Source organism: Pseudomonas costantinii (genome assembly GCF_001870435.1).
Taxonomy (GTDB): Bacteria; Pseudomonadota; Gammaproteobacteria; order Pseudomonadales; family Pseudomonadaceae; genus Aquipseudomonas; species Aquipseudomonas costantinii.
This window is the reverse complement of sequence record NZ_MDDR01000039.1, coordinates 57,185-168,189: the sequence shown is the minus strand read 5'-3', so window position 1 is coordinate 168,189 and position 111,005 is coordinate 57,185. Positions and strand designations below refer to the sequence as shown.

110 protein-coding genes, 9 tRNA genes, 1 pseudogene and 1 riboswitch (1 of these 121 cut by a window edge) are annotated in these 111,005 nt (G+C 58.6%); of the genes and pseudogenes, 78 read left to right on the top strand and 42 right to left on the bottom strand.

The window, feature by feature from the left end; translation table 11 throughout:
• Positions 1-398 precede the first annotated feature (398 nt).
• Positions 399-923, bottom strand: a pseudogene (locus BFL40_RS24585) (AAA family ATPase); the annotation flags it as partial.
• A gap of 266 nt (positions 924-1,189) precedes the next feature.
• Between BFL40_RS24585 and BFL40_RS24580 the strand changes: the two are divergent.
• Both BFL40_RS24580 and BFL40_RS24575 read left to right on the top strand, forming a co-directional pair.
• Positions 1,190-3,247: a methyl-accepting chemotaxis protein gene (locus BFL40_RS24580; protein ID WP_071486356.1), complete on the top strand. Its 2,058-nt coding sequence runs from the start codon at positions 1,190-1,192 to the stop codon at positions 3,245-3,247.
• A 205-nt stretch (positions 3,248-3,452) separates the two neighbouring features.
• A complete protein-coding gene (locus tag BFL40_RS24575; protein WP_071486355.1) occupies positions 3,453-4,079 on the top strand; it encodes a glutathione S-transferase family protein in 627 nt (208 codons plus the stop codon).
• Positions 4,080-4,118: 39 nt separating this feature from the next.
• Here BFL40_RS24575 and solA read toward each other — a convergent pair whose 3' ends face one another.
• Positions 4,119-5,288 (bottom strand): N-methyl-L-tryptophan oxidase, encoded by a 1,170-nt coding sequence (gene solA / locus BFL40_RS24570; protein WP_074851564.1) that lies wholly within the window; start codon positions 5,286-5,288, stop codon positions 4,119-4,121.
• Between the two features lie 153 nt (positions 5,289-5,441).
• On the opposite strand from solA, the gene BFL40_RS24565 reads away from it, so the two are divergent.
• Both BFL40_RS24565 and BFL40_RS24560 read left to right on the top strand, forming a co-directional pair.
• Positions 5,442-6,587 (top strand): PDDEXK-like family protein, encoded by a 1,146-nt coding sequence (locus tag BFL40_RS24565; RefSeq protein WP_071486354.1) that lies wholly within the window; start codon positions 5,442-5,444, stop codon positions 6,585-6,587.
• Complete coding sequence (locus BFL40_RS24560) at positions 6,587-7,459, top strand: tetratricopeptide repeat protein (RefSeq protein WP_071486353.1); 873 nt, start codon at positions 6,587-6,589, stop codon at positions 7,457-7,459. Before BFL40_RS24565 ends, BFL40_RS24560 begins: the two co-directional genes overlap by 1 nt.
• Before the next feature lie 19 nt (positions 7,460-7,478).
• On the opposite strand, the gene BFL40_RS24555 is transcribed toward BFL40_RS24560, so the two are convergent.
• The 4 genes from BFL40_RS24555 to BFL40_RS24545 form a co-directional block, all read right to left on the bottom strand.
• Positions 7,479-8,729 carry a hypothetical protein gene (locus BFL40_RS24555; protein WP_071486472.1) on the bottom strand — a complete coding sequence of 417 codons (1,251 nt, stop codon included), beginning with the start codon at positions 8,727-8,729 and terminating at the stop codon, positions 7,479-7,481.
• Positions 8,730-8,802: 73 nt separating this feature from the next.
• Positions 8,803-9,159 carry a hypothetical protein gene (locus BFL40_RS24550; RefSeq protein WP_071486352.1) on the bottom strand — a complete coding sequence of 119 codons (357 nt, stop codon included), beginning with the start codon at positions 9,157-9,159 and terminating at the stop codon, positions 8,803-8,805.
• Between the two features lie 32 nt (positions 9,160-9,191).
• Positions 9,192-9,356: a hypothetical protein gene (locus BFL40_RS33275; protein ID WP_235864686.1), complete on the bottom strand. Its 165-nt coding sequence runs from the start codon at positions 9,354-9,356 to the stop codon at positions 9,192-9,194.
• A 71-nt stretch (positions 9,357-9,427) separates the two neighbouring features.
• Entirely contained in the window at positions 9,428-9,883 is a 456-nt protein-coding gene (locus BFL40_RS24545; protein ID WP_071486351.1) for a VOC family protein, read from the bottom strand.
• A gap of 139 nt (positions 9,884-10,022) precedes the next feature.
• On the opposite strand from BFL40_RS24545, the gene BFL40_RS24540 reads away from it, so the two are divergent.
• Positions 10,023-10,763 carry a BPL-N domain-containing protein gene (locus BFL40_RS24540; protein ID WP_071486350.1) on the top strand — a complete coding sequence of 247 codons (741 nt, stop codon included), beginning with the start codon at positions 10,023-10,025 and terminating at the stop codon, positions 10,761-10,763.
• Between the two features lie 136 nt (positions 10,764-10,899).
• Here the strand turns inward: BFL40_RS24540 and BFL40_RS33860 are convergent, their stop codons facing one another.
• Both BFL40_RS33860 and BFL40_RS24530 read right to left on the bottom strand, forming a co-directional pair.
• Positions 10,900-12,495, bottom strand: coding sequence for a pentapeptide repeat-containing protein (locus tag BFL40_RS33860; RefSeq protein WP_139213490.1), 1,596 nt, complete (start codon positions 12,493-12,495; stop codon positions 10,900-10,902).
• A gap of 220 nt (positions 12,496-12,715) precedes the next feature.
• Entirely contained in the window at positions 12,716-13,237 is a 522-nt protein-coding gene (locus tag BFL40_RS24530; RefSeq protein ID WP_071486348.1) for a hypothetical protein, read from the bottom strand.
• A 429-nt stretch (positions 13,238-13,666) separates the two neighbouring features.
• Here BFL40_RS24530 and BFL40_RS24525 point away from each other — a divergent pair, with 429 nt between their 5' ends.
• Together BFL40_RS24525 and BFL40_RS24520 are read left to right on the top strand one after the other, a co-directional pair.
• Positions 13,667-13,900, top strand: a complete 234-nt coding sequence (locus tag BFL40_RS24525) for a hypothetical protein (RefSeq protein ID WP_071486347.1) — start codon at positions 13,667-13,669, stop codon at positions 13,898-13,900.
• Positions 13,901-14,009: 109 nt separating this feature from the next.
• Positions 14,010-14,309 carry a 7(1) septoil knot domain-containing protein gene (locus BFL40_RS24520; RefSeq protein WP_071486346.1) on the top strand — a complete coding sequence of 100 codons (300 nt, stop codon included), beginning with the start codon at positions 14,010-14,012 and terminating at the stop codon, positions 14,307-14,309.
• A gap of 64 nt (positions 14,310-14,373) precedes the next feature.
• On the opposite strand, the gene BFL40_RS24515 is transcribed toward BFL40_RS24520, so the two are convergent.
• Positions 14,374-14,613, bottom strand: a complete 240-nt coding sequence (locus BFL40_RS24515) for a DUF6124 family protein (RefSeq protein ID WP_071486345.1) — start codon at positions 14,611-14,613, stop codon at positions 14,374-14,376.
• 441 nt (positions 14,614-15,054) lie between these two features.
• Here BFL40_RS24515 and BFL40_RS24510 point away from each other — a divergent pair, with 441 nt between their 5' ends.
• Complete coding sequence (locus BFL40_RS24510; RefSeq protein ID WP_071486344.1) at positions 15,055-15,630, top strand: nucleotidyltransferase family protein; 576 nt, start codon at positions 15,055-15,057, stop codon at positions 15,628-15,630.
• Here BFL40_RS24510 and chrA read toward each other — a convergent pair.
• From chrA to BFL40_RS24480, 6 genes are all read right to left on the bottom strand, one after another.
• Positions 15,617-16,828 (bottom strand): chromate efflux transporter, encoded by a 1,212-nt coding sequence (gene chrA / locus BFL40_RS24505; protein ID WP_071486343.1) that lies wholly within the window; start codon positions 16,826-16,828, stop codon positions 15,617-15,619. The genes BFL40_RS24510 and chrA overlap by 14 nt on opposite strands.
• 83 nt (positions 16,829-16,911) lie before the next feature.
• The gene (locus BFL40_RS24500; RefSeq protein ID WP_071486342.1) at positions 16,912-17,310 is read right to left on the bottom strand and encodes a hypothetical protein; all 399 of its coding nucleotides are present in this window, start codon (positions 17,308-17,310) and stop codon (positions 16,912-16,914) included.
• Between the two features lie 420 nt (positions 17,311-17,730).
• The gene (locus tag BFL40_RS24495) at positions 17,731-18,495 is read right to left on the bottom strand and encodes an ABC transporter ATP-binding protein (RefSeq protein WP_071486341.1); all 765 of its coding nucleotides are present in this window, start codon (positions 18,493-18,495) and stop codon (positions 17,731-17,733) included.
• Complete coding sequence (locus tag BFL40_RS24490) at positions 18,492-19,496, bottom strand: FecCD family ABC transporter permease (RefSeq protein WP_071486340.1); 1,005 nt, start codon at positions 19,494-19,496, stop codon at positions 18,492-18,494. The genes BFL40_RS24495 and BFL40_RS24490 overlap by 4 nt, the downstream gene beginning before the upstream one ends.
• A complete protein-coding gene (locus BFL40_RS24485; protein WP_071486339.1) occupies positions 19,493-20,503 on the bottom strand; it encodes an ABC transporter substrate-binding protein in 1,011 nt (336 codons plus the stop codon). Before BFL40_RS24485 ends, BFL40_RS24490 begins: the two co-directional genes overlap by 4 nt.
• Positions 20,504-20,619: 116 nt before the next feature.
• Positions 20,620-20,813, bottom strand: a riboswitch (cobalamin riboswitch).
• A 1-nt stretch (position 20,814) separates the two neighbouring features.
• Entirely contained in the window at positions 20,815-21,375 is a 561-nt protein-coding gene (locus BFL40_RS24480; RefSeq protein WP_071486338.1) for a hypothetical protein, read from the bottom strand.
• An 86-nt stretch (positions 21,376-21,461) separates the two neighbouring features.
• On the opposite strand from BFL40_RS24480, the gene BFL40_RS24475 reads away from it, so the two are divergent.
• Positions 21,462-22,502 (top strand): hypothetical protein, encoded by a 1,041-nt coding sequence (locus BFL40_RS24475; protein ID WP_071486337.1) that lies wholly within the window; start codon positions 21,462-21,464, stop codon positions 22,500-22,502.
• A gap of 29 nt (positions 22,503-22,531) precedes the next feature.
• Positions 22,532-23,161: a hypothetical protein gene (locus tag BFL40_RS24470; protein WP_071486336.1), complete on the top strand. Its 630-nt coding sequence runs from the start codon at positions 22,532-22,534 to the stop codon at positions 23,159-23,161.
• A gap of 42 nt (positions 23,162-23,203) precedes the next feature.
• Here BFL40_RS24470 and BFL40_RS24465 read toward each other — a convergent pair whose 3' ends face one another.
• Positions 23,204-24,595, bottom strand: a complete 1,392-nt coding sequence (locus tag BFL40_RS24465; RefSeq protein ID WP_071486335.1) for an aldehyde dehydrogenase family protein — start codon at positions 24,593-24,595, stop codon at positions 23,204-23,206.
• A gap of 104 nt (positions 24,596-24,699) precedes the next feature.
• Between BFL40_RS24465 and ptrR the strand changes: the two genes are divergently transcribed.
• On the top strand, positions 24,700-25,572 hold the full coding sequence (gene ptrR, locus BFL40_RS24460; RefSeq protein WP_071486334.1) for a putrescine utilization regulator PtrR: 873 nt from the start codon (positions 24,700-24,702) through the stop codon (positions 25,570-25,572).
• 99 nt (positions 25,573-25,671) lie between these two features.
• Here ptrR and BFL40_RS24455 read toward each other — a convergent pair whose 3' ends face one another.
• Both BFL40_RS24455 and BFL40_RS24450 read right to left on the bottom strand, forming a co-directional pair.
• Positions 25,672-25,881 (bottom strand): hypothetical protein, encoded by a 210-nt coding sequence (locus BFL40_RS24455; RefSeq protein ID WP_071486333.1) that lies wholly within the window; start codon positions 25,879-25,881, stop codon positions 25,672-25,674.
• Positions 25,882-25,980: 99 nt separating this feature from the next.
• Positions 25,981-27,177, bottom strand: coding sequence for an amino acid aminotransferase (locus BFL40_RS24450; RefSeq protein WP_071486332.1), 1,197 nt, complete (start codon positions 27,175-27,177; stop codon positions 25,981-25,983).
• Positions 27,178-27,520: 343 nt separating this feature from the next.
• Between BFL40_RS24450 and uvrB the strand changes: the two genes are divergently transcribed.
• Positions 27,521-29,536, top strand: a complete 2,016-nt coding sequence (uvrB, locus tag BFL40_RS24445) for an excinuclease ABC subunit UvrB (RefSeq protein ID WP_071486331.1) — start codon at positions 27,521-27,523, stop codon at positions 29,534-29,536.
• Between the two features lie 42 nt (positions 29,537-29,578).
• Here the strand turns inward: uvrB and BFL40_RS24440 are convergent, their stop codons facing one another.
• Positions 29,579-31,129, bottom strand: a complete 1,551-nt coding sequence (locus tag BFL40_RS24440; protein WP_071486330.1) for an MDR family MFS transporter — start codon at positions 31,127-31,129, stop codon at positions 29,579-29,581.
• Complete coding sequence (locus tag BFL40_RS24435; protein WP_071486329.1) at positions 31,119-32,165, bottom strand: HlyD family secretion protein; 1,047 nt, start codon at positions 32,163-32,165, stop codon at positions 31,119-31,121. Before BFL40_RS24435 ends, BFL40_RS24440 begins: the two co-directional genes overlap by 11 nt.
• Positions 32,166-32,349: 184 nt before the next feature.
• Between BFL40_RS24435 and gltX the strand changes: the two genes are divergently transcribed.
• From gltX to BFL40_RS24375, 12 genes are all read left to right on the top strand, one after another.
• Positions 32,350-33,831: a glutamate--tRNA ligase gene (gene gltX, locus BFL40_RS24430; protein WP_071486328.1), complete on the top strand. Its 1,482-nt coding sequence runs from the start codon at positions 32,350-32,352 to the stop codon at positions 33,829-33,831.
• Positions 33,832-33,978: 147 nt separating this feature from the next.
• Positions 33,979-34,054 (top strand) — tRNA-Ala (locus tag BFL40_RS24425).
• 78 nt (positions 34,055-34,132) lie between these two features.
• A tRNA-Glu gene (locus tag BFL40_RS24420) sits at positions 34,133-34,208 on the top strand.
• A 50-nt stretch (positions 34,209-34,258) separates the two neighbouring features.
• Positions 34,259-34,334, top strand: a tRNA-Ala gene (locus BFL40_RS24415).
• 78 nt (positions 34,335-34,412) lie between these two features.
• A tRNA-Glu gene (locus BFL40_RS24410) sits at positions 34,413-34,488 on the top strand.
• A gap of 183 nt (positions 34,489-34,671) precedes the next feature.
• Positions 34,672-35,211 carry a TetR/AcrR family transcriptional regulator gene (locus tag BFL40_RS24405; RefSeq protein WP_071486327.1) on the top strand — a complete coding sequence of 180 codons (540 nt, stop codon included), beginning with the start codon at positions 34,672-34,674 and terminating at the stop codon, positions 35,209-35,211.
• A gap of 14 nt (positions 35,212-35,225) precedes the next feature.
• Positions 35,226-36,059: an alpha/beta hydrolase gene (locus tag BFL40_RS24400; protein WP_071486326.1), complete on the top strand. Its 834-nt coding sequence runs from the start codon at positions 35,226-35,228 to the stop codon at positions 36,057-36,059.
• 38 nt (positions 36,060-36,097) lie between these two features.
• The gene (locus BFL40_RS24395; protein ID WP_071486325.1) at positions 36,098-36,532 is read left to right on the top strand and encodes an acyl-CoA thioesterase; all 435 of its coding nucleotides are present in this window, start codon (positions 36,098-36,100) and stop codon (positions 36,530-36,532) included.
• A gap of 55 nt (positions 36,533-36,587) precedes the next feature.
• A complete protein-coding gene (locus BFL40_RS24390; protein WP_071486324.1) occupies positions 36,588-37,553 on the top strand; it encodes a tRNA dihydrouridine synthase in 966 nt (321 codons plus the stop codon).
• A gap of 390 nt (positions 37,554-37,943) precedes the next feature.
• On the top strand, positions 37,944-39,272 hold the full coding sequence (locus tag BFL40_RS24385) for a hypothetical protein (RefSeq protein WP_071486323.1): 1,329 nt from the start codon (positions 37,944-37,946) through the stop codon (positions 39,270-39,272).
• 89 nt (positions 39,273-39,361) lie between these two features.
• The gene (locus BFL40_RS24380; RefSeq protein WP_071486322.1) at positions 39,362-40,336 is read left to right on the top strand and encodes a hypothetical protein; all 975 of its coding nucleotides are present in this window, start codon (positions 39,362-39,364) and stop codon (positions 40,334-40,336) included.
• 82 nt (positions 40,337-40,418) lie between these two features.
• Complete coding sequence (locus BFL40_RS24375; RefSeq protein ID WP_071486321.1) at positions 40,419-41,720, top strand: hypothetical protein; 1,302 nt, start codon at positions 40,419-40,421, stop codon at positions 41,718-41,720.
• A gap of 12 nt (positions 41,721-41,732) precedes the next feature.
• On the opposite strand, the gene BFL40_RS24370 is transcribed toward BFL40_RS24375, so the two are convergent.
• Together BFL40_RS24370 and BFL40_RS24365 are read right to left on the bottom strand one after the other, a co-directional pair.
• A complete protein-coding gene (locus tag BFL40_RS24370) occupies positions 41,733-45,011 on the bottom strand; it encodes an EAL domain-containing protein (protein ID WP_071486320.1) in 3,279 nt (1,092 codons plus the stop codon).
• A gap of 66 nt (positions 45,012-45,077) precedes the next feature.
• The gene (locus tag BFL40_RS24365; protein WP_071486319.1) at positions 45,078-45,968 is read right to left on the bottom strand and encodes a LysR family transcriptional regulator; all 891 of its coding nucleotides are present in this window, start codon (positions 45,966-45,968) and stop codon (positions 45,078-45,080) included.
• Between the two features lie 147 nt (positions 45,969-46,115).
• Between BFL40_RS24365 and leuC the strand changes: the two genes are divergently transcribed.
• The 19 genes from leuC (at position 46,116) to BFL40_RS24270 (ending at position 65,149) form a co-directional block, all read left to right on the top strand.
• The gene (gene leuC / locus BFL40_RS24360) at positions 46,116-47,534 is read left to right on the top strand and encodes a 3-isopropylmalate dehydratase large subunit (protein WP_071486318.1); all 1,419 of its coding nucleotides are present in this window, start codon (positions 46,116-46,118) and stop codon (positions 47,532-47,534) included.
• Positions 47,535-47,544: 10 nt separating this feature from the next.
• Positions 47,545-48,189, top strand: a complete 645-nt coding sequence (gene leuD / locus BFL40_RS24355) for a 3-isopropylmalate dehydratase small subunit (RefSeq protein ID WP_003234333.1) — start codon at positions 47,545-47,547, stop codon at positions 48,187-48,189.
• A 146-nt stretch (positions 48,190-48,335) separates the two neighbouring features.
• Complete coding sequence (locus BFL40_RS24350) at positions 48,336-49,100, top strand: class I SAM-dependent methyltransferase (RefSeq protein ID WP_071486317.1); 765 nt, start codon at positions 48,336-48,338, stop codon at positions 49,098-49,100.
• 59 nt (positions 49,101-49,159) lie between these two features.
• The gene (leuB, locus tag BFL40_RS24345; RefSeq protein ID WP_071486316.1) at positions 49,160-50,242 is read left to right on the top strand and encodes a 3-isopropylmalate dehydrogenase; all 1,083 of its coding nucleotides are present in this window, start codon (positions 49,160-49,162) and stop codon (positions 50,240-50,242) included.
• A gap of 64 nt (positions 50,243-50,306) precedes the next feature.
• Positions 50,307-51,419 carry an aspartate-semialdehyde dehydrogenase gene (asd, locus tag BFL40_RS24340; RefSeq protein ID WP_071486315.1) on the top strand — a complete coding sequence of 371 codons (1,113 nt, stop codon included), beginning with the start codon at positions 50,307-50,309 and terminating at the stop codon, positions 51,417-51,419.
• Between the two features lie 248 nt (positions 51,420-51,667).
• Positions 51,668-52,678 carry an aspartate-semialdehyde dehydrogenase gene (locus BFL40_RS24335; RefSeq protein ID WP_071486314.1) on the top strand — a complete coding sequence of 337 codons (1,011 nt, stop codon included), beginning with the start codon at positions 51,668-51,670 and terminating at the stop codon, positions 52,676-52,678.
• A 162-nt stretch (positions 52,679-52,840) separates the two neighbouring features.
• Complete coding sequence (locus BFL40_RS24330; protein WP_071486313.1) at positions 52,841-55,396, top strand: FimV/HubP family polar landmark protein; 2,556 nt, start codon at positions 52,841-52,843, stop codon at positions 55,394-55,396.
• 216 nt (positions 55,397-55,612) lie between these two features.
• Complete coding sequence (gene truA, locus BFL40_RS24325) at positions 55,613-56,437, top strand: tRNA pseudouridine(38-40) synthase TruA (protein ID WP_071486312.1); 825 nt, start codon at positions 55,613-55,615, stop codon at positions 56,435-56,437.
• Between the two features lie 64 nt (positions 56,438-56,501).
• Complete coding sequence (locus tag BFL40_RS24320; RefSeq protein ID WP_071486311.1) at positions 56,502-57,134, top strand: phosphoribosylanthranilate isomerase; 633 nt, start codon at positions 56,502-56,504, stop codon at positions 57,132-57,134.
• Positions 57,135-57,379: 245 nt separating this feature from the next.
• Positions 57,380-58,300, top strand: a complete 921-nt coding sequence (gene accD, locus BFL40_RS24315; RefSeq protein WP_071486310.1) for an acetyl-CoA carboxylase, carboxyltransferase subunit beta — start codon at positions 57,380-57,382, stop codon at positions 58,298-58,300.
• Positions 58,297-59,604 carry a bifunctional tetrahydrofolate synthase/dihydrofolate synthase gene (gene folC / locus BFL40_RS24310; protein ID WP_071486309.1) on the top strand — a complete coding sequence of 436 codons (1,308 nt, stop codon included), beginning with the start codon at positions 58,297-58,299 and terminating at the stop codon, positions 59,602-59,604. Before accD ends, folC begins: the two co-directional genes overlap by 4 nt.
• Positions 59,588-60,238, top strand: coding sequence for an SPOR domain-containing protein (locus BFL40_RS24305; RefSeq protein WP_071486308.1), 651 nt, complete (start codon positions 59,588-59,590; stop codon positions 60,236-60,238). The genes folC and BFL40_RS24305 overlap by 17 nt, the downstream gene beginning before the upstream one ends.
• A 256-nt stretch (positions 60,239-60,494) precedes the next feature.
• Positions 60,495-61,052, top strand: a complete 558-nt coding sequence (locus BFL40_RS24300) for a CvpA family protein (protein ID WP_003192538.1) — start codon at positions 60,495-60,497, stop codon at positions 61,050-61,052.
• Positions 61,053-61,093: 41 nt separating this feature from the next.
• Entirely contained in the window at positions 61,094-62,599 is a 1,506-nt protein-coding gene (gene purF, locus BFL40_RS24295; protein WP_071486307.1) for an amidophosphoribosyltransferase, read from the top strand.
• Positions 62,600-62,664: 65 nt separating this feature from the next.
• Complete coding sequence (locus BFL40_RS24290; protein WP_071486306.1) at positions 62,665-63,876, top strand: O-succinylhomoserine sulfhydrylase; 1,212 nt, start codon at positions 62,665-62,667, stop codon at positions 63,874-63,876.
• Positions 63,877-63,887: 11 nt separating this feature from the next.
• Complete coding sequence (locus tag BFL40_RS24285; protein WP_071486305.1) at positions 63,888-64,652, top strand: SDR family oxidoreductase; 765 nt, start codon at positions 63,888-63,890, stop codon at positions 64,650-64,652.
• A 107-nt stretch (positions 64,653-64,759) separates the two neighbouring features.
• Positions 64,760-64,835 (top strand) — tRNA-Val (locus tag BFL40_RS24280).
• 55 nt (positions 64,836-64,890) lie between these two features.
• Positions 64,891-64,967, top strand: a tRNA-Asp gene (locus BFL40_RS24275).
• A gap of 105 nt (positions 64,968-65,072) precedes the next feature.
• Positions 65,073-65,149, top strand: a tRNA-Asp gene (locus BFL40_RS24270).
• Between the two features lie 157 nt (positions 65,150-65,306).
• Here BFL40_RS24270 and BFL40_RS24265 read toward each other — a convergent pair.
• Positions 65,307-66,590 carry an NAD(P)/FAD-dependent oxidoreductase gene (locus BFL40_RS24265; RefSeq protein ID WP_071486304.1) on the bottom strand — a complete coding sequence of 428 codons (1,284 nt, stop codon included), beginning with the start codon at positions 66,588-66,590 and terminating at the stop codon, positions 65,307-65,309.
• Positions 66,591-66,774: 184 nt separating this feature from the next.
• Between BFL40_RS24265 and BFL40_RS24260 the strand changes: the two genes are divergently transcribed.
• A tRNA-Val gene (locus BFL40_RS24260) sits at positions 66,775-66,851 on the top strand.
• 98 nt (positions 66,852-66,949) lie between these two features.
• Here BFL40_RS24260 and BFL40_RS24255 read toward each other — a convergent pair.
• On the bottom strand, positions 66,950-67,129 hold the full coding sequence (locus tag BFL40_RS24255; protein WP_071486303.1) for a hypothetical protein: 180 nt from the start codon (positions 67,127-67,129) through the stop codon (positions 66,950-66,952).
• Positions 67,130-67,291: 162 nt separating this feature from the next.
• Between BFL40_RS24255 and BFL40_RS24250 the strand changes: the two genes are divergently transcribed.
• The gene (locus BFL40_RS24250) at positions 67,292-68,212 is read left to right on the top strand and encodes a DMT family transporter (protein WP_071486302.1); all 921 of its coding nucleotides are present in this window, start codon (positions 67,292-67,294) and stop codon (positions 68,210-68,212) included.
• A gap of 445 nt (positions 68,213-68,657) precedes the next feature.
• Here the strand turns inward: BFL40_RS24250 and BFL40_RS24245 are convergent, their stop codons facing one another.
• Positions 68,658-70,010 (bottom strand): MFS transporter, encoded by a 1,353-nt coding sequence (locus BFL40_RS24245; protein ID WP_139213560.1) that lies wholly within the window; start codon positions 70,008-70,010, stop codon positions 68,658-68,660.
• Between BFL40_RS24245 and BFL40_RS34125 the strand changes: the two genes are divergently transcribed.
• Together BFL40_RS34125 and BFL40_RS24240 are read left to right on the top strand one after the other, a co-directional pair.
• Positions 69,925-70,107 carry a hypothetical protein gene (locus BFL40_RS34125; protein WP_162493873.1) on the top strand — a complete coding sequence of 61 codons (183 nt, stop codon included), beginning with the start codon at positions 69,925-69,927 and terminating at the stop codon, positions 70,105-70,107. The genes BFL40_RS24245 and BFL40_RS34125 overlap by 86 nt on opposite strands.
• Before the next feature lie 212 nt (positions 70,108-70,319).
• Positions 70,320-70,745, top strand: a complete 426-nt coding sequence (locus BFL40_RS24240) for a GNAT family N-acetyltransferase (protein ID WP_071486301.1) — start codon at positions 70,320-70,322, stop codon at positions 70,743-70,745.
• A gap of 23 nt (positions 70,746-70,768) precedes the next feature.
• Here the strand turns inward: BFL40_RS24240 and BFL40_RS24235 are convergent, their stop codons facing one another.
• Positions 70,769-71,314, bottom strand: a complete 546-nt coding sequence (locus tag BFL40_RS24235) for a DUF4410 domain-containing protein (protein ID WP_071486300.1) — start codon at positions 71,312-71,314, stop codon at positions 70,769-70,771.
• Between the two features lie 340 nt (positions 71,315-71,654).
• Between BFL40_RS24235 and BFL40_RS24230 the strand changes: the two genes are divergently transcribed.
• Genes BFL40_RS24230 through pcp form a run of 3 tightly spaced genes read left to right on the top strand, consistent with a single transcriptional unit; the run spans position 71,655 to position 73,967 of the window.
• Entirely contained in the window at positions 71,655-72,371 is a 717-nt protein-coding gene (locus BFL40_RS24230) for a DUF969 domain-containing protein (protein ID WP_071486470.1), read from the top strand.
• The gene (locus BFL40_RS24225; RefSeq protein WP_071486299.1) at positions 72,368-73,318 is read left to right on the top strand and encodes a DUF979 domain-containing protein; all 951 of its coding nucleotides are present in this window, start codon (positions 72,368-72,370) and stop codon (positions 73,316-73,318) included. The genes BFL40_RS24230 and BFL40_RS24225 overlap by 4 nt, the downstream gene beginning before the upstream one ends.
• A 7-nt stretch (positions 73,319-73,325) precedes the next feature.
• Positions 73,326-73,967, top strand: coding sequence for a pyroglutamyl-peptidase I (pcp, locus tag BFL40_RS24220; protein WP_071486298.1), 642 nt, complete (start codon positions 73,326-73,328; stop codon positions 73,965-73,967).
• Positions 73,968-73,977: 10 nt separating this feature from the next.
• Here the strand turns inward: pcp and BFL40_RS24215 are convergent, their stop codons facing one another.
• The 5 genes from BFL40_RS24215 to BFL40_RS24195 all read right to left on the bottom strand — a co-directional run bounded on the left by BFL40_RS24215 (position 73,978) and on the right by BFL40_RS24195 (position 77,693).
• Positions 73,978-74,223: a hypothetical protein gene (locus BFL40_RS24215; protein ID WP_071486297.1), complete on the bottom strand. Its 246-nt coding sequence runs from the start codon at positions 74,221-74,223 to the stop codon at positions 73,978-73,980.
• 216 nt (positions 74,224-74,439) lie between these two features.
• Positions 74,440-75,840, bottom strand: a complete 1,401-nt coding sequence (locus BFL40_RS24210) for a heavy metal sensor histidine kinase (RefSeq protein WP_071486296.1) — start codon at positions 75,838-75,840, stop codon at positions 74,440-74,442.
• Positions 75,837-76,508 (bottom strand): heavy metal response regulator transcription factor, encoded by a 672-nt coding sequence (locus tag BFL40_RS24205; protein ID WP_071486295.1) that lies wholly within the window; start codon positions 76,506-76,508, stop codon positions 75,837-75,839. Before BFL40_RS24205 ends, BFL40_RS24210 begins: the two co-directional genes overlap by 4 nt.
• A gap of 42 nt (positions 76,509-76,550) precedes the next feature.
• The gene (locus BFL40_RS24200; protein ID WP_071486294.1) at positions 76,551-76,811 is read right to left on the bottom strand and encodes a DUF2790 domain-containing protein; all 261 of its coding nucleotides are present in this window, start codon (positions 76,809-76,811) and stop codon (positions 76,551-76,553) included.
• Positions 76,812-76,922: 111 nt separating this feature from the next.
• A complete protein-coding gene (locus tag BFL40_RS24195) occupies positions 76,923-77,693 on the bottom strand; it encodes an alpha/beta fold hydrolase (RefSeq protein WP_071486293.1) in 771 nt (256 codons plus the stop codon).
• 218 nt (positions 77,694-77,911) lie between these two features.
• Between BFL40_RS24195 and BFL40_RS24190 the strand changes: the two genes are divergently transcribed.
• Positions 77,912-78,589: an HAD family hydrolase gene (locus BFL40_RS24190; RefSeq protein ID WP_071486292.1), complete on the top strand. Its 678-nt coding sequence runs from the start codon at positions 77,912-77,914 to the stop codon at positions 78,587-78,589.
• Between the two features lie 17 nt (positions 78,590-78,606).
• Here the strand turns inward: BFL40_RS24190 and BFL40_RS24185 are convergent, their stop codons facing one another.
• Together BFL40_RS24185 and csrA are read right to left on the bottom strand one after the other, a co-directional pair.
• On the bottom strand, positions 78,607-78,870 hold the full coding sequence (locus tag BFL40_RS24185) for a hypothetical protein (protein ID WP_071486291.1): 264 nt from the start codon (positions 78,868-78,870) through the stop codon (positions 78,607-78,609).
• 203 nt (positions 78,871-79,073) lie between these two features.
• Complete coding sequence (gene csrA / locus BFL40_RS24180; protein ID WP_003192511.1) at positions 79,074-79,268, bottom strand: carbon storage regulator CsrA; 195 nt, start codon at positions 79,266-79,268, stop codon at positions 79,074-79,076.
• Positions 79,269-79,530: 262 nt separating this feature from the next.
• On the opposite strand from csrA, the gene BFL40_RS24175 reads away from it, so the two are divergent.
• Positions 79,531-79,896, top strand: a complete 366-nt coding sequence (locus BFL40_RS24175; protein WP_071486290.1) for an SPOR domain-containing protein — start codon at positions 79,531-79,533, stop codon at positions 79,894-79,896.
• A gap of 31 nt (positions 79,897-79,927) precedes the next feature.
• On the opposite strand, the gene BFL40_RS24170 is transcribed toward BFL40_RS24175, so the two are convergent.
• From BFL40_RS24170 to BFL40_RS24160, 3 genes are all read right to left on the bottom strand, one after another.
• Positions 79,928-80,617, bottom strand: a complete 690-nt coding sequence (locus BFL40_RS24170) for an endonuclease (protein WP_071486289.1) — start codon at positions 80,615-80,617, stop codon at positions 79,928-79,930.
• A 4-nt stretch (positions 80,618-80,621) separates the two neighbouring features.
• The gene (locus BFL40_RS24165; protein ID WP_174555570.1) at positions 80,622-80,873 is read right to left on the bottom strand and encodes a DUF1654 domain-containing protein; all 252 of its coding nucleotides are present in this window, start codon (positions 80,871-80,873) and stop codon (positions 80,622-80,624) included.
• A 190-nt stretch (positions 80,874-81,063) separates the two neighbouring features.
• Entirely contained in the window at positions 81,064-82,152 is a 1,089-nt protein-coding gene (locus tag BFL40_RS24160) for an asparaginase (protein WP_071486287.1), read from the bottom strand.
• A 564-nt stretch (positions 82,153-82,716) separates the two neighbouring features.
• Between BFL40_RS24160 and BFL40_RS24155 the strand changes: the two genes are divergently transcribed.
• Genes BFL40_RS24155 through BFL40_RS24125 form a run of 7 tightly spaced genes read left to right on the top strand, consistent with a single transcriptional unit; the run spans position 82,717 to position 89,684 of the window.
• The gene (locus tag BFL40_RS24155; RefSeq protein ID WP_071486286.1) at positions 82,717-83,676 is read left to right on the top strand and encodes a sugar ABC transporter substrate-binding protein; all 960 of its coding nucleotides are present in this window, start codon (positions 82,717-82,719) and stop codon (positions 83,674-83,676) included.
• Positions 83,677-83,733: 57 nt separating this feature from the next.
• Positions 83,734-85,287 carry a sugar ABC transporter ATP-binding protein gene (locus BFL40_RS24150; protein WP_071486285.1) on the top strand — a complete coding sequence of 518 codons (1,554 nt, stop codon included), beginning with the start codon at positions 83,734-83,736 and terminating at the stop codon, positions 85,285-85,287.
• A complete protein-coding gene (locus BFL40_RS24145) occupies positions 85,284-86,261 on the top strand; it encodes an ABC transporter permease (RefSeq protein ID WP_071486284.1) in 978 nt (325 codons plus the stop codon). Before BFL40_RS24150 ends, BFL40_RS24145 begins: the two co-directional genes overlap by 4 nt.
• A 3-nt stretch (positions 86,262-86,264) precedes the next feature.
• Positions 86,265-87,287: a LacI family DNA-binding transcriptional regulator gene (locus BFL40_RS24140; RefSeq protein WP_071486283.1), complete on the top strand. Its 1,023-nt coding sequence runs from the start codon at positions 86,265-86,267 to the stop codon at positions 87,285-87,287.
• A 23-nt stretch (positions 87,288-87,310) separates the two neighbouring features.
• Complete coding sequence (gene rbsK, locus BFL40_RS24135; RefSeq protein ID WP_071486282.1) at positions 87,311-88,228, top strand: ribokinase; 918 nt, start codon at positions 87,311-87,313, stop codon at positions 88,226-88,228.
• Positions 88,225-88,629, top strand: coding sequence for a D-ribose pyranase (rbsD, locus tag BFL40_RS24130; RefSeq protein ID WP_071486281.1), 405 nt, complete (start codon positions 88,225-88,227; stop codon positions 88,627-88,629). Before rbsK ends, rbsD begins: the two co-directional genes overlap by 4 nt.
• Before the next feature lie 26 nt (positions 88,630-88,655).
• Positions 88,656-89,684, top strand: coding sequence for a nucleoside hydrolase (locus BFL40_RS24125; RefSeq protein WP_071486280.1), 1,029 nt, complete (start codon positions 88,656-88,658; stop codon positions 89,682-89,684).
• 33 nt (positions 89,685-89,717) lie between these two features.
• Here BFL40_RS24125 and BFL40_RS24120 read toward each other — a convergent pair whose 3' ends face one another.
• Positions 89,718-89,930: a hypothetical protein gene (locus BFL40_RS24120; protein ID WP_071486279.1), complete on the bottom strand. Its 213-nt coding sequence runs from the start codon at positions 89,928-89,930 to the stop codon at positions 89,718-89,720.
• A gap of 153 nt (positions 89,931-90,083) precedes the next feature.
• On the opposite strand from BFL40_RS24120, the gene BFL40_RS24115 reads away from it, so the two are divergent.
• Entirely contained in the window at positions 90,084-90,392 is a 309-nt protein-coding gene (locus BFL40_RS24115; RefSeq protein ID WP_071486278.1) for a hypothetical protein, read from the top strand.
• 144 nt (positions 90,393-90,536) lie between these two features.
• Entirely contained in the window at positions 90,537-90,857 is a 321-nt protein-coding gene (locus tag BFL40_RS24110; RefSeq protein ID WP_071486277.1) for an I78 family peptidase inhibitor, read from the top strand.
• A 73-nt stretch (positions 90,858-90,930) separates the two neighbouring features.
• On the opposite strand, the gene BFL40_RS24105 is transcribed toward BFL40_RS24110, so the two are convergent.
• Together BFL40_RS24105 and BFL40_RS24100 are read right to left on the bottom strand one after the other, a co-directional pair.
• Complete coding sequence (locus BFL40_RS24105) at positions 90,931-91,143, bottom strand: cold-shock protein (RefSeq protein WP_003179963.1); 213 nt, start codon at positions 91,141-91,143, stop codon at positions 90,931-90,933.
• Positions 91,144-91,432: 289 nt separating this feature from the next.
• On the bottom strand, positions 91,433-91,747 hold the full coding sequence (locus BFL40_RS24100; RefSeq protein ID WP_083374555.1) for a hypothetical protein: 315 nt from the start codon (positions 91,745-91,747) through the stop codon (positions 91,433-91,435).
• 366 nt (positions 91,748-92,113) lie between these two features.
• Here BFL40_RS24100 and thrS point away from each other — a divergent pair, with 366 nt between their 5' ends.
• From thrS to BFL40_RS24055, 9 genes are all read left to right on the top strand, one after another.
• Positions 92,114-94,036: a threonine--tRNA ligase gene (gene thrS / locus BFL40_RS24095; protein ID WP_029294245.1), complete on the top strand. Its 1,923-nt coding sequence runs from the start codon at positions 92,114-92,116 to the stop codon at positions 94,034-94,036.
• Entirely contained in the window at positions 94,036-94,587 is a 552-nt protein-coding gene (gene infC, locus BFL40_RS24090) for a translation initiation factor IF-3 (protein WP_015884933.1), read from the top strand. Before thrS ends, infC begins: the two co-directional genes overlap by 1 nt.
• Positions 94,588-94,646: 59 nt before the next feature.
• Positions 94,647-94,841: a 50S ribosomal protein L35 gene (rpmI, locus tag BFL40_RS24085; RefSeq protein ID WP_002553160.1), complete on the top strand. Its 195-nt coding sequence runs from the start codon at positions 94,647-94,649 to the stop codon at positions 94,839-94,841.
• Between the two features lie 28 nt (positions 94,842-94,869).
• Complete coding sequence (gene rplT, locus BFL40_RS24080) at positions 94,870-95,226, top strand: 50S ribosomal protein L20 (RefSeq protein ID WP_003174975.1); 357 nt, start codon at positions 94,870-94,872, stop codon at positions 95,224-95,226.
• A gap of 109 nt (positions 95,227-95,335) precedes the next feature.
• The gene (pheS, locus tag BFL40_RS24075) at positions 95,336-96,352 is read left to right on the top strand and encodes a phenylalanine--tRNA ligase subunit alpha (RefSeq protein WP_065874065.1); all 1,017 of its coding nucleotides are present in this window, start codon (positions 95,336-95,338) and stop codon (positions 96,350-96,352) included.
• Between the two features lie 26 nt (positions 96,353-96,378).
• On the top strand, positions 96,379-98,757 hold the full coding sequence (pheT, locus tag BFL40_RS24070; protein ID WP_071486276.1) for a phenylalanine--tRNA ligase subunit beta: 2,379 nt from the start codon (positions 96,379-96,381) through the stop codon (positions 98,755-98,757).
• 3 nt (positions 98,758-98,760) lie between these two features.
• Positions 98,761-99,063 (top strand): integration host factor subunit alpha, encoded by a 303-nt coding sequence (gene ihfA / locus BFL40_RS24065; RefSeq protein WP_002553164.1) that lies wholly within the window; start codon positions 98,761-98,763, stop codon positions 99,061-99,063.
• Positions 99,044-99,400, top strand: a complete 357-nt coding sequence (locus tag BFL40_RS24060) for a MerR family transcriptional regulator (protein WP_003174972.1) — start codon at positions 99,044-99,046, stop codon at positions 99,398-99,400. The genes ihfA and BFL40_RS24060 overlap by 20 nt, the downstream gene beginning before the upstream one ends.
• Positions 99,401-99,490: 90 nt before the next feature.
• Positions 99,491-99,567: transfer RNA gene (locus BFL40_RS24055), tRNA-Pro, on the top strand.
• A 186-nt stretch (positions 99,568-99,753) separates the two neighbouring features.
• Here BFL40_RS24055 and bamA read toward each other — a convergent pair.
• Positions 99,754-102,120, bottom strand: a complete 2,367-nt coding sequence (gene bamA, locus BFL40_RS24050) for an outer membrane protein assembly factor BamA (RefSeq protein WP_071486275.1) — start codon at positions 102,118-102,120, stop codon at positions 99,754-99,756.
• Between the two features lie 223 nt (positions 102,121-102,343).
• On the opposite strand from bamA, the gene BFL40_RS24045 reads away from it, so the two are divergent.
• From BFL40_RS24045 to BFL40_RS24010, 8 genes are all read left to right on the top strand, one after another.
• Positions 102,344-103,027, top strand: coding sequence for a response regulator transcription factor (locus BFL40_RS24045; protein WP_071486274.1), 684 nt, complete (start codon positions 102,344-102,346; stop codon positions 103,025-103,027).
• Entirely contained in the window at positions 103,024-104,307 is a 1,284-nt protein-coding gene (locus BFL40_RS24040) for a sensor histidine kinase (protein ID WP_071486273.1), read from the top strand. Before BFL40_RS24045 ends, BFL40_RS24040 begins: the two co-directional genes overlap by 4 nt.
• A gap of 68 nt (positions 104,308-104,375) precedes the next feature.
• On the top strand, positions 104,376-104,828 hold the full coding sequence (locus BFL40_RS24035) for a hypothetical protein (protein WP_071486272.1): 453 nt from the start codon (positions 104,376-104,378) through the stop codon (positions 104,826-104,828).
• A 270-nt stretch (positions 104,829-105,098) separates the two neighbouring features.
• Positions 105,099-105,767 (top strand): GntR family transcriptional regulator, encoded by a 669-nt coding sequence (locus BFL40_RS24030; protein WP_071486271.1) that lies wholly within the window; start codon positions 105,099-105,101, stop codon positions 105,765-105,767.
• Between the two features lie 76 nt (positions 105,768-105,843).
• Entirely contained in the window at positions 105,844-106,650 is an 807-nt protein-coding gene (locus BFL40_RS24025; RefSeq protein ID WP_071486270.1) for an ABC transporter substrate-binding protein, read from the top strand.
• Between the two features lie 12 nt (positions 106,651-106,662).
• A complete protein-coding gene (locus BFL40_RS24020; RefSeq protein ID WP_071486269.1) occupies positions 106,663-107,439 on the top strand; it encodes an amino acid ABC transporter permease in 777 nt (258 codons plus the stop codon).
• 2 nt (positions 107,440-107,441) lie between these two features.
• A complete protein-coding gene (locus tag BFL40_RS24015; RefSeq protein ID WP_071486268.1) occupies positions 107,442-108,221 on the top strand; it encodes an amino acid ABC transporter ATP-binding protein in 780 nt (259 codons plus the stop codon).
• A 54-nt stretch (positions 108,222-108,275) separates the two neighbouring features.
• A complete protein-coding gene (locus BFL40_RS24010; RefSeq protein WP_071486267.1) occupies positions 108,276-109,886 on the top strand; it encodes a gamma-glutamyltransferase family protein in 1,611 nt (536 codons plus the stop codon).
• 187 nt (positions 109,887-110,073) lie between these two features.
• Here the strand turns inward: BFL40_RS24010 and BFL40_RS24005 are convergent, their stop codons facing one another.
• On the bottom strand, positions 110,074-110,997 hold the full coding sequence (locus BFL40_RS24005; protein WP_071486266.1) for a sulfonate ABC transporter substrate-binding protein: 924 nt from the start codon (positions 110,995-110,997) through the stop codon (positions 110,074-110,076).
• A protein-coding gene (locus BFL40_RS24000; protein ID WP_071486265.1) for an LLM class flavin-dependent oxidoreductase crosses the window boundary here: on the bottom strand, positions 110,994-111,005 show its final stretch. Its footprint extends 1,320 nt past the window's final position; 12 of the gene's 1,332 nt are visible here — the last part of the coding sequence; its start codon lies beyond the right edge, outside the window; the stop codon is at positions 110,994-110,996. The genes BFL40_RS24005 and BFL40_RS24000 overlap by 4 nt, the downstream gene beginning before the upstream one ends.

The following is a 111,005-nucleotide window of genomic DNA, read 5'->3' as shown; positions in this document are numbered from 1 at the left end:
CATGCCCCTCGGCTGGATTGCAGGGCCGGTATGCACAGTGGGAGGCATTCGGGTGTCGCCAATAACGCCGCGAGTTTACCGAGCGTGACGCTGTGGTCCTCACGCTTGCGTTTTTCAAGCGCAAGAAGGTCGGGAAGTTGAGCGATCAGCCAGGTCGCATAGGTGGGCGTCAAGTAGTCACCGAACGCGAGCTTGGCAGCCTCGCGAACTTGAGGCACCCAGTCGTTGAGCCGCACAATAATCGCGGACAGCCGTTCGCGGGTTTGTTCCGACCGGACTGCCCGTAGACCGGCTTCCCGTTCGAAGCCATCCCAGCAGGTGATAAGTGATTGCCAGCTTCGCGTGGGTTTTATCTGCGGCGGCGATGGTGGTGGCACAGGCGTACATGCAGATTGAAGGGGTGGTGCGGGGGCGTGCAGCCCCACTAAAAACGCAGTCACCTCCCGAGTACTACGCAGGTGAAGCACTGGAACCTGCGGCCCGACTGCCAGGCGTGCTACCTCGATTTCCGGGCGGCTCACCCGGTCATAGTTCCAGCAGTAACTCAGGAAGTTCATGAACTCCCTGTCCAGTTTCTCCTTGCATCCCGACGGTTTGTCCGCGCGCGGCCGGTCCAACAGGCTGCGTACCAGCACACGCCGCAAGCAAGTGGTGCGCGGGGTGTCGAGCCAGATGATGAGGTCTGCACGGGGCAGGCGTAGGTCGAAGGTACGCCGTGCATAGTTGCCTTCACAGACCCAGCGGTCCGATGCAATCGCTTGCCTGATCCGCTCCCGGAAGACTTCGTTATCGGCCTCGACCCAGTTCGGCTCCCAGAACAGCTTGTCCAGGTGTACCACCGGCACATTCAGGCGCTTGCCCAGTTCGCGCGCCAGCGTTGATTTACCGCTGCCGGCGTTACCGAGTATGACGATGCGTTGCATGACGCAAATCCTTTGCTGAAAACATAAAAGGCCCGATCTTCGTCTCCGGGGGTTACAGGCGTGCGTTGAGCACTGAGTGCTTTCGCCCCATTTTCGTGCGCGCCTCTTCAATTGTCTGTCACAAGAGTGCCTATCTCCAGCCCTCACATCAACGGCCCGTATCTTGCTAGAGCCAAACTAATCAATGACATGGCATTTTGCTGCTAGTCATTCCAAGGCTTCACTCACCCGTACGCCGTGTGGGTGGTTTCAGGGGTTAGTCGGCCATGCACAGTCTTTTATCACCCGGTATCCGCCTGCTCGGACGTTTCGGTTTCGCGCGCAAATTCCAGATTCTGTTCTTCCTGTTCATGCTGCCGCTGGCCGGGAGCCTGTGGATGATTGGCCAGGACTATCGCGACAAACTTGCGGTGATTTCCAGCGAGCAGTCCGGCGTTCACCAACTGTTGGCCCTGGACACGCTGGATGGCCAGTTGACCGCGCAACGCAACCAGGCTGCACGCTGGAAGGCGCTGGACATCCTGCACACCCCAACCGCCGCAGCCCAGGCGGCGATGGACAAGGTCGATGCCGGCAGCCCCGCCATTTTGCAAAGCCTGCAAACCCTGGGTGACGCCCTCAAAACCCAGAACGCCAGCGCCGACGTCATGACGCGTTTTGAGGCGTTGCAGGCGACGGTCAAGGGCATGGACACCCAGTCCCTGCGCACCGTGGGCTGGTGGCCGGACGGTTACGACCGTTTCACCGCCGCCCTGACGGCGATGCAAACCCTGCGCGAACAGATCACCGTGGACGCCGGCCTGATCCTCGACCCCTGGCTGGAAACCTACCTGTTGATGCAGATTTCTACCCAGCACACGCCGGACCTGATCGAGCGTATCGGCCGCATGGCCAGCGTGGGTGAGTCGTCCATCGCCTCGGGGCAGTTCACCTTGCAAAGCCGCTTGCAGATGCGTGACCTGCGCGGCCGTATCGGCGATGCGCGGGACCAGTTGGTCAAGGCCGCCGCCTCGCTCAAAGCCAAGCATTACCCTGGGCTTGAGCCGTGGGTGGCGCAATACGACAACAGCCTGCAATTACTCGATAACGAACTCAAAGCCCTGGATGACGGCGTGTTCGGCGGCACCATCAAGCTCGACACAGCAGGCTTCGACCGCAGTGTCGACAGCATGCTCGGTGCATTGGGCGCATTGCGCAGCCAGTCGCTAAACTCGCTGGATGAGCGATTGAGTTACTACCGCGACCGTTCCCTCAAACACTTCATTCCGGTGGTGGCGACCTTCAGCCTGCTGGCGCTCGCGGCGTTGTACCTGTTCATGTGCCTGCAAGCCTCGATCCGTCGCAGCGCCAGCAGCATCACCACGCTCGCCGAGTCTTTGCGCGACGGTAACCTGTGCGTCGAAGTGGCAGTGGAAGGCCGCGACGAACTGGCGGCGATCAGCACTGCGCTCAACGTCGCGGTGGTGCAATTGCGCACCAGCCTGCTCGGCGTCAATCACGAAACCCAGCAGCTCGGCTCAGCGGTACTCACCCTCAATTCGCAGTCGGGCAGCACCCTCACCGAAGTCGAAGACCAGCAACACCAAATCAGCCAGATCGCCGCCGCTGCGACTCAACTGGCGGCCACCTCGATGGGCGTCGCCAAAAGCTGCGAACAGGCGTCGGGCAGCGCCCAGCACACCCGGCGCATCGCCGAAGACAGCAGCCGCGACAGCCAACGCACCACGGCCAGCATCCAGCAACTCAACCAGCGCCTGAGCGACACCGCCAATGCCCTGGAGCAGGTCAGCCAACAGGGGCAGCAGATTCAGTCGGTGGTCGACACCATTCGCGGTATCGCCGAACAGACCAACCTGCTGGCACTCAACGCTGCCATTGAGGCTGCGCGTGCAGGCGAGCAGGGCCGCGGTTTTGCCGTGGTGGCCGATGAAGTGCGCAGCCTGTCGCAGCGCACCCAAGCCTCCACCGCGCAGATCGCCGGCACAGTGGACAGCTTGCGTTCGACGGTCAGCCAGGCGGTGAGCTTGATGGGCGCCGCCTGTGAGCAAGCGCTGACCGACGCCGAGTCCGTCACCGGATTGGGCACGCGGCTGGGCGAGATCGCCGGCGCCGTGCAAAACGTCACCGACACCCTGGCGCAGATTGCGGCAGCAGTGGAAGAACAGGCCGCGACCGCCGATGAAGTGAGCGGCAATATCCAGCAAGTCGACCAAGCGGCAGGCCGCCTGCTTGATGGCGCCCGCGCGGTGAACCAAGCGGCGGACACTCTGAGCAAAGGCAGCCGCGCCTTGAGCGACAACACCGCGCGGTTCCGATTGGGCTGAGCTGCACATTCCTGCAAAACAAGGCAGATCAACTGTAGGCGCTGTCGAGCTTTAGCGAGGCTGCGAAGGCGGCGGCCCGGTCAACAGTGATGTTGACTGGCAACCTACAGTCGCGCTTATCGCACAACATTCCAATTCAGGGCACTCCACACCCTCCGCGCAGTCTTCTATTAGAATCCCAACTCTCGCCCAGTGGAGCACCACAATGATCACCGTCCATCACCTCAACAACTCCCGCTCACAGCGCATTCTCTGGCTGCTCGAAGAACTCGGCCTGCCCTACGAGATCAAGCGCTACCAACGCGACCCGAAAACCAACCTTGCACCACCAGAGCTCAAGGTTATCAACCCGCTGGGCAAATCCCCGGTGATTGAAGACGGCTCCCTCGTGCTGATCGAGTCCGCCGCCATCATCGACTACCTGATTCGCCGCCACGGCCAAGGCCGCCTGCAACCAGACCCTGCTACCGCCACCTACGACAAATACGTGCAATGGCTGCACTTCGCTGAAGGCTCGGCCATGCTGCCGCTGATGCTCAACCTCTATGTCGGCCGTTTGGGTGAAGCGGGCGCGCCGTTGCATCCACGTATCGAATCGGAAGTGGCCAACTACCTGGGCTACTTGAACGACGTGCTGGGGCAATCTGCGTATCTGGTGGGTGACGAGTTGAGCGGTGCGGATATCCAGATGAGCTTTATCGGCGAAATCGCCAAGGCCCAGGGGAAGTTGCAGACGTACCCGAACCTGGCGGCATGGGTGCAAAAGTTCCAGGCGCGACCGGCCTATCGCAAGGCGGTGGAGCAGGGCGGGGAGTACGCGTTCGCGAAATAAACCGGCTTAGGGGGCAGGTCATGCCCCCCTTTCCTGCCATCACTGACCTTCGAAGCGCTTCAAGGAAAACGACGACAGGTCCAGATCACTCGCGCCGCGTAGGCACCACTGCGCAAACGCCTCGCCCAACGCTGCCGAATGCTTGAAGCCATGCCCCGAGCACGGCGAGACCACCAGGGTGTGTTGCAGCGAAGGATGCTCGTCGATGATGAAGTCATGGTCCGGCGTCACGGTGTAGGCGCACACCGCCGACTTGACCACGTTGGCCGTCACCCCGGTGATACGGCCCTGAACCTGCTGCTCGTACATTTCCCGCGCTTGCGCCGCCGAGACCATGCGGTCCAGCGTCTCAGGCGTGGACGTGGTGTGATATTGCGCCGTGGCAATCTTCAAACTGCCCTCGCCAGGCAACGCCGGGAAACCATAATGAGTACTGCCTTCGCCCTGGCCGTGAGTGAGGATGTACGTGGGCGATTTCCCCTCCAGGTCGGCATCCGGTTCAAGCTCGAACCAGAACAGCTGTTGCCGATAAACCCTGAGCAGCCGATCAAACGGCTCCCCGAGTAAACCGCCTGCCCAGTTGCCCGCACTCACCACCAACTTGTCGGCCTGCAACGTGCGCCGGTCGGTGGTCACCGTAACGCCGCTGTCGTCCGAACTGATGTGGGTAACGGTCTCGCCCTTGTACAGCGTGGCGCCGTGTCTCTCGGCCAGCGTGAGCTGCACGTCAATACAACGCTCGGGGCGCACAAAGCCGCCGCCAGGCTCGTAGTAGCCGATGGCGCTGTCCGCCACCTGGGCAAATTGGGGAAAGCGTTGGCGAATCTGCGCGGCATCCAGCACTTCGTGTTCGATACCGTAGGTTTGCGCCAGGCCAATCGTGCGCAAGGTGAAGTCAGTTTTATCGCCGGGGTCAAAGCCCTCGCTGGAGGTCAGCACCAGCAACCCCGACTGCTCAAACAACGCCTCCCCCGACAACGCCTCAAGCTCACGCCAGATGCGGTGTGAGTTGCGCACGATGGGCACGTATTGCGCGCCTTCGCCGACCGACAGCCGCGTGATGCGCGTATCGCCATGGCTTGAACCGAAGGTGTGCGGCGGGTGATGACGATCGATGCCCGCCACCTTTACACCGGCTTTCGCCAATTGGTAAACCGTGGCGGCACCCATGGCGCCCAGGCCGATGACCAGCGATTCATAACGTTCCAAGGTTGATACTCGCGTGTGGGGGAGGGGGATAGTTGGGGGGAAGACGTGTTAAAAAACAAGAGGGGATAGAGAGGTCCGTTATGCCCAGGGTGCATATTGAATGATGGCGCAATACAATCACGTCTCAGCATTGCCCGCATAAGGAAATGAGCCTTGCACCCCTTGATCAACCGCGCCGCTTTACTCAGGGCCGAACTGCACCGCCCACCCGCCTTCAACCTGTTCACCTTGCTGCGCAGTGGCTCGGATGAAGTGCGTCTGCACTCTCGCTACCTGGCCTTTTTACTCAACCCTCAGGGCGCGCATGCCGCCGGCACCCAGTTGCTGCAACTGCTGCTGGATGCATTGAATATTGAGGGCTTCGACTGCCACGACGTCACGGTGGACGTTGAATACCGAAACGTCGACATCCTGATCCGCAACGCCAAGCGCCAAGCGGTGATCATCGAAAACAAACTCTACGCCGAGGACCAGGACGCCCAGTTATTCCGCTATTTGGAAACCCTCCAGGGCGAGGGTTACCAGACCTATCCGCCGGTGTACCTCACCCTCGACGGTCGCGACGCCGACCCACGCAGTTGCCTGGGGATCGACTACCAGCGCATCAGCTACTCCGCCGACATCCTGCCGTGGCTGGAGCAATGCCAGCAGTGGGTGATTCGCGAAGCCGCCGTGCGCGAAAGCTTGCTGCAATACATCGACCTCATCGCAAAACTGACCTTCCAGAATCAGGGGCACGCCTACATGGACGCACTCAAGCAGACGCTACGCCAGGACAACAACTTGCTTGTGGTTCGCGACCTGCAAAAAGCCTACACCGAGACCTTGAAAGACCTGCAACTGGAGCTCTGGCAGGCGGTTGCTCAGTGCGTCGAGGATAAATACCGTGAGCTGCCTAAACCCTATGAAACCCCGACGGCGGCGGTTATCGACCGCTATTACAGCGCCGCACGGGATAACCGTTATTACGGCCTTTATTACGAACTGGGCTTTATGCCCGGCGCGGTCTATATCGAACTCAATCACCGCTTCTATTGCGGTTATTACTGCGATGCACAATCACATGCGCGCGACCATGCCTGGTTGAAGGCGTTGACGAAAACCCTGGGAAACAATGGGGTCAGCAGCAACGGCCTGCTCTGGCGCTACACCACCGAACTCGACATGAAACACCCCAGCGATGAGCACTTGATGCTGTTGACCCACCCTGAGAAAAGGGCGCGTATGGCAGAGCGCATGGCCGACGATCTGTATGACTTGTGGCGCAGTGCGCGTGAGTTGCAAGGTGTACGTGATTGATGAACAAGGTTTTGGTTTTACTCTCACTCGCCGTGTTGATGAGCGGATGTCAAAACTTCGGTGCCAAGGATGATCCTTACGCCAGCATGCGTTGCTGGGCTTTTCGGGATGAAGCCTCCGTGACCCGAGAGCAGGTCGAGTACATCCGCAAGCGGAGTGAGACGGGCGACTTGATGTGCAAGACCTTGTTAGCCGGGATGTATGAAAACGGCCATGGCGTGTCGCAAGACATACCCAAGGCCAAGGTGCTCTATCAGTCTTTGGCGCAAGAAAGCGAAGTGGCTTATTCCTTTCTCGGGCGCATCGCTGAAAGCGGCCTCGATGGTCCACCGGATTACGTGAAAGCCCGACAGTTCTACCAACGGGCAGCCAACACCGGCAACAGCCATAATGCCGAGGCCGGGCTAGCCAGGTTGATGGAAGAGGGCAAGGGGGGGGCTCAAGACCTTGAGGGCGCGCTGGCGCTGTACCTGAGTGCGATGCAGTCCTGTAATGATGACCAATGGAAAAGCATTCTACGGTTACGTGCCAGAGGCGTGACGTTGACGGCCGAGCAAGAGCAACGAATGAACAACGTCTGGCTCGGCACCACGACGGGCCAGCTCAAGCGCAGGGTCTGGGTGGTTCAGGATGCCGTGTCGACGACCTTCAAGCCCGGCCCAGAGGGGGCGTGGGTCCAGGTTAAGGTCGAGTATGTTGAGGGCTCCCTGGAACCCCGGTTATCCGTGGTGGGCAGCTCCGGCAAGGACGCGATTGATCGGGCGGTGCTCCAGGGCCTGAGTGACTACCGGTTTCCCGATGAACAGTTTCAGACCGCTGAGCACAAGCCCTGGGCGGGTATTGCTGTTGTTCGCATCAGGGCTCGCCGTTAGCCGCTGTAACGCCTGCTGACTAACGCACCACATCGAACGCCGTGTATTCATTCACATAGTGCGTTTGGCTCGAGGTCGACTCCAACGTCAAGGCGACGCCCAGGTCCTCGATAAACACGCGAGAGGTCTTATAGTCGCCCTGATCGCACGCAAGCTTGATGGCATCCCCGGTCAACGATGCAAACACCTGCCGTGCAGGAATGCGCTCGCCCACCGTGCAGGTCAACGAGGTTTCGATAGGTTTATCGGTCGGCTTGCCGGGCACATTCACCATGCGCAGATGAGCACTCAGCGTCTGGCCTGGCGCCCAGCTGGTCGGCACCTTCAGCTCAGCTTCACGGGTTTGCAGCACCCGCCCATCGCCCACGCCGTTCATCTTCGACTTCAACTGGATCAGGTCCGCCTGCATCAGGCGGTCGACGTTGAAGGTGTTGCCGTAGACCTCATTCTTCTTCAACAAACCACCGTCTGCGGTGAAGGAGACCGACGTCGGGAGATCCTTGCTGCCATCGCCTTTTTTGGACAGGTACGTGTAATTCAGCGTTTTGAACTTCGGTTGCAGCAGGGGCGAGTTCATGTGCTGGAGGACGCTGGCCGGTACTTCCACATCGCCGATATTGGTTTCTGCGACGGTGCGCGGGTAGTCGACCGGCGCAATGTCGGGACGCAACCGCGCCAGCAGCCCAGCATTGACGCCGCCCTGCACCGAGCAACTGACACGCGACTGGGTGCCTTGCTTGCCTTCCGGCTCCACGATCAGTACGCGCTCCACTTGACGCATTCCCGGCGCCTTGCCCGGCTGGGGTTTGATCGCCTGCCAGCCCTCGCCGACCTTGAGCTCACTGCGCGTGTATTCCCCGTCGCCTTTTTGCAGCCACGCGGGGTGCTCCAACAGCGGTGCGAGGCGCTGGGCAACGGTGTCGACACCGCCGTCCACAATAAACCCCCAGTAATAGTAGAGCCCCAGCGGGCCGAGGTCGGTGACCTCGTCGGTGTAAGACAACAGCTTCAAACCCGCGATAGGCGGCGCGCTCACCGGCACCTGATTGGCCTTGCTGTCAGCGCGGTTTTTTACCGCGATCCACGTGAAGTCTTTTTCCTGCTTGAGCGGCGCGTAAGCCTGCCAGGCGTCCCGGTGGGTGTTCAGGCTGCTGAAGAAACTGGCATCGCAGCGGGCAAAGGCCTTGAGCGTATCGGTCAGGGCGGCTTCGTCGGCATGGGCGATGGACGGCAGCACGGCAGCGGCCAGGAACAGGGCGGGCAACTTCAACACAGGGGATGTCCTTGTCGGGGGAGGCGAGGCGGCATTATCCAGAAGATAGGGGGTTGGCTCTAGTTGTTCGTCACTGACGCGCCAAGCGCAGGCGCCAATCGCCGCCCTGTTGGGCGCTGCATTCTTCTTCGGAGTCGAAGCGTACGCAGCGATCCAGTTGCACGGCGGGCACATCGGCGTCGTGCAGCGCAGCGGCAGTCAGCTCGCGCATGCGTTCACCGGCGCCGGTTGCCAGGGCCTGGTCCTTGCTGGCGCGGGTATCGAACACCCACGTCACGCGCAGGCTTTGGGGGAAGGCGGCGTAGTCGACGGTGTGCGTCAGCCAGTCGAAGCCCGGGATTTCGGCTTTGGCGGTTTCGCAGGCTTCGGTGAGGGTGGCGACCAGGCGGCGTTCGAGGCGGGCGTTGTCGCGTTTGCTTGGGGGCATCAAGGGCTCTTAAATGTGTGGTTCAGAATGAGTCATCGCTGCTGGAGCGCTGTTTTCAGCCCCCGCCCGGTCGCAACGCCCACCTTACGGCCACCCTGAACGGTACGGGTGATCACCAGCAACACGGAGGGGCCGGGGATCAGAAACAGGCCAATCACGACGGCGACATAGGTGATGAGGGAGGCGAGCTCAAACATGGCGGGCTATCTCAAAGCAGGGCACGGCCTACAGTAATCCTCATGTCGGCGTTCAATGCAACGCCGTTTAGTCAGGCAAACGCAGCCTCGACAAACGCCTCCAGCGTCTTCTCCTCCAGTATCTCGATAGAGAAATGCCCAAAGCGCTTGGGCAACCAAATGATGCGCGTCCCGGACGGCGACTGCAGGTGCTCACGGGTCAACGGCCGGCCGTTTTCATCCTCCGGCTGAACACCAGTGGCGATCAATTCGTCGTAGGCCGCCTCGATGTCGGGCGTCGAGTAGCAATGGCGGTAAATCATCCCCTCGCCGGACGCATCCAACAGTTCCCTCAGGTTGCCCGCCAAGGGCTGTACCAACATGAACCGCTCCTGGCCCATCAGCGCAATCGCATAGCGCACATGCAGGCCACCGCGTTCCCAGACCAGGGTTTTCGAGATTTTGGCGTTGAGGATTTTTGCGTAGTAAGCGCATGCCTCTTCGAGGTTCTCGACCAGTACGTCTACGTGGCTGAATTTCAGATCCATTGCATGCCTCCTGCTGGATAACGATGTACGCGACGGTAGCCTATTTACAACTGTTCACGTATTCAACGGGGCGTTCGATGTAGCCTTTGAGCGGGAAGTGTGGATCAGCCCCAACTCAATGTTCGATGAGCCCTTAACCATGAAACTGCCTGCCATTGCTGCTGTGTTGCTTGCGTTTGCCGTGCTGTCGCTGTCGTGGGTACAAGCCGCAACGCCCATTACACATGTGGCTATCTACCGTGGCCCGGCGGGGTGCAATGACTGCTCCGAGAACGTGAAAAAGGCTTTGCAACGGCTCAGCCCGAATTACCAGATCGACTTCGTTGGTGCGGATGAAGCGATCGACATTACGCCGCAAAGTCTTGCTCGTTATGACCTTTATGTTCAACCCGGCGGCGGTCAGGACATTCCTGGCGCTCTGGACAGCCTGGGCGATGCGCGCGCGCAATCCATCCGCGACTACGTGGCCAAAGGCGGCCGCTACCTGGGCCTTTGCATGGGCGCCTACCTTGCCGATAACAGCAACCTCGGCCTGATCCCCCACGACCTCGATTCCGAAGCCGGCCGCCCCGGCTTTGAAGTACCCGGCATCGCCGATGCGGCAGTGCGGGTGAAGTGGGATGGAAAACCCGACAGTGTCTTCTATCAGGACGGCCCCTACTTTCCCAAACCGGATGCGGCCTCACCCTATACGCCCCTTGCGACCTACCAGAACGGTGACGTCGCGGCGGCGCGTTATACCTATGAAAAGGGCGTGGTGGTGCTGAGCGGGCCACATCCGGAGGCAGGGCCGGAATGGTTTGAGAAGGCCGATATTCCGTTGAGCAAAATGCCGCGCCGGGAGCTTTTTGGGGTGTTGATGCGCAGTGTTGGGGAGTAGGGCAGTGATCAGAGTCTGATTCACCCGCGATAGCGCGCGTCTTACTGGCCGATTGCCCCCGGTCGCCACCGGAAAATAAGTCAGTCCTCTTTTCGGTCTTTCTTGACGCGTCATTGCACGCAATGAGCCCAATAGATCAATCGTTGCTTTCGGCTTTTGTAGCCTTGTTTAATTTCTGCAATACAAATTCTGCGAGCGATAGTCCACTGGTGACGGCAAGGCTTGCTTGATCAGATGTCGTATTGTGAGGGTGTGCTCCTACCTCGCTTAAAAAGCTATAAGTCGAATTAATCAGAGTATGTTCTGACTTTGTAATTAGCTGGGACTCTTTCAGGAAGTTTCTAATCTCAAAAGGCTTTTTTGAATGAATCATGATGCTTTTGTGTTCAAGTCTTTCTGTAGTAATTTTATCTGCAACCCCTAAAAGGCAAGACTCAAGTACTTTCCTTGCATTAGTCGCTGCGTCTGCCCAGCGCTCGGACAGGAGGTGGTCATCGATTTTTATTAGTGAATTCAGAATGATATTTCTTTGCTTGAATTTTAATTTTTCGACTAGAACCTTTATGTTGTGGCTAGTCCTCGTTGTCTCCACAATGTCTAACAGTATGGGGTTGAATGTTTGATCGTCCCCCTGCCGTTTATAAGCTAATTCTTCGGCGATCTCCAAACGTTTGAATATCTTTACATCTGATTCGGATTGAATTTTCCCGAACAAAGTCTTTAATGTTCTATATGCTCTTGCGTTGTACATGCTTCCTTCTGGCTCAGGAAATTTCACACCATCAAAAGATGTATTGGGGTGCAGCTTTGCTGCGTGAAAAGATGGTGAATAAGAAAATATAGTTTTTATATCATTGGGATTTTCAGGGGTAAAAAAAACAAGCTCTCCGTTCGAAGTGATAGCGCTTCCATCTGGATTGCGTCCTACCAACTTACACTTTGAATTGTCTGGAAATGAAGAGAAATTCGTTGTGTCAGTGAAAGTGCGGTCATCAAAAAAAACCTCTCCTCTAAATTTTGCACCTCTGAACGAGACTTTTGAAAATTTGCTGCTGGATTTAGCATTGAGAATTATTGGTGTGCGCTCATCTTTAGGATATAGCATGGTTATATTCGAAAGCCCTGACGCCCCTTTTCCTGAAAAGCTTACGCTACCATCCCAGATCGAAAAATCAAAATTAACTGAAGTGCCGAAGTGTGTCTCATTGAAATATATTCGTGTATTCCAATAAGTGTTGGAAAAATTAGCATTGGCGCCAATGGTTGCTTTGTCAAATGAGCAGTCATGCCCCCAGTGACAACCGGTAAAGTCACAATTATCACCAATCGTTACTAGATCGAATGTGCTTCGCACACCCCAGTTGGTTCCAGTAAATTTGCAATGATCACCCCATGTGGCATTGAAAAAATCTGAGTATCTTTCCCATTTGCAGAAGCTAAAATCGGCCCCGTTATCGAAAATAAAATTTGCAAAGGTTAAATTGTGGTGATTATTAAAATTCGTATGGGAAAAGTCCGAGATATTTAAATGATGAAAGTGCCCTGATGGCCTTGAAGGAAAAAGGATTCTCCATGTATTCCACACATCAGATCCATGCATGGCCAAATTAAGGCATCCTTCTTTTGTGATATTGTCAGGCTGTCCATGCCGCGCATCAGAAAAAAAATCTACAAGTAATTCTCTTATGGTTTTATTTGGAATTGAAGTAAGTGCTCTGTCAAGTGTTTTCATTGGATAAGCTTCTATTTTTTTGGGGTTTCATTAATTTTAGCTGGCAGTGTAAGTGTTTTGATTTAGGGTATGTTTTTGCAGGAAAAGGGCGGAAAAGGGGACGGCGGAAAAGGGGACAGATTTATTTTCGCTGTTCTAAGGCTGGCTTTTAGAAAAATAAATCTGTCCCCTTTTCGGTCAGGTCAAATAGTTCAATAGTTCAATAGTTCAATAGTTCAATTTATTGTAGATGCTTCCATGATGAAGTGTCTATTATTATAGACAGCTCTTTCGATGTTAGCTCAAGATTTTCCAAGTCAGTTATAGTCATTGGAGTGTTATTTTTAGCAGATATGAACCGTTGCCGAACTGAAACTAAAGAGTAGATCATGGCTTTTTCTGCGGAAAGGATTCTTCTGTGGTACCTGTTTTGATCGTCCTTGCTGAATGACTCTCCCTTATATGTTTTGTCATGAATGGTGTCGCGCATATCCTCATAGAGTTGGGTTATTCTTTCCTCAATCTTTGATACATGAGAAAGTCCGGAAATAGCTATGTCGATTGAGTCTTTTTGAATTTCGGATAATCTCGCGTAAGATTTTTCGATATCGTCCTCCACTTTCGAGACTTTCAAGTAAGGCTGTATAAATGTAGTATTTTCAATTTTTTCTTTGTTTATATATTTTTGTCGATCGATAGATGTTTGGTTTGGTTTTTTAATTGTGGTGCTCAGGCTGCGTATTGCGCTATCAACTTTGCCCATTAGTTTTTTTTTGCAAAGTCATGTCTCGATATATTTCTTAAGTAGCTCATTTAGTGGTGATATCGTAAAGCCTACGAGTGCAGCAAAGAGTACCTTGTATGTCTCGTCCATATTTCTTCCTTGATAGTTTAATTATGGCATTTAAATGCTTGGATAATATTTATGTGTCCGGTAGCCAAGTCAAGAGTATTCTTCTTCTTAACGATGTGGCAAGGCGTGATTGAACATTAGTAAACGGTGAGTATTTGTCATCCTGGGAGGCGTAAATCGTTTTTTGAGGTAGGGGCTTCTTTAGGGGTGACCTTACATAAATAATCGGGTCGTCCGCTCTTGCCCGAAAGCAGCCCCTTTCATTCCAAACAGGTCTACTATGCCAACCCCGGCAGTGGTTCCACGCGCTACCGACCTCCATTCTCCAAGGTATCGCCAATGTCCATCGACCAAATCTCCCTCCCCAAAGGCGTAGGCCCTCACGCTTCCAAGCTCCTCGACGCTATCACCGGCGCCGCCACCCATGAAGAACTCAACCGCGCGGGCGGCAAGGCTGAGGGTTTTGTGTTGGGGCTGGAGTCCACCAAAGCCATCAAAAGCCAAATCGCCGAGTCGTTGTATGTGGCTTACGACGATGCGGCGACTAATCGGGCTGGTGAGTTGAAGGGCTGATAGTCGGCGAGTGCAGGGCGATATTGCGGCGCCTTTCGTATAAGTCTTCGGACAGTGCGCGCGCAGGTCGTTAGACTGGGCGCCTTGCATTTCTCAGGATGAGGCTTTCATGTTTAAAGTTGCTCTCGCGTCACTGCTGCTGACCTGCACCTTCTGCGCTTCGGCGGATACGAGTGTTGATGTCTCGAAGATCTACGGCAAGATCAAGTTTGTCAGTAGCTTCCCCGACTATAAGGTCAAAGTGGTGAACAGCTTTCCCGACCTCAAGGTGAAGCAGGTCGACAGTTTTCCCGACTCGGTCGGTAAATGGAAAACCGTCGATAGTTTCCCCGACTACAAGATTCAGATTGTCGACTCCTTTCCCGACTTCACCATTAAGTATGTTGACGCCTTCCCAGGGGTTAATTGATAGCAGCGCTATCACCGGCGCTGCCGCCCACGGGTCCTCAAAAGCCAAATCGGGCTGGTGAATATCAGCCAGGGCAGGGTGCTTCGCGGTCGAGGAGTTTGGCCGTCATGAGCACGCCCAGTTCGCTCAGTTGGTGGATGGCCAGGGCGATGTCGCGGTGTTTGCCGCTGAGGTCTTCGGACAGGTCGAGCAGCAGGGTGCTGACGGAGGTGAAGGTTTCGTAGCTGTTGGTGATCAGGGTTTCGGTGCTGGCGTCTTGGATGACGCAGAAGAGAGCGGTTGAATCCGGTGTGACGTTGTACATATAGATATCCTGGATTAGGCCGCCACCTCGCCGCTACTAAACGGAATGGGTGGCAGCTGTGCGCAGGTTAGTAGACCGGTGGATATCTAAAGCCGGCGCGCCCGAAGGCGCCCTACGCACAGCCACCATCAAGCACAGACGCAATGTCTGATTGATGAAGCTCATGCACTTATAGATACCCAGCTCAGGCTACTAAACCCGATCACTGAGAGATTCAGCGACCGAGCAACCTTAGAGACGGCCACCCCAGCGCACAAGCCGGCGGATTCTGACGTAAGCGTAGGCAATGGAGCAAGGTGACGACGTTTTGTTGCGCACTTCAAAGCCTTTGCCTACGCCACTCGTCCCGTTCCTGGAAAAAAACGCGGCCCTTCACAAAACCGTCCCCCGCGCTGTTGTAAAGTCGGCCTTTGGATCAGGCCCGATTACCCAGGATTAAACATGACATTGACCGTCGAAACCTTTCTCAAGCTGGCCATGGCCAACCCCATCAACGCCGAAATCACCGCGCGCCTGCCGGCTCTCGGTTTAGACCAATGTTTTCTGACGGCGGGGTGTCTGTTCCAGGCGGTGTGGAATCATCAGTCGCACCGGCCTGCCGCGCATGAGGTGAAGGACTATGACGTGTTTTACTTCGACACGGACCTGTCCTGGGAAGCGGAAGACGAGGTCATCCGCGCGGCTCAGCACCTGTTCCAGGACCTGGGCGTTAACGTTGAGGTGAGGAACCAAGCGCGTGTGCATCTTTGGTACGGGCAGCGGTTTGGTCGGCCCTATGCCCAGTTGCATTCGGCCAAACAGGGGATTGATCGTTACCTGGTGGCGGGCACCTGCATTGGGCTGGAGGTTGAAACGGGCGAGGTGTATGCGCCGTTCGGTTTGGCGGATGTGGAGCAGGGTGTGCTTCGGATTAACCCGAATCACCGGGAGCCTGAGTTGTTTGATCGCAAGGCACGCAGTTATCAGGCGCGCTGGCCTTGGCTCAGGATCGTGGTGCCCGAACTCATCCCACTGTAAGACTTAATAACCACCCAAGTCCGCCGCTTCCTACCACCACCAGCCATGGCGGCAGCTTCCAGAACATCAAGGCCGCCAGGGCGATGAGTGCCAGGGCGAAGTCGTACGCGGTGAAAATCGCGCTGGTCCACACTGGCTGATACAACGCGGCCAACAACAACCCCACCACCGCCGCATTCACTCCGGCCAGCGCGGCCTGTGTGCGTGGGCTGCGGCGCAGGCTGTCCCAGAACGGCAAGGCGCCGAAGATCAGTAGAAACGACGGGGCGAAGAGCGCCAGCAGGCAGATAACGCCACCTATCCAGCCCGACGGGGCTTGGTTCATCGAGGCGCCGAGGAAGGCGGCGAAGGTGAAGAGGGGGCCGGGCACGGCTTGTGCGGCGCCGTAGCCGGCGAGGAACACGTCATTGCTCACCCACTGTGGCGGCACCACTTCGGCCTGCAGCAGGGGCAGCACCACGTGGCCGCCGCCGAACACCAGCGCACCGCTGCGGTAGAAGGCGTCCACCACGGCCAGGGTGTGGTGGGGCATCCATTGCGCCAGAGTCGGCAGGCCCACCAGCAACAGCAAAAACAGTACTAACCACATCGCCCCGGCACGCCGGCTGATGGGGATAGGCAGCGGGTCGTGCTCGGTATTCGGCTCGGGTTTGAACAGCAGCAGGCCGGCGATCCCGGCAGCGGCAATCACACCGATTTGGCCCCCGGCGGAGGGTTCCAGCAGCGCCATGCACGCGGCGATCAGCATCAGTGTCACGCGCGCGATGCCACGGCACAGGTTGCGTGCCATGCCCCAAACGGCTTGGGCGACGACGGCCACGGCGACGATTTTAAGGCCATGCAGCGCGCCGGCGGGGACGGCGGCACCGTAGTGGGAAAGGCCCAACGCAAACAGAATCAGGGCAATGGCCGAGGGCAACGTAAACCCGGCCCAGGCGGCAGCGGCCCCCCCGTAACCTGCGCGTGACATCCCCAGGGCGATGCCGACTTGGCTGCTGGCAGGGCCGGGGAGAAATTGGCACAACGCGACCAATTCCACGTAACTGCGCTCGCTCAGCCAGCGCCGCCGTGTGACGAACTCCTCGCGAAAGTAACTCAGGTGCGCAATCGGGCCGCCGAAAGAGGTCAGGCCAAGGCGCAGGAAAATAAGGAAAACCGCCCATGGGCTGCTACGGTGATCAGCAAGGGTGTTGGCCAAGTTCGGGCTCTCTGGTTTGGGTGTAACGGCGCTGCGTGGAGGCACCTTGGCGTATAGCCGGAAGTGGATAACGCAGCGGGCGCTCAAGTCGGGTCTGGAGGGCTAGCGGCCAAAGCCTGCCAGGCATGGCCAAGCTGCACCAGTTTGTTCACGGAGAACGGCACAGACGTGAATCTAATGGACAGCGGCGTCATAACGAGTATGCGCAGGTTGATCTCGTCGGTTTTTTTGCTGTTTACAAACCATAGCCGGTACCACGCATAGCTTAGTGGCTTCCATTTCACGACCTGTGAGGGCGCCGGGGCGGCAAAAAAGGCGGACACCTTGGCAGCGTCCGCGCCTTTCACCTTGAGGTGAAAGTTGCCGGTACTGCCTTGCTCGATCGTCAGGTAAAAATCCTGCTTTTTGAATTGAAGGCATAGATAAACGGACCGCCAACCGTTGTCATGGCAGGCGCTGAACAAGGCTGGTGTGGTTAGCATTTCTGCGATCTTGTATGGCTAAGGTGCTATGAGGTTTAGCTCAGGGTGCAGGGCTTTGCACTGAATATGGGCTTACGCTCGGTGTATTTTCCATAAGATGTTTAGACGCGTGTGTGGGTTTATTCCAAGTCACTTCAGCGACATCTCTATCGACAATGCCGCCGCCTTCGCAGCCTCGCTAAAGCTCGACAACTCCTACATTGGATCTTCATCGCTGGCTAGCGGGCGCCCGGCGCGATGGGCCTGCCTATAGAGATTTTTCAAGCACCGCAGATCCCCCCTGTGGGAGCCGTCGAGCTTTAGCGAGGCCGCGAAAGCGGTGGGTCAGGCGATATCTCTATCGGCAGTGCCGCCGTCTTCGCGGCCTCGCTAAAGCTCGACGGCTCCCACATTAGAACTGTGTTGTTTCGAAGTAAGCCGTCAGTTAGAGCGCAACCGCAGTATCTGCGCCCCATCAAACGGGTCCGTCAGATAGTGCGCCTGCACCCCAAAGGTCTCCTGCAACCGTTGCGGCGTCAGCACTTCCAGCGGCTTGCCGAGCGCCACCAATCGCCCGCGATCCAGCACGGCCAAGCGGTCACAGGTCAGCGCTTGGTTAAGGTCATGCAGGGCAATCAAGGTGGTCACGGGCAGCGCCTGCACGCCTTTCAAAATCGCCAGTTGATGCTGGATATCCAGGTGATTGGTCGGCTCATCCAGCAACAAAATCTGCGGCCGTTGTGCCAGCGCGCGGGCGATGTGCACGCGTTGGCGCTCGCCGCCGGACAGGCTGCGCCAGGCGCGTTTGCTCAGGTGGGTGGCGTCTACATCCTGCAGCGCCTGGCGCACGATGGCGTCGTCTTCGCTGGACCACGGGCTCAGCGCCGACAGCCACGGCGTGCGGCCCAGGGCTACGGCGTCGAACACACGGATGGCGTCGTCGGTGTCGGCCTGTTGTTCCACCACCGCCAATTGTTGCGCGATGGTGCGACGGGACAGCTCGCCCAGGCGTTGGCCGCCCAGCCGTACTTCGCCTGACGCAGGCGTGCGCAAACCCGAGAGCAGTTTGAGCAGCGTGGATTTGCCTGAGCCGTTCGGCCCGACAATCCCCAAGGTTTCCCCCACTTGAATGTCCAAGTGAATATCGCGCAGCAACTCAGCCTCACGCACCTTGAAGCCCAGGCCGGTGCAACTCAGCACACTCATCGGGCGTTCCTCCGGCCAATCAAAATCAACGCAAATACCGGCGCGCCGACCAATGCGGTGACCACGCCCACCGGAATAACCTGGCCCTTGATCAAGGTGCGCGACAGCACATCGGCGGCGATCAAAAACAACGCGCCACCCAAGGCGCTGGCCGGCAGCAATCGCGAATGACCGGTGCCCAGCAGCAGGCGCACGGCATGCGGAATGACCAGGCCGACAAAGCCGATAGAGCCGACAATCGACACCATCACCGCCGTGACCAGCGCGGCGCAGCCCACCAGCACAAACTGCACGCGGCGCACCGGGATGCCCAGCGAGGCGGCCGAGTCTGTACCGAAGGTGAACGCATCCAGCGCGCGACGGTGCCACAGGCAGACGGCCAAGCCTGCGACCGCCACCGGCACCGCCAGCCATACCGACGGCCAGCGCACGCCGCTGAGGTTGCCCAGCAGCCAGAACATGATGCCGCGCGCCTGTTCGGAGCTGGCCGACTTGGTGATCAGGAACGCGGTGAGGGCGTTGAACAACTGAGAGCCGGCGATGCCCGCGAGGATGATCTGCCCGGTGCCGCTGGACGAGCCGCTGGCGCGCGCCAGCAGAATCACCAGGGCAAACGCCGCCATCGCGCCGACAAATGCGCCTGCCGACAGCGAGATCAAACCACCGCCCACGCCGATCAGCGCGACGAGTACCGCACCGGTTGAGGCGCCGGCGCTGATGCCCAGCAGGTAAGGATCGGCCAATGGGTTACGCAGCAACGACTGCAAAATCACCCCGCAGGTGGCCAGCCCTGCACCGCACGCAGCGGCGACCAACGCGCGGGTCAGGCGGTAGTTCCACACCACGCCTTCGTCGATCGGGTCCAGCACATAACCCGCTGCCCACAGTTTGTTGGCGAGCACCTGCAACACCACCTGCGGCGAGATGGCGGTTTCGCCGATGGCCACGCCAGCGAGTACGGCAACCAGTAGCAGCGTCAGGGCAAGTAGGGTTCGCATCATTTCGGCAGGTCGTAGCCGTCGATGGCGCTGGCCAGTTGTTCAAGGCCATCGAACATGCGCACGCTGGCCTGCAGCGCCAGGGCGTCGAGGATGATGATGCGGTTGTTTTTCACGGCGTCCATGTTGCGGGTCACCGGGTCGCTGCGCAGGAAGGCGAGTTTCTTTTCATGGTCGTCGGCCGGGTAGCGGCGGCGGTCCATGCGCGCGATCACCAAAAACGTCGGGTTGGCCTTGGCGATGGTTTCCCAGCCGACGGCGGGCCACTCTTCATCGGACTGCACCACGTTGTGCAGGCCCAGGGTTTGCAGCATGAATTCGGGAATGCCCTTGTGGCCGGCCACATACGGGTCGCTGGCCATCTCGGCGCTGGAGAACCACACCAGCGCGCTGGCTTGCTTGAGGCCTTTGCTCTGCACGGTGGCGACGGAGTTGGCCAGGCGTGCCTTGAGCTCGTCGTTCAGTTGCTGGCCGCGATCCTGTACGTCGAAAATCTCGGCCAGTTGGCTGATGCTCTTGTAAATGGTCTCGATGCGGAACGGCTCCAGCCGCGTGCCGTCGGCGCCCACCAGGTTGTCCTTGCCTTCGCAGTCGGAGGGCAGCAGGTAGGTGGGAATCTTCAGTTCGTGAAACTGCTCGCGAGTACCGACCACGCCTTGCGGGCCGACCACCCATTCAAGCTCGGCGGCCACCAGTTGCGGGCGCTTGGCGATGACGGCTTCGAAGCTAGGCTCGTTGTTGGCCAGGCGCTCGATTGTGTCGTTTTGCGCCTTGAACTGCGGCAATACGTTGTTGAACCACAGTGAGGTGCCGACCACTTTATCGCCCACACCCAGGGCGTAGAGCATTTCGGTAGCGGCCTGGCCGATGGTCACGCTGCGCGCGGGGGCCTGTTGGAAGCTGAGGCTGCTGCCGCAGTTTTCGAGGGTCAGCGGGTAATGAGTCGGCGTCGCTTGGGCCAGGGCACAGAAACCCAGGCCGGTGATCAGGGCGGTAACGCGTGGCAGCATGGGGCAATCTCCGGGTGAACCGTACGTGAAGCAGGGGAGGTACGGCGCGGAAATACACCCTCGAACGCTGCCGGTCTGGCAGGGCACGGATGTCCTTCCCGGACACCCCGCCGGTTAGTGAATGTGCTGGGCCGGCAGGTCTCCTGACTGATGCGTCGTCGCCATGCTCCGGCCTTCCCGGACGTGGTCCAGTGGCAGTGGGGAGCAGGCTCAGCACCTACAGTTGCGGGGGCAGTTCCGATTGGCGCGGTGTACCGCGCTTCGGATTCCCTATTAGTCCCGTTTGGGAACCGGCGCGGTATGGTAAGCGATTAACGCGTCGACATCACGGCCGGTTTGACCGGCAGTTCGGAGAATTGCGGGTGTTGCTTCACGAAGGTGCGCACCGACTGCTCTTGCCTGTCCACCACGCACACGCCAATGCTGGGATAGTCGACCGTACAGGTGGCCAACGCCAGAACCCCGCAGTTCTTCACGCCATAGAGGGCGGCCGGGTGTGCCGCGAGCGGGCAGCCGTAGGTCATCTCGCCCAGGTAGTTGATCTGGCCTTTGGTTACGGTAAAGCGCAGGGGTTTGGAGTAGGGGCCCATGACTCCGCGACGCGAGCCCAGGTCGGTCATTTCATAGGTGCCGGCGGGTAACCAGGCCGAGTAATAGTCCTTGGGCCCCCAGCCGTATTCCTTGCCGGTGTCTACGTCACGAAAGCTCAGCCAGGTGCCGTAGGGGCCGCCATCGACCAAGGCGCCCAGGACAATCCCGGCGTTTTCTACCGAGTAGACTTTCGAGTCCAACGCCATTTCCGGAGGCAATGATGAGCAACCACTCACCAAGGCTGTGACGGCAATCACACATAGCTGACTTACCTTAAACATTCAGTCCTCATTCTATCGAAACAAAAGGTAACTTTCCCATTATGATGGGCGATTGGCCACTACTGCGTTAAGGATGACAGCTTTCCATGAATAAGTTTTTTGCGGGTCGTGCATTCGGTGCGGCCGCTTTCGCATTGATGTTGAGTGGTTGCAGTGTCTCGGGATCTTACCCCGATGCCACCGAGCCGGACGCCGCCAAGCTGCGTTTCATCAGCGACCTGAGCAGTGCCACGCTGAGCGTGCTGGACGAGGAGCATTGCGGTGGCCAGACCACGGGCATCCTCAATAACCTGTTCCTCGCCAACACCCGCAGGCGGGCGGACATGTCGATGCCGCCGCTCTCCGAGAAAAATCCTTATCTGGAAATCCGGCTGCCTCCCAACAAAGCGTTGTTGCTGCACTTGAACACCCAAGGCACAGGTTCTGTGTGTGGCATGGCCTTTACCTTCACACCGCAAAGTGGCGCGGAATATGAGTTGACCTTCAACCAGGCCGGCCGCCAATGCATGACCACGCTCAAGCGCCTGCACACCGTGCAGGGTCAGGTGGCGCGTACGCCCGTGCCGTTGGTGAATAAAGGCATACCCAGTTGTATGGGCACCAACGCGCTGTTCCCGGTGCCCCCCAAAGGCCTGCCCGCCACACCTGAGCGTGATGCCCTGGCCGAGCAGATTATTTCGCAGAGCATCGTCGCGGACATGAAACCCGTGATCACGCCTGCGAACGAAGGCGCGCGGGCCGAGGCAGCCGAGTTGGTGGTTAGCAAGCGTAAGGAGCAGGTGAACCTGGATCTGCCGGATGCCTACTGGGCGCAATACCGCCAGAACGTCGTGACTTACCTGGTGCAGGCAAGTGGCGTAAAGGCCAAGGCGCTTGAGCAGTACAAGGTTGAATACCGTGCGCGTCTCTCTCGCATGGACACGCCAACGATCAAAACGCTGGTGCCCGATACCCCGGCGACCGATGTCACCCAGGCGTTGGCGCTCAACAGTTCGATGCTGCTGGCCTACCACCGGCTCAGTGAACAATTGGAAAAGGAAGCAGCGGCAGAGAATTGGGCGCACATGGCTGAACTGGATAAGCGTTATGGCGTGTGCGAACGGTATGCACAGTGCTGGCAAAATTAAAACGAGAATGGATTAATCAGGGAGAATTTATGCGATTGAGTCATGCATTGGCGTTGGCCCCACTGACCGCTGTGCTACTGCTTTCGGGGTGTGCGCAATCCATTGCGCCGTCTGCACCGGTTGCGCCGTTGAAGCTTGAAGCGTTGGGCCAGGCCCTGCCGTCGAGCCCTGCGCGCGAGGGCTGGATCGATCAGATCATCAATCAGGACCCGGCGGTGGTTTCATCGCTCAAACCCGTGTTGCAACCCACAGTGAGCAATGACGAACGAATCGCCCGGTTGCGCAAGCAGGATGGCGGCGTGTTGCCGGATGCATACTGGGCGCTCTACAAGCAAAACCTGGAGGCGATGCAGTACGACTTGAATCACCGGCACGACGCAGCGCGCGAGCAGTACACGCGGACCTATCGGGATGAGTTGAGCCGTTTGAGTGATTCGACCCTGCAGGCGATGGCCACCACCCCTCAGGGGGTGGATGCCAATACCCGACGCCAGCTGAGTGCGCGGATGAGCGACCGCACGGCGACGTACTTGATGACCAGCGAGCAGTCATTCAAGGACGCCACGGATGCGCACCTGAACCGCATGGCGCTGATGGACCGGCAGTACAACGTGTGCGCACGCAAGCCCGATTGTTGGGATGCGCCGGTCAAGAAGTGATCGTGTGACCTTTCGCCCTCGCCGGCGGTGTGGTGGTTGACGTTATTTTCGATCCAGCCACACCGTCTGCGCATTGCAGAATTCGCGCACACCAAAGTGCGACAACTCCCGACCGAATCCGCTCTTCTTCACGCCACCAAACGCCACCCGAGGGTCTGACACACTGAAGGCGTTGACGAAGATCCCACCGGTTTCCAGCTGATTGGCGATATCACGCGCTTTCGCCGAGTCAGTCGTGAAGATGCTGGCGGTCAGGCCGAACTCGCTGTCGTTGGCCAGGGCCACAGCGTGGTCGGCGTCGCGGGCGGTGATGATCGAGGCTACCGGGCCGAACAGTTCCTGTTTGAACGAGGTCATCTGGTCGGTGACGTCTGCCAGCACGGTCGGCTCGTAGTAGTTACCGGCGCCGGGTACTTTGTTGCCGCCCAGCAGCAGGGTCGCGCCTTCTTCCAGGGTGGCCTGGACCTGGCCGTGCAGTTCGTCACGCAGGTCGAAACGGGCCATCGGGCCGATGTAGGTGGCGGTCGACGTCGGGTCGCCCATGACCAAGGCACGGCTGGCTTCGAGGAATTTGGCGGTGAAGGCTTCTGCTACACCGGCTTCGACGATCAAGCGCTTGGCGGCGGCGCAGACCTGGCCGCTGTTCTGGAAGCGGCCGATCAATGCGGCCTGGACGGCGGCGTCGAGGTCGGCATCGTTGAGCACGATAAACGGGTCGGAGCCGCCGAGTTCCAGCACACATTTCTTCAGTGCAGCACCGGCCTGGGAGCCGATGGCAATACCGGCGCGTACGCTGCCGGTAAGGGTGACGGCGGCGATGCGTGGGTCGGCAATGGCTTTGGATACACCATCGGTGGTCACGTTGATCACCTCGAACAGGCCTTCAGCGAAACCGGCTTTTTTAAAGGCTTGCTGGATCAGGTAGGCGCTGCCCATGACGTTCGGTGCGTGTTTGAGCACGTAGGTGTTGCCGGCGAGCATCGTCGGCACGGCGCCGCGCAGCACTTGCCACACCGGGAAGTTCCACGGCATCACCGCGAGAATCGGGCCCAGTGGGCGGTATTCGATGTGGGCGGTGCCGTTGTCCACCAGCGTCGGTTCCGGGGCGAGCATGGCCGGGCCGTGGGCGGCGTACCATTCGCTGAGTTGGGCGCACTTTTCGATCTCGGCACGGGCCTGGGTGATGGGTTTGCCCATTTCCAGGGTGATCATTTGCGCCATATCTTCGGCCTGATCACGCAGTGCGCCGGCCAGGGCCAGCAGCAACTCGGCACGCTGGCTGACCGGCTGGCGACGCCAGGTGCGGAAGGCGCCGGTGGCGCGGTTGAGGGCGGCGTCCAGCTGCGACTCGGTTTCGTACGGGTAGCTGCCGACCGTTTCGCCGTTGGCGGGGTTGATCGACAGGGCGTGAGAGGTGTGAGTGATCGCGTTCATGGCACCGTCCTGCGTAGGAGTTGGGATGGAGGCCAGCGTACGGGGCTATCTCTTTTCTGGAAACTGAATAATATTAAGCAATACATTCACGATTGGAGAATGACTTGGACCTGGTGCAGCTGGAAATCTTCAAGGCCGTTGCCGAGCAAGGCAGCATCAGCGCCGCCGCACAGCTGATTCATCGAGTGCCGTCGAACCTGACCACGCGCATCAAGCAACTGGAGCAGGACCTGGGCGTTGAGTTGTTTATCCGCGAGAAGAGCCGATTACGCCTGTCACCGGCCGGGTGGAATTTTCTCGGTTATGCACGGCGCATCCTCGACTTGGTGCAGGAAGCCCGTGCGACGGTGGCGGGGGAGGAGCCCCAGGGCGCATTTGCCCTGGGTTCGTTGGAGAGCACGGCGGCGGTGCGGATTCCGGCGTTACTCGCGGCCTATAACCAGAAGCACACCAAGGTCGAACTGGACCTGAGCACCGGGCCATCGGGCACGATGATCGAGGGGGTACTGTCGGGGCGGCTGACGGCAGCGTTTGTCGATGGGCCGGTGTTGCATGCCACGCTGGAAGGGGTGGCAGTGTTTGAAGAAGAGATGGTGGTGATTGCGCCGCTGCATCATGCGCCGATTACCCGGGGACAGGATGTCGCGGGGGAGAACATCTATACCTTTCGCTCGAACTGCTCGTACCGCCATCACTTTGAACGTTGGTTCTCACAGGATGGCGCTGTGCCGGGCAAGATCTTCGAGATGGAGTCTTACCACGGCATGCTCGCCTGTATCAGCGCCGGGGCGGGCTTGGCGTTGATGCCGCGCAGTATGCTGGAAAGCATGCCGGGGTTTACGGCGGTGAGTGTGTGGCCGTTGACGGATAACTTCAGGATTTTGCACACCTGGCTGATCTGGCGGCGGGGGACGGTGTCGCAGAGCTTGAACAGTTTTGTGAAGTTGCTGGAAGAGCGAGGTCTGACGCTGGCGTAGCAGCTGTCGAGCCCCAGCGAGGCTGCGTGGCGGTGTATCAGAAAAAATGCGGTGCAGCCTACGTAGCCTCGCTGGGGCTCGACAACTGCTACGAGAGGGTTAGCCGCCAAATTGCAGGGTGCCCATGGCCAACTTCGTCATCAGTGCCGTCGCGCCCAGTTGCACCAGCCACAGCGCCAAGCCGCCGAGGAACACACCGAGCGCCACTTGCAGCACCAGGCTTTTCTGGCGTTTAGCTTGCGGCGCGCGCGGGGTGTAGTCGTCCAGTTCGTCGCGGTCGGCGCGCAGGTCCAGGTCGTCGTTTCTCATAAGGCTCTCACAGCAAAGGGGCAGTCGGCGTTCAGTCTAGTGTGTTCGTAAATAAAAAGGGGAAGCCATTGGCTTCCCCTTCTTCACATCAGCAAAGGTTTACAACACCTGAACAATCGCCTTGGTCACCGCACCAATGTTCGACTGGTTCAGCGCTGCCACGCAGATACGCCCGGTATCCAGCGCGTAGATACCAAACTCAGTGCGCAGACGAGTGACTTGCTCAACGGTCAGGCCGGAGTAGGAGAACATCCCACGCTGGCGACCGACGAAGCTGAAGTCATGGCCTGGAGCAGCCTTGGCCAGTTCGGCGACCATCTGCTCGCGCATGCCACGGATGCGCAGGCGCATTTCGGCCAGTTCGGCTTCCCACTGGGCGCGCAGCTCAGGGTTGTTCAGCACTGCAGCAACGATCGCCGCGCCATGGGTTGGCGGGTTGGAGTAGTTGGTGCGGATCACACGCTTGACCTGGGACAGGATGCGCGCGCTTTCTTCCTTGGATTCGCCAACGATCGACAGTGCGCCCACGCGTTCGCCGTACAGCGAGAACGACTTGGAGAACGAGCTGGACACAAAGAAGGTCAGGCCGGATTCAGCGAACAGGCGCACGGCGGCGGCGTCTTCGTGAATGCCGTCGCCAAAGCCCTGGTAGGCCATGTCGAGGAACGGCACCAGGTTCTTGGCCTTGACCACGTCCAGCACGTTCTGCCAGTCGGCCGGGCTCAGGTCGACGCCGGTCGGGTTGTGGCAGCAGGCGTGCAGCACCACGATGGACTGTGGTGGCAGGGCATTGAGGTCTTCGAGCAGACCGGCACGGTTCACGTCGTGGGTAGCGGCGTCGTAGTAGCGGTAGTTCTGCACCGGGAAACCGGCGGTTTCGAACAGCGCGCGGTGGTTTTCCCAGCTTGGGTCGCTGATCGCAACGACAGCGTTCGGCAGCAGTTGCTTGAGGAAGTCAGCGCCGATCTTCAGGGCGCCCGTGCCGCCGACCGCTTGTACGGTGGTGATGCGGCCAGCCGCCAGCAACGGCGACTCAGCCCCGAACAGCAGGGTTTGCACGGCCTTGTCGTACGCCGCGATGCCATCGATCGGCAAGTAGCCACGGGCGGCGTGTTGCGCCACGCGAATGGCTTCCGCTTCGGCAACGGCACGCAAGAGTGGAATCTTCCCCTCCTCGTTGCAGTAAACGCCCACGCCAAGGTTGACCTTGGTGGTTCGTGTATCGGCGTTGAATGCTTCGTTGAGGCCCAGGATTGGATCGCGTGGTGCCATTTCGACAGCGGAGAACAGGCTCATTTTGCGGCAGCTCTATGGGGGGAGTGGAGGGACGTGTCGCGCTCCAGCCGAATGCACTAGAGCGGTGCACAAACGGGGAGCTAGTATAGAGGCCATCACCGCTTGAGGCGACAACCGAAACGGCTTTTCGGCCAAGTTTTTCGGTTTATTTGCTGACCGTTAGTCTTATTGCAACATTGATCCTAGACGTCGGGTAGGACGATTGCCTTGAAACCCGTCACATTCGGCACCACTTCTACGGCTATCATGGTTTTTTCCTGCAACCTGCGATGACTATTCGCGGGTTGCTGAGCTTTTTCGTCCCTGGCGGTATCGAGTCTGGGGTGACTTCACGAGGTACGTTATGTCGGATTTCCAGCTCGTCACCCGCTTTGAACCCGCCGGCGATCAACCCGAAGCCATTCGCCAGTTGGTCGAAGGCATCGACGCCGGCCTGGCGCACCAGACGCTGCTCGGGGTGACCGGTTCAGGCAAGACCTTCAGCATCGCCAACGTGATTGCACAGACCAATCGCCCGACGCTGGTGCTGGCGCCGAACAAGACCTTGGCCGCGCAGTTGTACGGCGAGTTCAAGGCCTTCTTCCCGAACAACGCGGTGGAGTACTTCGTTTCCTACTACGACTACTACCAACCCGAAGCCTATGTGCCGTCCTCCGATACCTTTATCGAGAAGGACGCCTCGATCAACGACCACATCGAACAGATGCGGCTGTCGGCAACCAAGGCGTTGTTGGAGCGCAAGGACGCGATCATCGTCACCACGGTGTCGTGCATCTATGGCCTGGGCAGCCCGGAAACCTATTTGAAGATGGTGCTGCACGTCGACCGGGGCGACAAACTCGACCAGCGCGAGCTGCTGCGTCGCCTGACGAGCTTGCAATACACCCGCAACGACATGGACTTCGCCCGCGCCACCTTCCGTGTGCGTGGCGATGTGATCGACATCTACCCGGCCGAATCCGACCTGGAAGCAATCCGCATCGAGCTGTTCGACGATGAAGTCGAGAGCCTGTCGGCCTTCGACCCGTTGACCGGCGAGGTGATCCGCAAGCTGCCGCGCTTCACCTTCTACCCGAAAAGCCACTACGTGACCCCGCGCGAAACCCTGATGGGTGCCATCGAGGGCATCAAGGTCGAGCTGGTGGAGCGCTTGGAATACCTGCGCTCCAACAACAAGCTGGTAGAAGCCCAGCGTTTGGAGCAGCGCACGCGCTTCGACCTCGAGATGATCCTGGAGCTGGGCTACTGCAACGGCATCGAAAACTACTCGCGCTACCTGTCGGGCCGTGAATCCGGGCAGGCGCCACCCACACTGTTTGATTACTTGCCGGACGACGCCCTGTTGGTGATCGACGAATCCCACGTCAGCGTGCCGCAGGTCGGCGCGATGTATAAAGGTGACCGTTCGCGTAAAGAAACGTTGGTGGAATACGGTTTCCGCCTGCCGTCAGCGCTGGATAACCGGCCGATGCGTTTCGACGAGTTCGAAGGGATCAGCCCACAGACGATTTTTGTTTCAGCCACGCCGGGTAACTACGAGGCCGAACATGCAGGACGCGTGGTTGAGCAACTGGTTCGCCCGACCGGCCTTGTGGACCCGCAAATCGAAATTCGCCCGGCACTGACGCAGGTCGATGACTTGCTGTCGGAGATCGGCAAGCGTGTGGCGTTGGAGGAGCGGGTGCTGGTCACCACGCTGACCAAGCGCATGTCTGAAGACTTGACCGATTACCTGGCCGACCACGGCGTGCGTGTGCGCTACCTGCACTCGGACATCGACACTGTGGAGCGCGTGGAGATCATCCGTGACCTGCGCCTGGGCACCTTTGATGTGCTGGTGGGGATCAACCTGCTGCGAGAAGGTTTGGATATGCCGGAGGTGTCGCTGGTGGCGATTCTGGATGCCGACAAGGAGGGCTTCCTGCGCTCCGAGCGTTCGCTGATCCAGACCATCGGCCGTGCCGCGCGGAACCTCAATGGTCGCGCGATTCTCTACGCGGACCGCATCACCGGCTCCATGGAGCGCGCGATTGGCGAGACCGAGCGCCGGCGTGACAAACAGATTGCGTTTAACCTGGCCAATGGCATTACGCCCAAGGGCGTGTTCAAGGACGTCGCCGACATCATGGAAGGCGCCACTGTGCCGGGCTCGCGCAGCAAGAAGCGCAAGGGCATGGCCAAGGCCGCCGAGGAAAGCGCCAAGTACGAAAACGAACTGCGCTCGCCGAGTGAGATCACCAAGCGGATTCGGCAGTTGGAAGAGAAGATGTACCAGTTGGCGCGGGATCTTGAGTTTGAAGCGGCAGCGCAGACGCGCGATGAGATCGGCAAGTTGCGCGAGCGGTTGCTGGCTGTCTGATTTTTCGGTGACGGTACTGGCCTCATCGCAGGCCAGTACCGTCTAGTGACTCTCCCCAGCCTTAAGCCCCGCCGGCAACGCCTTGGTCAACAGGATCGCTAACATACTGATCCCCAGCGCCAACCCCACAAAATGAAACGCATCGTTGTAGGCCATGATCTGTGCCTGCTGATGGACAATCTCACTGAGCTTGCCCAGCGCCGCCGTTTCATTGCCGAACTTCTCGGTTAACGTTGCGAGTCTCTCCGCCACCTGCGGATTGCTCGGCACAATCGCCTCGCGCAGATAATCAAAGTAGGTTTTGGTCCGCGCATCCAGCAAGGTCGCCAGCAGCGCAATCCCAATGGCGCCACCCAGGTTACGCAGGATATTGAACAGGCTCGACGCCGATCCAGCGTCCTGGGGCAGGATATAGGCGGTGGCGATCAACGAGATGGTCACCATGATCAGCGGTTGCCCGAGGGCGCGGATGATCTGGATTTGATTGAACTGGCTGCCGGCGAAGTCCGGGTTGAGCACCCCCGAGGAAAAACTCGCCAGGCCGAACAGGCCGAATCCTAAGGTGCACAGCCATTTTGGCGACACGTACTTCATCAATTTGGGCACCAGCGGAATCAGAAACAGCTGCGGCACGCCCATCCACATGATCACTTCGCCGATCTGCAGCGCGTTGTAGTTCTGGATCTGCGCCAGGTACAGCGGTAGCAGATAGATCGAGCCATACAGGCCCACGCCCATCCCCAGGCTGGAAATGCTCGACAGGCCAAAGTTGCGGTTGGAGAGAATGCGCAGGTTGATCAACGGATTGGGCTTGGACATCTGCACGATCACAAAGGTGATCAGGCTCAACAGGGCGATGCTGCCCAAGCTGACAATCAGGGTCGACTCCAGCCAGTCTTTGCGATGGCCTTCCTCAAGAAACACCTGCAAACACCCAAGGCCCACGGCCATGGTGACGATGCCGAGGTAATCGGTGCTTTTCAGCAACTCCCAGTGCGGGGCTTTTTTCTCCAGGCCATACAGCAGCCCGGCGATCATGATCAGCCCCGGCGGTACGTTGATGTAGAAAATGTATTCCCAGCCCCAGTTTTCAGTGAGCCAGCCGCCAATGGTCGGGCCGATGGAGGGGGCGAAGGTGGCGGTCATGGCGAACATGGCCATGCCTTTGGCGCGGTGGTGTTCGGGCAGTTTGATCAGGGTGAGGGTGAACGCGAGTGGGATCAGCGCGCCGCCGGTAAAACCTTGCAGGGCGCGGAACACGATCATGCTTTCCAGGCTCCAGGCCATGGAGCACATCAGCGAGGCGATCAGGAAGCCTGTCGACACCCACACCGCCAGCCGCCGTGCCGAGAGCAACTGCACCAGCCAGGCGGTGAGGGGGATCATGATGATTTCGGCGACAAGGTAGGAGGTGGAAATCCACGAGCCTTCCTCCAGGGTGGCTGACAGCGCGCCCTGGATGTCCTTGAGGGACGAGTTGGTGATCTGGATGTCGAGCACCGCCATGAAGGCGCCGAGCATCACGCTCATCACTGCGATCCAGTCGCGTCGGGTCGGTTCGCCGACGGGACGTACCAGTTGATCACCGGTCATCGGGCTGGTCTTTGATGTTCACTTTGACGGTCACGGACATGCCGGGGCGGATCTTGCCCTTCAGCGGGTTGTCCGCCGCGAAGGTGAGTTTTACCGGAATGCGTTGTACGACTTTGGTGAAGTTGCCCGTGGCATTGTCCGGCGGTAGCAGGCTGAACTGCGCACCGGACGCGGCGAACAAACTGTCGACCCGCGCTTCAATAGGGGTGTCGCCGTAAGCGTCGAAGGTCAGCTCGGCCTTTTGCCCAGGCTGCATGTGGCCGATCTGGGTTTCCTTGAAGTTGGCCTGGATCCAGATGTCCTGGTCGGGGACGATCGACAGCAGGTAGGCGCCGGCCTGTACATATTGGCCATTGCGCGCCGCACGCTGGCCCACCAGGCCGCTGATGGGGGCGTGGATTTCGCTGCGGGTGAGGTTGAGTTCGGCCTGGGCCAAGTCGGTCTTGGCGTTGGCGATCAACGCGTCGAGGCGTTTGATCTCGGCATTCAGGGCGTTGACCTGCTGGCGCTGGCCCTGCAGGTCGGCCTGGGCCATGGTGACTTGGGAGCGGGCGATGTGGTTGTCGGCGGAGAGGGTGGTCACCCGTTCTTCCGAGACATAACCGGGCTTGCGCAGGGTTTGCGCGCGGGACAAGTCGATCTGCGAACGGCCCAGGCTGGCCTGGCTGGACGAAACCTTGGCCTCACCGGCGGCGATCAGACTGGCCTGTTGGGTGAGTTTGCTCGTGGCTTGGGTGCGTTCGGCCTCGCGCATGGCCAGGGCGGCATTGGCGCGGTCCACGGCGAGGTGGAAGTCGTCGCCTTCGAGCTTCACCAGTAACTGGCCTTTTTGCACATGTTCGTTGTCACCGACCATTACTTCCACGATGCGCGCGCCCAGTTGGCTGGACACGCGGGTGATCTCACCCTGCACGTAGGCGTTGTCGGTGCTTTCGTAAAAGCGGCCCTTGAAGAACCATTGGGCGAAGAAACCCAGGGCGATCAGGATCACGATAAACACGAAGATAAACAGGCGGCGTTTCAGTGGGGCAGGCATGAGCACGGTGTCTGTAACAAGAGGTAATGGAATATAACCACCCCAGCATCTGGCAAATAGCCACGGCACGCCTTCAGACCGAAGCTTGGCCTATATGCCCTTCTGCTGGAGCGCAGGTGCCTGGGGCTGTTACCATTCGCCCCTTGTTTCAATTTTCAGCTTTATCGCCCATTCGAGACCTGCCATGACCACCGTCCGCACGCGCATTGCGCCATCGCCTACTGGGGATCCCCACGTCGGCACTGCCTACATCGCCCTGTTCAACTACTGCTTTGCCAAGCAGCACGGCGGTGAATTCATCCTGCGGATCGAAGACACCGACCAAGTGCGTTCGACCCGTGAGTCGGAACAGCAGATTTTCGATGCCTTGCGCTGGCTGGGCATTACCTGGGCGGAAGGCCCGGACGTCGGTGGTCCGCACGGCCCGTATCGCCAGAGCGAGCGCAGCGACATCTACAAGCAGTACACCCAGCAGTTGGTCGACATGGGCCATGCGTTCCCATGCTTCTGCACCGCTGAAGAATTGGACCAGATGCGCGCCGAGCAACAGGCCCGTGGCGAAACCCCACGCTACGACGGCCGTGCGCTGCTGCTGTCCAAAGAAGAAGTGGCCCAACGCCTGGCCGCCGGCGAGCCTCATGTCATTCGCATGAAGGTGCCGAGCGAAGGCGTATGCGTGGTGCCGGACATGCTGCGCGGTGACGTCGAGATCCCGTGGGACCGCATGGACATGCAAGTGCTGATGAAGACCGACGGCCTGCCGACGTACTTCCTGGCCAACGTGGTCGACGATCACTTGATGGGCATCACCCACGTGTTGCGCGGTGAAGAATGGTTGCCGTCGGCGCCAAAACTGATCCTGCTGTACGAATACTTCGGCTGGGAACAACCGCAGTTGTGCTATATGCCGCTGCTGCGTAACCCGGACAAGAGCAAGCTGTCCAAGCGCAAGAACCCGACGTCGGTAACGTTCTACGAGCGCATGGGCTTCATGCCGGAAGCGATGCTCAACTACTTGGGCCGTATGGGCTGGTCGATGCCGGACGAGCGCGAGAAGTTCTCGCTGCAGGAAATGGTCGATAACTTTGATCTGTCCCGCGTGTCCCTGGGCGGGCCGATCTTCGATATCGAGAAGCTGTCGTGGCTCAACGGCCAGTGGTTGCGTGACCTGCCGGTGGAAGAGTTCGCCAGCCGTGTGCAGCAATGGGCGTTGAACCCTGAGTACATGATGAAGATCGCACCGCTGGTGCAGGGCAGGGTGGAGACGTTCAGCCAGGTCGCACCGTTGGCCAGTTTCTTCTTCGCCGGTGGCGTGAACCCGGATGCCAAGCTGTTTGAGTCCAAGAAGCTCTCGGGCGATCAGGTCCGTCAGTTGATGCAGTTGATCCTGTGGAAGCTCGAAAGCCTGCGTCAGTGGGAGAAGGATGCGATCACCGCGACGATCCAGGCGGTGGTTGAGTCCCTTGAGCTGAAATTGCGTGATGCCATGCCGCTGATGTTTGCTGCGATCACCGGGCACGCCAGTTCGGTGTCGGTACTCGATGCGATGGAAATTCTCGGCCCGGACCTCACGCGTTTCCGTCTGCGCCAAGCCCTTGATTTGCTTGGTGGTGTGTCGAAGAAAGAAAACAAAGAGTGGGAAAAGCTGTTGGGCGCTATCGGCTGAGCAACTGGTTGAAATGGCCAAACCCCGGTTTTCCGGGGTTTGGACGGTAAGTGATTGTTATCCCGGCAAAAAACTTTGGAAATTGTTGAAAATAAATTTGACACACTTCCAAACCGCCATTAAGATTCGCCCCGTCCTCACCGATGAGGGGCTATAGCTCAGCTGGGAGAGCGCTTGCATGGCATGCAAGAGGTCAACGGTTCGATCCCGTTTAGCTCCACCAATTTACAGGTTCAAGGTCTGGCCACACCGTCCTTGAATTGATCAGAACTCAGCTCTGATCGGTTGTACAGAAGGTTTTGTCCCCTTCGTCTAGTGGCCTAGGACACCGCCCTTTCACGGCGGTAACAGGGGTTCGAGTCCCCTAGGGGACGCCAGTTTCAACAAGCAGTTCGAAAGGTCTGCTGCGCCGCGAGGCGAAAAATCCGGGGCTATAGCTCAGCTGGGAGAGCGCTTGCATGGCATGCAAGAGGTCAACGGTTCGATCCCGTTTAGCTCCACCAATTTACACGCTCAAGGTCTGGCCACACCGTCCTTGAGCTGATCAGACTCAGCCTGATCATGTTGTATAGAAGGTTTGTGTCCCCTTCGTCTAGTGGCCTAGGACACCGCCCTTTCACGGCGGTAACAGGGGTTCGAGTCCCCTAGGGGACGCCACGATTACCCGCTCTGCGGGATTTTTAAGGGTCATTCAATTATTGAATGGCCCTTTTGTTTGTCTGGCGTTTGGCCAATCCTTTTCTCATCTTCCTGGATTCTCTTCTGACCAATGGTCGTGCCACTCGCTTGCCAAATATTATTATGGTAATAATATTCAACCCATGAGAGAGGGAGGCAACGATGAGTGATAAAAAAGCGCAAACCCGTGAACGTATTCTGCAGGCTGCCAGCGCGGCGCTGATCCAGCGTGGCCCGGCCGAGCCGAGTGTCGGCGAAGTCATGGGGGCGGCAGGGCTCACGGTCGGCGGTTTCTACGCGCACTTTGAAAGCAAGGACGCGCTGATGCTGGAGGCCTTCACCCAGTTATTGGCCCGGCGCCGCGCGTCGATTGACGATATGGATACGCAACTGACCGGCGAGGAGCGCAGAGCCCTGGTGGCGGCGTTCTATCTGTCGCGTAAACACCGTGACTCAACAGCCCAGGCCTGCCCGATACCGGCGACCGTGGGCGAGATGAGCCGCCTGCCGGATGTCTTTCGCGAGGCCTTGAACGAGCACGTAGAGCTGATGGCCGCCCAACTGGCCGCGACTCCCGAAGACACCGACAAGGCCTTGGCGGACATGGCGCTGATGGTTGGTGGCCTGGCCTTGGCTCGTGCCCTTGGCCCGGGCGAGTTGTCCGACCGTGTACTACGCGCAGCCAAGTCGGCGGTGCGCTGAAGAGGAATCGCATGATGGGCGCATTAACTTGGATTCGTGGCTTCAATGGCACTGTCGGTCGCCTGGCTCCGCACACGGTGGCCAGCAAGATGCGTCGCACCTTCATGACCCCTCGGGACCTGCCGCCGCGTGATTGGGAGTTACCACTGCTGGCGCAATCGGAGCGCATCACCTTGCGCTTCGGTCTGTCTGCACTGCGTTGGGGGCAAGGGCCTGCGGTCTTGCTGATGCATGGTTGGGAAGGGCGCCCCACGCAGTTTGCCAGCCTGATCACGGCGTTGGTCGATAATGGTTATTCGGTGATTGCCTTGGACGGTCCGGCTCATGGCCGTTCGCCGGGGCGTGAGGCGCATGTGTTGCTGTTCGCTCGGGCCATGCTCGAAGCCGCTGCTGAGCTGCCGCCGCTGCACGCAGTGGTCGGTCACTCCATGGGCGGCGCCAGTGCGATGCTGGCGGTGCAGTTGGGGCTGCGCACGCAAGCGTTGGTAAGCATTGCCGCGCCGTCACGTTTCCTTGATGTGCTGCGCGGTTTCGCGGGCATGGTCGGCTTGCCGCCGCGTGCGCGCTCCGCGTTTATTCAGGAGGTTGAGCTGACCTTCGGGATGCCGCTCAAGCATTTGGACGTCGCTCATTATCAGATGAACATTCCTGGGCTGATCGTGCACGCCGAAGACGATACATTCGTTCCGGTCAAAGCCTCCCAGCAAATCCACGACACCTGGTTCGACAGCCGCCTGCTGCGCCTGGAGCAGGGTGGCCACCAGAAGGTGCTGGCCGATCCCCGGGTGATCGACGCCGTGCTGGCCCTGCTGGCCGGCCGCCGTTTACAGGAGCGGCAAACCGCCTGATACACTGCTCCGCCGACATTAATCGACTGGAGCAAGGCATGGGCTGGGATTTGGCAACGCCGTTCATCATCGACCTGCAGGTTGCGGCTGAAGACATCGACGGTCTGGGGCACGCCAATAACGCGGTGTACGTGTCCTGGCTGGAGCGCTGCGCCTGGCGGCACTCCCAGCGCCTGGGGCTTGACCTCACCGAGTACCGGCGGTTGGACCGCGCCATGGCCGTGGTGCGCCATGAAATCGACTACCTGGCGGCAGGCTACGAGGGCGACGAGCTGCAACTGGCGACCTGGATTGTCGACTGGGACCAACGCCTGAAAATGACCCGTCGTTTTCAACTGGTACGCCCCCGTGATGGCGCAACCTTGCTGCGTGCGCAAACCACCTTTGTCTGCATCGAGCTGTCCAGCGGCAAGCCCAAGCGTATGCCGACTGAGTTTACCGACGGCTACGGCCCCGCACTGACAGGGGGTTAACGGTTGCTGTGGGAAACCCAGTAAACTGCGCCACGATTTTTGTTGAGTGTTTTCCATGCAAATTGCTTTGGCGCCCATGGAGGGGTTGGTCGACAACATCCTGCGGGACGTGTTGACCCGCGTGGGCGGTATTGACTGGTGCGTGACCGAGTTCATTCGCGTCAACGACCGCCTGCTCACCCCCGCTTATTTCCACAAGCTCGCCCCGGAACTGCTGCACGGTGCCCACACCGCAGCGGGTGTACCGCTGCGCGTGCAGTTGCTCGGTTCTGACCCGGTCTGCCTGGCGGAAAATGCCGCGCTGGCCTGCGAGCTTGGGTCGCAAGTGATTGACCTCAACTTCGGCTGCCCGGCCAAGACCGTTAACAAGTCCCGTGGCGGTGCGGTGTTGCTCAAGGAGCCGGAACTGCTCAACCAGATCGTCGAACATGTGCGTCGCGCAGTCCCGGCGCATATCCCGGTGACGGCCAAAATGCGCCTGGGCTTCGACAGCCCGGATGGCGCGCTGGTGTGCGCCACGGCCCTGGCCGAAGGCGGCGCCGCGCATATTGTTGTGCATGCGCGTACCAAGGCCGACGGTTACAAGCCACCGGCCCACTGGGAGTGGATTCCGCGGGTGCAGGACGTGGTCAAGGTGCCTGTGTTCGCCAATGGCGATATCTGGAGCGTCGAAGACTGGAGACGTTGCCGTGAAATCAGCGGCGCCGAGGACATCATGCTCGGCCGTGGTCTGGTAGCACGCCCTGACCTGGCTCGACAGATCGCGGCGGCGAAGGCGGGCGAAGACGTGGTGGAAATGACCTGGGCGCAGATGCAGCCCATGCTCCAGGAGTTCTGGACCCAATCGGTGGCACAGCTCACGGAGCGTCAGGCGCCGGGCCGTTTGAAGCAATGGCTGGCGATGTTGACGCGCAATTACCCGGAAGCGGTGGAGCTGTTTACGGCGATGCGCCGGGAAACCGATTTGGAGCAGGTTAGTCGACTGTTGGGTATGAAGCATCCAGTGGAAACGGTGGCGTAGCAATATCGAGTTTATATTTATAGATGTTTTATTCAATCCAAGAACGGGCGCCTTAGGCGCCTTTTTTTATGTGCGCGCTAGCACAGTTGGCAGTTCGGTTTTTTGAGTAATGATGTCTGTAAGTTGCTGTTTGTTCGGTTTATTAGCGTGTGTGTCAGGTTCCAGCGGCTATAGATAGCGTGCGCAAAGGGTATTTGCTGAAGTGTCGAGGAGGAAAAGTCTCAAAACCTGCTTTAGTTTCCTTATATGAAGGACGATTCTGGGAACTCGACGGAGCAAAACTCCACGAAAGTATGGACTGGAGAGCGACCCGGGTTGTTGTCCAGTTATCAAAAATACTCTTTGCCGGCTCGTTAATAGAGTCGGGTCTTACTGAATAAGGAATTGGATATGTCCCTGTCGATTCACACGCCTCCCTTCGTAAGCGTTGACCACGCTCACCTTGATAAATCCCCATCAGCGCCTGCGAAAATCAACTCACCCTTGATTGCTAGTGCGAATGCCAGTCATACGTTCAACGTTCCACAGGGTGGAATAACCGTTGATGCGGGCACCATGACCAAGTTGTTTGATATGTTGGAACTTGTTTTCAAAGCACTACGAGAAATGTTTGCTGGTAAACAGTCGAAGTCCAGTGTGTTGCCCGATAAGGGGGCGTTGCCGATCGTAAAGCCGGATGCAGGCAAACAACCATTGAGCCCGAGCGCAAAAAATCTTCCAGCCTTAACGCCGGAAGCGCTCAAGCAGCAGTTAGGTCCGGTATTGCCAGCGGTAACCAAACCTGACACCACCGGCACCAAGGATGCCAAGGCAAGTGACTTGCCAGCACTGACCCCGGAAGCGCTCAAAAAGCATTTAGGTCCGGTTTTGCCAACCGCAACCAACCCCGGCACCATCGATACCAAGGAAATCAAGGCAAGCGACTTGCCAGCAATGACGTCGGAAGTGCTCAAAAATCACTTAGGCCCGATTTTGCCACCCGTAACCAAACCTGACACCACCGGCACCAAGGATGCCATGGCAAGCGACCAACCCGTATTGACGGCGGGTGCGCTCAAGCAACAACAGAATCCGGTTTTGCCGTCTGAACTCAAGGCCAGCACCGCCGCCATTCATGATGGAAAGGCAAGCGACCTGCCGGTATTAACGCTGGGTGCGCTTAAGCAAAATGTAGGTCCGGTTCTGCCACAGGTCCCCATGCCAGACATCACCGTTACCAACGATGCCAAAGCAAACGTGCATGTGAATGTGAACATTGATCACTGTCACTGCCCTGATACGAACGCGCCGCTGGACAACGGCGTGCGACCAAGGGTAAGACCGAATGTGCGCGTTTTGCCTGGCAATCCTGAGGCCCACTCCAAGCCAGAAGTGACGTCAGACATCAAGCCTGGATGGATTCCAAATGCCAAGTCTGTAGTGACGCCAGACACCAAGCCTGGAGAGATTCCAAATACCAAGTCTGAAGTGACGCCAGATTCCAAGCTTGAAGTGACACCCAATGCCAAGCCTAAAGGGGTACCAGACTTCACTCCAACAGTGATATCAAACGCCAAGCCCGAAGTAACACCGCTCCCTATTCTCGATGACGTCCCTGACATCACTTCAAATAGGCGTCCGGATGGATCGCCGGTTGGAGTAACCAGTGCGGGGCCGGCTGAAAATGAATTTGATCGCATGGACTGGCGCTTTAATACGCGATCCACGTTCAAGTCTTGAAAGTAATGGCCTTGTTTCTAATATTTGAATAGAGCAAAAACTTCTCCGAATGACTCAGTTCGGAGAAGTGCCCGCTCATGGAGGGGTGTATGCGTAGTTATTCAATTAATAGTAGTGTGCGTGTAGTGGGTGCGTCTCAGGCCGAGTTTGCGGTGGGCTCGAGTATCCATAATGATAAAACTCAATGGGGCAGCGCATTCAATAATGGTCTCTGTTTCGACCGACGAATACAGTCCGAGTATGGAGCCAAGCGTTACGTGAAGTTGGCCGATGTCGCCAGTGGATTGACTATGCTGGTGGGGTTTTTTACTTCCTATTTCAATAAATTGACCCGTCCGCTGCCTGAGGAATGCGTTAAAAAAGTTGTCGATATATCTCCGCAACCTGAACGGCCCCCCAGCGAATTGCCGCTGCTGGAGCCGACCTCTCCCCCCTCTGACACTGCTAGGTATATCCCTGGCCTTTCGACAAAACGAAACGGTGCAAAACCGGACAATATCTGGCGTGGATTTCGTCAGGGGCCTGGCTGGAACTGTGCGACGGTGTCAGCCATCAAGGCGGCTATGCATCAGTTTGGTCAAAGCCCTGTTGATATTTATAAGCGGGTCACAAAAGTTGACGGCGGTTACCGCGTGATCATGCGGGATGACTTTGCGCTCACTCTCACGGAGCGTGAACTGGCTGTGGGGGCACGTAGCACACAGTTTATTGGGGCCGACAAAGAGATGCTCAAGGACGCGCACTTTCTTTTCGCTGTCAGCGCCAAGCGTGCGCAGATGGAAAATAACGACCGCACAGCGGGCAAAAGTTTTCATGCGGCGGTGCGTAGCCTCAATGACGGTGAGGACGAGTGGGAACCAGGGGAGGGCCTTCAGCGATTGGGTCTGAGGAAGTACATGAAAACGGTTGCTGTCAGTGAGCTTGCCCGTGGTCAGTTGGGCATGTGCAATCGCAAAGGGCATTCGGTGGCGGTGATTAATGGGCGAGAGGAAATATGGGGGAGGCAAGGCTTTTCCCCTGCGCGGGGTGACGCAATAGCCCTAATGCGGTCGCCTGTTAGCTGATGTGAATTGGCGACGCAGTCAGCACACCCAGGCGGTGTGTTCCGCGACGTATCGATCTTATAAGTGTTAGGAAGTCCAGTGTATGAATATCCCGGTGTATGACTGTCCTGTTATTCCTTTGAGTGTTCATCGTCAGGCTTTGCCCCTTCTTTCATCTGTGCAGGCGGGACAACAGCCTGCTGATATCACCCATGCGTTCAATGCCAGTCAGCGGCGGTTCGGCGAAACATTTGATTGCAGCACCCATGCGGCTGTTATCAAGATGCTGATGATGACCTTCGGTCGAACGCCGGCGGACATGTTTGACAAAGTGAAGCCCGACGCTACTGGCTATGCTGTGACGATGAAGGACGAATTTAACGTTCGTGTTACCCATGATGAGGTGAGGCGAGCCTCTCAGGCGTCAAGATTTCAGGGCAAAGACCCATCAGCGATCCGGGACGCGAACTTTGTGTTTGCCGCTTTCGTCAAGCGCAAGCAAATTGAAGGCGGTTATCCCAATTTCGAGTCCGCCCTGGCCAAGACACTGGAAGGCGAGACGCCCCTGAGGTGCTTGAAGGGCATGGGTGTCTATGGCATGACCCAGTATGTTCCTGCCCTCCAGATAATGGGCAAGGACGCTGTGGCGGTTGCAACGGGTGCGAATAACTTTTCGGGTGCGCTGGTTCGGGACGGCGTGAAGTACGTTTACGACGATAAGCGCAGGGTGGGTCAAGAGTATGTCTATCGGCTGTTCAACGATAACGCCCATGCCGACACACTTGTGCCACCTCGCAATGACGCCGTTGTATCCGAAGTCCCCGTTGGGGTGAAGCCCCAGAACATCTGGTCCGGGTTTTATCAAAGCGTTGAAGGTAATTGCGTCACTGTGTCAGCAATCAAGGCGGCGATGATGCGTTTCGGACAGAACCCCGCCGGTATTTATCGGAAGATCAGCTCGACGCCTGATGGCTACGAAGTGACCTTTAGAGATGGCGTGACGGTGCGCTTGAGCCATGACGAACTGAGCAAGGCCAAGCGCGCGTCACATTTTCGTGGCGACGATCAGGCGTTGCTCAACGATGCCAATTTTTTGTACGCCGTGAGTGCCAAGCGTGCGCAGTTGGAAAACAACGACTTTCGCGCCAGCCAGAGTTTTGAGGTGGCCATGGACACGTTGAATGATGGCGAATACCCAGGTCAAGCGCTGTATAGACTAGGGCTGTCTGCCTATGTTCGTGAAGCGGATGTGCGGGAGCTGTCGAACGGCGCCATCGGCACCCTGGCCGATCATGGGCATTCGGTTGCGGTGATCAATGGTGCGATCGACTACTACGGTCAAAAATACGACTTGGCTTCATCGCAATGGATGAACACCGGGTACCGCGCGCTAAAGTTAGTGTGATCCGCTGCGTGCCTATTCCAACAACTGCCTGAACCCCTCAATCGGCAATGGCCTGCTGTGCAAATACCCTTGAAATAAATGGCACCCCAGCTTTTGCAGAAATGCCAGTTGCTCCGGGGTTTCTACACCCTCTGCTATCACTTCCAGATTCAAACTGCGCGCCATGGCCACAATGGCGCGGATGATTTCCGCGTCGTTGGGGTCATGGGTTGCGTCCCGCACAAAGGATTGGTCGATCTTCAGCGCATCCACCGGCAGGCGCTTGAGGTAGGTAAGCGACGAGTAGCCGGTGCCGAAGTCATCCATGGCAAAGCTCACGCCCATTTTTTTCAGGCGGCGCATCTTGAGCACTGTGTCGTCCAGATTCTGGATCACGATGCCTTCGGTGATTTCCAGTTTCAGCAGGCTGTAGGGCAAATTGTGCAGCTTGAGGCTGCGTTCTACCCGCTCCACGAAGTCGTTCTGGCGAAACTGTCGGGGGCTGATGTTCACGCACAGGCTGAAGTTCAGCGGGTCCACCAGGCCTTCGGCAATCAACTGTGCAAATGCGCCGCACGCTTCATCGAGAATCCAGGTCCCGACTTCCAGGATCAGGCCGCTGTCTTCCAGTACCTTGATAAATTCGGCGGGTGATTGCGCGCCCAGTTGTGGATGTTGCCAGCGCACCAGGGCTTCGGCACCGACGATCCGGTTGCCGCGCGCATCCACCTGGGGTTGGTAATGCACGCTGAACTCGCCGCGCGACAGCGCCAGGCGCAGGTCGGTCTCCATGCGCAGGCGCTCACTGGCGGTTTTCTGCATGCTGTTGTGGAACATCTGCGTGGTGTTGCGCCCCGAATCCTTGGCCCGGTAAAGGGCTATGTCGGCACGTTTGAGCAGATCAGCCGGTGTTGAACCATGATCGGGGATCAGCGCTACGCCAATGCTGGGTGTGACCTGCAGGCGGTGTCCATCGAGGAACATCGGTTCGGAGAGCAATTCGCGCAGGGTATCGGCCAACTCCTGCACCTGGGCGCTGACTTGCGTCCGTGTGCCGTCCAAGCCGCTGAGCAGCACTACAAACTCATCGCCGCCCAGGCGCGCCACCGTATCTTCCATGCGTACGCTGGCTTCCAGGCGCGCAGTGACAATTTTCAGCACGGTGTCGCCCACCGGGTGGCCGAGGGAGTCGTTGATGTGCTTGAAGTGGTCAAGGTCGAGAAACAGCAAGGCGCCGCGCAGGTTGTGGCGCTTGAGCAGGGCGATCTGCTGGCTCAGGCGGTCCATGAGCAGCGCGCGATTGGGCAGGTTGGTCAACGGGTCGTGATAGGCCAGGTGGCGAATCTGCGCCTGGGCGTTTTTCAGCAAGCTCACATCCCGGGCAGTCAGCAGCAGGCACGGCGTTTCATTCAGGGTGATCGGTTCGACCGAGACCTCGACCGCCAGCAACTCGCCACGTTTGTTGTGCCAGAGCATTTCAAGGTGAGGAATACGGCCCTTGATCTGTAGTTCGGCCAACAGCGCGGCACGTTGGTTTTCATCGGCCCAGATGCCGATCTGGTACAGCGTGAGGCCGATGGCTTCTTCGGCGCGATAACCGGTCAGGCGGCAGAAGCCGTCGTTGACCTCTACATAACGACCCGTATCGCGCTCGGTGATGGAAATTGCATCGGGGCTGGAGTGGAAGGCCTTGGCGAACTTCTCTTCACTGGCCTTGAGCGCGGCTTCCGAGCGCTGTTGCTGGGTGATATCACGCAGCGTGGTGACGATGCACGGCTGATCGCCCACTTTGATCAGGCGGCTGGAAATCATGCAGGTCAGGCTCTGGCCGTTTTTGTGATGGACCACAATGGCTACATTATTTAATGACTGCTCACGAATCACTTGTTCGATACGTTGCAGGCGCTTGCTCGAGTCATCCCAGAGGCCGATCTGCTCGGCGCTTTTGTTGATCACTTCGGCGGCGGTCCAGCCGAAGGTCTGGGTAAAGGCGGGGTTGATTTCGATAAATGAGCTACTGTCCAGGCAGGTGACGCAGATCGGGTCGGGGCTGGCCTGGAACAGGCTGGCGAATTTTTCTTCGGAGGCTGTCAGGCGCTGCTCGCGTTCCACCTGGTCGGTGATGTCCAGCAAGGTGCCCGCCATGCGCAAGGGCTTGCCGGATTCATCACGATAGAGGCGTGCACGGCTTTCCAGGTAGCGTGCGCTGCCGTCCTCCATCAGCACACGGTAGGTCAACTGATAGTTACCGTCCGGGCCTTCGCGCAAGCTGCGGTAGGCGTTACGCATGCCCTCGCGCTCTTCATCGGACATGCCTTCAAAAAACGCGTCGAAAGGTTCGTGGAAGGGCTCGGGCGGCAGGCCATGCAGTTGGGCGGCGCGGGCTGAACCGTAGAGCATGCCGCTGGGAATGTGCCAGTCCCAGGTGCCCAGTTGCGCCGAGTCCAGGGCCAGATCAAGGCGCTCCTGGCTGTCTTTGAGGGCTTGTTCGGCGTTTTTGCGCTCGGTGGTGTCGAGAAAGGTACTGATCAGGTAGGCCTCGCCCTCCAGCTCAACCTTTTGTGCGCAGAGGGTGCCGTCGTGGATCTGGCCGTTACTGGCACAGAATTGCACTTCCATGGTGATCGGTCGGCCCTTGCGCTGGGTGGCCTTGACCAGTAGCGCGCGTTGCTCGGGGTGGCGCCATAGCCCAAGATCCAGGGTGGTGCGACCGATTGCGTCGGCGACCGGCCAGCCGAACAGTATCTCGAAATACTGGTTGGCCTCGCTGATCAGTCCATCGGCCTGGCGAGTGAGCAAGACCATGTTCGGGCATAGATGAAACAGTGTGGCAAAGCGCTTTTCTGAGTGGCTGAGGGCGTTTTCGCGGTCGCGCTGGTGGGTTATCTCGCGAATCACCCCGATCATTCGGCGTCGACCGGCTTTGTCCGGTGCCAGGCTGCCGTTGATTTCCAGCCAGTGCAGGCTGCCATCCGGCCATTGGATGCGATGGTGCATCGCCTGCTCGAACGGCTCACCGGCCAGTACTGCATGAAAGGCTCGCACTACGCGGGCGCTGTCTGCCGGGGCCAGCAGGTCGAGGTAATCCAGGTCCTTGGGTAGCGGTTGGCGGGGATCAAAGCCGAACAGCGCCTGGGTGCCCCGTGACCAGCTTATTCTTCCGCTGTCGATTTCCCAGCACCATGCACCCAGCCGCGCGGCATTGAGGGCTGCCAGCAACTGCGGTGCGCTGTCCCAGCTTTGTTCCGCCTCATGAGGGTCAAGGGCGTAAATGCGGGGCAGGGGTGGCACGGAATCGACGGGGTTTCGCATTATCAAAGGGCCTTGGCTCGATGGGCGTTCGGCGCGGTTTGCTTCAGACCTTGAGGCCGCACAGCCTCATGCCGGTATCCCTGGCAGATCGACCTGTGCATCCAATAGGCTCATGAAAGCCCGCGCAGCATTCGACAGCGTCCTTTCGGTGTGCACGATATAGCCTAGCTGGCGACTGAGTTGTATGCCCGGCAAAGCGATACTTGCGACCTGGTCATCGAGCATGGTGCGCGGCAGCACGCTCCAGGCCAGGCCGATGGAGACCATCATCTTGATAGTTTCCAGGTAGTTAGTGCTCATCGCGATGTTCGGCGTGAGCCCCTGAGCCTCGAATAAGCGACTGACGATATGGTGAGTAAAGGTGTTGCCGCCCGGGAAGACCGCCGGATGCCTGGCTATATCGGCCAGGCTGACCGCGCCGTTGCAGGTCAAGCTGTGCTCAGGCGCCACCACAAAATCCAGTGGGTCGTCCCACACCGGGGTAGCGCGTACGAGGTGGTGAGGATCAGGTGCCAGGGTGATTACCGCCACTTCGGCGCGGCCGTGGAGGATTTCTTCGTAGGCCACTTCCGAATCGAGAAACTGAATATCCAGCGCCACATTTGGGTATTCGCGGGTAAAGGTGCGCAAGATCGGCGGCAGGCGATGCAGGCCAATATGGTGACTGGTGGCCAGGGTTAGCCGGCCGCTCACTTCACCGGTCAGGTTGGTGAGGGCGCGGCGGGTGTCATCCAGCACGTTGAGAATCTGATAGGCGCGCGGCAGCAAGGCCCGGCCGGCTTCGGTCAAGCCCACTTCACGGCCCAGGCGATCAAACAGACGCACCTTGAGTTGTTGCTCCAGGCCCGCAATCCGTTTGCTGATGGCTGGTTGGGTGAGGTGCAGGCGTTCGCCAGCGCCGGAGAAGCTGCCGGTCTCGGCGATGGCAATAAAAGCATTGAGGTTGGCCAAGTCCATTGTGGTATTCCAGTTGGTAATCCAAAGCATAAAAAATATGAATTTGAGTTATTTAATGTAGCGCCATACCATCAGCCTCACAAGCCAAAGGGTTATTGAATGTCTCAAGACCCGGGGCATAGAAAGACCGATGATGAGGACCGACTGATGGCCGGCAAAACGCTTTACGACAAGCTTTGGGATTCCCATGAAGTGAAACGGCGCGACGATGGCTCGTCGCTGATCTATATCGACCGTCACATCATCCATGAAGTAACCTCGCCCCAAGCGTTCGAAGGCCTGCGGCTGGCCGGGCGCAAGCCTTGGCGCGTCGATTCCATCATCGCCACCCCGGACCACAACGTGCCGACCACCCCGGAGCGCAAGGGCGGGATCGACGCGATTGTCGACACCGTCTCGCGTTTGCAGGTGCAGACCCTCGATGACTACTGCGATGAATATGGCATCACTGAATTCAAAATGAATGACGTGCGTCAAGGGATCGTTCACGTGATCGGCCCGGAGCAGGGCGCCACCTTGCCCGGCATGACCGTGGTCTGCGGCGATTCCCACACCTCCACCCATGGTGCGTTCGGTGCCTTGGCCCACGGCATCGGCACATCGGAGGTGGAGCATGTGTTCGCCACCCAGTGCCTGGTCGCCAAGAAAATGAAGAACATGTTGGTGTCGGTCGAAGGCAAGCTGCCGTTCGGCGTGACCGCCAAAGACATCGTGCTCGCCGTCATCGGCAAGATCGGTACCGCCGGCGGTAACGGGCATGCCATCGAGTTCGCCGGTAGCGCGATTCGTGACCTGTCGATCGAAGGCCGCATGACCATCTGCAACATGTCCATCGAAGCCGGTGCTCGTGTTGGCATGGTGGCGGCGGACGAAAAAACCGTTGAATACGTCAAGGGGCGTCCATTCGCACCGGCGGGCGCTGACTGGGATGCTGCTGTCGAAGCCTGGAAAGACCTGGTCTCCGACACTGATGCAGTGTTCGACACCGTGGTAGAACTCGACGCTGCCCAGATCAAACCGCAAGTCAGCTGGGGCACCTCGCCGGAAATGGTCTTGGCCGTCGACCAGAACGTGCCGGACCCGGCTAAAGAAGCCGATTTGGTCAAGCGCGGCTCCATCGAGCGCGCCTTGAAGTACATGGGCCTGAAAGCTAATCAAGCGATTACCGACATTCAGTTGGACCGCGTATTCATCGGTTCCTGCACCAACTCGCGGATCGAAGACCTGCGTGCTGCTGCGGTAATCGCCAAGGGCCGCAAAGTCGCGTCGACCATCAAGCAAGCCATCGTGGTGCCAGGTTCGGGCCTGGTTAAAGCGCAAGCCGAGGCCGAAGGCCTGGACAAGATCTTCCTCGAAGCCGGTTTTGAATGGCGCGAGCCGGGCTGCTCCATGTGCCTGGCAATGAACCCGGACCGTTTGGAGTCGGGCGAGCATTGCGCGTCGACGTCCAACCGTAACTTCGAAGGGCGTCAGGGCGCCGGTGGGCGTACCCACCTGGTCAGCCCGGCCATGGCCGCTGCCGCTGCCGTCAACGGTCGTTTCATCGACGTTCGCGAATTGATCTGAGGAATATCCGATGCGTGCTTTTACACAACACACAGGTTTAGTCGCACCGTTGGATCGTGCCAACGTGGACACCGACCAGATCATCCCCAAGCAGTTCTTGAAGTCGATCAAGCGCACCGGTTTTGGTCCGAACCTGTTTGACGAGTGGCGCTACCTGGACGTGGGCTACGCCTACCAGGACAACTCCAAGCGCCCGCTGAACAAGGACTTCGTGCTTAACGCCGAACGCTACCAGGGCGCTAGTGTATTGTTGGCCCGGGAAAACTTTGGCTGCGGCTCCAGCCGTGAACACGCGCCGTGGGCTCTGGAAGAGTATGGCTTTCGCAGCATCATTGCGCCGAGTTATGCCGATATCTTCTTCAACAACAGCTTCAAGAACGGCTTGCTGCCGATCATCTTGAGCGATGCCGAAGTGGATGAGCTGTTCAAGCAAGTCGAAGCCGACGTGGGCTACCAACTGACCGTTGACCTGGCCGCGCAAACCGTGACCCGTCCGGATGGCAAGGTGTATCACTTTGAAGTGGACGCCTTCCGTAAGCACTGCCTGATCAACGGCCTGGACGATATCGGCCTGACCTTGCAGGACGGCGATGCGATTGCCGCCTTTGAAGCCAAGCACCGGGCAAGCCAGCCCTGGTTGTTTCGCGATGCTTGATATGAGGTAGGCCGTGCGGGCCCCATCGCGGGCAAGCCCGGCTCCCACATTGCTCGGTGTTCTTCTGAACAACTCGGTCAACTGTGGGAGCTGGCTTGCCTGCGATAGAGCCCGTACAACCACCCCAAAACCCAAGGAAAGCCATCATGACCAGCACCGCCCACACCCAAGTCGTGCAAAAGCAATTCGGCGAGCAAGCCTCGGCCTACCTGAGCAGTGCCGTGCACGCCCAAGGCACTGAATTCGCACTGCTCCAGGCCGAACTGGCCGGGAAGGGCGCCGCGCGACTGTTGGATTTGGGCTGCGGCGCTGGCCATGTCAGCTTCCATGTCGCGCCGCTGGTGAAAGACGTGGTGGCCTACGACCTGTCCCAGCCGATGCTCGACGTGGTTGCGGCGGCTGCGGTGGATCGCGGCTTGAACAACATCAGCACCGTGCACGGCGCCGCTGAGCGCCTGCCGTTTGCCGATGGTGAGTTCGACTTCGTTTTCAGCCGTTACTCGGCCCACCATTGGAGCGACCTCGGCTTGGCGTTGCGTGAAGTGCGTCGTGTGCTCAAGCCGGGCGGCGTGGCGGCTTTCGTGGACGTCTTGTCACCGGGCAGCCCGCTGTTGGACACTTACCTGCAAACCGTCGAAGTGCTGCGTGATACCAGCCACGTGCGCGATTATTCCGCCGCCGAATGGATGCAGCAGCTCAGCGAAGCCGGTTTGCATGTGCGCAACAGCAGCCGCCAGCGCCTGCGTCTGGAATACACCTCGTGGGTTGAGCGCATGCGCACGCCACAGGCTTTGCGCGCTGCGATCCTGGAGCTGCAGCAGGCGATGGGCCAGGAAGTCCGCGATTACTATGAGATTCAAGCCGACGGCACCTTCAGCACCGACGTGCTGGTGGTTTGGGCCGAAAAATAAGGCTGATTAATTTTTCCCGACCTGCCCGCGGGCAGGTCGCTCGATGAAATGAGGAACGCATGAGTAAGCAGATTCTGATTCTCCCTGGCGACGGTATTGGCCCGGAAATCATGGCCGAAGCGGTCAAAGTCCTGGAGTTGGCCAACACCAAGTACAGCCTGGGCTTCGAACTGAGCCACGACGTGATCGGCGGCGCAGCGATCGACAAGCACGGCGTGCCCCTGGCCGATGAGACCCTGGACCGTGCCCGCGCAGCCGATGCCGTGCTGCTGGGCGCCGTGGGCGGCCCGAAATGGGACAAGATCGAGCGTGACATCCGCCCTGAGCGCGGCCTGCTGAAAATTCGCGCGCAACTCGGCCTGTTCGGCAACCTGCGCCCGGCGATTCTCTACCCGCAACTGGCTGATGCATCGAGCCTGAAGCCGGAAGTGGTGGCGGGCCTGGACATCCTGATCGTGCGTGAGCTGACCGGCGGTATCTACTTTGGCTCGCCACGCGGCGTGCGCGAATTGGAAAATGGCGAACGCCAGGCCTACGACACCCTGCCGTACAGCGAGAGCGAAATCCGCCGTATCGCCCGTGTCGGTTTCGACATGGCTCGTGTGCGCGGCAAGAAGGTTTGCTCGGTGGATAAGGCCAACGTACTGGCCTCCAGTCAACTCTGGCGTGAAATTGTCGAAGAAGTCGCCAAGGACTACCCGGACGTTGAACTGAGCCACATGTACGTTGACAACGCCGCGATGCAACTGGTGCGTGCACCCAAGCAGTTCGACGTGATCGTCACCGACAACCTGTTCGGCGACATCCTGTCCGACCAGGCCTCGATGCTCACCGGTTCCATCGGTATGCTGCCGTCGGCGTCCCTGGATACCCACAACAAAGGCATGTACGAGCCGTGCCACGGTTCGGCGCCGGACATCGCGGGCCAGGGCATTGCCAACCCGCTGGCGACGATTTTGTCGGTGTCGATGATGTTGCGTTACAGCTTCAGCCTGACTGAAGCGGCGGACGCGATCGAGAAGGCCGTGAGCCTGGTGCTGGACCAGGGTTTGCGCACCGGTGACATTTGGTCACAGGGTTGCACCAAGGTTGGGACGCAAGAAATGGGCGACGCAGTAGTCGCCGCGCTGCGGAATCTGTAATCTCTCGGGCCCGCTTGCAGTTGTTGCTGCAAGGCGGCCCACTTTTTAACAAGGTGTAGTTGCGATGAAACGTGTAGGTCTGATCGGTTGGCGCGGTATGGTCGGTTCCGTGCTCATGCAGCGGATGCTGGAAGAGCAGGATTTCGATCTTATTGAGCCGGTGTTCTTCACCACTTCGAACGTTGGTGGCCAAGGGCCGTCCGTGGGCAAGGATATTGCTCCGCTCAAGGACGCCTACAGCATTGAAGAGCTGAAAACCCTCGACGTGATTTTGACCTGTCAGGGCGGCGACTACACCAGCGAAGTGTTCCCCAAGCTGCGCGAAGCCGGCTGGCAGGGTTACTGGATCGACGCCGCTTCCAGCCTGCGCATGCAGGATGATGCGGTCATCGTTCTGGACCCGGTAAACCGCAAGGTCATCGACCAGCAGTTGGATGCGGGCACCAAGAACTACATCGGCGGCAACTGCACCGTCAGCCTGATGTTGATGGGCCTGGGCGGCTTGTTCGAAGCTGGCTTGGTCGAGTGGATGAGCGCCATGACTTATCAGGCGGCGTCCGGCGCCGGCGCGCAGAACATGCGCGAACTGATCAAGCAAATGGGCACGACCCACGCGGCGGTGGCCGATCAACTGGCGGATCCTGCCAGTGCGATCCTTGACATCGACCGTCGTGTGGCTGAAGCCATGCGCAGCGATGCCTACCCGACCGAGAACTTCGGCGTGCCGTTGGCCGGTAGCTTGATCCCGTGGATCGATAAAGAACTGCCGAACGGTCAGAGCCGTGAAGAGTGGAAGGCTCAGGCTGAGACCAACAAGATCCTCGGTCGCTTCAAGAGCCCGATCCCGGTCGACGGTATCTGCGTGCGCATCGGCGCCATGCGCTGCCACAGCCAGGCGCTGACCATCAAACTGAACAAAGACGTGCCGATCGCCGATATCGAAGGGTTGATCAGCCAGCACAACCCATGGGTCAAGCTGGTACCGAACAACCGCGATATCAGCATTCAGGAGCTGAGCCCGACCAAGGTCACCGGCACCCTGAATGTCCCCGTGGGCCGTCTGCGCAAGTTGAACATGGGCACCCAGTACCTGGGCGCGTTCACTGTTGGCGACCAACTGCTGTGGGGCGCGGCTGAACCGCTGCGCCGCATGCTGCGGATTTTGCTGGAGCGTTGATCGCTTGAGGCAATAAGAGAAACCCGCGACTGGTGACAGTCGCGGGTTTTTTGTTGCCAGGCGCGTTCCCTGTAGGAGCCTGGCTTACCAGTGACGATAGCTTTGAGCCTGGCGGTGATCTAGCCGGCGCTATCGCCGGCAAGCCGGGCTCCTACAGGGGATTTGCTGCCTGAGAAGTGTGTGCAATTGCCTCGCCCCCCACCACCCGGTAAAGTGCCGCTCCCCCCGCAATACCCGAGGCGACTCCCATGACCCAGACCTTTGAAATCGCCGTGATCGGCGCCACCGGCACCGTTGGCGAAACGCTGGTGCAGATTCTCGAAGAACTGGATTTCCCGGTGGGCACCCTGTACCTACTGGCGGGCAGTAACTCGGCCGGCGCATCGGTGCCGTTTCGCGGCAAAAACGTTCGGGTCAAGGAGGTCGATGAGTTCGACTTCAAAAAAGCGCAGCTTGCGTTCTTTGCGGCCGGCCCTGCCGTTACCCTGAGCTTCGCGCCGCGAGCCACGGCGGCGGGCTGCTCGGTGATCGATCTGTCCGGCGCCTTGCCGGCCGATCAGGCGCCTCAAGTGGTGCCGGAAGCCAACGCCCACATTCTCAAAGGTCTGAAAAAGCCTTTCCAGCTCGGCAGCCCAAGCCCATCCGCCACCAACCTGGCGGTGGTCCTGGCGCCATTGCGCGGTTTGCTGGATATCCAGCGCGTTAGCGTCACCGCTAATCTGGCCGTGTCTGCCCAGGGCCGCGAAGCCGTCAGTGAGCTGGCTCGACAGACCGCCGAGCTGCTGAATGTGCGCCCGCTGGAGCCAAAGTTCTTTGATCGGCAGATGGCCTTCAACCTGCTGGCACAAGTCGGCACACCAGACGCCCAAGGTCATACAGCCCTGGAGAAACGTCTCGTACACGAACTGCGTGCAGTGCTGGAAACTCCTTTGCTAAAGATTTCCGCAACTTGCGTTCAAGCCCCGGTGTTTTTTGGCGATAGCCTGAGTGTGTCGTTGCAATTGGGATCGGCGGTCGACCTCGCTGCGGTCAATCGTGCACTTGACGCAGCACCGGGTATCGAGCTCGTGGAAGAGGGTGACTACCCTACAGCTGTGGGGGATGCGGTCGGCCAGGATGTAGTCTACGTCGGCCGAGTGCGTGCGGGTGTGGACGATCCGGCGGAACTAAATCTGTGGCTGACGTCAGATAACGTACGCAAAGGCGCAGCACTGAATGCCGTACAGCTGGCTCAGTTGTTGATAAAAGGCCTTGTGTAAAAGATACTTGGCGGCAATTTGTAGATTGATTCTAGCTAAGCGCTATGCTTGGCCCCAAGCAGGAATAGAAGCGCGTCGGTGACCTATCGGCTCGCCATGCCTTATGGCAGCGGTTACCAACCTTCTCGCAGGCCGGGGAGTGTTCAAACAAAGGATGAGGCTATGGTTCAAGTTCGCAAACTGGTGTTAGCAATAGCGGCCGCCTCGGCGCTGTCCTCCGGTATGGCGCAGGCGCTGCAGCTCGGGGAGATGACCCTCAAGTCCAAGTTGAACCAGCCGTTGTCGGTGGAAATCGAATTGCTTGATGTCGGTGGCCTCACGGCTTCCGAGATCACGCCGAGCCTGGCTTCCTCCCAGGCGTTTGTGGACGCAGGCGTGGATCGCCAGGCGTTTCTCAATGACCTGACGTTTACCCCGGTGATCAACCCCAGCGGCCGCAGCGTGGTGCGTGTCACCTCCAGCAAGCCGCTGCCTGATTCCTATGTGCGTTTCCTGCTGCAGGTGCAATGGCCCAATGGCCGCCTGATGCGTGACTACAGTGTGCTGCTCGATCCGGCCAAGTTCGAGCAGCCGGCGCCGACCGCCAGCGCGCCCGCGCCGCGTTTGAGTGCGCCGACCGGCACTGCGCGCACTGTCAGCAAATCTGCCCAGCACACCACGACTTCTCGCGACACCTTGTGGGAAATTGCCGAGAAAAATCGCAATGGTGCGTCGGTCCAGCAGACCATGCTGGCCATTCAGGCGCTCAATCCTGATGCCTTTGTCGACGGCAATATCAACCGCCTGAAAACCGGTCAGGTCTTGCGCCTGCCGGATCGCGTGCAAGCGACCAGCCTGCCGCAGCCCGAGGCGATTGCCGAGGTGACTGCGCAGAACGCTGCTTGGCGTCAGGGCCGTCGCACGGCAACCAATCAAGCGTTGGGCAAGCAGCAACTGGATGCTACCAAGCGCACTCAGGCAGGGAGTGCTCCGTCGAGCACCAATGCCAAGGACAACTTGAGCCTGGTATCGGCCGAGTCAGCCAAAAAAGGCGCGAAGGGCCGGGCGGGTGACGGTCGGGCGTTGAGCGACAAACTGGCGATGACTCAGGAAGAGTTGGATACCACTCGCCGTGACAACGCTGAGCTGAAAAGCCGTGCAGCGGACCTGCAAAGCCAGTTGGACAAGCTGCAAAAGCTGATTCAACTGAAAAATGATCAATTGGCCAGGTTGCAGGCTGAAAAGGGTGATCCGGCGGCGCAGGCGACGGCGGCGATACCTGCTCAGTTGGCCGGTGAGCCTGCGGCCACTCCGGCCGCTCCCGGAGCTACGCCGGCTGCAGCTGTGCCCGAGCCCGAGCCGATCAAGCCGGATGCTGCGCCTGCCAGCCCCGAAGGCCAATTCAATGACCTGCTGACTAGCCCGGTTGTCCTCGGCGTGATCGGCGGTGCGGCTGGCCTGGTAGTGTTGCTGCTCCTGCTCTTGTGGGCGCGTCATCGCAATGCCCGCCGCGAAGAGGAAAAGCACCTGCGTATGGCGCGGGCCCTGGCTGAAGAGCCTGTGTTCGCCCCAAACGTTGATCACGATCTGCCTTCGGACAGCTTCGAAGGTTTGGAAGTGCCGGCGCCGAACGTCAAGTTGGCTGCTGCTCCAGCACCTGCTCCGATTGTTGAGCCTGTAGTGTCCCCGGCAGTTGCCTCCGCACTCGCGCCACTGGCTGTTGCTGTAGCTCCGGAAAATTCCAATGATGCGCTGGCTCAAGCCCAGTCCCATATTGATCGGGGTCATCTGAATCAGGCTGCCGAGGTACTGGAGCAGGCGATCAAACATGAGCCCAAGCGCAGCGACTTGCGCTTGAAGTTGATGGAAGTCTACGGTCTGCAAAGCGACAAAGACGGGTTCGTCAGCCAGGAGCGTCAACTGGTGGCCAATGGTGAAAACCATGCCCAGGTCGAGCAGCTTAAAGGTCGCTTCCCAGCCATGGCCGTGTTGGCGGTGGGTGTCAGTGCCGCTGTTGCCGCTGCGGCCCTGGACGCTCAATACGTCAAGGACCTGCTGGAAGACAAGCCTGTTGCGCCAGCGCCGGCGCCTGAGGCTTTCGACACTGATTTCGACTTGAGCCTGGACGATCTGGAAGCGGCTTCTCCGGCCGTGGTCAGCTCGAAAGATGAGCTGAGCTTTGAGTCCGCCCTTCAGCAGGCTGAAACCAAGACCCGTTCGGACGATCTGTCGGACTTCGATCTGGATTTGCAGTTGGAAGCACCGGCCTCCGCGCAATCGGACGACGACTTCCTCTCGGGTCTTGAAGACCAGATGAAGGATATGCCGGCAGTTGAGCCTCCGACCCTGACGCCGGCCGCGCTGGACGATTTCGACCTGCCGGAAGACTTCGACCTGTCCCTGGCGGATGAGCCGCAAGCTCCGACGGCCGCCAAGCCTGATGCGTTTGCTTCGGATCTGGACGACGTCAACGCTGAATTGGATCGTCTGTCCCAGAGCCTGGAGCATCCTTCCATCGAGCCTTCATTCACCGCTGAAGACGCGGCGTTGGGCGGTGATGAGCCAGACTTCGATTTCCTTTCCGGCACCGATGAGGTCGCGACCAAGCTGGACCTGGCCCAAGCCTACATCGATATGGGGGATGCAGACGGCGCGCGGGACATCCTTTCCGAAGTGCTGACCGAAGGCGATGAGGCTCAGCGTAGCGAAGCCAAGGAAATGCTCAGCCGACTGGCGTAATCGTCGATTGTTGAAGCGGCGGCGACCTTCGGGTCGCCGTTTTGCTTTGTGTGGAAGTCGGGCCTGCCCGCGATGCAGGCGACTTGGTCTTTCGGTAAAACCGGGTTGATGCTATCGCAGGCAAGCCAGCTCCCACACAAACCGGCATAATGGCCGCCTTTGCGCAACTCATCAGGCTCTCAGTTCTTGGCAAATATAGATAACGCGGCCGCCGAAATGGCGGCCGCAGGCTTTTACCGAATCGCCCTCGGCGTGGAATACAAAGGTTCGCGCTATCGCGGCTGGCAACGCCAAGCCTCGGGTGTGCCGACGGTTCAGGAAACTCTGGAGAAGGCCCTGTCGAAAGTCGCCGACTCTCCGGTTTCGTTGATGTGTGCCGGGCGTACCGACGCCGGTGTGCACGCCTGCGGCCAAGTGGTGCACTTTGATACTCAGGCCGAGCGCACGATGAAAGCGTGGGTGATGGGCGCCAATATCAATTTGCCCCATGACGTCAGTGTTAGTTGGGCCAAGGTCATGCCCGCGCACTTTCATGCGCGCTTCAAGGCCATCGCCCGGCGCTACCGGTATGTGATCTACAACGATCAGATCCGTCCGGCACATCTTAACGAAGAGATCACCTGGAACCATCGCCCGCTGGATGCCGAGCGCATGGCCGAGGCCGCGCAGCATCTGGTTGGCGTGCATGATTTCAGCGCCTTCCGTGCGGGCCAGTGCCAGGCCAAGTCGCCGATCAAGGAAGTCCATCATCTGCGGGTGACCCGTCATGGCAAGATGATTGTCTTGGATATCCGTGCCGGGGCCTTCCTGCACCATATGGTGCGCAATATTGCGGGCGTGCTGATGACCATTGGCACCGGCGAACGCCCGGTGGAGTGGGCCAGGGAAGTGCTGGAAAGTCGGGTTCGCCGCACCGGCGGTGTCACGGCGCATCCGTTTGGCCTGTATCTGGTCGATGTGGAGTACCGCGACGAGTTCGAGCTGCCGGATCGTTTCATCGGGCCACACTTCCTCACAGGTTTCAGCGAACTTGGCGGCTGACGCCCGGAAAAGCTTTTGTTACCATCCGGGACTTTCTCGGTTCAATCCCTGAGGTTTCTACGATATGTCAGCCGTTCGCAGCAAGATTTGCGGGATTACCCGCATAGAGGATGCGCTGGCGGCGGTCGAGGCGGGGGCGGATGCCATTGGTTTCGTGTTTTATGCCAAGAGCCCGCGGGCGGTGAATGTGTTGCAGGCGCGGGCGATCATCGCCGCGCTGCCACCGTTCGTGACCACCGTGGGTTTGTTCGTCAACGCCAGTCGCTGCGAGCTTAACGAAACCCTGGATGCCGTTCAGCTGGACATGCTGCAGTTTCATGGCGACGAAAGCCCCGATGAATGTGAAAGCTACCAGCGCCCGTATATCAAGGCGCTGCGTGTCAAGGCCGGGGATGACATCGCCGCCGCGTGTGCTGCGTATACCGGCGCTCGCGGGATTCTGTTGGATACCTATGTCGAAGGCGTGCCCGGTGGTACTGGCGAGGCGTTCGATTGGTCGCTGATTCCCGAAGGGTTGAGCAAGCCAATTATCCTGGCCGGCGGGCTCAATCCCGCGAATGTCGGGGCTGCGATTGAGCAGGTTCGGCCGTATGCGGTGGATGTCAGTGGTGGGGTAGAGCAGGGCAAGGGCATCAAGGATCACAACAAGATTCGCGCATTCATGCAGGCAGTGCGCAACAGCAGTAGTGTGATGTGACGGCTGGCAGTCTGCCGCCGTCCATAACTACCACTGTGTAAAACAGCACCGGTGCCCCCTGCGGGAGGCCCGGAAATGAAGTGGCAACCCTGCGCTGGCAGGTTGTCTGGAAGGCTGAGGGTGCGTGCGGGAAATGGCTGGTCGAACGTCTGACCCCGTCCAGCATGTATCATCGCCACATATGAATTTAGCTCAAGGGCATACGCGGGGCTGTGTTCAAGCCACCGGTACTGGAGAAAGAAAGCATGAGCAACTGGTTAGTAGACAAACTGATCCCTTCGATCATGCGTTCCGAGGTGAAGAAAAGCTCGGTTCCTGAAGGTCTGTGGCACAAGTGCCCATCCTGCGACGCGGTGCTGTACCGCCCTGAGCTGGAAAAGACCCTGGACGTTTGCCCTAAGTGCAACCACCACATGCGTATTGGCGCTCGCGCCCGCATCGACATCTTCCTTGACGCCGATGGCCGTGAAGAGCTTGGTGCCGAACTGGAGCCGGTGGACCGTCTCAAGTTCCGCGACAGCAAGAAGTACAAGGACCGCCTGACCGGCGCGCAAAAGCAGACTGGCGAGAAAGACGCGCTGATCTCCGTCAGCGGCAAGCTGCTGGGTATGCCGGTTGTGGTCTCGGCGTTCGAGTTCTCCTTCATGGGTGGCTCCATGGGCGCCATCGTCGGTGAGCGCTTCGTGCGCGCCGCCAATTACGCGCTTGAAAACCGTTGCCCGATGATCTGCTTCGCCGCCTCCGGTGGTGCGCGTATGCAGGAAGCTCTGATCTCCCTGATGCAAATGGCCAAGACCTCCGCGGTGCTGGCGCGTCTGCGTGAAGAAGGTATCCCGTTCATCTCCGTATTGACCGATCCGGTCTACGGCGGCGTTTCCGCCAGCTTGGCGATGCTGGGTGACGTGATCGTCGGTGAGCCAAAAGCGCTGATCGGCTTTGCTGGCCCGCGTGTGATCGAGCAGACCGTTCGCGAAAAACTGCCGGAAGGCTTCCAGCGCAGTGAGTTCCTGCTGGAGCACGGCGCGATCGACTTGATCATCCCTCGCGGTGAGCTGCGTCCACGTCTGGGTAACTTGTTGGCGCAAATGATGGGCTTGCCGACGCCTGTGTACGTCGCGCCTAAAGTCGAGCCAATCGTCGTGCCGCCGGTGCCTGCAAACCTATGACCCAACGTACCCTGGGCGAATGGCTCGCCTACCTTGAGCAGTTGCATCCGTCAGCCATCGATATGGGCCTGGAGCGCTCGCAACAGGTAGCGGCCCGCCTTGGGTTGGGTCGGCCGGCGCCGCGTGTGATCACGGTGACCGGCACCAACGGCAAGGGCTCTACCTGCGCCTTTGTTGCTGCGCTGCTGCAAGCCCAAGGGTTGAAGGTTGGCGTATATAACTCGCCTCACTTGCTGCGCTACAACGAGCGGGTGCAACTCAATGGTGTCGAAGCCACTGATGAGCAGCTCTGCGAAGCCTTCGCCGCACTCGATGCCGGGCGTGGCGAAACTTCCCTGACTTACTTTGAAATGGGCACCTTGGCGGCGTTCTGGCTGTTTGAGCGTGCGCAACTGGATGTGGTCGTCCTGGAAGTCGGTCTGGGTGGGCGCCTGGATACGGTCAACGTGGTGGATGCCGATCTGGCGCTAATCACCAGTATTGGCGTCGACCATGCCGACTACCTGGGCAATACCCGTGAGTCGGTGGCTTATGAAAAGGCCGGGATCTTCCGCCAGGGCAAGCCTGCGCTGTGTGGTGACCTGGATCCGCCGCATACCTTGCTCGACAAGGTGCGGGAGCTGAATTGCCCGTTTTTCCTGCGCGGCCGTGAATTCAATCTCGAGATTGGCAATCAGTATTGGCAGTGGAGTGGGCGGGATACGCGTGGCCAGGTAGTAGAGCTGCGTGACTTGCCGTTGCTGAACCTGCCGATGGAAAACGCTGCGCTTGCGCTGCAAGCCTACCTGTTGCTGGATTTTCCGTGGAATGCCGAGCAAATTGCAGCGACATTGCTGGCTACCCGGATGGTTGGGCGTCTGGATCGTCGGGCGTTCGAGTGGGAAGGCAAGCGCCTGAACCTGCTGCTGGATGTGGGGCACAATCCCCATGCGGCTGAATACTTGGCGCAACGTCTGTCGCGTACGCCGCCGGCCGGTCGCCGCCTTGCGGTGTTCGGTCTGCTGGCCGACAAGGATCTGGACGGTGTGGTTGCGCCGTTGCTGAGCAGTGTTCAAGCTTGGGCGGTCGCACCGTTGGATACGCCGCGTAGCCGCCCGGCTGCCGAGCTGCAGGTGGCCTTGCAGAACCTTGGTGCGCCGGTGGCGTCGTATGCAAGCGTCACCGCCGCGCTTGAGGCGCAATGCGCGGTGGCAACGCCCGAGGACGAAATCCTGTTGTTCGGATCATTTTATTGTGTTGCCGAGGCGCTAGAGTGGTTGGCCCGGCGCTCCACGGAGGAAGCTGCACATGGCATTACTGGATAGCGCATACAAGCAGCGAATGGTTGGGGCCTTAGTGTTGGTGGCGTTGGCGGTGATTTTTCTGCCAATGCTGTTTTCCCGTCAGGACGAGCAACGCCAGGTGGTTGTCGAGGCGCCAGCGGCGCCGCAGGCACCGGTGGTGCCTCAGGTTCAAGTTGAGCCGGTGGTGGTGCCTGAGCCGCAGGCATTGCCGCAAGAGCCTGTGCCGACTGACGAGGAGGTCGCGGAGCAACAAGCCCCTTCGATGCCGGTGCAGCCGACGGTCCCTGTGGTTAAGCCTGCGCCGGCTGTCGCAGCCAAGCCTGTCGCACCAGCGCCTGTGCCCAAGCCGGCTGCGCCGCAACCCGCGGCACCGGGCAAGCCGGATGTGGGGCAAAGCCGGATTGACCCGAATGGTCTGCCAATCAGTTGGTCGATCCAGCTCGCCAGCCTGGCCAGCCGTGAAAGCGCCGAAGCCTTGCAGAAAAAGCTGCGTACCCAGGGCTACAACGCCTATATCCGCAGTGCTGATGGCAAGAATCGCGTGTTTATCGGGCCGCTGATCGAGCGTGCCGAGGCGGATCGCTTGCGGGATTTGCTGGGGCGCCAGCAGAATCTCAACGGTTTTGTGGTGCGTTTCCAGCCTGAGCGTGGCTGAGTCACTGCCGACTCCGGTTGGTGATGCAGTCTAAATGTGGGAGGGGGCTTGCTCCTGATGGCGATGTGTCAGTCAGCTTGTCTGTGGCTGGCACGCAGCTATCGGGATCAAGCCCCCTCCCTCATTGTTTTTGGTGGTCTTGAGATAGCGTTTGCTCTACACAACCCATTGATTTGCAAAGCACCCACAATCACAGCTTACCGATAGCCCGGCGCTCTGCTAAAATGCGCCGCCTTATCCGTACGTAGGCTGCACTGTGCCATTTACCTGGGTTGATTGGGCGATCGTTGCAATCGTCGCCATCTCCGCTTTGATCAGTCTAAGCCGCGGCTTCGTAAAAGAAGCACTGTCGTTGCTGACCTGGATCATCGCAGGAGTCGTAGCCTGGATGTTCGGTGGTTCACTGTCGGTTTACCTGGCCGGATATATCGAAACACCTTCGGCTCGCGTCATCGCGGGCTGCGCCATCATGTTCATCGCCACGCTGCTGGTGGGGGCAATGGTCAATTATCTTATTGGCGAGTTGATACGTGTCACCGGCCTCTCCGGGACCGATCGATTTCTCGGCATGGCCTTCGGCGCCGCGCGTGGCGCGTTGCTGGTGGTCGTGGCGGTCGGGCTGTTGAGCCTGGGGCCGGTACAGCAGGATTCATGGTGGCAGGAGTCTGTACTCGTGCCAAAATTTCTATTAGTTGCAGATTGGTCCAAAAACCTCATTTTGGGGTGGAGCAGTCAGTGGCTGGCCAGCGGAATCAGCGTACCCGCTGATCTTCCGTTCAAGGAACACCTCTTACCGGCCAAAACGCCTCAGTAAGTCGTGTTCAGTCAAGATTCATTAAGTAGGGGTTGCGTCGCATGTGTGGCATCGTCGGTATCGTCGGTAAGTCGAACGTCAATCAGGCGCTGTATGACGCGCTAACCGTCCTCCAGCACCGCGGCCAGGACGCTGCCGGTATTGTGACCAGCCACGACGGCCGGTTATTCCTGCGCAAGGACAATGGGCTGGTACGTGACGTGTTCCATCAGCGTCACATGCAGCGCCTCGTCGGGCACATGGGTATTGGCCATGTGCGTTACCCGACTGCCGGTAGCTCGACCTCGGCCGAAGCCCAGCCGTTTTACGTCAACTCGCCTTACGGCATCACCTTGGCGCACAACGGTAACCTGACCAACGTTGAACAGCTGGCCAAGGAGATTTACGAATCTGACCTGCGCCACGTCAACACCAACTCCGACTCGGAAGTGCTGCTCAACGTGTTCGCCCACGAGCTGGCACAGCGTGGCAAGCTGCAGCCGACCGAGGAAGACGTGTTCGCCGCCGTGACTGACGTGCACAACCGTTGCGTCGGTGGTTACGCGGTAGTGGCCATGGTCACCGGTTACGGCATCGTCGGTTTCCGTGACCCGCACGGCATCCGCCCGATCGTGTTCGGCCAGCGTCACACCGATGAAGGCGTCGAGTACATGATCGCCTCCGAAAGCGTGTCCCTGGACGTGCTGGGCTTCACTCTGATTCGCGACCTGGCTCCGGGCGAAGCGGTCTACATCACTGAAGATGGCAAGCTGCACACCCGTCAGTGTGCCGTGGCCCCGAAACTGACCCCGTGCATCTTTGAACACGTCTACCTGGCGCGTCCGGATTCGATCATCGACGGCGTTTCGGTGTACAAGGCGCGTCTGCGCATGGGCGAGAAGCTGGCCGAGAAGATCCTGCGCGAGCGTCCTGAACACGACATCGACGTAGTGATCCCGATTCCGGACACCAGCCGTACCGCTGCGCTGGAGCTGGCCAACCACCTGGGCGTCAAGTTCCGCGAAGGCTTCGTCAAGAACCGCTACATCGGCCGCACCTTCATCATGCCGGGCCAGGCCGCGCGTAAGAAGTCGGTACGCCAGAAGCTCAACGCCATCGAGCTGGAGTTCCGCGGCAAGAACGTGATGCTGGTGGATGACTCCATCGTGCGCGGCACCACGTGCAAGCAGATCATTCAGATGGCCCGCGAAGCCGGTGCGAAGAACGTCTATTTCTGTTCTGCAGCGCCAGCCGTGCGTTACCCGAACGTGTATGGTATCGACATGCCGAGTGCTCACGAACTGATCGCCCACAACCGTTCGACCCAGGACGTTGCGGACCTGATCGGCGCTGATTGGCTGATCTATCAGGACCTGCCGGACCTGATCGAAGCGGTTGGCGGCGGCAAAATCAAGATCGAGCAGTTTGATTGTGCCGTGTTCGACGGCAAGTATGTGACCGGTGACGTCGATGAGGCCTACCTGAACAAGATCGAACAGGCGCGCAACGACTCCTCGAAGATCAAGACCCAGGCGGTCAGTGCGATCATCGATCTGTACAACAACTGAGTAAACACCGGCCCTGAGGGGCCGGTTTTGTATCTTAAACAAAGCATTGAGTAAGGAGTGGCAGCATGAGTCAGGAATGGGATGCCGGTCGGTTGGACAGCGACCTCGATGGCGTAGCTTTCGATACCCTGGCTGTGCGCGCCGGCCAGCACCGTACCCCGGAGGGTGAACACGGTGATCCGATGTTCTTCACCTCCAGCTATGTGTTTCGCACGGCCGCCGACGCCGCCGCACGCTTTGCGGGTGAAGTGCCGGGCAATGTTTATTCGCGCTACACCAACCCTACCGTGCGTGCGTTCGAGGAGCGTATCGCGGCGCTGGAAGGTGCTGAGCAAGCGGTGGCCACGGCCACTGGCATGGCCGCAATTCTTGCCGTGGTAATGAGCCTGTGCAGCGCTGGCGACCACGTATTGGTGTCGCGTAGCGTGTTCGGTTCTACCATCAGCTTGTTTGAGAAGTACTTCAAGCGCTTCGGTATCGAAGTGGACTACGTGCCTCTGGCGGATCTTTCCGGTTGGGATACGGCGATCAAGGCCAACACCAAGCTGCTGTTCGTCGAGTCGCCGTCCAACCCGCTGGCCGAGTTGGTGGATATCGCCGCGCTGTCCGAGGTGGCGCATGCCAAAGGCGCCATGCTGGTGGTCGATAACTGCTTCTGCACGCCGGCACTGCAACAGCCGCTGAGGCTGGGCGCGGACATCGTCGTGCATTCGGCGACCAAGTTCATCGACGGCCAGGGTCGCTGCATGGGCGGCGTGGTTGCTGGCCGCAGCGAGCAGATGAAGGAAGTGGTGGGATTTTTGCGCACCGCCGGCCCAACCCTGAGCCCGTTCAACGCGTGGATCTTCCTCAAAGGCCTGGAAACCCTCAGCCTGCGGATGAAGGCCCATTGCGCCAACGCCCAGGCGCTGGCCGAGTGGCTGGAGCAGCAGGAGGGTATCGAGAAGGTGCACTACGCCGGCCTCAAGAGCCATCCGCAGCACGCGTTGGCCCAGCGCCAGCAGCGTGGTTTCGGCGCCGTGGTGAGCTTCGAGGTGAAGGGTGGCAAAGAGGGGGCCTGGCGCTTTATCGATGCGACGCGCCTGATCTCCATCACTGCCAACCTGGGTGACAGCAAAACCACCATTACCCATCCGAGCACTACCTCCCACGGGCGTCTGGCGCCACAGGAGCGTGAAGCTGCCGGTATTCGTGACAGCCTGATCCGTATCGCGGTGGGCCTGGAAGACGTAGCCGATTTGCAGGCTGACCTGGCTCGTGGGCTGGCTGCCTTGTGATCGAGTGGTCCATGGAGGCCGCGGCGGCCGGTAACGGCCGCGTTGCGCTGGTGACTGGCGCGGCTCGGGGTATTGGCCTCGGGATCGCTGCGTGGCTGATCAGCGAAGGCTGGCAGGTGGTATTGACCGACTTGGACCGTGAGCGCGGTTCCAAGGTGTCCAAGGTGCTTGGCGACAACGCCTGGTTTATCACCATGGACGTGGCCGACGAGAAGCAGGTCGCCCAGGGTGTGGCTGAGGTGCTCGGGCAATTCGGTCGCCTGGATGCGTTGGTGTGCAACGCCGCGGTAGCCGATCCGCGCAACATCACCCTGGAAAGTCTCGACTTGGCATACTGGAACCGCGTATTGGCGGTCAACCTCAGTGGGCCGATGTTGTTGGCTAAGCACTGCGCGCCGTACCTGCGCGCCCATGGCGGTGCGATCGTTAATCTGGCATCGACCCGGGCCCGTCAGTCGGAGCCGGACACCGAGGCCTATGCGGCGAGTAAGGGCGGCTTGTTGGCCCTGACTCACGCTTTGGCAATGAGCCTTGGCCCGGAAGTGCGGGTCAATGCCGTCAGTCCTGGCTGGATTGATGCGCGTGATCCAGCGGCGCGGCGTGCGGAGCCATTGACCGATGCCGACCACGCCCAGCATCCAGCGGGCAGGGTGGGTACGGTAGAGGATGTGGCGGCGATGGTGGCGTGGTTGCTGTCGCGTCAGGCGGGGTTTGTTACCGGGCAAGAGTTTGTCGTGGACGGTGGCATGAGCAAGAAGATGATTTACAGCGAGTAGGGCGGGTTGCCGTCTTGAAGTAATTTTGTCTTTTTCAGAAAAACTTCAAGCAGGCTATTGACTTAGGTCCGTTACCTGCGTAAATTTCGCGGCCTCAACGAAGCAAAGGGTGATTAGCTCAGCTGGGAGAGCATCTGCCTTACAAGCAGAGGGTCGGCGGTTCGATCCCGTCATCACCCACCACTTCTTGAGAGTTTTACCCTAGGGTAAGACGCAACGTTAAAAGTTGCACCGACGCGCAGCGGTAGTTCAGTCGGTTAGAATACCGGCCTGTCACGCCGGGGGTCGCGGGTTCGAGTCCCGTCCGCTGCGCCATATTTTCCAGGTCTGACTTGTCGGGCTTGAGATTGAACAGCCATGGCTGATCAGTCAGATGTTTAAAGACGGTTGAGGGTTTGCGCTCAGCCGGTCAAGCGATACGCAGCGGTAGTTCAGTCGGTTAGAATACCGGCCTGTCACGCCGGGGGTCGCGGGTTCGAGTCCCGTCCGCTGCGCCATATCTGCCTCAAGGCCCACTGAACGCCTTGAAGCACAAAGAAAGCCATTGGCTACTTTGATCCGATAGCAAAGACCCTGGTCGAAAGACCGGGGTTTTTTGTTTCTACGATTTAGCAATTCTTTGAAGGAGCCGGAGAACCGGCTCCCGCAGTTTTGTCAGAACCCCAGCTTATCCCGCAGCCCGTAATACCAAGCCCCCAGTGCTGCAAACGGTGTGCGCAACAGTTGCCCGCCCGGGAACGGATAGTGTGGCAGGTCAGCAAACGCGTCAAAACGCTCTGCCTGGCCTCTCAGCGCCTCCGCCAGCACCTTGCCTGCCAGGTGCGTATACGTCACGCCATGGCCGCTGCAGCCTTGGGAGTAATAGATGTTATCGCCCAGGCGACCTACCTGCGGCAGGCGCGACAAGGTTAGTAGGAAGTTGCCGGTCCAGGCGTAATCGATCTTCACATCCTTGAGTTGCGGGAAGGCCTTGAGCATCTTCGGGCGGATGATGGCCTCAATATTTGCCGGATCGCGCGCGCCATACACTACGCCGCCGCCAAAGATCAGGCGTTTGTCGCTGGTGAGGCGGTAGTAGTCGAGCAAGTAATTGCAGTCTTCGACGCAGTAATCCTGCGGCAGTAACGTCTTGGCCAGTTCATCGCCCAGCGGTGCGGTGGTGATCACCTGTGTACCGCATGGCATCGACTTGGCCGCCAACTCCGGCACCAGGTTCCCCAGGTAGGCGTTGCCTGCGACGATGATGAACTTGGCCCTGACCTTGCCCTCGGCGGTGTGCACCACTGGGTTGGCGCCACGCTCGATACGCAGCGCTGCCGATTGTTCGTAGATCGTACCGCCCAGGGACTCCACGGCCGCCGCCTCACCCAGTGCCAGGTTGAGGGGGTGAATATGCCCACCACTCATGTCCAGCAAGCCGCCGACATAGTTGTCGCAGGCCACCACTTCGCGGATGCGACGTTCGTCGAGCAATTCCAGTTGGGTGTGGCCGTAGCGCTCCCATAGGCGCTTCTGCGACTCCAGGTGGCCCATGTGCTTGCTGTTGAGCGCAGCAAATACGCCTCCGTCCTTCAAGTCGCATTGGATCTGATACTTGGCTACTCGCTCGCGAATGATCTTGCCGCCTTCAAACGCCATGTGCCCCAGCAATTGCGCCTGCTTGGGGCCGACACTGCGCTCGATCACGTCAATGTCGCGGCTGTAGCTGTTGACGATCTGCCCGCCATTACGGCCCGAGGCACCAAAGCCCACCTTGGCGGCTTCCAGCACCGTTACGCGAAAACCGTTCTCCAGCAGAAACAGCGCGCTGGAAAGCCCGGTATAGCCGGCACCAATCACGCAGACATCGGTTTCGACTTCGCCTTGCAGCACCGGGCGAGGCGGAACCGCATTCGCGGACGCGGCATAATACGACTGGGGGTAGGGGGTGTTCGCCATCCTGGAACCTCTGTTTTATATTTTTTACGAGTGCTCCGATCCTACCTGAGTTGAAAATTGCCTGCCAGCCACCCGAAAACTAGAGGTGTGCCCGCAGCCAATAAAAAATTCGCATATTCATAGGGTTAGCTGCAAAAAAGATGTTGACACCCCTCCGGAATTCCGTAGAATGCCGCCTCACAGCAGGCACGTAGCTCAGTTGGTTAGAGCACCACCTTGACATGGTGGGGGTCGTTGGTTCGAGTCCAATCGCGCCTACCAAACAAAATCCGCTCTGCTGGGCGGTCTAGAAGGGCTCACCGAAAGGTGGGCCCTTTTTTGTTGCCTTCGATTTGCAAAACTTTTGCAAAACTCCCACCTCAGAACGCCAATTCGGCGCCCACCTCCAGGTACTCGATCTTCTTTTCGTCGTGCCCCTCCTGATAGTGCTTCGTCATCTTCTCGTCCGCGTGACCCATGAGCGCCTGTATGTATTCCTGTGCAAATCCCTGCTGTTCGTAAACATCTTTTCGGCAGCAAGAATCGGGGTGTGTGCCCATCGCAAACACGCTTACTGTGAAGCACCAAACTTAGAGGGGGCACCATGGCCCGCGTATCTAAGCCGTTCCCCTTAATGACTCCAAGAACTATTCGGAACGCACTGCATAAGCCGAGCAGTTCTTGGGTTTTTTTTAGTTAACGAACAGTGACGAAGGCAGCCTATGAAATTATCCGACTACGTTCGGCTACTTGTTCTGGCGGCGATTTGGGGCGCCAGTTTTCTCTTCATGCGAATCTCGGCTCCTGTTTTGGGGGCATTACCGACTGCATTTTTTCGTGTGTTAGTAGGCGCCTTTGGCCTGATCGTCATCCTCGCCATCTTAAAAACCAAGGTCGACTTCAAAGGAAAGCTCAAGGAGATTATGGTCTTGGGCGTTATTAATTCTGGCATTCCATTTTTGATGTATAGCGTGGCAGCACGGCTGTTACCTGCCGGTTATTCGGCAATTTTCAACGCGACAACCCCGCTGATGGGGGTGCTTATCGGCTGGATGTGTTTCGGCGAGTCGTTGACATTGAAAAAGGGCGCTGGCGTCTTAATTGGGTTGATAGGTATTACACTGCTGACGAGTACCGGTCCCGTAACACTTTCAGTGAGTGCGTCCATGGGCGCACTGGCGTGCTTAGTCGCGACGAGTTGCTACGGCGCGGCCGGATTTCTGACTAAACGATGGGTCGCTGACAGGGGCGGGTTGGACGCGAAACTCGTCGCTTTTGGCAGTCAGATTGGTGCGACACTATTTCTTGCGCCTTTCTTCGGAATCTCGGCCGCAATAAATCCACCTGCAACCTGGGGTAACCCAGAGGTTTGGATAACGTTGGTTGCGCTGGGTTTCATCTGTACCGCGTGTGCATACATTCTGTATTTTCGCTTAATCGCTGATATCGGGCCGATACGTTCGTTAACCGTGACTTTTCTTGTCCCTCTGTTTGGCGTCTTGTGGGGAGTGATGTTCCTCGATGAAAAATTTTCGGTCGCGCATTTGTACGGTGGCGGGCTGATTGGTTTAGCCGTCTGGTTCGTTCTTAGTCAGAGCAAACCAAAGCAGGATTTCTCAAAGCCGAACCCCGCCTCAGATTGATCCAGCAATCAAACTGCACTCAACAATTTCTGATTTGATGGCGAAAGGCGCACCTATAGTCGGGTATTCGGAATCGGGTATAGGGGCGCTTGGTCCAGTGCAGTTGGGATGCGCGACCAAAACACAGACAAAGAAAAGCCCGCGATGGGGAGCGCGGGCTTAAAAGGATGTTCACGAGAAGCTGGGTTTTGGGAGAGCGCCAGCGTTGGTGTCCAAGACTGACATTGTGAGGGCAGGTGTGACCGATTAGTCAGCAGAAAAGCGTGGCCACCGACAGCAGGCAGATGATTTGAACAACCAGCTGACATCGTATTACACCATTCGTCGTCATATCCGTTTGTCCGGCGTACATAGCGGCACCCTCTCTATCGGCAATAGTGCCGTAAGCGCTGCGCAGAAACGCGCAACGTCATCACTGAGTATAGGTCGTGTTCAGGATTCTTCGCTATCGAGCCGATCCGGAGCGATTGAGCACGCTCTCTCCAGCTCCAGCAGGTAATCGATACACGTCAATCAACCCCAGCACCCCGAGTAGCGCGACCCCCACGAACGCCGCACGAAAGTCCCCGGCGCCGGCATGCACTTCATGCCCTTGCACAACCATGGATGCCCGCAACAGCAACGCTGCAATTGATACCCCCATGCCCATGGCCAACTGAAACGCCATGCTGAACAGTGCCGACGCCTCGCTCATCCGTGCCTTGGGTACATCTGCAAACCCAATTGAGTTATAGCAAGTGAACTGCATCGAACGTGACAGTCCACCCACAAACAGCACTACAGCAATTAACGCTAAGGGCGTTTGTGCAGTGAACAAGGCGCAGGCCGCAATCAGCGCGACTCCGATGACCCCATTCACCAGTAACACCTTGCGAAACCCAAAGCGCTGCATGATGGCTGTCGTGAACGGTTTCATTGCGAGGTTGCCGGCAAAAACCGCCAGGACCAACGCCCCCGCATCCACCGGAGACAGGCCAAAACCAACCTGAAACAACAACGGCAGCAAAAAGGGTAGGGCGCTGATAGCCAGGCGGAACAGCGACCCACCGAAAATGCTGACCCGGAACGTATTGATCGACAGAGTCTGAAGTGGCAACAAAGGTTCTGCATGATGTCGGCAATGCTGCACTGCCCACACTGCCAGTAATAAGCCCGCGGCCACTAGTCCGAAACCGGGGATCAGCATTTCTCGGGCCTGACTGCCCAGCCATTCCAGCCCGCCAAGCAGTGCCACGCAGGCGCTTGCCAGCAATACAAAACCTTTGCCATCGAATTTGCGCACGCTTGCCTCACGCCCCTTTGGCACCAGCAAAAGGGCGGCAATCAACGCTAACGCACCCAAGGGCAAATTGACGTAAAAGATCCAGGGCCACGATGCATGGGTCACGATCAATCCACCCACTAATGGCCCAAGAATCGGCGCTACGAGGCCAGGCCAGGTAATCACCGCAATCATATTAACCAGGTCTTTTTTGTCCGTATTGCGCAGCACAGCCAAACGACCTACGGGCACCATCAGCGCGCCGCCAATGCCCTGCAGTACCCGTGCGATCACGAACATCTCGAGGCTTTGGCTCAACCCGCAGAGCAGCGAGGCGAGGGTAAACACGATGATCGCGCCAGCAAACACTCGGCGGGCGCCAAAACGGTCGGCGATCCAGCTGGACAGCGGGATAAAAATCGCCACGGCCAGAATGTACGCGGTGATACCGATGTTCATGTCGACCGGTGTGACTGCGAAGGCGGACGCCATGGTTGGCAGTGCGGTGGCGATTACCGTGGCGTCGAGGTTCTCCATGAAAAAGGTCACGGCGACTACCAGGGCAATCAAGCGGGTTTGCACGTTTGGAGTGGGTGAAACGGAAGAAATCACCAGTGCTGCCCCTTTTCTGTGAACGTTGATCGAATTCGACAATACCGGGTCGATCCTGGGCGCGCACGCTCGAATCGCCGTGTCTGCGTCACCTTCTTCAAAAAAACGGCTGATCAGGATTACACTCCGCGCAATGGTAAACTGTGCAGCCGCCCCGGGATTATGAGGCGCGGCTCAAGCCGGAGAGAGCCAGGCATACTGGCGGGCGATTGAACTCAAACCTGGGAGCGTGAGATGGAGTTGGCAATGGAAGTGTCGTTCGACGTGACGGCACAGGAGCGTGAGGCCATCCTCAAACCACTGAGGGCGTACAACCTCAGTCATACCGGTGAGATGGCATTTGAGAATGTTGGTATTTTGCTGCGCGACCCGATCACTCAGGAGGTGGTAGGTGGGCTCTACGGGCAAATCTCCTACGGGTGGTTGTTTATTGAACTCTTGAGCGTCCCTGACTCGATGCGCACCCAAGGTGCCGGCACGCAGTTGATGCGCGCCGCAGAAGAAGTGGCACGGCAAAGGGGATGCGTGGGGATCTGGCTGGACACCTTCAGCTTTCAGGCACCGGGTTTTTATCGAAAGCTGGGCTTCAGTGAGGTTGGCCACATCGCTGATTACCCGCCGGGTCATCAGCGATACTTTTTTCAGAAGCATCTGGGATGACGCCTTGGGCGTCATCACCAAAATTACTTGGCTTTAGCGCTCTTGATATCACTGATCAGCTGTTTGGCAATCGCTTGAACCTGCTTTTGCGTCATGGCCGAGGCAATCCCTTCCCAGGCGGACGATGAGGTGTCGTAGGTGCGTGTACCGATCGGTGCGCCGGATCTCAGGTCGGAAAAGTCGGCACGCGAGAATACCCATGCGTTACCCACCAAAGCGCCTGCGACGTACCGGGAGCCCGGTTCGATGTAGCGGAATTTGCTCACGTTGATGCTGATGCCCACGCCGTCTTCCGTGCCGGTGGTCACCGATGGGCTTTCTTTGAGGTTGAAGCCAGCTTGGCGAGCTTCGACCTGGAGCGCATTGTTCCAGTCGCGCTTGAGCAGGTTCCAGTCCGGGTTTTGCTCCACCTGGTTTTCACCTTTGATGCTAACCACGAGGTTCTGCTTGGCGGATTCCGGGATGGCCAGTGCGTCGCTGCCGCCACTTTTTACTTTTGCTGCACAACCGCCAAGCATGGACAGGGCAACCGCGCACGAGAGGGCGAACAAGACCTTAGGGGTTTTCATTGAATTTCCATATCCACAACAGTGATAAGAGAGGCGTGTGACGAGGTCAGCATCGCACCCGATAAACGGGCGGCGCTAAGATGCTCGAATCTCTGACCGTCTGTCTACATCTTGTTACATACAGCCCTTCAATCACCCACAAGAATTATTGGTTTGCAGCAACAATTTTTCTTGTTGGACACCCCCAGTCCCCAAGCAGCAAAGTTGCCGCCACTGACGCTCGACCTTCCAGGTCAACAATAAAAACCGCGCCGGGCTGCACGCCACTTTCACGCAGTGAACCCGTTGTTCACATCCTGCTGTAATGGCGCCGCAGTGCGCATTCAAGGACCTCATCGTCATGCAAACTGTTGTGAACCTATGGCCGTTGATCGGCGTACTTGTCATCGTGGTTGGCTTCGTATTGCGCTTCAATCCGCTGTTGGTGGTCACTGCTGCCGCCATCGTCACCGGGCTCGCCGCGCACTTTCCGTTGGAAAGAATTCTCGCCAGCATGGGCGATGGTTTCCTTCAGACCCGTGCCCTACAACTGATCTTGTTATTGCCCCTGGCGGTCATTGGCCTGCTGGAGCGCCATGGCCTGCGCCTGCATGCGCAGAACTGGATCGCACGTTTCGAGCGTGCCACGGTTGGGCGCTTGTTGATCATCTACCTGTTTGTACGTGAGTCCACGGCGGCCATGGGGCTGACCAGCCTGGGCGGGCACCCGCAGATGGTGCGGCCACTGCTGGCGCCGATGGCCGAGGGCGCGGCGGAAAAACGCTACGGCAAGCTGCCGGACAAACTGCGCCACAAAGTATTGGCCATGTGTGCGGCGACCGATAACGTCGGGCTGTTTTTTGGCGAAGACATCTTTGTCGCTTTTGGTGCGATTGCGCTGATGCACACGTTCCTGCTGGGATCGGGGATTGATGTGGAGCCGTTGCACATTGCTGTGTGGGGCATCCCGACGGCGATCTGTGCCTTTATCATCCATGCGATTCGCCTGCATAGATTTGATCGAAGACTCACCCGCGATATGACTGCCGCCGGCGCTCCAGTGGAGGCTGCGCAATGATCATCTCCATTGAGTATTTGTACTGGCTTGCCGGCGTTTTGTTGCTGATTACTGCAGGCATGATTTTGCTGGATCGAAACCACCCCAAGCGCTGGTCCAGCGCGTTGTTCTGGTGTCTCTTTGCCATTCCCTTCCTGGTGGGGGAGCGCCTGCCGTCGGTGGTCATTGGCGTCGGCGTTGTGGTGATGGCGTTGATTGCAGGTTTAGGCGGTGTGGGCCGAGGTGTACATGGCCAATTGCATGACAAGGCTGCCCGCGCCAGTGCTGGGCGCTTGGGGCATAAATTGTTTATCCCCGCGTTGGCCATTCCCCTGACCACGGTGATTGGTTCGGTATTGCTCAAGCACACGGAGATCGGCGGCGTACCGCTGCTGGACCCCAAAAACACCACCTTCGTCTCTCTCGGCATTGGCTGTTTGATTGCCCTTGGCTTGGCGTGCTGGCTTACCCGCGACACACCTGTGCAAGCCTTGCGCGAATCCCGCCGCCTGACCGAAGCCCTGGGCTGGGCCATGGTGCTGCCTCAGATGCTGGCAATGCTCGGGCTTTTGTTCAACGAAGCCGGGGTCGGCACGGCCGTCGCCCATGTCACCACCACCTACATCAATCTGGATTTCAAGTTGGTGGCGGTGATGGTTTATGTGCTGGGCATGGCGCTATTCACCGTCATCATGGGTAACGGTTTCGCGGCTTTCCCGGTAATGACGGGCGGTGTCGGCGTGCCGGTGCTGGTGGGTATCTACGGCGGTAACCCGGCGGTGATGGCGGCGATCGGAATGTTCTCGGGTTACTGCGGTACGCTCATGACCCCAATGGCCGCGAACTTCAATATCGTCCCGGCGGCGTTGCTGGAGTTGCCGGACAAGAACGCGGTGATCAAGGCTCAACTGCCGACTGCGTTGATGATGCTGGTGGTCAATATTGTCCTGCTTTACCTGCTGATGTGAGGCCAAGATGCAAACTGTGCTGCTGACGGGCTTCGAGCCCTTTGATCAGGATCGGGTCAACCCCTCCTGGGAGGCTGTGCGCGAGTTGGATGGTGTGCAACTGGGTGAGGATGTGCAGATTATTGCGCGTCAGCTGCCCTGTGCGTTTGCCACGGCGGCGGAGTGCCTGATCCAGATGATCGCCGAACTGCGCCCGGCCATGGTCATTGCCACTGGCCTCGGGCCTGGGCGTAGTGACATCTCTATTGAACGGGTGGCAATCAACCTCAACGATGCACGCATCCCCGACAATCTCGGGGAGCAACCGATCGATACGGCAGTCGTGGTCGACGCTCCGGCGGCCTACTTTACGACGTTACCGATCAAGGCCATGGTCAAGGCGGTGCGTGAGGCGGGGATTGCCGCGTCAGTTTCGCAAACGGCAGGTACGTTTGTGTGCAATCAGGTGTTTTATCGGTTGCAACATGCGCTCGCCGGCACGGCCATACGCAGTGGTTTTATCCACGTACCGAACCTGCCGGAACAGGTGGCTGTTATGGGGCAGGCTTCGATGCCGTTGGTGACGCTGGTTGAGGGGGTGCGGGTAGCGGTAATGTCGGCATGGCGCACCCACGTGGATGTTATGGAAACCGGTGGGCAGGTCAGTTGACCTGTCGGGCTTAATGGGTCAACAGCCGGGTCAGGCCGAAGGTGATCGCGCAAGCTAGCCCCGTCATTGCGAACGCTGTGGCCACATACCATTTGATGAGGTTCAGCTCCGTGGTTGCCAGGTCTGCCCTGGTGGCGAAGTGCTTTTCATTGGTGGTGGAGTGCTTTTCAATGGCGTCTGCCCTGCTCGAAACTGCTATTAGCCTCTCTTTCATTTCAGCCAGCCCCCTCTCCAGTAAACCCAAGCGTTTTTCCATGCCAGAACCTCCGTCATTACCTCCACCGCCTCTACCTTGAGCCGGGATGTTCAGCGTGTTCAGCCCCGCTGAGTCGATACTGTTTTTTCTCCAAAGCGTGATACCTGTTTTAAATCCTGTGAGATAGCGCTTGGGAAGAAAGAATAGTAGGAGTCTGGGCCAAGGGTGGCATACAAATCTTTTGCAAAATAACACCAAGGTTCTGGCCTGCGATTCTCAGTCCTCCCGTCGTGGAAAGAACAGCTCAAAACAGGTCACTCCCTCCTCACTGGTGACGCTGTAACGACCGTTATGCAACTGCATGATGGTCGCCACAATCGACAAGCCCAGTCCATTGGACTGGGCCGAACGTTCCCGCGACTCATCCACCCGGTAAAACCGTTCGAACAGCCTGGGCAAATGCTCGGGCAAGATAGTTTCACCGAGGTTGCTGACGCTCAGGCTGATGCCGTTGGCATTTGGAACCGCCTGAATCAACAGTTCGGAATTCGGCGCAGCATATTTGATGGCATTGGCGCACAGATTCGCCAGCGCCCGGCGCAGCAACATCGGTTCAGCCCAGATCACACCGTCACCTTGCGCGAGAATGCTGACGTCCACATCACTCGCCAACCCTTCGAAGTAGTCAGCCATGCGCTCCACTTCATCCGCTGCGCTCAGTTCCTGGCGTTGGCGCAGGGCAATGGATGGGTCGGTGCGGGCGAGGAACAGCATGTTGTCGAGCATCCGTGCCAGGCGTTCAAGTTCTTCGACATTGGACGCCAGCAATTGCTGGTAACTCTCGATGCTGCGGCTTTGTTGTAGGGCAACCTGGGTTTCACCCAGCAGGTTGTTGATCGGTGTTCGCAGTTCGTGGGCCATGTCGGTGGACACCTGACCCAGTTGCACAAAGCCCTTGTCCAGGCGCTCAAGCATTGTGTTGAAGGCGTCGATCATCGGCACCAGTTCTTTCGGTGAGCCTTGGCTGTCGAGGCGTGCGGCGAGGTTGCCGACGCCGATGCCCTGGGTATGCCGGGCCAGGCGTCGCAGGGGTAGCAGGCCGCGATGCACCAGCAGGTAGCCCACCAGCGCCAAGATGGCCGCAGCGATACTCGCCAGGATATAGACGCTCAACCGGTAGCTGGCGAGCACGGCGGTGCGCTCGGTCATCAGGCGTCCGGTGGTGACTTGCAGGCGGCCCAGGTCGCCGGAGTCGATGGAGGCGGCCACGACGGCGAACGGTACGCCATTCACGCCCGGCAAATGGTGAACGTCGGTAAATTCCAGCTCGTGTCCCTTTGGAACAGGGGGCACGGATGGCATGTCGATATTGCCCGGGTTGACCTCCAGCAACGGCTTCTGCCCGGGTGCTGTGATGCTCAGCACCGACTCGCGGTTGCCCAGCATATTCTGGAATAGCTCCGGCTTGGTCTTGATTAGGTCTAGTGTGTTGCTGTCGTTCAGCAGGTTGCGTAGTTGGTCTACGCGGTAGATCAAGGCGGCGTCGTCACGCATGATCAGTTCCCGCTCCAGCTCGCGGTATAGCGCCACCCCCAGGGTTGCCAGCAGGGCGAAGGCGAGCAAGGCGAAGATCAACGCCAGGCGCATAGTCAGCGAGTAGTGGCGGAGAGTGTTCATGGTTGGGTATCGAAGCGGTAGCCAATGCCCCGCACGCTGTGAATCAACTTGAGTTGGAACGGGTCGTCGATTTTCAGGCGTAGGCGTCGCACGGCGACGTCCACCACATTGGTATCACTGTCGAAATTCATGTCCCAGACCCGTGAAGCAATCATTGAGCGTGACAGCACCTGGTCCTGATGCGTCGCGAACAGGTGCAGCAGGGCAAACTCCTTGTTGGTCAGGGTGATGCGTGTCCCGGAGCGGGTGACGCGGCGCTTCAACACGTCGATTTGCAAGTCGGCGATCTGCAAGTGCTCTTCTTCCCGGCTCGGGCCGCGGCGGGTCAGGGTTCGCAGGCGCGCTACCAGTTCGGCGAAGGAGAAGGGCTTGATCAGGTAATCATCTGCGCCCAGTTCCAGGCCCTTGATGCGATCGGCAATGTCATCGCGGGCGGTGAGAAACAGTACCGGCGTGTCCGCCTCTTTGCGTAGGCGCCGCAGCACTTCCCAACCATCCATTTTCGGCATCATCACATCCAGCACGATCACGTCGAACTGCGTTTCCAGCGCCTGGTGTAAACCGTCCACGCCGTCACGGGCGAGGCTTACGGAGTAGCCCAATTCCTGAAGGCCGTTGAGCAGGTAATTGCCGGCCTTGGGTTCGTCTTCGACTACGAGGATGTTCATGGGAAGTGCCCTGGGTCAATGCGTGGCGCAAGTGTAGTTCGATCAGTTGTCACTGGCGCAACCCATGGCCTGGACCTGGTAATCCATTACATGTTCACGGCCCTGATGGTCCAGGTAGTCGAGACGGGCAGGGACAATGCCGCACTGGCCGTAGGTGTCGGTGCTCGACAGTACTTTGTCGACATCCAGGTGAACGAAGAAGCCGACTTTGTCGTGGATGACGTTCGTGGTTGGGGTGGTGTCGGCGGCAAACGCCGAACCGGTAGCCAGCAAAGCAGTAAAACCGAGGATAAACAGTTTCATGGTGGTATCTCTCTTTAACGGTTGGCTGCCAGGTTTTGGCAGTGAGTTCACAGTAACCAGACGCCCCGAACAGCCAGCCAACAGGATCATGACAAGTTCGTCATTCACGGTTTAAGGCTGGCGGCCGGACGCTTCGAGGATCAGGTCGGTGATTTCCTTGGCGTGGGACACCAGCGACAGGTGGCTCGAAGGCAATTCGATGGTGGTGGCGTTCATGCGTTTGGCGAGAAAGCGTTCCAGGTCCGGGCTGATGGTCTGGTCATTACTCGACACGGCGTACCAGGAATGTTTGGTATGCCAGGCGGCATTCACCGTGCGGCCGCTGAACAGGCTTTTGGTGATCGGTTGTTGTACGGCGAACAGCTCCAGGGCCTTGGCGCGCGGCACATCGGCGGCGAAGTACTTCAAGAAGGCATCCTGGTTCAGGGTGAGGTAACCGTCGTGATCTTCCACGCCTGCACGTACCGGCATGGTCGGGTACTTGGCGGAGAGGGCGACGAAGTCCTCATTGGCGTCCGGTGCGCGGGCGGCCACGTACACCAGGGAACTCACTTTCGGGTTAACCCCGGCATCGCTGACTACGGTGCCGGCGTAGGAATGGCCGACCAGCACGGTAGGGCCGTCCTGTTGATCCAGTACGCGATTGGTGGCGGCGACGTCATCGGCGACTGAGGTCAGTGGGTTTTGCACGGCGGTGACGTGCAGGCCGGCGGCCTGGAGGCGGGTGATTACCTCGGACCAGCTTGAGCCGTCTGCCCAGGAACCGTGTACCAGCACCACATTGTTGGCTTTGACCGGTGCGACAGTGCTGGCCATGACAGTGCTGGTACCCAGCATCAACAGGCTGGCGGCAATCAGGCAGAGTGTGTTTGCAGGTTTCATGGTGTGGACCCTTTTTCATCAGTAGGAAGTGACGTCAACCGGTGTAGGTGGCTGACGACTCAACTGTATGAAGTGAGGGTGCTGACAAGACTTACAGCTTCATTACAAGCGTGTAATGCAATCGCGAGGGTATGCGTCCCTGGCGTTTACAAGTGTTGGAGTGATCCGTAGATTGCATCGGAGTCAGAATTTGTTACCGAATAAAAGGAAGCCAAGCAGTGTCCGTCTCTGGTTCAACTGTATTTACCCAGCGTTACCGTGCCTTCCTGTTCGATATGGATGGGACTTTGCTCAACTCCATTGCTGCCGCCGAGCGCGTTTGGAGCATCTGGGCTGAGCGCCACGGCCTGGATGTGGAGGCCTTTTTGAGCACCATTCATGGCGCCCGGGCCATTGACACCATTACTCGTCAGGCTTTGCCAGGTGTAGACCCTGAAGTTGAAGCGCGGTGGATCACCGAGGCGGAAATCAACGATGTTGAAGGCGTGGTGGCGATTCCTGGCGCTGTCGAGTTTCTAAATAGTCTGCCTGGCGATCAATGGGCACTGGTTACATCTGCTCCCAAAGCGCTGGCATTGCGCCGCCTGCAAGCGGCGGGCATTGCTCCGCCAGCGGTGCTGGTGACCGCCGAGGATGTTGCCAACGGCAAGCCTGACCCGGCCTGTTATGTACTCGGTGCGCAGCGTTTGGGCGTGCCGGTGCGGGACTGTTTGGTGTTCGAGGATGCGACGGTGGGCATTCGAGCGGGCGAGGCGGCGGGGGCGGCTGTGATGGTCGTGACCTCGACGCATTTGACGCCCATGGTGACGGCACATGCTTCGATTGACGGGTATGCGCAGGTGTGTGTCCAGCGCGATGGTGACGGTTTGTTGCGGTTGTTGAATTCTGTGGCCTGATAACGAGAAGTGAGACGTCAGCGTGCAGCTTTCTGGTGTGTGCGGTGAGCGGCGCGTTGACACAGTTTGCGCAGAACGGCCTTTTGGATCGGCTTGACGCAGAACGCAAAAAGGTAGCCACACAGGAACAGCGCCAAGTCCAGCCGTGAGCGGTTAGTGGTGTTGCTGACACCTTCAATTTCGAATCTCAGACCATATTCCAGTGCCACAAAGGCCAGCCCTATCAGCAGGGCGATCGTCCAGGATCTGGAAACAAGTGGCTGCGTTGCAGTGGGTTTCATCGACGTGCTCCTGAAGACACTCGGATAGCAGGATAGTGGTCAGGAGATTCGGCTGCGAATTGCACAGCAAGTTCCAGGCGATAAGACAGTTTCATCTTGCAGCGAAGATGAAGGTGCCCTGAACACGGAAGAAAGCGCGGACAGGCCGAGAGGGTTTTCGCCAGCCGTTACAGTGAACGAAAGGGCTGGCTACTGAGGGCGCTTCAAGGCGTCTGATTTTTGTCCGGAGCAGTCAGGCCCGCCTGGATGCGCTGGTAGATTTCCTCGCGATGCACGGCAACGTCCTTGGGTGCGTTGATGCCGATTCGTACTTGCTGGCCGCTAACGCCCAGGATGGTGATTGTGATGTCATCACCGATGTTTATGCTTTCACCGACTTTGCGGGTGAGTATAAGCATGGACTTCTCCTTGATTACTTTTAAGGACACATGTTTCAGACAGGGCAGATGTCGGATGTGTGTAGCTTACTGCTAAGCGCTTCCCTGTGACTGCCTCTTTTAGGACGCATAGAGGCGACATTAATTCCCATGGCGTCATCATACAGGTCTGCGGTACATCATTCGCATTGTTTAAGCCAACGTTTATGACGGCCAGAATAGACAGTGAATGATAAAGTTGCCTCTTTATCCTCAAAGGAGCAGGGCAGTGCGTAAAGTAGCGATGGCAATTGCGGTGTTGGCATTGGCCGGTTGCGGTGAAGGTAAAAGTGTCGATACCCCTAAGGCCAAGCCTGCCGTGACTGAAAGCCAGCCACAAACCGGTACGATTGCCGCACAAGAGTGGGATGTATGGGTCGGCCCCCCGGACCACAAGCTACAGGCGATCACCGACCTGACCGCTTGGTTGTTGGAGCATGGTTTCAATTTTTATATTGCGAAGGTTGACGGTAAGGACGAGGTGTTTCTGGGGCCGTTCGCCAGTAAGGCTGAAGCCGAAGCCAAGCAGGTACAGTTGAACGAAAAAATGGCCCGCGCCAAGAAAAACGACACCGAGTCGCAGGTCGTTGAGCACAAGGCTGCGCAGTAACCGGCAGGTTGGGCGGGAGTCCCGCCCACTCTCAACCGCAGGCTTTCAGGTTCACCGGGCCGACAAACTCGTTGCCGCGGCCCATCACACAGGCCACGGTCTGGTTGCGCTGGCGCTCCCAGCTTTGCACCGGGTAGGTCTTGTTCCAGGCTTCGTACAATTGGCGGTCCTGTTTTGACAGGCGCAAGCCGTATTGCTTGCTCATATAAAAATACGTGCGGGCAATCATGCCGCGAATGGACGGGCGTGGCATGACCTTTTTGGTCTTGAAGTCCACTTGGGTCAGGCATGAACCGTACTGCCCACTTTGCACCGGCAGCCAGCCAAAACTGAAGTTGTTACGGTCGCCATTGACCTCGCCAATACTGGGGACCAGGTTGTGCAAGTCCGCCTCGGCGCGCTTGAACACGTCATCATGACGCGTGCAGTTCTTGCGCCCGCCATCCTGCCAGCATTGGCGTTGATGCCCGATTTGCCAGGCCGGAACGATATGTTCCCACTCGATACGTGCGGCTCGGTTGGCATTTTTGCGTGGGACGTAGCCACAGGCTTTCAGGTCCACACGGTTACCGGTGTATTTGCAGCCGCAATAGAACTCGGTGGATTGCGGGGCGTAGAGCTTCCAGGCAATTTTCTTGGCTTCGCTGAATGTTCGGGGCGCTTGGGCATGGGCGGTGACGGCGAAGAGCAGGCAAGACACAGCAATAAAACGGGCACTCATTAAATCAATCTTCCTTCGGTACAACCCAGAAAATCTGCACGCCGCCATCATCCCGATAGGCGAGGGTGACGTTGTCGTTCTCCGCAATCTCTTCCAGCAGACGCTCCCATTCATCCTCTGGCTCATCCGGCAGGCGGAAGATCAAGGCTGCCTTGGCTTTCTGGGCGTTGGTCGAGTTGATGATTTTCTGCACACGAAGGGCGAGACGTTCATAGGCATCAGGCGGGGTGGTTGCTGCGGAAGAAGACTTTGCCACGGAGTATTCCTTAGTTTGCTGTATGTGCATACAGTATTTAACTGTAAGCAATTTCGCAACTGCTTAAACTTCAAGAAATTCGTCTGACAGCGATCTAGGCGGTTTGGTGTAAGGCGGGGAAGTTGTATCGAGGAACCTGCTGGAGGAATAGAGGCGGGTAAACCCGCCCCTACAGGGGTGTCACCAGGTATTAATACTCCCAGAACATCCGTTGCAGTTCTTTGCTGTCCTGGGTCTTGGTCAGGGCAACCATGGCCAGAATCCGCGCTTTTTGCGGGTTCAGGTCGTGTGCGGCAACCCAGTCGTACTTGTCGTCAGGCTGTTCGGCGTTACGCAGAACGAAACCGCCAGCATTCACATGGGAAGAGCGAATGATCTGTACGCCTTGTTTACGCAGGTCCTGCAGGGCCGGTACGACCTTGGACGACACCGAACCATTGCCGGTACCCGCGTAGATAATGGCTTTGGCGCCAGCTTGGGCCAGGGCCTTGACGGCGGTGTCGCTCACGTTGCCGTAGCCGTAGGCGATTTCGACATCCGGCAGGCTCTTGATGGTCTTGATATCGAATTCCGAATCCATGGTGTGACGCTTGGCCGGCAGACGGAACCAGTAGGATTTACCTTCAACCACCATGCCCAGCGGGCCCCAAGGGCTCTTGAACGCTTCGGTTTTGATGTTGATCATCTTGCTGACGTCGCGACCCGATTGGATCTCGTCGTTCATGGTGACCAGTACGCCCTTTCCACGTGCATCTTTGCTGCCTGCGACGGCTACGGCGTTGTATAGGTTGAGCATGCCATCCGCCGACATGGCGGTGCCCGGACGCATGGAACCGACCACTACGATTGGCTTGTCGGTTTTTTCCACCAGGTTCAAGAAGTAGGCGGTCTCTTCCAGGGTGTCGGTACCGTGGGTGATTACGATGCCATCCACGTCCTTGCTGTCAGCCAATTCGGCGACGCGGCGACCCAGTTGCAGCAGGTTTTCGTTGTTGATGCTTTCGGACGCGATTTGCATCACTTGCTCGCCGCGCACATTGGCGATCTGGCTAAGCTCAGGAACACCGGCGATCAATTGCTCAATGCCGACCTTGGCCGCCTGATAGGTGGCGCTATTGGCGGCACTGGCGCCGGCGCCGGCAATAGTGCCACCGGTGGCGAGGATCACCACGTTGGACAGTTTGGTCTTGGTTTCAGCTTCTTTTGCCTGGGCGGCAACAGGGAACAGCAGCAGGAGGGCTAGAGCGCCCGGAACAAAGGTCTTCAGTGCAGATTTCATTATTTTTCTCTCTGGTTTTTGATGAGTGCTGATGCAGGTTCATCTAGAACACCCGGGCGGTTCTGAACGCCGCTAGGTGCTGAGAAAGAGCAGGATTTGTACCAAGCCGATTGTGCGCGCTGATATAAATTAACCTTTTGATTTAAAACAATTTATGTTGTTTTTTTAGAATGATGGAGGCGACCGTCGTCCGGCTTTCCGAACAATGGGGTGGTATCGCGTTCGGTTGTCCGAAAACTATGACGAGATATCCAGGGGGCGTGTGTGACATTGGCGTCACAGCCTGTCGTTTTAGAGAACGACCGGACGAGGGCGATGTTTAATCGCATCAATTGTGGGGCGCAAGGACAGGCGCTAGAGGGGTTGGATGAAAGGCGGTTTTCTCCCGTTGACAAATCCCGGCAAGGTTCTCATAGTTTGGCTAACGCAAACGTTTGCGAGATGTTTCACGGGGCGCTCTTGGAGTATCGTGACAGCTCGTATCAGCCACCCGGGTGGGAGGGCTGCCGAAGCGTTCTTCGGTGCAAGCGTTGCTCACAATAATCATAAGATCGGAGTGAACCCATGAAGCTGCCATTTGCTGGACGTCTTCTTGCTGTCGCTGTGCTTGCTGCCGCATCCGCTGCCTTACCTCTCTCCTCTGCATTTGCTGATGACGCCGCCACCAAACCCAAGGTCGGCCTGGTGATGAAGTCTCTCGCCAATGAATTTTTTGTCACCATGCAGGACGGTGCCAAGGCGTACCAGAAAACGCATGCCGCCGACTTTGACATGATCACTAACGGTATCAAGAACGAAACCGATACAAGCGCGCAGATCGATATCGTCAACCAGATGATCCTCGCTAAAGTGAACGCTATCGTGATCGCTCCCGCCGACTCCAAGGCATTGGTCACCGTGCTGAAAAAAGCCTCCGATGCCGGCATCAAGGTCGTCAACATCGACAACCGCCTCGATCCGGACGTGCTGAAAAGCAAAAATCTTGATATCCCGTTCGTAGGCCCAGACAACCGCAAAGGTTCCAAGCTGGTGGGTGACTACCTGGCTAAACAATTGGCCTCGGGCGACAAAGTCGGGATCATTGAAGGGGTTCCGACCACCACCAACGCCCAACAGCGCACCGCAGGCTATAAAGATGCGATGGACGCTGCCGGTATGAAGATCGTCTCTACCCAATCGGGTAACTGGGAAATCGACCAGGGTCAGAAAGTGGCCTCCGCCATGCTGAGCGAATACCCGGATCTCAAGGCACTGTTGGCCGGTAACGACAACATGGCCTTGGGCGCCGTTTCTGCCGTACGTGCAGCAGGCAAGGCTGGCAAAGTGCTGGTGGTGGGTTACGACAATATCGAAGCTATCAAGCCCATGTTGCAAGACGGCCGTGTTCTGGCAACTGCCGACCAGGCCGCAGCCCAGCAAGCTGTGTTCGGTATCCAGAACGCGCTCAAGCTGGTCAAGGGTGAAAAAGTCGATGCCAAAGACGGCGTGATCGAAACACCGGTCGAACTCGTACTCAAGAAGTAATTCTGGCAGCACCCAACAGCGTCCGCTCGTCCTGAGCGGACGCCTGGAGATTTTCCTATGTCATCTTCCGCCCCGAACGCTGTCCTCTCGGTCAGCGGTATCGGCAAGACCTATGCCCAACCGGTTCTATCCGACATCACCCTGACGCTCAATCGTGGGGAAGTGCTGGCGCTGACCGGTGAGAATGGCGCAGGTAAAAGCACGTTGTCGAAAATTATCGGCGGGCTGGTCACGCCGACCACCGGGCACATGCAATTCAATGGTCAGGATTATCGTCCGGGCAGCCGCACCCAGGCTGAAGAGCTGGGCGTGCGTATGGTTATGCAGGAGCTCAACCTCTTGCCCACCCTGACGGTGGCCGAAAACCTGTTTCTGGATAACTTGCCCAGTCACTGTGGCTGGATCAGCCGTAAGCAACTGCGGACCGCCGCGATTGAAGCCATGGCTCAAGTCGGCCTGGATGCGATCGACCCGGACACCCTCGTCGGCACCCTGGGCATCGGTCATCAGCAGATGGTTGAAATCGCACGCAACTTGATCGGTGATTGCCACGTACTGATTCTCGACGAACCCACGGCCATGCTCACTGCCCGTGAAGTCGAAATGTTGTTTGAACAAATCACGCGCCTGCAGGCCCGCGGCGTGGCGATCATTTATATCTCACACCGGTTGGAGGAGCTGGCCCGCGTCGCCCAACGCATTGCAGTATTGCGCGACGGCAAGCTGGTCTGCGTCGAGCCGATGGCCAACTACAACAGCGAGCAACTGGTGACCTTGATGGTCGGTCGCGAGTTGGGTGAACAGATCGACCTGGGGCCACGTACAATCGGTGGTCCAGCCCTTACGGTGAGCGGGTTGACCCGCTCGGACAAGGTCCGTGACGTGTCTTTTGAAGTGCGTGCCGGCGAAATTTTCGGTATCTCCGGCCTGATCGGTGCAGGCCGCACCGAACTGTTGCGCCTCATCTTTGGTGCAGACCTGGCGGACAGTGGCACCGTAGCCCTAGGCTCGCCGGCCCAGATCGTCAGTATTCGTTCTCCGGTAGACGCTGTCGGCCATGGGATCGCTCTGATCACCGAGGACCGCAAGGGCGAAGGCTTGCTGCTGACTCAGTCCATCAGCGCCAATATTGCCCTGGGCAACATGCCGGAAATTTCCGGTGGCGGTGTGGTGAATGGTCGTGACGAAACCGCCTTGGCCAAACGCCAGATTGATGCCATGCGCATCCGTAGTTCCAGCCCGGCGCAGTTGGTGTCGGAGCTGTCGGGCGGTAACCAGCAGAAAGTCGTGATTGGCCGCTGGCTGGAGCGCGACTGTGCTGTGATGTTGTTTGATGAGCCGACTCGGGGCATCGACGTCGGTGCCAAGTTCGACATTTATGCCTTGCTCGGCGAATTGACCCGCCAGGGCAAAGCGCTGGTGGTGGTGTCCAGTGATTTGCGGGAATTGATGCTGATCTGCGACCGAATCGGCGTGTTGTCTGCCGGGCGCCTGATCGAGACATTCGAGCGCGACAAATGGACCCAGGACGAGTTGCTCGCTGCCGCCTTTGCAGGCTATCAAAAACGTGATGCGCTGCTGAACGACGCAGTGCTTAGGGATGCACCATGAAAACAACAACTTCCCCCGGTAAAACTGGCGGCAACTTCTACGGCCTGGGCACCTATTTGGGGTTGGCCGGTGCCTTGCTGGCGATGATTGCACTGTTCTCAGTGTTGAGTGATCACTTCCTGTCCTATGACACCTTCAGCACCCTGGCCAACCAGATCCCGGACCTGATGGTGCTGGCGGTCGGCATGACCTTCATTCTGATCATCGGCGGTATCGACCTGTCGGTGGGCTCGGTGCTGGCATTGGCTGCGTCGGCGGTCAGCGTGGCGATTCTCGGCTGGGGTTGGAGCGTCTTGCCGGCCGCCGTGCTCGGCATGGGCTGCGCTGCATTGGCAGGCACCATCACCGGTTCGATCACGGTGGCCTGGCGGATTCCGTCGTTTATCGTGTCCCTCGGTGTGCTGGAAATGGCCCGCGGTGTGGCTTACCAGATGACCGGTTCTCGCACCGCCTATATCGGTGATTCATTTGCCTGGCTGTCCAACCCGGTTGCCTTCGGGATTTCGCCCTCGTTTATCATTGCCTTGCTGGTAATTATCGTCGCTCAGTTGGTCTTGACCCGTACCGTGTTCGGTCGTTACCTGATCGGTATCGGTACTAACGAAGAGGCTGTGCGCCTGGCCGGGATCAACCCCAAACCGTACAAGATCCTGGTGTTTAGCCTGATGGGGCTGTTGGCCGGTGTGGCGGCGCTGTTCCAGATTTCACGCCTGGAGGCGGCAGACCCGAACGCCGGTTCCGGCCTTGAGCTGCAAGTGATCGCAGCCGTGGTCATCGGCGGGACCAGCCTGATGGGTGGGCGTGGCTCGGTCATCAGTACCTTCTTCGGTGTGTTGATTATTTCGGTATTGGCAGCAGGCCTGGCGCAGATCGGTGCTACGGAACCTACTAAACGTATCATTACCGGTGCCGTGATCGTGATTGCCGTGGTGCTCGACACCTATCGCAGCCAGCGCGCCAGTCGGCGAGGCTAAACCATGGCAACGATCAAGGATGTGGCAGCGCTTGCGGGTATTTCCTACACCACCGTGTCTCATGTGGTGAACAACACGCGTCCGGTCAGTGAGCCGGTACGCATCAAGGTTGAAGCGGCGATCAAGCAACTGGATTATGTGCCGAGTGCGGTTGCGCGCTCGCTCAAGGCCAAGACCACCGCCACCATCGGCTTGCTGGTGCCCAACAGCCTCAACCCGTATTTCGCGGAACTGGCTCGGGGTATCGAGGATTACTGCGAGCGTAATGGCTATTGCGTGATCCTCTGCAACTCCGACGACAATGCTGAAAAGCAGCGCAGCTACTTGCGAGTGTTACTGGAGAAACGCATCGACGGTTTAATCGTGACGTCGGTGGGTGGCGACGACAGTGGCCTTGCCGCTGGCTTGAGTGCAGTGCGCACCCCCATGGTGATTGTTGACCGGGCGCTGGACGGTATTGATGTCGACCTGGTGCGCATCGATCACGAGGAGGGCGCCTATCTGGCGACCCGACATTTGCTTGAGCTGGGGCACCGGGACATCGCCTGCATTGGTGGCCCCGGCCATACACGCGTGGCGCAAATGCGTCTGGCGGGGTATCACCGCGCGCTGCGGGAGGCGGGCGTGGAGGTGGCGGCCAATCGCATCCAGGAAAGCGACTTCACCAGCACCGGCGGTTATGCTGCCGCGGTGCGGTTACTGTCGGAAAACCCGCCCAGCGCGATTTTCGCCAGCAACGACATGATCGGTTTCGGCGTATTACGCGCCGCCGCAGAACGCAATATCCGGGTGCCCGGCGAGCTGTCGGTGATCGGTTTCGATGATATTCAAATGGGTCGTTACGTTTACCCCGCGTTGACCACGGTCGGGCAGTCGATCGTGCAATTGGGCGAGACGGCTGCTGAGCTTTTACTGCGACGAATTGCGACACCCCAACTGCCGATCGACCAACGCATCGTGACGCCGAGTATTGTGTTGCGTGAGTCAACGGCGCCATTTGCCGGTGTGTTTGCCCAATACCGCTGAACCGAATTGATGAGTACTGATGTATGCCAGCAAAAGTAGTGGTAGTAGGCAGCTTGAACATGGACTTGGTCACCCGCGCCAGTCGGCTGCCCCGCGCCGGTGAGACCCTGATTGGCCAAACGTTCTCCACCGTCCCCGGCGGGAAGGGCGCGAACCAGGCCGTGGCTTCGGCGCGCCTGGGAGCTGATGTGGCGATGATCGGTTGCGTCGGCACTGACGCCTACGGCACGCAATTGCGCGATGCATTGCTGGTGGAGGGCATCGATTGCCAGGCCGTCAGCGCGGTGGATGGTTCCAGCGGCGTGGCGCTGATAGTGGTAGATGACAGCAGCCAGAATGCGATTGTGATCGTGGCCGGCAGCAACGGTGAGCTGACGCCCGCTGCGTTGCAGGTTGCTGATGCGGTGTTGCAGGCAGCCGACGTAATTGTCTGCCAACTGGAAGTGCCGATGGCTACCGTAGGCCATGCTCTCAAGCGCGGTCGTGAGCTGGGCAAGACGGTGATCCTGAACCCTGCTCCGGTCAGCGGGCCCTTGCCGGCCGAGTGGTACGCCTCGGTCGATTACCTGATTCCTAACGAAAGCGAAGCCTCGGCCCTGAGCGGTGTGACAGTCGACTCCCTTGACAGTGCCAAGGTCGCCGCGACGCAATTGATCAAGGCTGGTGCCGGCAAGGTCATTATCACGCTTGGCGCGCAGGGCGCCCTGTTTGCCGACGGCAAAGGCTTTGAGCATCTGGTGGCGCCCAAGGTCAAGGCAGTGGACACCACCGCTGCCGGTGACACCTTTGTTGGTGGTTTTGCGGCCGCGCTCGCCAATGGCAAGAGCGAAGCTGAGGCCATCCGGTTTGGTCAGGTCGCGGCGGCGTTGTCGGTCACCCGTGCCGGTGCGCAACCCTCTATTCCAACGCTGCACGACGTTCAAGGTTTTGTGCCCTCATGAAAAAGACACCGCTGCTCAATATCGCCCTGTCGCGCGTGATCGCGTCCCTTGGTCATGGTGACATCCTGGTAATCGGCGACGCCGGCCTGCCGGTGCCGCCGGGCGTCGAGTTGATTGACCTGGCGTTGACTCAGGGCATTCCGGACTTCATCAGCACCTTGCGCATTGTGCTCAGCGAGATGCAGGTGGAAAGCCACGTATTGGCGGAAGAAATCCTGCTCAAACAGCCGCCGGCGCTGACGGACCTCAATACGCTGACCGAACAAGCCGCCCTGGGCGAGCGTCGTTTGGTCAGTCATGAAGAGTTCAAGCAACTGAGCCGCAAGGCGCGCGCTGTTGTTCGCACTGGCGAATGCCAGCCTTACTGCAACATCGCGCTGGTCTCCGGCGTAACGTTCTAACGTTTCCCTACGACAAGGAGTGTTTCATGCAACGTGGTCTTCCAACCCTGAAAAACCTGTTTCGGAGTGTCCTGCTTTTGTCCGCACTCACTGCAGCCAGCGCCCAAGCGGCGGAAAAAATCGACCTGATCATCGACACCGATCCGGGTGCCGATGACGTGGTGGCCTTGCTGTTTGCCATGGCCTCCCCAGAGGAGTTGAGCATTCGCGCGCTGACTACCGTCGCCGGTAACGTGCGACTGGACAAGACTTCTCGCAATGCGCGCTTGGCCCGCGAGTGGGCGGGGCGTGAGGATATTCCGGTATACGCCGGTGCGCCTAAACCAATGCTGCGTACTCCGATCTATGCCGAAAACATCCACGGTAAGGAAGGTATTTCCGGTGTCACCGTGCACGAGCCGAAAAAAGGCCTGGCCGAAGGCAATGCCGTTGATTACTTGATCAAGACCCTGAGTACAGCCAAGCCCCATAGCATCACCATTGCCATGCTCGGCCCACAGACCAACCTGGCATTGGCGTTGACCCAAGCGCCGGAAATCACCCAAGGCATCAAGGAAGTGGTGGTGATGGGCGGTGCGCACTTCAACGGCGGCAACATTACGCCGGTGGCCGAGTTCAACCTGTTCGCGGACCCTATCGCGGCTGAAATCGTGCTCAAAAGTGGCGTCAAACTGACTTACCTGCCGCTGGACGTGACCCACAAGGTTCTGACCAGCGAAGCGCGCCTGAAGAAAATCGCAGCGCTTAACAACAACGCGAGCAAGGTGGTTGGCGACATTCTCAATGAATACGTCAAGGGCGACATGGAGCACTATGGCATTCCAGGCGGCCCGGTACACGATGCCACCGTGATTGCCTACCTGCTCAAGCCGGCATTGTTCAGTGGGCGTGAGGTTAATGTGGTAGTGGACAGCCGTGAAGGTCCGACCTTTGGCCAGACCATTGTTGATTGGTATGACGGTCTGAAACAGCCGAAGAATGCTTTCTGGGTTGAAAATGGCGACGCCCAGGGTTTCTTCGATCTGCTCACTGAGCGCTTGGCGCGCCTGAAGTAATGTGTTTGCCGGTCGGCGCTCGCCGGCCGGTTCTTATTCGCGTTCGGGGTCGTGTGCCCCCATGTGGTCGGCTGGGTATTTTTCAAATACCTGGCCGATAAACGCTTGCGCGGCCTGAGTGCCGAGTTCTTTGACCAGCAGGTCGATACCAATGATTGCCAGCTCCTCCGGGCTTCCGGGGCTGTAGGAACTTTGCCCTTGGGGCCACTTGGCTTTGATGTCGGCTTGGAGGGTTACGGTGGTCATGGAGGCTCACGAGTCTGAAAGGCTGGGTAGTGCGCTGGAAAGCGGTTATTGCGGGCTCAGTTAACCATTTTGCGCCGCATTTGGCACTGCTACTTAGGAATGAAGGGGGGGTGTGCGACACTGGCGTTCTGTCTAATTGCCGGGAAACACCGCGTGCAGATCGATTTGAATAACCCCGAGAACCTTACGTTGGCCGCCGTGCGCCAACTGCTCGCCAGTGCCAGTGATGACGAACATACCCAGTTGCGGGTGACCAAGACCGGTATTGCTTACATCTCCTCCGGGAAGACCGTGGGGGGCGTGGAGATCGATGGGCTGTTGTTTCGCCTGGAAACCTGGGCCAAAGGGTCAGGTTATGTCGGTAACGTGGCGGCAAGCGATGAAGTCTGGGTGACGCAGATATTCAATGCCCTGAAGCAGAACTGGCCAACGCCACCGTTTGACTACATCGACATCTACTGAGTACGTTCATATCTGGTGACGATTGACCGAACAAATGCCGGTCGAGAGTCAGGCAGACTTGCCCATTGGCGGTTTACGTCTTGAAACCAATCCGCCTTACCGCTGTCGCACGATCTCTTTCCATTTTTTATCATAGGAGGCTTCATGCCTTGGAAGCTCGCATCATTCGGTACTTTATTGGCAGCACTCGCGTTGGCGGGTTGCAGCACCCCGGGTGCCCCTGAGCCAGGCAAAGACGCTACCGTTGCTGACGCTGCTCATAGCCGCTGTGAGTCGAAGGCTGCCGAGTTCGCAATCGGCCAGAAAGCCTCTCCCCAGTTGCTGGACCAGGCGCGTACCCGTGCCGGGGCGCAGAATGCGCGGATCCTCAAGCCCAATGACATGATCACGCTGGAGTACCGCTCCGACCGCCTGAACCTGAACACTGATGACAATCTGGTGATCACGCGAGTCAACTGCGGCTGATAGTCTTCCGGCTTTTGCTTCACCCATAAAAAACCCCGTCACATGGACGGGGTTTTTTAGATCGGCGCAGAAATTACTCTGGGCGAACCTGTGCAGCTTGCATACCCTTTTGGCCTTTCTCAGCCACGAAGGAAACGGTTTGGCCTTCTTTCAGGCTTTTGAAACCGTCGCTTTCGATAGCTTTGAAGTGTACGAACAGGTCGTCACCGCCACCTTGAGGAGTGATGAAGCCGAAGCCTTTTTCATCGTTGAACCATTTAACGGTGCCGGTTTGGCGATTAGACATGGTGTATCTCCAAGAAACATATATTTTCAGTAGTGCTGTGCTGCTCAGGCCAACTGGGCACACCGGGCTATCATAGTCGAAATGTTCGGCTTGGGAGCCCCCCCAAGGCATTGTTTGCTAATCAATAGCGCTACATTTAGTGCTCTGACCGGCTGAAAGCCCCGTTTTACGGGGCTTTGGTGCAAAATCTAAGCTAGTAAAAAAAGCCGTAAAAGCTGCGTAATTTGTGAGAAATGGCAGGTTTGAGGCTGTTTTTTCAGCAAAATAGCCGTCTGATCAGTGGCCGATATTAGTTTTTCTTCACGACTTTGCAGGACGAAATAGCCGAAACTGCTTTGTTTTTAAGCTCCGGGCTGGCGTTCTGGTTGGTCATGAGTTCCTTGATTTCCGCAGTGCTCAATTCGGCGTTGATCTTGTCGGCGCCGCATTCGCAATGGTCTTTGGCAGTTTTGGCATCAACGCTTTGTTGGGCGGCTGCACTGCAATCTTTGACGAAACTGTCGCGTGCACCGGCTGGCCAGTTTGACGGTGCTGCGGCTTGCGCGCCGAGGGAAAGGAGGGTCAGGGAAGCGGCGAGAGCGAGGGTCGAGGTAAAACGCATCATGAAGTGCTCCTTTGATTCGAGGACGAACAGCGATTTTCAGCGGGTTTGAGGCTCGGCGTACAGCCCAAGTTCACTTTCGGGGTTATAAAACCTGGAATTTGTCCTTACATAAGGTGGCGCCAGCACGATGACCGTTCATCTGTGCTAGCATCTTGCGCTTGGCAATTTCCAGGCGTGCCATATGCCGCCTTGCCACGTTATGTTTAGCTCACTCCAGTCACTCTGGTTCGATTATCGGTTGGCCGAAAGGCTCCTGCCGCTGTAAGGCAGGCGTTCATCACTGAACGGCCTGGTATTGGATCTTGTACTGGCTCATCCCAACCCACGTGACCTTTGGTAGGGGTCACCACTAGGAGAGGAGGCGCCATGCCAACTATTACTCTTCCCGACGGCAGTCAACGTTCATTTGATCATTCGGTTTCCGTAGCCGAGGTCGCTGCATCCATTGGTGCGGGCCTGGCCAAAGCCACCGTGGCCGGCAAAGTCGACGGCAAGCTGGTTGACGCCAGCGACCTGATCACCACCGATGCCAGCCTGCAAATCATTACGCCCAAGGATCAAGAGGGGCTGGAGATCATTCGCCACTCTTGCGCGCACTTGATTGGCCACGCGGTCAAACAACTGTACCCAACCGCGAAAATGGTGATCGGCCCGGTCATCGATGAAGGCTTCTATTACGATATCGCCTACGAGCGTCCTTTCACTCCGGACGACCTGGCGGCTATCGAGCAGCGCATGCACGCGCTGATCGAAAAAGATTACGACGTAATCAAGAAGGTCACTCCGCGCGCCGAAGTGATCGACGTATTCACTGCTCGTGGTGAGGACTACAAGCTGCGTCTGGTGGAAGACATGCCGGATGAGCAGGCCATGGGCCTGTACTACCACGAAGAATATGTCGACATGTGCCGTGGCCCGCACGTGCCGAACACGCGCTTCCTCAAGTCGTTCAAACTGACCAAGCTGTCCGGTGCCTACTGGCGCGGCGATGCGAAGAACGAGCAACTGCAGCGGATCTACGGCACTGCCTGGGCTGACAAAAAGCAACTGGCCGCCTACATCCAGCGCATCGAAGAAGCCGAGAAGCGCGACCATCGCAAGATCGGCAAGCGCCTGAACCTGTTTCACCTCCAGGAAGAAGCGCCGGGCATGGTGTTCTGGCACCCGAACGGCTGGACCCTGTACCAGGTGCTCGAGCAGTACATGCGCAAGGTACAGCGTGAAAACGGCTACCTGGAAATCAAGACTCCGCAGGTTGTTGATCGCAGCCTATGGGAGAAATCCGGGCACTGGGCCAACTACGCCGACAATATGTTCACCACTCAGTCGGAAAACCGCGACTACGCCATCAAGCCAATGAACTGCCCATGTCACGTGCAGGTGTTCAACCAAGGCCTGAAGAGCTACCGCGAGTTGCCGATGCGCTTGGCCGAGTTTGGTGCCTGTCACCGTAACGAGCCATCGGGTGCTCTGCACGGCATCATGCGCGTGCGCGGCTTCACTCAGGATGACGCCCACATCTTCTGCACAGAAGAGCAGATGCAGGCTGAATCCGCTGCGTTCATCAAGCTGACCATGGACGTTTATCGCGATTTCGGCTTTACCGAAGTCGAAATGAAACTGTCCACTCGTCCGGAAAAACGCGTCGGCTCCGACGAGCTGTGGGATCGCGCCGAAGCTGCACTGGCCGCTGCGCTGGACAGTGCGGGGCTTGCGTACGATCTGCAGCCGGGGGAGGGTGCGTTCTACGGTCCGAAGATCGAGTTCTCACTGAAAGATTGCCTAGGCCGTGTCTGGCAGTGTGGTACCCTGCAGCTCGATTTTAACCTGCCGATCCGTCTGGGAGCCGAATACGTCTCCGAAGATAACAGCCGTAAACACCCGGTTATGCTGCACCGGGCGATCCTCGGTTCGTTCGAACGGTTCGTCGGGATCCTGATCGAGCACTACGAGGGTGCGTTCCCTGCGTGGCTGGCTCCGACCCAGGCAGTGATCATGAATATCACTGATAAACAGGCAGATTTTGCCGCTGAAGTTGAAAAAACTCTCAACGAAAGCGGATTTCGTGCCAAGTCCGACTTGAGAAATGAAAAGATCGGCTTTAAAATCCGCGAGCATACTTTGCTCAAGGTTCCCTATCTTTTGGTTATCGGAGATCGGGAAGTCGAGATGCAGACTGTCGCTGTGCGTACTCGTGAAGGTGCTGACCTGGGCTCGATGCCCGTCGCCCAGTTCGCTGAGTTCCTCGCGCAAGCGGTTTCCCGGCGTGGTCGCCCAGATTCGGAGTAATTATTATTAAGCGTGAAATGAGACAAGATAAACGAGCTGCACCGAAAGCCCCGATCAACGAGAATATCTCGGCACGCGAGGTTCGGTTAATTGGCGCTGACGGCGAGCAGATTGGCATCGTCTCGATTGATGAAGCGCTTCGTATTGCTGAAGAGTCCAAATTGGACCTGGTGGAAATCTCCGCTGATGCAATCCCACCCGTTTGCCGGGTGATGGACTACGGCAAGTCGATCTTCGAAAAGAAGAAGCAGGTTGCCGCAGCGAAGAAGAACCAGAAGCAGATTCAAGTAAAAGAAATCAAGTTTCGTCCAGGGACGGAGGAAGGGGATTACCAGGTAAAACTGCGCAACCTGGTACGTTTCCTGAGTGATGGGGACAGGGCCAAGGTATCCTTGCGATTCCGCGGCCGTGAGATGGCGCACCAGGAGCTGGGGATGGAACTCCTCAAGCGGGTTGAAGCTGACCTGCTCGAGTACGGTTCGGTCGAACAGCATCCTAAGATGGAAGGACGCCAGCTTATTATGGTCATCGCCCCGAAAAAGAAGAAGTAATCAATAGGGCACGGCAGGCCTTCTGATTATGTTTATCAACTGAATGCGGAGTACCGAACATGCCAAAGATGAAAACTAAAAGTGGTGCTGCTAAGCGGTTTCTGAAAACTGCTAACGGTATCAAGCACAAGCACGCTTTCAAGAGCCACATCCTGACCAAAATGTCGACCAAGCGTAAGCGTCAACTGCGCGGTAGCAGCTTGCTGCATCCGTCTGACGTGGCAAAAGTCGAGCGCATGCTGCGCCTTCGTTAATTTTAGTCAAGAATAGAGGAAGTAACTCATGGCTCGTGTAAAGCGTGGCGTCATTGCCCGTAAACGTCACAAAAAAATTCTGAAACTTGCTAAAGGCTACTACGGCGCGCGTTCACGCGTATTCCGTGTTGCCAAGCAAGCGGTAATCAAGGCTGGCCAATACGCCTACCGCGACCGTCGTCAGAAAAAACGTCAGTTCCGCGCTCTGTGGATCGCTCGTATCAACGCTGGTGCACGTGTTAACGGTCTGTCCTACAGCCGTTTCATCGCTGGCCTGAAAAAAGCGTCCATCGAAATCGACCGTAAGGTTCTGGCTGAACTGGCCGTGAACGAAAAAGCGGTGTTTGCTGCGATTGTCGAGAAAGCTAAAGCCACCTTGGCTTAAGTACCCCCGACAGTCACCCTGGGCTGCTCCTGTAGCCCAAGGTGGTAAACGTCTTAAATAGGGGAAGAGCCTTCAAGCTCTTCCCCTATTTTGTATCTGGAGTCTGTACATGGAAAACCTGGACGCGCTCGTCGCTCAAGCTCTTGAGGCTGTGCAAAGCGCTGAAGATATCAATGCCCTGGAGCAAATCCGGGTTCACTACCTTGGCAAAAAGGGTGAATTGACTCAGGTGATGAAGACCCTGGGGAATTTGCCGGCCGAAGAGCGACCGCAAGTCGGTGCGCTGATCAACGTCGCCAAGGAACGTGTCACAGAGGTTCTCAATGCGCGCAAGGCGTCGCTCGAGGAGGCCGATCTTGCGGCCAAGCTCGCCGCCGAGTCCATTGACGTGACCCTGCCTGGCCGTGGCCAGACCTCGGGCGGCCTGCATCCGATTACTCGGACTCTGGAACGTATCGAGCAGTTCTTCACCCACATTGGCTATGGCATTGCCGAAGGCCCTGAGGTCGAAGACGATTATCACAACTTCGAGGCGCTCAACATCCCAGGCCATCACCCGGCCCGGTCGATGCACGACACCTTCTATTTCAACGCGAACATGCTGTTGCGCACCCATACCTCGCCGGTACAGGTCCGCACCATGGAAGCGAACAAGCCGCCGATCCGCATCGTCTGCCCTGGCCGTGTGTACCGTAGCGACTCGGATATCACCCATTCGCCGATGTTCCACCAGGTCGAAGGCCTGCTGGTCGATCGCGATATCAACTTCGCCGACCTCAAAGGCACCATCGAAGAGTTCCTTCGCGTGTTCTTCGAGAAAGAGCTGGCGGTACGTTTCCGTCCATCGTTCTTCCCGTTCACTGAGCCATCCGCTGAAGTCGACATGGAATGCGTGATGTGCAGCGGCAAAGGCTGCCGCGTCTGCAAACAGACCGGGTGGCTGGAAGTGATGGGTTGCGGGATGGTTCACCCCAACGTGCTGCGCATGTCCGGGATCGATCCGGAAGAGTTTTCGGGCTTTGCCTTCGGCATGGGCGTTGAGCGTCTGGCCATGCTGCGTTACGGCGTGAACGACTTGCGTCTGTTCTTCGACAACGACTTGCGGTTCCTCGCGCAATTTCGCTAGTCGTAACGAATCTTTAGGAGAGCAGGATGAAATTCAGTGAACAATGGCTGCGCGGCTGGGTAAGCCCGCAGGTAGATCGCGACGAGCTGGTTGCTCGTCTGTCGATGGCCGGTCTTGAGGTCGATAGCGTTACGCCGGCCGCCGGTGTTTTCAGTGGCGTGGTCGTGGGCGAGGTGCTGAGCACCGAACAGCACCCGGATGCCGATAAATTGCGTGTGTGTCAGGTCAGCAATGGCTCAGAAACCTTCCAGGTCGTGTGCGGAGCGCCTAACGTGCGCCCGGGCCTGAAGATTCCGTTCGCCATGATCGGCGCCGAACTGCCAGGCGACTTCAAGATCAAGAAGGCCAAGCTGCGCGGCGTCGAGTCCAACGGTATGTTGTGCTCCCAGGCTGAACTGCAGGTAGGTGAGGGCAACGATGGCCTGATGGAACTGCCGGTCGATGCACCGGTAGGTCAGGACATCCGTGTCTACCTGGAACTGGAAGACGCCAGCATCGAGGTCGACCTGACCCCGAACCGCGGCGACTGCCTGTCCCTGGCTGGCCTGGCCCGTGAAGTGGGCGCGCTGTACAACGCTCCCGTCACCCGTCCAGTGGTTATCTCCGTGGCGGCGGTGCACGACGAAGTACGTCCTATTGACGTGTTGGCCCCCAATGCTTGCCCACGTTACCTGGGTCGGGTGATCCGTAACGTCGACCTGTCCAAACCAACACCACTGTGGATGGTTGAACGCCTGCGTCGCGCCGACGTGCGCAGCATCGATGCTGCTGTCGACATCACCAACTACGTGATGCTTGAGCTGGGCCAGCCTCTGCATGCTTTCGATCTTGCCGAGATCAACGGCGGCATTCGTGTTCGTATGGCTGAAGAAGGCGAGAAGCTGGTGCTGCTCGACGGCCAGGAAGTTACCCTGCGCGCCGATACCTTGGTGATCGCTGACCATTCCCGCGCCCTGGCGATTGCCGGCGTGATGGGGGGCGAGCATAGCGGCGTATCTGCAACCACGCGTGACATTTTCCTTGAGAGCGCGTTCTTCGACCAGATCGCAATCGCTGGCAAGGCCCGCTCTTATGGCCTGCACACGGATGCTTCGCACCGCTACGAGCGTGGCGTTGACTGGAAGCTGGCCCGTGAAGCCATGGAGCGCGCTACTGGCCTGCTGCTGGAAATCACCGGTGGCGAAGCCGGCCCGATCACCGAAACCGTCAGTGAGCAGTACCTGCCATCCGTTGCACCGATCACCCTGCGCGCCAAAAGCGTTGAGCAAATGCTCGGTCTAGTGATCGATCCTGCTGAAATCGAGCAACTGTTGTCAGCTCTCGGCCTGGGTATTACCGCAGGTGGGGCAGGGCAGTGGCACGTTGAGGTGCCAAGCCACCGTTTCGATATCAGCCTGGAAGTTGACCTGATCGAAGAACTGGCCCGTTTGTACGGCTACAACCGCCTGCCGGTTCGTTACCCGCAAGCGCGCCTGGCGCCGCAACCCAAGGCCGAGGCGCGTGCGCACCTGCCTGAACTGCGCCGTCTGCTGGTTGCCCGTGGTTATCAAGAAGCAGTGACCTATAGCTTCATCGATCCTAAGCAATTCGAACTGTTCAATCCGGGCGTTGAGCCGTTGCTGTTGGCCAACCCAATCTCCAACGACATGGCTGCCATGCGTTCGTCGCTGTGGCCGGGTCTGGTGAAAGCGCTGTCTCACAACCTGAACCGTCAGCAAGATCGCGTACGTATGTTCGAAAGCGGCCTGCGTTTTGTCGGCCAACTCGACGGCCTGAAGCAAGAGCCGATGCTGGCGGGCGTAGTGTGCGGTAGCCGTCTGCCGGAAGGTTGGGCGCAGGGTCGCGATGTGGTGGACTTCTTCGACGTTAAAGCTGACGTGGAAGCGGTGTTGGGCTTTGCCGGTGCACTGGACGACTTCGCGTTTGTACCAGGCAGCCATCCGGCGTTGCACCCAGGCCAGACTGCACGTATTGAGCGTGAAGGTCGCCTGGTGGGCTTCGTCGGTGCTATCCACCCAGAGCTGTCGAAAACCCTTGGTCTCGACCGCCCAGTCTTCGTTTTTGAGCTAGTCTTGGCTGAAGTTGCATCGGGCAAAATGCCTAAATTCAGCGAGTTGTCGCGCTTCCCTGAAGTGCGTCGTGACCTGGCCCTGATCGCCGACCGTGAAGTCGCCGCCACTGCTGTTCTGGATGTAATCCGTGAAAATGCAGGGGAATGGCTGACAGACCTCAGGCTATTTGACGTTTATCAAGGTAAAGGTATTGATCCGCATAGAAAAAGCCTTGCAGTTGGCTTGACCTGGCAGCATCCATCGCGCACTCTTAATGACGATGAGGTGAATACCACGACACAAAATATCCTCACCTCGCTCGAACAAAGGTTGAACGCCACGTTAAGGAAGTGACGTATGGGGGCTTTGACGAAAGCTGAGATGGCGGAACGTCTGTACGAAGAGTTGGGTCTGAACAAGCGCGAGGCCAAGGAATTGGTCGAGTTGTTTTTTGAAGAAATCAGGCACGCTCTGGAAGACAACGAGCAGGTCAAATTGTCCGGTTTCGGCAATTTTGACCTGCGGGACAAACGCCAGCGGCCTGGCCGCAATCCAAAAACGGGAGAAGAAATCCCGATCACGGCTCGCCGTGTGGTCACCTTTCGTCCAGGGCAGAAGTTGAAGGCCCGAGTTGAGGCTTATGCTGGAACCAAGTCATAACGACGAGCTACCCGTCATCCCAGGCAAACGCTACTTCACCATTGGTGAAGTCAGCGAGCTCTGTGCGGTCAAACCGCACGTGCTGCGCTATTGGGAGCAGGAGTTTCCTCAACTCAACCCCGTCAAACGCACCGGGAACCGTCGGTATTATCAGCGCCAGGATGTGCTGATGATCCGACAGATCCGCGCGTTGCTGTACGATCAGGGGTTCACCATCAGTGGCGCGCGCCAGCGTATGTCCGGTGACGAAGCCAAAGACGACACCACCCAATACAAGCAACTGATCCGCCAGATGATCTCGGAACTCGAAGATGTGCTGGTGGTTCTGAAGAAATAATCCCGGCTTTTAAAATACTTCCACATTTCAAAAGCTTGCGGTATATTCCGGATCGCTTCGTTAAGAAGCGAACCCAGTAACACGCCTAGTCGGGGCGTAGCGCAGTCCGGTAGCGCACTAGCATGGGGTGCTAGGGGTCGAGTGTTCGAATCACTCCGTCCCGACCATATTTTTGAATGACTTAGCCCAACCTGAAACGGTTGGGCTTTTTCATGTCTGAAAAAACTGCATATCTATCTTCACGAAAAACTGGACTGTCTGCCGCGATGTGTCAGATACAGCTTCTAGCGATCAGCTCGGAATCTCTTGCAGGGGCCTGGTCGGTGCCAACTCTGCAGCCGGCTCGCACACAATCAAAACGTCTGTCCCATGGAAAACTGAAATATCTGTTTATCCGCATTCTCAGGCGTTCGAATCGGATACGCCAAGTTCACACTCAGCGGCCCCAACGGGCTGTACCACGTCACGCCGACCCCCACTGAACTGGCCATCTGGCTCAAATCCACGCCGCCACAGCCCTGTGTCGTGCTGAGATAGCACTTGTCCGAATAAACCGTACCCACATCCCAGAACACTGAGGTGCGCACGGATTTGTTGTCCTTGATGAACGGCACCGGGAACAGGTATTCCGCGCCACCGGTGATCAGGATGTTGCCGCCCAACGCCTCAGTGGTCCGGTCCGAGTAATACGCTTGCCCGGCGCTCGCATAAGCCCCGGTAGCCGGGGTGTTGCGTGGGCCGAGGGTGCCGCTTTCAAAGCCGCGCACCGAGCCTTCGCCGCCCGCGGTATAGGTTTCGTAGAACGGTAGGCCGTCCGTCGAACCATAGCCGTTGCCGTAGCCGAGCTTGGTATGGAAACGCAGGGTCGTGTTGTTGCTGACGGGCATGTAGGTCTGCCCGGAATAATCGAGTTTGTAGAAGCTCAGAGAGCTGCCCGGCACCGTCACCATCAGGTTGAGGTTCTGCGAGTGTCCCCGGGAGGCCAATACGCCTTTGTTCAGTGTTGATTCCGACCAGCCTACGTTGGCCTTGTAGTTGGTGAATTCCTTGCCTTCGCGTTCGATAAAGTCGTAGATCTCGTCGGCGCTGTAGGTGCCCGGTTCGATGCTGTCGTGTTGCGCCGTCAGGCCAAAACTCAATCTTGAGGTTTCGTTGATCGGGTAGCCGAGCGTGGTGCCAAGGCCAAAACTATTGATGGAGTAGTACGAAACGCCGTCATCGTAGTACTTGTTGTAATCGGTCTTGCTGTAGAAGGCGTTGTAACCCAGGCTCACCCCGTCCGTGGTGAAGTAGGGGTCGGTAAAGCCGATGTTGTACTTGCTTTGGTAGGACGAGCGGGTCAACCCCAGGCTGGCGTAATTGCCGGTGCCGAGGAAGTTGTTCTGGGTAATCGAACCACCCAGGATCAGGCCCGCGCTCTGGGCGAAACCGACACTGGCGGTGATCGAGCCGGAGGCTTGTTCTTCCACGGCGTAGTTCACATCCAGTTGGTCATCGACTCCCGCCACTGCCGGTGTCTCAACGTTAACCTCCTTGAAGAACCCCAAGCGATCGAGACGAACCTTGGACTGGTCAATCAGGTAGGTCGACGCCCAGCCACCTTCCATCTGACGCATCTCGCGGCGCAGTACCTGGTCGTCAGTCTTGGTATTTCCGCGGAAATTGATGCGATTGACGTAAGCCCGCTTGCCAGGGTCGACGGTGAAGGTGACGTCCACCGTGTGATCCTCCTCATGAGTCTGCGGCACGCCGGTAACGTTGGCGAACGTATAGCCTTCGTTGCCCAGGCGACGGGTGATCAGCTCTGAGGTAGTGGTCATCAATTTGCGCGAGAACACCTGGCCCTTCTGCACCAGTAGCAGGGCGTTGACCTGCTCCTCGGGCACTTTCAGCGCGCCACTGAGTTTCACCTCGCGCACCGTGTATTTCTGGCCTTCTTGAATGTTCACGGTGATGTAGACGTGCTTTTTGTCCGGGGTCATGGACACCTGGGTCGAGGTGATATCCATATTGATATAGCCGCGATCCAGGTAGTACGAGCGCAACCGCTCAAGATCGCCGGTCAGTTTCTCGCGTGCATATTTGTCATCGTTCTTGAAAAACGACAGCCAGTTGCTGGTCTTGAGGGTGAATTGGTCGATCAGCGCGTCGTCGGGGAACACCGTGTTGCCCACCACGTTGATGTGCTGGATCGCCGCGACTTGTCCTTCATCGATCTTGATCTTCAAGCCCACACGATTGCGCGGCTGGGCAACTACCTCAGTGTCCACTGAGGCTGAGTAACGACCTTGGGCGACGTATTGGCGTTGCAACTCGTTGCGCACACCTTCGAGGGTGGCGCGCTGGAAAATTTCGCCCTCGGCGAGACCTGACTGCTTCATGCCCTTCATCAGATCATCCGTGGAGATGGCCTTGTTGCCCTCGAACTCGATACTGGCAACCGAAGGGCGCTCGACTACATTGATGATCAGCACATCGCCGTCGTGGCTCAATTGAATGTCCTGGAAGAACCCGGTCTTGAACAGCGCACGGGTGGCGTCCACCAGGCGTCGGTCATTCGCTTCGTCGCCGACGTTCAACGGCAATGCTCCGAATACGCTGCCCGCAGACACCCGTTGCAGGCCGTTGATTCGAATATCCGAGATTTTGAAGTCTTGGGCGAGTGTCAGTGTGGCATTGAGTAGCAGCGCAACCGAGCAGAGCAGGCGCGAAAAATTCATCAAGATCTTTTCCAGAACACATCGACAAGCAGCGCCGGCGCGCTTGGATAACTCGCCGCAGACGAGTCGTCACACCGCGGCCGGACCGGTGAAGATCCAGCATAAGAGCGCGGGGCGTTTGGTGCGGTTAACCAAGTGTCAAGTTAGGTAAAGGTTGGGCTGAAACAATGACGCTGCGAGGTGCACGGCCGATAATGCGCAACTACCCACTGATGAGCCCGCGATGATCTCCGTACTGTTAGTCGACGACGACCAGGAATTGACTGGACTGCTGAGCCAATACCTGGAGCGTGAAGGCTTTGAGGCGACGGCCGTGCACACGGGCGAGGAGGGTGAGGTCCAGGCGCTTTCCGGGCGCTACAGCATTGTGGTGTTGGACGTCATGTTGCCGCAGCGCTCGGGCATTGAAGTGCTCAGGCGCATCCGCGCCGTCAGCCAGGTGCCCGTGGTATTGCTCACCGCCCGTGGCGACAACATCGACCGCATCACCGGCCTGGAGCTCGGCGCCGATGATTATGTGCCCAAGCCCAGCTCTCCCGGCGAGTTGGTTGCACGCCTGCGCGCCATCATGCGCAGGGTGCAGCCGGTGGACCAGCCAACCACGGAAGTGATCAAGACCGGTTCGTTGGTGTTATGGCCCGGCAAGCGCCAGGCCCTGTGGAAAGGTGTTGAGCTCGGCGTGACCAGCACCGAGTTCAGCCTGTTGGAAGAGCTGGCCCGCAGCGCTGGCCAGGTGGTGAGCAAAAAGGACCTGTCGCTCAACGCCTTGGGCTGCCCGTTGACCCGCTATGACCGGCGCATCGACGTGCATATCAGCAGCATCCGGCAAAAACTGGGACCACGCCCGGATACCAAGGCTTGGATCCAGAGCGTGCGAGGCCTCGGTTACCTGTTGATTGCCGAATGACCAAGCCCAGCCTGCTGTTCTGGAAACTGTTCCTGGCCTTTTGGTTGGCCACCACCCTGACGTTTCTGGTGGGGATCGGCATTCTTGAACTGAACCGTTTGCGGCCGAATGACCCGCACATCGAAGCCATCCTGGCGAGTGAAGCAAAGCTGCTGCAGCAATTCGGTGTCGAAGCGGCCGGCCAGCTTTTGACGGTATGGGAGCGTCCGCCGGATGAGGCCATTGGCGTCTATGACAATACCGGCCGATTGCTGGTGGGGTCGCCTGTTGCGCAGCCGGTCTATGAGCGATCGGTCATCAGCAAGGAGGGCCTGGCGCTGTCGATCCGCTCCACCCATGCACCCGGTAACCCTCCCGGCAGGCCCTGGCATCAGATCCCGCTGATCATCGGCACGGTGATGAGTGCGCTGTTCAGCGGCTACATGGCCTACTACCTGGCCTGGCCGCTGGCTTACCTGCGACGGGCGATGAGCGACGTCGCCCAAGGGCGCTTCGAAACTCGGGTCAAGCCCGCCATGGGCAAGCGCCGCGATGAAATTGTCGACCTGGCCGAAGACTGTGACCGCATGGCCAACCAGTTGAAGGTGATGGTGGAGGCCCAGCAACACTTATTACACGACATCTCCCATGAACTGCGCTCACCGCTGACACGTATGCAGGCGGCTATCGGGCTGTTGCGCCAGGATTCAGCCCGCCTGGAAATGCTCGAACGCATCGAGCGCGAATCCGAGCGCATGGACACACTGATTGAAGCCTTGTTGACCCTGGCACGCCTGCAAGGACGCCCCGAAAGTATTGAGCGTGAGTCTGTGGATATCGTCGAATTGTTGGCGATGATTGTCGAAGATGCGCAGTTCGAGGCCGGACTCAAAGGCTGTCACGTCCACCTGCAGGCGTGCCCGCCGTTTATCGCCTGTGTCAGCGGCGAGTTGTTGTACCGCTGCTTCGAGAATGTGATTCGCAACGCCGTTCGCTACACCCGGCCGGACTCCAGCGTGCGGGTGTCGACCCAGGTCAGCACGGATGGCAACCGCCTCAAGGTGCGGATTACGGACCAGGGGCCGGGCGTCGCAATCGACCGGCTGCAAAGCATCTTCCACCCATTCGAGCGTGGCGTAGGAGACGCCAGCGTCGGTTTCGGCCTGGGTCTGGCCATCGCCGCAAGGGCTGTGCAAATGCACGGCGGCAGCATCGTGGCGCGCAACGAGCCGGGCGGCGGGCTGACCGTGGAAGTCAACCTGCACAACGCGCGATCTTTACACGATATTACATTGGCTTGACGGCCCTGTACGCCGTGCCTCCTTAGACTTGATGCCTTGGTGATGCCATTGATTGAGTGGAGGTGGCGATGTTTCAGGTACATAAAAAGGGTTTCGTGTCCGGCCGAAAAATGGTCGACGGTCTAGTCCCATACGACTTCTTTTGCGAAGACAGCCCGGCGATCAATCTGTTTGTATTTACCGGCGCTGCCACGCCGGATGCAACAGTTGAGGAGCAGACGCTGTGGGGCTTCACCCGGCTGGAGCGGTTCGAGGCGATGACCAGCGCACTGGTGAGCAACAAGAAACACGCGGGCTGGTTCCAAAGTGTCAGCGTACTCACCGGGCCCAACCAGAACGGCACGCAAAGCGTGAAATTCCAGCGCGTGCTGAAAATCATCAAACACGCCAGCGCCACCCGCAAAGTCGACTACGAGATCCTGACCGACGAAGGTGACACCTACTTCACCCGGCAGGCTGTCGCTGAAAACAGCGAACAAACCATCATTTATTCGGCCGAGCCATCCGGTCAGTGCGCGTGAAAATCCCGCGTGTTACGCGTCACCGGGCGCAAGGAATAAGAACATCAACAGCTAAGGTTATGTCCACCGCCTGTTACTTCCGCCCACTGATGGGGCGTTTTCTGAGCCATTAGGTAGCAACTTCCTACGCAAGCTTTCCCCGCGCTCGCCGACATTTCCCACCTATTGCATCCGAATCAATCACTTGGCACGCCGCCCAAACAGTTGGCACGCATCCTGCTTTTTTGCATTCGTGGATAATTGGATACAAAAATTCAAAAGGTGTTGCCGATGCAATTTGCCCCCGCTTACGTTGACCGTCAGCCCTTGACCGCCGAGGAGGAGGCCTACAACTTCCTGCTCGACGCCATTTGTGGTGGCCGCTACCGCAAGGGCGACCGTCTGATCGCCGAGGACATCGCCAGTGAGATCGGCATGAGCCGCATGCCGGTGCGCGAAGCGTTTCGCCGCCTGGATGCCCAGGGCCTGGTGACCCTGCGCCCCAACCGTGGCGCCATCGTCAGCGGCCTGGATATCGATGAGTTGCATGAAGTGTTCGAAATGCGCAGCGCCCTCGAAGGGCTGGCGGTGCGCGTCGCGGTCAGCCGCATCGGCGAGCGCCAGTTGGCCGCCTTGGAGCGCTTGCTGGACGAGATGGACGACTACCGCGACGAAAGCGCCGAGTGGGTCAGCCGGCACCGCGCCTTCCACGAATACCTGTGCAGCCTCAGTGGTCGCCCGCGCTTGATGAAGCAGATTTCGGCGCTTTACTCGCTGGTCGAGGCGCCCATGCGGTTGTGGTTGCAGCACGGTGAAAAACCCCTCAGCGCGCGCCAGGAACACGCGGTGATCCTCGACGCGATTCGCGCCGGTGATGCCGCCCGCGCCGAAGTCGTGGTGCGCGAGCACATCGAAGGCACCGTGCCGGCGCTGATTCAGTTTCTGCAATCCGAAAAATAATAGGAGCGGGCCCAAGCCCGCCCATGTTTTGACTTTGAGTCCTGCCCCGTTAATCAACGAACTGGAGTGTCTGGTCATGCATAAACGCCGCGCCTTGCTGGTCGCCGTCTCCCTCGGCCTCTGTACACAATGGGCCGCCGCCGCGCCTCAGGTGCCGGAGCGCTTGCAGAAGGTCGATAAACTCACCTACTGCTCGGGGATGGATTCTCCGCCACTGGTGTCCTTCGATGAAGCCCAGAAACCTCGCGGGCTGACTGTCGACCTGGGCCTGGAAATCGCCAAGCGCCTGGGTGACAAACAGGTGCAATGGCGGGTGATTCCGTTCTCCGGTCTGGTACCGGCGTTGCTCGCTCAACAGTGCGACATGATCGTCGACCAGTTGTTCGACAAACCCGAGCGGCGACAGGTAATCGACATCGTCAACTACATGTATTCCAGCCAGTCGGTGGTGGTGCCCAAGGGCAACCCCAAGGGCATCAAGGCGCTGGATGATTTGTCCGGTCACAAGGTGGCGGTGCTCAACGGTTCCACGATCAAGACTCTGCTGGATACCCAGAACGAAAGCCTGACCAAGGCCGGCAAGCCACCGATGAAACTGGTGGTCTATAACACCGACACCGATGCCTTCCAGGCCTTGCGTATCAGCCAGGTCGACGCTTACGGCACCACCGTGGAAACTGCCGGTTACTACGCCGCGATGGCCCCGGACCTGTTCCAGGAAGGGGTGCCGGCCTTCAGCCGAATCCTCACCGGCCTGGGCATGCGCAAGGACGATCCGCAACTGACTGCCGCCGTGCAGCAGGTGATCAGCGACATGCGCAGCGATGGCAGTTACGTGCAGTTGCTGAACAAGTGGCATGTCAGCAGCGACACACTCGACTGAGGCGCACCTGCGATGAATTTCAATTGGGATGTGTTCTGGCAGTACCTGTTGCAGCCCAGCGGGGTGTACCTCACCGGGCTCTGGCTGACCTGCCTGATCAGTGTGCTGGCGATGCTCTTGGGTTGCGTGCTGGGGCTGGCGGCGGCGCTGTTGCGCTTGTCGAAGAACCCGCTGTTACACCTGCCGGTGCGCTTTTATGTGTGGCTGATGCGCGGCACGCCGTTGCTGGTACAGATCGTGTTTCTGTACACCGCCCTCGCAGCGGGCGGCATTTTCCGCTTCGAGGACATCTCGCTGTTCGGCCTGATCATCCCCGGCAATATCCAGGCGGCAATCATCGCCCTGGGCCTCAACGAAGGCGCGTATATGGCCGAGATCATCCGGGCCGGTATCGGTGCGGTGGACAAGGGCCAATACGAAGCCGGGCGTTCCCTGGGCATGACCTTCGCCAAACTGATGCGGCGCATCGTGCTGCCCCAGGCGTTCCGGGTCATCGTGCCGCCGCTGGGCAATGAGTTCAACGTGATGCTCAAGAACACCACCCTGGTCAGTGTGATCGGTGTGCAGGAGTTGTTGCTCAGCACGCAGATGGTCACCTCGGCGACGTTCCGCGTGTTCGAGCTGTACCTGGTGGTGGCGATCTATTTCCTGATGCTCACCACCCTGTGGGGCTTTTTCCAGCGCTGGCTGGAGGCCCGTTTCGACCAGTCCGACCGGCCTTCCGCGCCGCCACCGGCGTCGAGCCGTATGTTCGGTCGCAGCACCCTGAAATTACTGAGGGGACGTTAACCATGGCGCACAAAAGTGACGAGCTGATTATTGAGGCTCTGGATATTCACAAGTCGTTCGGCGATCTGCAGATTCTCAAAGGTATTTCCCTGCAAGTGCGGCGCGGCGAAGTGGTGGTGTTGATCGGCGCCTCGGGCTCCGGCAAGACCACCTTTATCCGCTGCATCAACCTGTTGGAAGACATCCAGGGCGGGCGCATTCGCGTCAATGGCCGCGACATGGGGTACCGCGAACGCGGTGACGGCAGCCTGATGCGCGATTCGGAACGCAACATTGCCCGGCAACGCCGCGATATCGGCATGGTGTTCCAGCGCTTCAACCTGTTCCCGCACATGACAGCCCTGGAAAACATCATCGAAGCGCCGATCCAGGTGCTCGGCATACCGCGCGCCGAAGCGCTGGAACAGGCCCGTGGCTTGCTGGCACGAGTCGGGCTGGCGGACAAGGCCAGCCACTACCCGTCGATGCTCTCCGGCGGCCAGCAGCAACGGGTGGCGATTGCCCGCGCCCTGGCGATGAAACCCCAGGCCATGTTGTTCGACGAACCCACCAGCGCCCTTGACCCGGAAACCGTCGGCGAAGTGCTGCAGGTGATGAAGGAACTGGCCGAGGAGGGCATGACCATGGTGGTGGTCACCCATGAAATGGGCTTTGCCCGTGAAGTGGCCGACCGCGTGGTGGTGCTCGACCAAGGCGAACTTATCGAACAAGGGCCGCCGGAACAGATTTTCAGCCGCCCCAGCCACCCCCGTACCCAGGCCTTTCTCAGCCGCGTGTTATGACCCGTAGCAGGGTCGAGTCCGGCCAATAAATCCTTGTGTGGAAGAACCTTTGCCATGTTGAAATTCTCTGCTCACGAGTACCCTTATCCGTCGCAACGCCAGAGCGTGTTTGCCCGTCGCGGTATGGTCGCCGCCTCCCAGCCGCTGGCCGCCCAGGCCGGTATCGAGATCATGCAAAAGGGCGGCAACGCGATCGACGCCGCCATCGCCACGGCGGCCGCCCTGACGGTGGTAGAGCCCACCGGCTGCGGCCTGGGGGGCGACGCCTTTGCCTTGGTCTGGTGCAAGGGCCAGCTGCATGGCCTCAATGGCAATGGTCATGCACCGGCCGCCTTGAGTATCGAGGCGGTCCAGGCGGCGGGGCATGACCAGATGCCGCTGTATGGCTGGACCCCAGTCACCGTGCCCGGCTGCCCATCGGCCTGGGCGGAGCTGTCGCAACGCTTCGGCAAGCTGCCGTTTGCCGAGCTGCTGCAACCGGCCATCAGCCTGGCGCGGTATGGGTTTCCCCTGTCACCGGTGGTTGCCTATCAATGGCAAATCGCGCTGGACGAATTCACGCCCCACCGCGACCCGGTGCTGGACGCCTGGTTCGACACTTACCTGATCGACGGGCGAGCGCCACGGGCGGGGGAGATCTTCCGCAACCCGGCCCAGGCCCGTACTCTGGAAGAACTGGCCGCCACCCGTTGCGAAAGCCTGTATCGCGGGGCTTTGGCCGAACGCCTGGACGCCCATTCCCGGGCCAGCGGCGGTTACCTGCGCGCCAGCGATCTGAAGGATTACCGCGCGCAATGGGTGGAGCCGATTCACATCAACTACCGTGGCGTCGATGTCTGGGAAATCCCGCCCAGCGGTCAGGGCCTGGTAGCGCTGATGGCGTTGAAGATCCTCGAAGGCTTCAGCTTCGATCACCGTGACAGCCAGCAAACCTGGCATCGTCAACTGGAAGCCATGAAGCTGGCCTACAGCGACGGCCTGCACTACATCACTGACCCGCTGCATATGCGCGTGGCGGTGGCTGACCTGCTGAGCGACGACTACAGCACCCGCCGCCGTGCTCAGATCGGCGAACAGGCTCAACCTCCCAAGCCCGGCGACCCCCACGCCAGCGGCACGGTGTACCTGGCCACGGCGGACGCCGAAGGCAATATGGTCTCGTTCATCCAGAGCAACTACCACGGCTTCGGCTCCGGCGTGGTGCTGCCCGACAGCGGCATCGCCCTGCAAAATCGCGGGCAGGAATTCAGCCTCGACCCAACTCACGCCAACTGCCTGGCACCGGGCAAGAAAACCTTCCACACCATCATCCCAGGTTTCCTCACCCAGAATGGCCAGGCCCTCGGGCCGTTCGGCGTGATGGGCGGCTACATGCAGCCCCAAGGCCATGTGCAGATGGTGATGAACCTGGTGGATTTCGGTCTCAACCCGCAGGCTGCGTTGGACGCGCCGCGCTGGCAATGGCTGGGCGACATGAAAGTCGGCATCGAACAGGGCGCCTCCCGCGACCTGGCCAATGCCTTGGCCCGACGCGGTCACCACGTGCAGATCGCCAGCGACCTCACCGACTACGGGCGCGGGCAGATCATCCTGCGTGACCCGGTCAGTGGCGTGCTATGTGGGGGGACCGAGCCGAGGGCCGATTCGCATATTGCGGTGTGGTAGGCAGGCTGTTTGCCGAGAGCCCGAAGGTAATCACTCTGCACCTTGGATCAAAAACCAGATCAACAGCCGATTCGTAGAGTGCCGGAAAATCTGCTTTTTTGTGGGAGCTGGCTTGCCTGCGATACAGGCGGCTCGGTACAGCAGGAAAGTCCAGTTGATGCCATCGCAGGCAAGCCAGCTCCCACATTCAATCCCGCCACACTGCCTTTTTCACCTCGATGGGCCCGGGCAACAGGCGGTTCTGATAAAAAAGATCCGCCGTCGTCTGCTGCGCCTGGATGATCACGTCATCAATCGGCGATATCGGCGAAGGCGGGCGGTTATCCATATAGCGTGCAATCACCTCGACGGGCAGCCCCATAAACCCCGTCAGCACCTTCAAACTGTCTTCGCGTTGGCTACGGGTGAGGGCTTCAGCGGCGCTGAGTTCATCCAGCAAGTCGTGGATAAACACCCCGTTGGCCTTGGCATACTCCCGGCGAGCGGTATACACCGGCCCCGACAAGCCCAACCCTTCACCGTTGGCCAGCACATGGCTGGGGCTCTGACTCAAGGCGAGTGACGAATACGGTTCCCAGATGGCCCAGGCATCTACGCTGCCTTGTTCGAATGCCGCACGGGCATCGGCCGGCGGCAGGTAAACCGGCTGGATATCCTGGTAACTCAAGCCGGCTTTATTCAGCGCGCGCAGGATCAGGTTGTGCGAGCTGGAGCCTTTTTGGAAAGCAACCTTCTTGCCCTTCAAATCAGCCACCGAATGCAGCGGGCTGTCGTTGTGCACCAGGATAGTCTCGGCGGTCGGCTTGGGCGGTTCGGCGCCGATATAGACCAGATCGGCACCGGCGGCTTGCGCGAACAGGGGAGGGATATCGCCGGTGGAACCCACATCCAACGCGCCCACGTTCAGTGCTTCAAGCATCTGCGGGCCAGCGGGGAATTCGACCCACTTCACGTCAGTCTGCGGGAAACGTTTTTCCAGCAGCCCATGTTCCTTGGCGAGTACCAGGGCGATGGAGCCTTTCTGGTAGCCGATACGCAGGGTCGTCGGGTCGGCTGCCAGTGCGGTTTGGGCCAGGGCCAATAACCCCAACATCAGCGCCGGAAACTTCATGCCGGCAC

Bases quoted from the DNA above. Each gene is read 5' to 3' on its own strand.
- BFL40_RS24580 (WP_071486356.1), top strand. From the start codon at position 1,190: ATGCACAGTCTTTTATCACCCGGTATCCGCCTGCTCGGACGTTTCGGT.
- BFL40_RS24575 (WP_071486355.1), top strand. From the start codon at position 3,453: ATGATCACCGTCCATCACCTCAACAACTCCCGCTCACAGCGCATTCTC.
- BFL40_RS24560 (WP_071486353.1), top strand. From the start codon at position 6,587: ATGAACAAGGTTTTGGTTTTACTCTCACTCGCCGTGTTGATGAGCGGA.
- BFL40_RS24550 (WP_071486352.1), bottom strand. From the start codon at position 9,159: ATGCCCCCAAGCAAACGCGACAACGCCCGCCTCGAACGCCGCCTGGTC.
- BFL40_RS33275 (WP_235864686.1), bottom strand. From the start codon at position 9,356: ATGTTTGAGCTCGCCTCCCTCATCACCTATGTCGCCGTCGTGATTGGC.
- BFL40_RS24545 (WP_071486351.1), bottom strand. From the start codon at position 9,883: ATGGATCTGAAATTCAGCCACGTAGACGTACTGGTCGAGAACCTCGAA.
- BFL40_RS24540 (WP_071486350.1), top strand. From the start codon at position 10,023: ATGAAACTGCCTGCCATTGCTGCTGTGTTGCTTGCGTTTGCCGTGCTG.
- BFL40_RS33860 (WP_139213490.1), bottom strand. From the start codon at position 12,495: ATGAAAACACTTGACAGAGCACTTACTTCAATTCCAAATAAAACCATA.
- BFL40_RS24530 (WP_071486348.1), bottom strand. From the start codon at position 13,237: ATGGGCAAAGTTGATAGCGCAATACGCAGCCTGAGCACCACAATTAAA.
- BFL40_RS24525 (WP_071486347.1), top strand. From the start codon at position 13,667: ATGTCCATCGACCAAATCTCCCTCCCCAAAGGCGTAGGCCCTCACGCT.
- BFL40_RS24520 (WP_071486346.1), top strand. From the start codon at position 14,010: ATGTTTAAAGTTGCTCTCGCGTCACTGCTGCTGACCTGCACCTTCTGC.
- BFL40_RS24515 (WP_071486345.1), bottom strand. From the start codon at position 14,613: ATGTACAACGTCACACCGGATTCAACCGCTCTCTTCTGCGTCATCCAA.
- BFL40_RS24510 (WP_071486344.1), top strand. From the start codon at position 15,055: ATGACATTGACCGTCGAAACCTTTCTCAAGCTGGCCATGGCCAACCCC.
- BFL40_RS24500 (WP_071486342.1), bottom strand. From the start codon at position 17,310: ATGCTAACCACACCAGCCTTGTTCAGCGCCTGCCATGACAACGGTTGG.
- BFL40_RS24495 (WP_071486341.1), bottom strand. From the start codon at position 18,495: ATGAGTGTGCTGAGTTGCACCGGCCTGGGCTTCAAGGTGCGTGAGGCT.
- BFL40_RS24490 (WP_071486340.1), bottom strand. From the start codon at position 19,496: ATGATGCGAACCCTACTTGCCCTGACGCTGCTACTGGTTGCCGTACTC.
- BFL40_RS24485 (WP_071486339.1), bottom strand. From the start codon at position 20,503: ATGCTGCCACGCGTTACCGCCCTGATCACCGGCCTGGGTTTCTGTGCC.
- BFL40_RS24480 (WP_071486338.1), bottom strand. From the start codon at position 21,375: ATGTTTAAGGTAAGTCAGCTATGTGTGATTGCCGTCACAGCCTTGGTG.
- BFL40_RS24475 (WP_071486337.1), top strand. From the start codon at position 21,462: ATGAATAAGTTTTTTGCGGGTCGTGCATTCGGTGCGGCCGCTTTCGCA.
- BFL40_RS24470 (WP_071486336.1), top strand. From the start codon at position 22,532: ATGCGATTGAGTCATGCATTGGCGTTGGCCCCACTGACCGCTGTGCTA.
- BFL40_RS24465 (WP_071486335.1), bottom strand. From the start codon at position 24,595: ATGAACGCGATCACTCACACCTCTCACGCCCTGTCGATCAACCCCGCC.
- BFL40_RS24455 (WP_071486333.1), bottom strand. From the start codon at position 25,881: ATGAGAAACGACGACCTGGACCTGCGCGCCGACCGCGACGAACTGGAC.
- BFL40_RS24450 (WP_071486332.1), bottom strand. From the start codon at position 27,177: ATGAGCCTGTTCTCCGCTGTCGAAATGGCACCACGCGATCCAATCCTG.
- uvrB (WP_071486331.1), top strand. From the start codon at position 27,521: ATGTCGGATTTCCAGCTCGTCACCCGCTTTGAACCCGCCGGCGATCAA.
- BFL40_RS24440 (WP_071486330.1), bottom strand. From the start codon at position 31,129: ATGACCGGTGATCAACTGGTACGTCCCGTCGGCGAACCGACCCGACGC.
- BFL40_RS24435 (WP_071486329.1), bottom strand. From the start codon at position 32,165: ATGCCTGCCCCACTGAAACGCCGCCTGTTTATCTTCGTGTTTATCGTG.
- gltX (WP_071486328.1), top strand. From the start codon at position 32,350: ATGACCACCGTCCGCACGCGCATTGCGCCATCGCCTACTGGGGATCCC.
- BFL40_RS24405 (WP_071486327.1), top strand. From the start codon at position 34,672: ATGAGTGATAAAAAAGCGCAAACCCGTGAACGTATTCTGCAGGCTGCC.
- BFL40_RS24400 (WP_071486326.1), top strand. From the start codon at position 35,226: ATGGGCGCATTAACTTGGATTCGTGGCTTCAATGGCACTGTCGGTCGC.
- BFL40_RS24395 (WP_071486325.1), top strand. From the start codon at position 36,098: ATGGGCTGGGATTTGGCAACGCCGTTCATCATCGACCTGCAGGTTGCG.
- BFL40_RS24390 (WP_071486324.1), top strand. From the start codon at position 36,588: ATGCAAATTGCTTTGGCGCCCATGGAGGGGTTGGTCGACAACATCCTG.
- BFL40_RS24385 (WP_071486323.1), top strand. From the start codon at position 37,944: ATGTCCCTGTCGATTCACACGCCTCCCTTCGTAAGCGTTGACCACGCT.
- BFL40_RS24380 (WP_071486322.1), top strand. From the start codon at position 39,362: ATGCGTAGTTATTCAATTAATAGTAGTGTGCGTGTAGTGGGTGCGTCT.
- BFL40_RS24375 (WP_071486321.1), top strand. From the start codon at position 40,419: ATGAATATCCCGGTGTATGACTGTCCTGTTATTCCTTTGAGTGTTCAT.
- BFL40_RS24370 (WP_071486320.1), bottom strand. From the start codon at position 45,011: ATGCGAAACCCCGTCGATTCCGTGCCACCCCTGCCCCGCATTTACGCC.
- BFL40_RS24365 (WP_071486319.1), bottom strand. From the start codon at position 45,968: ATGGACTTGGCCAACCTCAATGCTTTTATTGCCATCGCCGAGACCGGC.
- leuC (WP_071486318.1), top strand. From the start codon at position 46,116: ATGGCCGGCAAAACGCTTTACGACAAGCTTTGGGATTCCCATGAAGTG.
- leuD (WP_003234333.1), top strand. From the start codon at position 47,545: ATGCGTGCTTTTACACAACACACAGGTTTAGTCGCACCGTTGGATCGT.
- BFL40_RS24350 (WP_071486317.1), top strand. From the start codon at position 48,336: ATGACCAGCACCGCCCACACCCAAGTCGTGCAAAAGCAATTCGGCGAG.
- leuB (WP_071486316.1), top strand. From the start codon at position 49,160: ATGAGTAAGCAGATTCTGATTCTCCCTGGCGACGGTATTGGCCCGGAA.
- asd (WP_071486315.1), top strand. From the start codon at position 50,307: ATGAAACGTGTAGGTCTGATCGGTTGGCGCGGTATGGTCGGTTCCGTG.
- BFL40_RS24335 (WP_071486314.1), top strand. From the start codon at position 51,668: ATGACCCAGACCTTTGAAATCGCCGTGATCGGCGCCACCGGCACCGTT.
- BFL40_RS24330 (WP_071486313.1), top strand. From the start codon at position 52,841: ATGGTTCAAGTTCGCAAACTGGTGTTAGCAATAGCGGCCGCCTCGGCG.
- truA (WP_071486312.1), top strand. From the start codon at position 55,613: ATGGCGGCCGCAGGCTTTTACCGAATCGCCCTCGGCGTGGAATACAAA.
- BFL40_RS24320 (WP_071486311.1), top strand. From the start codon at position 56,502: ATGTCAGCCGTTCGCAGCAAGATTTGCGGGATTACCCGCATAGAGGAT.
- accD (WP_071486310.1), top strand. From the start codon at position 57,380: ATGAGCAACTGGTTAGTAGACAAACTGATCCCTTCGATCATGCGTTCC.
- folC (WP_071486309.1), top strand. From the start codon at position 58,297: ATGACCCAACGTACCCTGGGCGAATGGCTCGCCTACCTTGAGCAGTTG.
- BFL40_RS24305 (WP_071486308.1), top strand. From the start codon at position 59,588: ATGGCATTACTGGATAGCGCATACAAGCAGCGAATGGTTGGGGCCTTA.
- purF (WP_071486307.1), top strand. From the start codon at position 61,094: ATGTGTGGCATCGTCGGTATCGTCGGTAAGTCGAACGTCAATCAGGCG.
- BFL40_RS24290 (WP_071486306.1), top strand. From the start codon at position 62,665: ATGAGTCAGGAATGGGATGCCGGTCGGTTGGACAGCGACCTCGATGGC.
- BFL40_RS24285 (WP_071486305.1), top strand. From the start codon at position 63,888: ATGGAGGCCGCGGCGGCCGGTAACGGCCGCGTTGCGCTGGTGACTGGC.
- BFL40_RS24265 (WP_071486304.1), bottom strand. From the start codon at position 66,590: ATGGCGAACACCCCCTACCCCCAGTCGTATTATGCCGCGTCCGCGAAT.
- BFL40_RS24255 (WP_071486303.1), bottom strand. From the start codon at position 67,129: ATGGGCACACACCCCGATTCTTGCTGCCGAAAAGATGTTTACGAACAG.
- BFL40_RS24250 (WP_071486302.1), top strand. From the start codon at position 67,292: ATGAAATTATCCGACTACGTTCGGCTACTTGTTCTGGCGGCGATTTGG.
- BFL40_RS34125 (WP_162493873.1), top strand. From the start codon at position 69,925: ATGTTCATGTCGACCGGTGTGACTGCGAAGGCGGACGCCATGGTTGGC.
- BFL40_RS24245 (WP_139213560.1), bottom strand. From the start codon at position 70,010: ATGGAGAACCTCGACGCCACGGTAATCGCCACCGCACTGCCAACCATG.
- BFL40_RS24240 (WP_071486301.1), top strand. From the start codon at position 70,320: ATGGAGTTGGCAATGGAAGTGTCGTTCGACGTGACGGCACAGGAGCGT.
- BFL40_RS24235 (WP_071486300.1), bottom strand. From the start codon at position 71,314: ATGAAAACCCCTAAGGTCTTGTTCGCCCTCTCGTGCGCGGTTGCCCTG.
- BFL40_RS24230 (WP_071486470.1), top strand. From the start codon at position 71,655: ATGCAAACTGTTGTGAACCTATGGCCGTTGATCGGCGTACTTGTCATC.
- BFL40_RS24225 (WP_071486299.1), top strand. From the start codon at position 72,368: ATGATCATCTCCATTGAGTATTTGTACTGGCTTGCCGGCGTTTTGTTG.
- pcp (WP_071486298.1), top strand. From the start codon at position 73,326: ATGCAAACTGTGCTGCTGACGGGCTTCGAGCCCTTTGATCAGGATCGG.
- BFL40_RS24215 (WP_071486297.1), bottom strand. From the start codon at position 74,223: ATGGAAAAACGCTTGGGTTTACTGGAGAGGGGGCTGGCTGAAATGAAA.
- BFL40_RS24210 (WP_071486296.1), bottom strand. From the start codon at position 75,840: ATGAACACTCTCCGCCACTACTCGCTGACTATGCGCCTGGCGTTGATC.
- BFL40_RS24205 (WP_071486295.1), bottom strand. From the start codon at position 76,508: ATGAACATCCTCGTAGTCGAAGACGAACCCAAGGCCGGCAATTACCTG.
- BFL40_RS24200 (WP_071486294.1), bottom strand. From the start codon at position 76,811: ATGAAACTGTTTATCCTCGGTTTTACTGCTTTGCTGGCTACCGGTTCG.
- BFL40_RS24195 (WP_071486293.1), bottom strand. From the start codon at position 77,693: ATGAAACCTGCAAACACACTCTGCCTGATTGCCGCCAGCCTGTTGATG.
- BFL40_RS24185 (WP_071486291.1), bottom strand. From the start codon at position 78,870: ATGAAACCCACTGCAACGCAGCCACTTGTTTCCAGATCCTGGACGATC.
- csrA (WP_003192511.1), bottom strand. From the start codon at position 79,268: ATGCTTATACTCACCCGCAAAGTCGGTGAAAGCATAAACATCGGTGAT.
- BFL40_RS24175 (WP_071486290.1), top strand. From the start codon at position 79,531: ATGGCAATTGCGGTGTTGGCATTGGCCGGTTGCGGTGAAGGTAAAAGT.
- BFL40_RS24170 (WP_071486289.1), bottom strand. From the start codon at position 80,617: ATGAGTGCCCGTTTTATTGCTGTGTCTTGCCTGCTCTTCGCCGTCACC.
- BFL40_RS24160 (WP_071486287.1), bottom strand. From the start codon at position 82,152: ATGAAATCTGCACTGAAGACCTTTGTTCCGGGCGCTCTAGCCCTCCTG.
- BFL40_RS24155 (WP_071486286.1), top strand. From the start codon at position 82,717: ATGAAGCTGCCATTTGCTGGACGTCTTCTTGCTGTCGCTGTGCTTGCT.
- BFL40_RS24150 (WP_071486285.1), top strand. From the start codon at position 83,734: ATGTCATCTTCCGCCCCGAACGCTGTCCTCTCGGTCAGCGGTATCGGC.
- BFL40_RS24145 (WP_071486284.1), top strand. From the start codon at position 85,284: ATGAAAACAACAACTTCCCCCGGTAAAACTGGCGGCAACTTCTACGGC.
- BFL40_RS24140 (WP_071486283.1), top strand. From the start codon at position 86,265: ATGGCAACGATCAAGGATGTGGCAGCGCTTGCGGGTATTTCCTACACC.
- rbsK (WP_071486282.1), top strand. From the start codon at position 87,311: ATGCCAGCAAAAGTAGTGGTAGTAGGCAGCTTGAACATGGACTTGGTC.
- rbsD (WP_071486281.1), top strand. From the start codon at position 88,225: ATGAAAAAGACACCGCTGCTCAATATCGCCCTGTCGCGCGTGATCGCG.
- BFL40_RS24125 (WP_071486280.1), top strand. From the start codon at position 88,656: ATGCAACGTGGTCTTCCAACCCTGAAAAACCTGTTTCGGAGTGTCCTG.
- BFL40_RS24120 (WP_071486279.1), bottom strand. From the start codon at position 89,930: ATGACCACCGTAACCCTCCAAGCCGACATCAAAGCCAAGTGGCCCCAA.
- BFL40_RS24110 (WP_071486277.1), top strand. From the start codon at position 90,537: ATGCCTTGGAAGCTCGCATCATTCGGTACTTTATTGGCAGCACTCGCG.
- BFL40_RS24105 (WP_003179963.1), bottom strand. From the start codon at position 91,143: ATGTCTAATCGCCAAACCGGCACCGTTAAATGGTTCAACGATGAAAAA.
- BFL40_RS24100 (WP_083374555.1), bottom strand. From the start codon at position 91,747: ATGATGCGTTTTACCTCGACCCTCGCTCTCGCCGCTTCCCTGACCCTC.
- thrS (WP_029294245.1), top strand. From the start codon at position 92,114: ATGCCAACTATTACTCTTCCCGACGGCAGTCAACGTTCATTTGATCAT.
- rpmI (WP_002553160.1), top strand. From the start codon at position 94,647: ATGCCAAAGATGAAAACTAAAAGTGGTGCTGCTAAGCGGTTTCTGAAA.
- rplT (WP_003174975.1), top strand. From the start codon at position 94,870: ATGGCTCGTGTAAAGCGTGGCGTCATTGCCCGTAAACGTCACAAAAAA.
- pheS (WP_065874065.1), top strand. From the start codon at position 95,336: ATGGAAAACCTGGACGCGCTCGTCGCTCAAGCTCTTGAGGCTGTGCAA.
- pheT (WP_071486276.1), top strand. From the start codon at position 96,379: ATGAAATTCAGTGAACAATGGCTGCGCGGCTGGGTAAGCCCGCAGGTA.
- ihfA (WP_002553164.1), top strand. From the start codon at position 98,761: ATGGGGGCTTTGACGAAAGCTGAGATGGCGGAACGTCTGTACGAAGAG.
- BFL40_RS24060 (WP_003174972.1), top strand. From the start codon at position 99,044: ATGCTGGAACCAAGTCATAACGACGAGCTACCCGTCATCCCAGGCAAA.
- bamA (WP_071486275.1), bottom strand. From the start codon at position 102,120: ATGAATTTTTCGCGCCTGCTCTGCTCGGTTGCGCTGCTACTCAATGCC.
- BFL40_RS24045 (WP_071486274.1), top strand. From the start codon at position 102,344: ATGATCTCCGTACTGTTAGTCGACGACGACCAGGAATTGACTGGACTG.
- BFL40_RS24040 (WP_071486273.1), top strand. From the start codon at position 103,024: ATGACCAAGCCCAGCCTGCTGTTCTGGAAACTGTTCCTGGCCTTTTGG.
- BFL40_RS24035 (WP_071486272.1), top strand. From the start codon at position 104,376: ATGTTTCAGGTACATAAAAAGGGTTTCGTGTCCGGCCGAAAAATGGTC.
- BFL40_RS24030 (WP_071486271.1), top strand. From the start codon at position 105,099: ATGCAATTTGCCCCCGCTTACGTTGACCGTCAGCCCTTGACCGCCGAG.
- BFL40_RS24025 (WP_071486270.1), top strand. From the start codon at position 105,844: ATGCATAAACGCCGCGCCTTGCTGGTCGCCGTCTCCCTCGGCCTCTGT.
- BFL40_RS24020 (WP_071486269.1), top strand. From the start codon at position 106,663: ATGAATTTCAATTGGGATGTGTTCTGGCAGTACCTGTTGCAGCCCAGC.
- BFL40_RS24015 (WP_071486268.1), top strand. From the start codon at position 107,442: ATGGCGCACAAAAGTGACGAGCTGATTATTGAGGCTCTGGATATTCAC.
- BFL40_RS24010 (WP_071486267.1), top strand. From the start codon at position 108,276: ATGTTGAAATTCTCTGCTCACGAGTACCCTTATCCGTCGCAACGCCAG.
- BFL40_RS24005 (WP_071486266.1), bottom strand. From the start codon at position 110,997: ATGAAGTTTCCGGCGCTGATGTTGGGGTTATTGGCCCTGGCCCAAACC.